Origin of the sequence: Spiroplasma endosymbiont of Othius punctulatus (genome assembly GCF_964019505.1) — a bacterium.
Classification (GTDB): domain Bacteria; phylum Bacillota_I; class Bacilli_A; order Mycoplasmatales; family Mycoplasmataceae; genus TIUS-1.
In genome coordinates this window covers 634386-749728 of the sequence record NZ_OZ026449.1, presented here as the reverse complement: position 1 = coordinate 749728, position 115343 = coordinate 634386, and the positions used below count along the sequence as shown (strand labels likewise).

102 protein-coding genes, 2 tRNA genes, 1 pseudogene and 1 riboswitch (2 of these 106 cut by a window edge) are annotated in these 115343 nt (G+C 30.8%); of the genes and pseudogenes, 97 read left to right on the top strand and 8 right to left on the bottom strand.

The window, feature by feature from the left end:
* The 64 genes and pseudogenes from AACL07_RS03555 to AACL07_RS03240 form a co-directional block, all read left to right on the top strand.
* On the top strand, nt 1-1268 hold the final stretch of the coding sequence (locus AACL07_RS03555; protein WP_338983396.1) for a hypothetical protein. It extends 1495 nt beyond the left edge of the window; the window shows 1268 of its 2763 coding nt (coding positions 1496-2763); the start codon falls outside the window, past its left edge; the stop codon is at nt 1266-1268.
* Nucleotides 1261-3471 carry a hypothetical protein gene (locus AACL07_RS03550; protein ID WP_338983394.1) on the top strand — a complete coding sequence of 737 codons (2211 nt, stop codon included), beginning with the start codon at nt 1261-1263 and terminating at the stop codon, nt 3469-3471. The genes AACL07_RS03555 and AACL07_RS03550 overlap by 8 nt, the downstream gene beginning before the upstream one ends.
* A 4-nt stretch (nt 3472-3475) precedes the next feature.
* Nucleotides 3476-5614 (top strand): hypothetical protein, encoded by a 2139-nt coding sequence (locus AACL07_RS03545; RefSeq protein WP_338983392.1) that lies wholly within the window; start codon nt 3476-3478, stop codon nt 5612-5614.
* A gap of 225 nt (nt 5615-5839) precedes the next feature.
* Nucleotides 5840-6250: a 30S ribosomal protein S12 gene (rpsL, locus tag AACL07_RS03540; protein ID WP_338983390.1), complete on the top strand. Its 411-nt coding sequence runs from the start codon at nt 5840-5842 to the stop codon at nt 6248-6250.
* A gap of 13 nt (nt 6251-6263) precedes the next feature.
* Nucleotides 6264-6731, top strand: a complete 468-nt coding sequence (rpsG, locus tag AACL07_RS03535) for a 30S ribosomal protein S7 (protein WP_338983388.1) — start codon at nt 6264-6266, stop codon at nt 6729-6731.
* 18 nt (nt 6732-6749) lie between these two features.
* The gene (gene fusA, locus AACL07_RS03530; protein WP_338983386.1) at nt 6750-8828 is read left to right on the top strand and encodes an elongation factor G; all 2079 of its coding nucleotides are present in this window, start codon (nt 6750-6752) and stop codon (nt 8826-8828) included.
* Nucleotides 8829-8915: 87 nt separating this feature from the next.
* Nucleotides 8916-10103, top strand: coding sequence for an elongation factor Tu (tuf, locus tag AACL07_RS03525; RefSeq protein ID WP_338983384.1), 1188 nt, complete (start codon nt 8916-8918; stop codon nt 10101-10103).
* 76 nt (nt 10104-10179) lie between these two features.
* The gene (locus AACL07_RS03520) at nt 10180-10443 is read left to right on the top strand and encodes a hypothetical protein (RefSeq protein ID WP_338983382.1); all 264 of its coding nucleotides are present in this window, start codon (nt 10180-10182) and stop codon (nt 10441-10443) included.
* 1 nt (nt 10444) lies between these two features.
* On the top strand, nt 10445-11383 hold the full coding sequence (locus tag AACL07_RS03515) for a ComEC/Rec2 family competence protein (RefSeq protein ID WP_338983381.1): 939 nt from the start codon (nt 10445-10447) through the stop codon (nt 11381-11383).
* Between the two features lie 38 nt (nt 11384-11421).
* Nucleotides 11422-14286: a preprotein translocase subunit SecA gene (gene secA, locus AACL07_RS03510; protein WP_338983379.1), complete on the top strand. Its 2865-nt coding sequence runs from the start codon at nt 11422-11424 to the stop codon at nt 14284-14286.
* A gap of 95 nt (nt 14287-14381) precedes the next feature.
* Nucleotides 14382-16358, top strand: coding sequence for an excinuclease ABC subunit UvrB (gene uvrB / locus AACL07_RS03505; RefSeq protein WP_338983377.1), 1977 nt, complete (start codon nt 14382-14384; stop codon nt 16356-16358).
* Nucleotide 16359: 1 nt separating this feature from the next.
* Nucleotides 16360-19200, top strand: coding sequence for an excinuclease ABC subunit UvrA (uvrA, locus tag AACL07_RS03500; protein ID WP_338983375.1), 2841 nt, complete (start codon nt 16360-16362; stop codon nt 19198-19200).
* Nucleotides 19193-20278 carry a Mur ligase family protein gene (locus AACL07_RS03495; protein ID WP_338983373.1) on the top strand — a complete coding sequence of 362 codons (1086 nt, stop codon included), beginning with the start codon at nt 19193-19195 and terminating at the stop codon, nt 20276-20278. Before uvrA ends, AACL07_RS03495 begins: the two co-directional genes overlap by 8 nt.
* Nucleotides 20268-20957, top strand: a complete 690-nt coding sequence (locus AACL07_RS03490; RefSeq protein ID WP_338983371.1) for a hypothetical protein — start codon at nt 20268-20270, stop codon at nt 20955-20957. The genes AACL07_RS03495 and AACL07_RS03490 overlap by 11 nt, the downstream gene beginning before the upstream one ends.
* Nucleotides 20950-21537, top strand: coding sequence for a GIY-YIG nuclease family protein (locus tag AACL07_RS03485; RefSeq protein WP_338983369.1), 588 nt, complete (start codon nt 20950-20952; stop codon nt 21535-21537). Before AACL07_RS03490 ends, AACL07_RS03485 begins: the two co-directional genes overlap by 8 nt.
* Before the next feature lie 22 nt (nt 21538-21559).
* Entirely contained in the window at nt 21560-22903 is a 1344-nt protein-coding gene (locus tag AACL07_RS03480; RefSeq protein WP_338983367.1) for a M17 family metallopeptidase, read from the top strand.
* Between the two features lie 87 nt (nt 22904-22990).
* Entirely contained in the window at nt 22991-24010 is a 1020-nt protein-coding gene (locus tag AACL07_RS03475; protein ID WP_338983365.1) for a hypothetical protein, read from the top strand.
* 58 nt (nt 24011-24068) lie between these two features.
* Nucleotides 24069-26732, top strand: a complete 2664-nt coding sequence (gene alaS / locus AACL07_RS03470) for an alanine--tRNA ligase (RefSeq protein WP_338983363.1) — start codon at nt 24069-24071, stop codon at nt 26730-26732.
* A 164-nt stretch (nt 26733-26896) separates the two neighbouring features.
* Nucleotides 26897-27205: a 30S ribosomal protein S10 gene (gene rpsJ / locus AACL07_RS03465; RefSeq protein WP_162649958.1), complete on the top strand. Its 309-nt coding sequence runs from the start codon at nt 26897-26899 to the stop codon at nt 27203-27205.
* A gap of 55 nt (nt 27206-27260) precedes the next feature.
* Complete coding sequence (rplC, locus tag AACL07_RS03460) at nt 27261-27962, top strand: 50S ribosomal protein L3 (RefSeq protein ID WP_338983360.1); 702 nt, start codon at nt 27261-27263, stop codon at nt 27960-27962.
* Between the two features lie 12 nt (nt 27963-27974).
* Nucleotides 27975-28601 (top strand): 50S ribosomal protein L4, encoded by a 627-nt coding sequence (rplD, locus tag AACL07_RS03455; protein WP_338983358.1) that lies wholly within the window; start codon nt 27975-27977, stop codon nt 28599-28601.
* Complete coding sequence (gene rplW, locus AACL07_RS03450) at nt 28601-28885, top strand: 50S ribosomal protein L23 (RefSeq protein WP_338983356.1); 285 nt, start codon at nt 28601-28603, stop codon at nt 28883-28885. Before rplD ends, rplW begins: the two co-directional genes overlap by 1 nt.
* An 87-nt stretch (nt 28886-28972) precedes the next feature.
* The gene (rplB, locus tag AACL07_RS03445; RefSeq protein ID WP_338983354.1) at nt 28973-29815 is read left to right on the top strand and encodes a 50S ribosomal protein L2; all 843 of its coding nucleotides are present in this window, start codon (nt 28973-28975) and stop codon (nt 29813-29815) included.
* Nucleotides 29816-29823: 8 nt separating this feature from the next.
* A complete protein-coding gene (gene rpsS, locus AACL07_RS03440; RefSeq protein ID WP_338983352.1) occupies nt 29824-30096 on the top strand; it encodes a 30S ribosomal protein S19 in 273 nt (90 codons plus the stop codon).
* 16 nt (nt 30097-30112) lie between these two features.
* Nucleotides 30113-30454: a 50S ribosomal protein L22 gene (gene rplV / locus AACL07_RS03435; protein ID WP_338983350.1), complete on the top strand. Its 342-nt coding sequence runs from the start codon at nt 30113-30115 to the stop codon at nt 30452-30454.
* A 14-nt stretch (nt 30455-30468) separates the two neighbouring features.
* Nucleotides 30469-31326, top strand: coding sequence for a 30S ribosomal protein S3 (gene rpsC, locus AACL07_RS03430; protein ID WP_422397416.1), 858 nt, complete (start codon nt 30469-30471; stop codon nt 31324-31326).
* 2 nt (nt 31327-31328) lie between these two features.
* The gene (gene rplP, locus AACL07_RS03425) at nt 31329-31742 is read left to right on the top strand and encodes a 50S ribosomal protein L16 (RefSeq protein ID WP_338983348.1); all 414 of its coding nucleotides are present in this window, start codon (nt 31329-31331) and stop codon (nt 31740-31742) included.
* Nucleotides 31743-31762: 20 nt separating this feature from the next.
* Nucleotides 31763-32176: pseudogene (gene rpmC, locus AACL07_RS03885) on the top strand (50S ribosomal protein L29); the annotation flags it as partial.
* A gap of 462 nt (nt 32177-32638) precedes the next feature.
* A complete protein-coding gene (gene rpsQ / locus AACL07_RS03415; protein ID WP_338983344.1) occupies nt 32639-32899 on the top strand; it encodes a 30S ribosomal protein S17 in 261 nt (86 codons plus the stop codon).
* 1 nt (nt 32900) lies between these two features.
* On the top strand, nt 32901-33269 hold the full coding sequence (rplN, locus tag AACL07_RS03410) for a 50S ribosomal protein L14 (RefSeq protein WP_338983342.1): 369 nt from the start codon (nt 32901-32903) through the stop codon (nt 33267-33269).
* A gap of 10 nt (nt 33270-33279) precedes the next feature.
* Nucleotides 33280-33594 (top strand): 50S ribosomal protein L24, encoded by a 315-nt coding sequence (rplX, locus tag AACL07_RS03405; protein ID WP_338983340.1) that lies wholly within the window; start codon nt 33280-33282, stop codon nt 33592-33594.
* 13 nt (nt 33595-33607) lie between these two features.
* Nucleotides 33608-34156, top strand: coding sequence for a 50S ribosomal protein L5 (rplE, locus tag AACL07_RS03400; RefSeq protein WP_338983338.1), 549 nt, complete (start codon nt 33608-33610; stop codon nt 34154-34156).
* An 11-nt stretch (nt 34157-34167) separates the two neighbouring features.
* Nucleotides 34168-34353, top strand: coding sequence for a type Z 30S ribosomal protein S14 (locus tag AACL07_RS03395; RefSeq protein ID WP_338983336.1), 186 nt, complete (start codon nt 34168-34170; stop codon nt 34351-34353).
* A 20-nt stretch (nt 34354-34373) separates the two neighbouring features.
* The gene (rpsH, locus tag AACL07_RS03390; protein ID WP_338983334.1) at nt 34374-34763 is read left to right on the top strand and encodes a 30S ribosomal protein S8; all 390 of its coding nucleotides are present in this window, start codon (nt 34374-34376) and stop codon (nt 34761-34763) included.
* A gap of 12 nt (nt 34764-34775) precedes the next feature.
* A complete protein-coding gene (gene rplF / locus AACL07_RS03385; protein ID WP_338983332.1) occupies nt 34776-35318 on the top strand; it encodes a 50S ribosomal protein L6 in 543 nt (180 codons plus the stop codon).
* 24 nt (nt 35319-35342) lie between these two features.
* On the top strand, nt 35343-35693 hold the full coding sequence (gene rplR / locus AACL07_RS03380) for a 50S ribosomal protein L18 (protein ID WP_338983330.1): 351 nt from the start codon (nt 35343-35345) through the stop codon (nt 35691-35693).
* Between the two features lie 9 nt (nt 35694-35702).
* Nucleotides 35703-37199: a 30S ribosomal protein S5 gene (rpsE, locus tag AACL07_RS03880; protein WP_422397415.1), complete on the top strand. Its 1497-nt coding sequence runs from the start codon at nt 35703-35705 to the stop codon at nt 37197-37199.
* An 11-nt stretch (nt 37200-37210) separates the two neighbouring features.
* Nucleotides 37211-37648, top strand: coding sequence for a 50S ribosomal protein L15 (rplO, locus tag AACL07_RS03370; protein WP_338983328.1), 438 nt, complete (start codon nt 37211-37213; stop codon nt 37646-37648).
* A 7-nt stretch (nt 37649-37655) separates the two neighbouring features.
* The gene (gene secY, locus AACL07_RS03365) at nt 37656-39056 is read left to right on the top strand and encodes a preprotein translocase subunit SecY (RefSeq protein WP_338983326.1); all 1401 of its coding nucleotides are present in this window, start codon (nt 37656-37658) and stop codon (nt 39054-39056) included.
* Nucleotides 39057-39066: 10 nt separating this feature from the next.
* Complete coding sequence (locus AACL07_RS03360) at nt 39067-39702, top strand: adenylate kinase (protein ID WP_338983324.1); 636 nt, start codon at nt 39067-39069, stop codon at nt 39700-39702.
* A complete protein-coding gene (gene map / locus AACL07_RS03355; RefSeq protein ID WP_338983322.1) occupies nt 39702-40469 on the top strand; it encodes a type I methionyl aminopeptidase in 768 nt (255 codons plus the stop codon). Before AACL07_RS03360 ends, map begins: the two co-directional genes overlap by 1 nt.
* Entirely contained in the window at nt 40470-40697 is a 228-nt protein-coding gene (gene infA, locus AACL07_RS03350) for a translation initiation factor IF-1 (RefSeq protein WP_162649936.1), read from the top strand.
* 26 nt (nt 40698-40723) lie between these two features.
* Nucleotides 40724-40837 carry a 50S ribosomal protein L36 gene (rpmJ, locus tag AACL07_RS03345; RefSeq protein ID WP_020834730.1) on the top strand — a complete coding sequence of 38 codons (114 nt, stop codon included), beginning with the start codon at nt 40724-40726 and terminating at the stop codon, nt 40835-40837.
* A gap of 11 nt (nt 40838-40848) precedes the next feature.
* Entirely contained in the window at nt 40849-41214 is a 366-nt protein-coding gene (gene rpsM / locus AACL07_RS03340; protein ID WP_338983298.1) for a 30S ribosomal protein S13, read from the top strand.
* Between the two features lie 13 nt (nt 41215-41227).
* The gene (gene rpsK, locus AACL07_RS03335; protein ID WP_338983296.1) at nt 41228-41617 is read left to right on the top strand and encodes a 30S ribosomal protein S11; all 390 of its coding nucleotides are present in this window, start codon (nt 41228-41230) and stop codon (nt 41615-41617) included.
* A gap of 3 nt (nt 41618-41620) precedes the next feature.
* The gene (locus tag AACL07_RS03330; protein WP_338983294.1) at nt 41621-42574 is read left to right on the top strand and encodes a DNA-directed RNA polymerase subunit alpha; all 954 of its coding nucleotides are present in this window, start codon (nt 41621-41623) and stop codon (nt 42572-42574) included.
* 11 nt (nt 42575-42585) lie between these two features.
* Nucleotides 42586-42945: a 50S ribosomal protein L17 gene (gene rplQ / locus AACL07_RS03325; RefSeq protein ID WP_338983292.1), complete on the top strand. Its 360-nt coding sequence runs from the start codon at nt 42586-42588 to the stop codon at nt 42943-42945.
* 145 nt (nt 42946-43090) lie between these two features.
* Nucleotides 43091-44281 carry an energy-coupling factor transporter ATPase gene (locus AACL07_RS03320; protein WP_338983290.1) on the top strand — a complete coding sequence of 397 codons (1191 nt, stop codon included), beginning with the start codon at nt 43091-43093 and terminating at the stop codon, nt 44279-44281.
* 161 nt (nt 44282-44442) lie between these two features.
* Nucleotides 44443-45339: an energy-coupling factor transporter ATPase gene (locus AACL07_RS03315; RefSeq protein ID WP_422397430.1), complete on the top strand. Its 897-nt coding sequence runs from the start codon at nt 44443-44445 to the stop codon at nt 45337-45339.
* Between the two features lie 7 nt (nt 45340-45346).
* The gene (locus AACL07_RS03310; protein WP_338983286.1) at nt 45347-46297 is read left to right on the top strand and encodes an energy-coupling factor transporter transmembrane component T; all 951 of its coding nucleotides are present in this window, start codon (nt 45347-45349) and stop codon (nt 46295-46297) included.
* 3 nt (nt 46298-46300) lie between these two features.
* Nucleotides 46301-47047, top strand: a complete 747-nt coding sequence (truA, locus tag AACL07_RS03305; protein WP_338983284.1) for a tRNA pseudouridine(38-40) synthase TruA — start codon at nt 46301-46303, stop codon at nt 47045-47047.
* 7 nt (nt 47048-47054) lie between these two features.
* Nucleotides 47055-48725: a hypothetical protein gene (locus AACL07_RS03300; RefSeq protein WP_338983282.1), complete on the top strand. Its 1671-nt coding sequence runs from the start codon at nt 47055-47057 to the stop codon at nt 48723-48725.
* A gap of 75 nt (nt 48726-48800) precedes the next feature.
* A complete protein-coding gene (locus tag AACL07_RS03295; RefSeq protein ID WP_338983281.1) occupies nt 48801-53075 on the top strand; it encodes an ABC transporter permease in 4275 nt (1424 codons plus the stop codon).
* A gap of 106 nt (nt 53076-53181) precedes the next feature.
* Complete coding sequence (locus AACL07_RS03290; protein ID WP_338983280.1) at nt 53182-53370, top strand: hypothetical protein; 189 nt, start codon at nt 53182-53184, stop codon at nt 53368-53370.
* Nucleotides 53371-53541: 171 nt separating this feature from the next.
* Nucleotides 53542-53988, top strand: a complete 447-nt coding sequence (gene rplM / locus AACL07_RS03285; RefSeq protein ID WP_338983278.1) for a 50S ribosomal protein L13 — start codon at nt 53542-53544, stop codon at nt 53986-53988.
* Entirely contained in the window at nt 53988-54386 is a 399-nt protein-coding gene (gene rpsI / locus AACL07_RS03280; protein WP_338983276.1) for a 30S ribosomal protein S9, read from the top strand. The genes rplM and rpsI overlap by 1 nt, the downstream gene beginning before the upstream one ends.
* A 124-nt stretch (nt 54387-54510) precedes the next feature.
* Entirely contained in the window at nt 54511-56448 is a 1938-nt protein-coding gene (locus AACL07_RS03275) for a hypothetical protein (RefSeq protein ID WP_338983274.1), read from the top strand.
* A gap of 21 nt (nt 56449-56469) precedes the next feature.
* The gene (locus tag AACL07_RS03270; protein WP_338983272.1) at nt 56470-58182 is read left to right on the top strand and encodes a hypothetical protein; all 1713 of its coding nucleotides are present in this window, start codon (nt 56470-56472) and stop codon (nt 58180-58182) included.
* Nucleotides 58118-60112 (top strand): NAD-dependent DNA ligase LigA, encoded by a 1995-nt coding sequence (ligA, locus tag AACL07_RS03265; RefSeq protein WP_338983270.1) that lies wholly within the window; start codon nt 58118-58120, stop codon nt 60110-60112. The genes AACL07_RS03270 and ligA overlap by 65 nt, the downstream gene beginning before the upstream one ends.
* A gap of 1 nt (nt 60113) precedes the next feature.
* Complete coding sequence (locus tag AACL07_RS03260) at nt 60114-60407, top strand: Asp-tRNA(Asn)/Glu-tRNA(Gln) amidotransferase subunit GatC (protein WP_338983268.1); 294 nt, start codon at nt 60114-60116, stop codon at nt 60405-60407.
* Nucleotides 60407-61822 carry an amidase family protein gene (locus tag AACL07_RS03255; RefSeq protein ID WP_338983266.1) on the top strand — a complete coding sequence of 472 codons (1416 nt, stop codon included), beginning with the start codon at nt 60407-60409 and terminating at the stop codon, nt 61820-61822. Before AACL07_RS03260 ends, AACL07_RS03255 begins: the two co-directional genes overlap by 1 nt.
* A 7-nt stretch (nt 61823-61829) precedes the next feature.
* Nucleotides 61830-63266: an Asp-tRNA(Asn)/Glu-tRNA(Gln) amidotransferase subunit GatB gene (gatB, locus tag AACL07_RS03250; protein WP_338983264.1), complete on the top strand. Its 1437-nt coding sequence runs from the start codon at nt 61830-61832 to the stop codon at nt 63264-63266.
* Between the two features lie 153 nt (nt 63267-63419).
* Complete coding sequence (locus AACL07_RS03245) at nt 63420-64340, top strand: ROK family protein (protein WP_338983262.1); 921 nt, start codon at nt 63420-63422, stop codon at nt 64338-64340.
* On the top strand, nt 64333-65739 hold the full coding sequence (locus AACL07_RS03240) for a glycoside hydrolase family 1 protein (RefSeq protein ID WP_338983260.1): 1407 nt from the start codon (nt 64333-64335) through the stop codon (nt 65737-65739). Before AACL07_RS03245 ends, AACL07_RS03240 begins: the two co-directional genes overlap by 8 nt.
* 24 nt (nt 65740-65763) lie before the next feature.
* Here the strand turns inward: AACL07_RS03240 and AACL07_RS03235 are convergent, their stop codons facing one another.
* Complete coding sequence (locus AACL07_RS03235) at nt 65764-66552, bottom strand: hypothetical protein (protein ID WP_338983258.1); 789 nt, start codon at nt 66550-66552, stop codon at nt 65764-65766.
* Nucleotides 66553-66697: 145 nt separating this feature from the next.
* On the opposite strand from AACL07_RS03235, the gene AACL07_RS03230 reads away from it, so the two are divergent.
* The 13 genes from AACL07_RS03230 (at nt 66698) to AACL07_RS03170 (ending at nt 80224) form a co-directional block, all read left to right on the top strand.
* Entirely contained in the window at nt 66698-68155 is a 1458-nt protein-coding gene (locus AACL07_RS03230) for a glycoside hydrolase family 1 protein (protein ID WP_338983256.1), read from the top strand.
* A gap of 97 nt (nt 68156-68252) precedes the next feature.
* Nucleotides 68253-70985, top strand: coding sequence for a glucose PTS transporter subunit IIA (locus AACL07_RS03225; protein WP_338983254.1), 2733 nt, complete (start codon nt 68253-68255; stop codon nt 70983-70985).
* A 53-nt stretch (nt 70986-71038) separates the two neighbouring features.
* Nucleotides 71039-71842 (top strand): HAD-IIB family hydrolase, encoded by an 804-nt coding sequence (locus AACL07_RS03220; protein ID WP_338983252.1) that lies wholly within the window; start codon nt 71039-71041, stop codon nt 71840-71842.
* A gap of 67 nt (nt 71843-71909) precedes the next feature.
* On the top strand, nt 71910-72395 hold the full coding sequence (locus tag AACL07_RS03215; RefSeq protein ID WP_338983250.1) for a hypothetical protein: 486 nt from the start codon (nt 71910-71912) through the stop codon (nt 72393-72395).
* A gap of 2 nt (nt 72396-72397) precedes the next feature.
* Nucleotides 72398-72661 carry a hypothetical protein gene (locus AACL07_RS03210; protein ID WP_338983248.1) on the top strand — a complete coding sequence of 88 codons (264 nt, stop codon included), beginning with the start codon at nt 72398-72400 and terminating at the stop codon, nt 72659-72661.
* A gap of 68 nt (nt 72662-72729) precedes the next feature.
* Complete coding sequence (locus AACL07_RS03205; protein WP_338983246.1) at nt 72730-73131, top strand: hypothetical protein; 402 nt, start codon at nt 72730-72732, stop codon at nt 73129-73131.
* Nucleotides 73132-73193: 62 nt separating this feature from the next.
* A complete protein-coding gene (locus AACL07_RS03200; RefSeq protein WP_338983244.1) occupies nt 73194-73346 on the top strand; it encodes a hypothetical protein in 153 nt (50 codons plus the stop codon).
* A 61-nt stretch (nt 73347-73407) separates the two neighbouring features.
* Nucleotides 73408-73569, top strand: a riboswitch (cobalamin riboswitch).
* A 105-nt stretch (nt 73570-73674) separates the two neighbouring features.
* Entirely contained in the window at nt 73675-74199 is a 525-nt protein-coding gene (locus tag AACL07_RS03195; protein ID WP_338983242.1) for a hypothetical protein, read from the top strand.
* Between the two features lie 20 nt (nt 74200-74219).
* Nucleotides 74220-75293 carry a hypothetical protein gene (locus AACL07_RS03190; RefSeq protein ID WP_338983240.1) on the top strand — a complete coding sequence of 358 codons (1074 nt, stop codon included), beginning with the start codon at nt 74220-74222 and terminating at the stop codon, nt 75291-75293.
* 2 nt (nt 75294-75295) lie between these two features.
* Nucleotides 75296-75739 (top strand): hypothetical protein, encoded by a 444-nt coding sequence (locus AACL07_RS03185; protein WP_338983238.1) that lies wholly within the window; start codon nt 75296-75298, stop codon nt 75737-75739.
* Nucleotides 75740-75748: 9 nt separating this feature from the next.
* Entirely contained in the window at nt 75749-76477 is a 729-nt protein-coding gene (locus AACL07_RS03180) for an ABC transporter ATP-binding protein (protein ID WP_338983236.1), read from the top strand.
* A complete protein-coding gene (locus AACL07_RS03175) occupies nt 76452-78131 on the top strand; it encodes a hypothetical protein (protein ID WP_338983235.1) in 1680 nt (559 codons plus the stop codon). Before AACL07_RS03180 ends, AACL07_RS03175 begins: the two co-directional genes overlap by 26 nt.
* 122 nt (nt 78132-78253) lie before the next feature.
* On the top strand, nt 78254-80224 hold the full coding sequence (locus AACL07_RS03170) for a PTS transporter subunit EIIC (protein WP_338983233.1): 1971 nt from the start codon (nt 78254-78256) through the stop codon (nt 80222-80224).
* Between the two features lie 43 nt (nt 80225-80267).
* Here the strand turns inward: AACL07_RS03170 and AACL07_RS03165 are convergent, their stop codons facing one another.
* Nucleotides 80268-80957: a TrkA family potassium uptake protein gene (locus AACL07_RS03165; RefSeq protein ID WP_338983231.1), complete on the bottom strand. Its 690-nt coding sequence runs from the start codon at nt 80955-80957 to the stop codon at nt 80268-80270.
* An 86-nt stretch (nt 80958-81043) separates the two neighbouring features.
* Between AACL07_RS03165 and AACL07_RS03160 the strand changes: the two genes are divergently transcribed.
* From AACL07_RS03160 to AACL07_RS03120, 9 genes are all read left to right on the top strand, one after another.
* On the top strand, nt 81044-82732 hold the full coding sequence (locus tag AACL07_RS03160; RefSeq protein WP_338983229.1) for a TrkH family potassium uptake protein: 1689 nt from the start codon (nt 81044-81046) through the stop codon (nt 82730-82732).
* Between the two features lie 52 nt (nt 82733-82784).
* The gene (locus tag AACL07_RS03155; RefSeq protein ID WP_338983227.1) at nt 82785-83915 is read left to right on the top strand and encodes a hypothetical protein; all 1131 of its coding nucleotides are present in this window, start codon (nt 82785-82787) and stop codon (nt 83913-83915) included.
* The gene (locus AACL07_RS03150) at nt 83893-84525 is read left to right on the top strand and encodes a hypothetical protein (RefSeq protein WP_338983225.1); all 633 of its coding nucleotides are present in this window, start codon (nt 83893-83895) and stop codon (nt 84523-84525) included. The genes AACL07_RS03155 and AACL07_RS03150 overlap by 23 nt, the downstream gene beginning before the upstream one ends.
* Before the next feature lie 162 nt (nt 84526-84687).
* The gene (locus AACL07_RS03145; RefSeq protein WP_338983223.1) at nt 84688-85035 is read left to right on the top strand and encodes a PTS transporter subunit EIIB; all 348 of its coding nucleotides are present in this window, start codon (nt 84688-84690) and stop codon (nt 85033-85035) included.
* Between the two features lie 143 nt (nt 85036-85178).
* Entirely contained in the window at nt 85179-85403 is a 225-nt protein-coding gene (locus tag AACL07_RS03140; protein ID WP_338983221.1) for a phosphopantetheine-binding protein, read from the top strand.
* On the top strand, nt 85403-85837 hold the full coding sequence (locus AACL07_RS03135) for a Fur family transcriptional regulator (RefSeq protein ID WP_338983219.1): 435 nt from the start codon (nt 85403-85405) through the stop codon (nt 85835-85837). The genes AACL07_RS03140 and AACL07_RS03135 overlap by 1 nt, the downstream gene beginning before the upstream one ends.
* Nucleotides 85838-85880: 43 nt before the next feature.
* Nucleotides 85881-85955 (top strand) — tRNA-Trp (locus AACL07_RS03130).
* A gap of 42 nt (nt 85956-85997) precedes the next feature.
* Nucleotides 85998-86072, top strand: a tRNA-Trp gene (locus tag AACL07_RS03125).
* A 48-nt stretch (nt 86073-86120) separates the two neighbouring features.
* Nucleotides 86121-86747 (top strand): nitroreductase family protein, encoded by a 627-nt coding sequence (locus AACL07_RS03120; RefSeq protein ID WP_338983218.1) that lies wholly within the window; start codon nt 86121-86123, stop codon nt 86745-86747.
* A 42-nt stretch (nt 86748-86789) separates the two neighbouring features.
* Here the strand turns inward: AACL07_RS03120 and AACL07_RS03115 are convergent, their stop codons facing one another.
* A complete protein-coding gene (locus tag AACL07_RS03115; RefSeq protein WP_338983217.1) occupies nt 86790-87638 on the bottom strand; it encodes a DegV family protein in 849 nt (282 codons plus the stop codon).
* On the bottom strand, nt 87638-88483 hold the full coding sequence (locus tag AACL07_RS03110) for a DegV family protein (protein ID WP_338983215.1): 846 nt from the start codon (nt 88481-88483) through the stop codon (nt 87638-87640). Before AACL07_RS03110 ends, AACL07_RS03115 begins: the two co-directional genes overlap by 1 nt.
* A gap of 56 nt (nt 88484-88539) precedes the next feature.
* Between AACL07_RS03110 and ytpR the strand changes: the two genes are divergently transcribed.
* From ytpR to AACL07_RS03070, 8 genes are all read left to right on the top strand, one after another.
* Nucleotides 88540-89106, top strand: coding sequence for a YtpR family tRNA-binding protein (gene ytpR / locus AACL07_RS03105; protein WP_338983213.1), 567 nt, complete (start codon nt 88540-88542; stop codon nt 89104-89106).
* A gap of 1 nt (nt 89107) precedes the next feature.
* Complete coding sequence (locus AACL07_RS03100) at nt 89108-90154, top strand: nicotinate phosphoribosyltransferase (protein WP_338983211.1); 1047 nt, start codon at nt 89108-89110, stop codon at nt 90152-90154.
* Between the two features lie 13 nt (nt 90155-90167).
* Entirely contained in the window at nt 90168-90857 is a 690-nt protein-coding gene (locus tag AACL07_RS03095) for a hypothetical protein (protein WP_338983209.1), read from the top strand.
* A 65-nt stretch (nt 90858-90922) separates the two neighbouring features.
* The gene (locus AACL07_RS03090; RefSeq protein WP_338983207.1) at nt 90923-91255 is read left to right on the top strand and encodes a hypothetical protein; all 333 of its coding nucleotides are present in this window, start codon (nt 90923-90925) and stop codon (nt 91253-91255) included.
* A gap of 8 nt (nt 91256-91263) precedes the next feature.
* Nucleotides 91264-91758 (top strand): hypothetical protein, encoded by a 495-nt coding sequence (locus AACL07_RS03085; protein ID WP_338983205.1) that lies wholly within the window; start codon nt 91264-91266, stop codon nt 91756-91758.
* Nucleotides 91758-92993 (top strand): tyrosine--tRNA ligase, encoded by a 1236-nt coding sequence (gene tyrS, locus AACL07_RS03080; RefSeq protein ID WP_338983204.1) that lies wholly within the window; start codon nt 91758-91760, stop codon nt 92991-92993. The genes AACL07_RS03085 and tyrS overlap by 1 nt, the downstream gene beginning before the upstream one ends.
* A gap of 9 nt (nt 92994-93002) precedes the next feature.
* Nucleotides 93003-98486 carry an ABC transporter permease gene (locus AACL07_RS03075; RefSeq protein ID WP_338983203.1) on the top strand — a complete coding sequence of 1828 codons (5484 nt, stop codon included), beginning with the start codon at nt 93003-93005 and terminating at the stop codon, nt 98484-98486.
* 16 nt (nt 98487-98502) lie between these two features.
* Nucleotides 98503-100737: a hypothetical protein gene (locus tag AACL07_RS03070; protein ID WP_338983201.1), complete on the top strand. Its 2235-nt coding sequence runs from the start codon at nt 98503-98505 to the stop codon at nt 100735-100737.
* A gap of 28 nt (nt 100738-100765) precedes the next feature.
* Here the strand turns inward: AACL07_RS03070 and AACL07_RS03065 are convergent, their stop codons facing one another.
* Entirely contained in the window at nt 100766-102445 is a 1680-nt protein-coding gene (locus tag AACL07_RS03065) for a hypothetical protein (RefSeq protein WP_338983199.1), read from the bottom strand.
* Nucleotides 102446-102528: 83 nt separating this feature from the next.
* Between AACL07_RS03065 and AACL07_RS03060 the strand changes: the two genes are divergently transcribed.
* Both AACL07_RS03060 and AACL07_RS03055 read left to right on the top strand, forming a co-directional pair.
* Nucleotides 102529-107667, top strand: a complete 5139-nt coding sequence (locus AACL07_RS03060) for an ABC transporter permease (RefSeq protein ID WP_338983197.1) — start codon at nt 102529-102531, stop codon at nt 107665-107667.
* Between the two features lie 156 nt (nt 107668-107823).
* A complete protein-coding gene (locus tag AACL07_RS03055; RefSeq protein ID WP_338983195.1) occupies nt 107824-112887 on the top strand; it encodes an ABC transporter permease in 5064 nt (1687 codons plus the stop codon).
* A gap of 108 nt (nt 112888-112995) precedes the next feature.
* Here the strand turns inward: AACL07_RS03055 and AACL07_RS03050 are convergent, their stop codons facing one another.
* The 3 genes from AACL07_RS03050 to rpsD all read right to left on the bottom strand — a co-directional run bounded on the left by AACL07_RS03050 (nt 112996) and on the right by rpsD (nt 114382).
* Entirely contained in the window at nt 112996-113157 is a 162-nt protein-coding gene (locus AACL07_RS03050) for a hypothetical protein (protein WP_338983194.1), read from the bottom strand.
* A gap of 74 nt (nt 113158-113231) precedes the next feature.
* Nucleotides 113232-113639, bottom strand: coding sequence for a hypothetical protein (locus tag AACL07_RS03045; protein ID WP_338983193.1), 408 nt, complete (start codon nt 113637-113639; stop codon nt 113232-113234).
* Nucleotides 113640-113764: 125 nt separating this feature from the next.
* A complete protein-coding gene (rpsD, locus tag AACL07_RS03040) occupies nt 113765-114382 on the bottom strand; it encodes a 30S ribosomal protein S4 (protein WP_338983192.1) in 618 nt (205 codons plus the stop codon).
* Between the two features lie 224 nt (nt 114383-114606).
* Between rpsD and AACL07_RS03035 the strand changes: the two genes are divergently transcribed.
* A protein-coding gene (locus AACL07_RS03035; RefSeq protein WP_338983190.1) for a septation ring formation regulator EzrA crosses the window boundary here: on the top strand, nt 114607-115343 show its 5' end (the start). Its footprint extends 988 nt past the window's final position; 737 of the gene's 1725 nt are visible here — the first part of the coding sequence; the start codon lies at nt 114607-114609; the stop codon falls past the right edge of the window.

Here is a 115343-nt window from a genome sequence, read left to right as displayed (position 1 = left end):
TACAAATCAAAAGCAAAAGCAAAAAATTAGAAGATGAACTAAAAAAAGAAAAACAATCACAAGATGCATATGAAAAAGCAAGAGAAGACCTTTTCGATGCTGCTAATGAGGCAGCATCTCAAAACCCAGATGAATTTTTAGGGGCATTTGGAATTAAGAACGAAGAAAATGCAAGACAATCAAGAATTGCACCATTGGCTATTGCAAAGATTGCAACAATGTCATGAGAGATTTACAAAAATTTAAGTTTCATTTCTGTTGAAACACTTGAATACAAAATTGATGAAGATCAATCAATTTATTATATGGCTCCAACTTTTAAAATCCCATTTTTAAATATAAGTTTGACACATGCAAATCCGACAGTTGGAATTACAAAATTAACAGACTCGTTAATTGGAACACCTTTACCAAATGATCCAGAAACTGGAAAAACAAAAGAAGTTTATGAGGTTGCTGGTAAATATTACATGGACAAAGATAGCGCAGAACAAGAGCTAAAAAATGATATTTACTTACACCCAGAAAGATATCTATCTTCTAAACAGCTATTTGTAAGTATATTTGAAGATGATGAAGGATATGTTTTACCAGAACACATATCAAAAGCAAAAATTGCAGAATCAAGTGAAGATGTTAATGAAGAGGAATACAAATATACATACTCAAGATTTCAAGAACTGTTAGATATTGAGACTAAAAAGTATGTTGACTTATTATTTGATAAGTACTTTTCAGGTACAAAAATATCATCATTTTATGATGGGTTTGGTAACGTATATAATTCACAACTTGAAGCAAGAGAAAGCCTTGTTAACAACGCAACAAAAACAGGTGCATACAAAGAATATGAAATGTACAGATATAAAACAAGATCAAGTGAAATAATTTATGCACGTAGTGAACAAGAATTAAATGACTTTGTTTTAAAAAATGAAGTTATTGATTCAAAAATGGTTCTTAGCACAGATCTTATTTCGGGTGCAATTTATAGTGAAATAAGTGAGTATTCAAAAAACTATTATGAAATTTATGAACTTGAATTTTATGGTGATAAAAAATACTTTTCAAACTTAAAACAAGTCAAAGAGTTTTTGTCAAATCAATTGGGCATTCAAACAATAGAATTTAAAGTTGATATTTCAGAACATGTGTACAAAGATAAAACTTTTAGCTCAGATGAGCAATTAATGCAATGAGTGTTAGAAAATACAAAAACTATAAATTCATACGAACTTGGTGGAACGGAGGTTGTAGCATATGATTAAGAAAATCAAAATAAATAAAAGATGAGTTTTTGCTGTGGCAGGTTCTGCTACTTTACTAACGGTCACATCTTTATGTACTGGCCTAATAAGTGTTAGTGCAAAAAGCGAGACATTTAAAGACAAAACTGTAAATAAAGAAGAAATTAGAAATAGAATATTGAACGATTCTGAATTAACAGGAATGAAAAAATATATTAAATATAAAGACTTATATTTCAATAATGAAAATGAACTAAATCAGTACTTATTTTCAACTAACTCAATTCAATCAATGATTACCTCATCGGATCCATCAAAAATAATTTCAGATTATGAATATATGACTTTGGATAAAACAAAAATATTTGATACAGATATTGCGAAGTTTACACAAGCATTCGAAGATGCATTGGGGAATGTTGTGTTTAGTGAAGAAGATGCGGTTAAAACATATGTAAATGGTGGGATGGTTAACCCTGAATATAGTTATGATGGTGTGAACTGATTTGACAGTCCTGAAGAAGCTAAAATTGCTAAAAAAGAAAATATGCAAATCAATAAATCTATATATTATGTTCACAACAATAAGTACTATAATGCATTCAACACAAAAGATATCAATGAGTTATTCAGTTTCATGAGAAGTGGATACTATGGTAATTTTGATAGCTACCTTTCTGGAAAACCAATAGAACTAAAGTCAGGAATATATGGTGAAAAGGATAAGTTTTTTCAATTAGTTCAAAAAGAATTACGTACTGATTATATGACTGATTACATTTTTGACCTAACAGATGCAGAATCTAGAAATTCAATCAAGATCGTTCCCAAAGACAAAAAAGAAATAATGGTTCAATATCAAGATAGTAAAGAAACAATCAAGGTCGGTGACCCATTAGAGTTAGAGTTTTTAGATAAGTTTGATTCTTATACAGATTTATTTTCTGATTTTACTGACACAACAAAATGAACCACAACAAAATCAGGAAAATACAATGCATATCAAAGGGACTTTGGAGTCGTTAAAGGTGGCAAAGATGTTAACGCTAGACTTACAATGGTAAATAAAAGCGGTAGCAAAAAATTAATTCAAAATCCATCAGGAGGATATCCTAATTCCAATGCAATTGAATTTGTTCCAGATCCAGCGCCAACTCTTGACGAGCATTTTTCATATACAGATCAAACAACTGGTTCTTACACACTTTACTCTGACCCATCACATAAAAAAGTAATAACTTCTGAAAGTGGAAGAGATAACGAACACATATATAACAACTCACTTATCAGTAATGATATAAAATCAAATTTTTATGAAGTTTGATTTGAGGAATACTTTAATAGTGTGTTAACAAATTTTGGTTCATCTCAGAATGACATTGTGGAGTGAGAGGATTTAAAATCAAATATTTATGTAAAAAACATACAAGATGATTATTCAATTGGTGAAGTATATAAAGATAGGATGTATGAAATCAATCCAGGTAAGGGATATACACAATCTGTAATTGAAAGTCAAAAGGACTGATTACCAATAAAAAAAGAAATTATAAATAATGCAAAAACCGAAGCTGAGAACAGCTATATTTATGAAGTTGGTAGAGGTGTTTTTGTAGATAGAAAAGAACTTGATAACTTCATGTACTTAGGTGGAAATGTTGATGTTCGTGAGTTATACAGCGTATCTGTAGATAGACACACAAGTGATAGGGACGGAATGTTGTTGTCATGAACTGAAGCGGAAGCAAAAGAAAGAATGGCATTAATGCAAGAAAATACATTGCAAAAAAGATATGTCGTAACTGATATTTTTGGAGACGTGTTTATTGAAAGTGGTGACAAAGAAGACGTTATTAAACAATTGCAAAAAAATGTAAGAGTTAACTCAAAATTCGTCCACAACGACGAAATTAGAACATGAGGTTCACATGTAAAACCAAAATGAGCAAATATAGTAACTGGAAAAACACACGTTATTTATTCAATAACAAACCCAAATAACCATAATGAAAGAATATGGTATATGTCAAAGGAAAAGGCGTTAAGAGAACTTAAAAATAATTTAAAAGTTGAATCAAACTTAGAAATGCAAGACCAAATTCAATACTCATTTGACTACATTATGTCAGATGGAACAATGACTACACTTAGTTATGTAAAAGATGAATTTGAGGATGTTGTGGACAAGGTTTACAACTTTGAAATAATCATGGGGGAAAAATAATAAAATGAAAAAGTTAATATATTTATTATCTGCAGTTACTGCAAGTTCAAGTATTGCACTTGGAATTTGCGCGCCTCTAACAGCTATGACACCAAACAATTATGTTGATGAAAAAATATCATTATTTGATGTAATTCAGAATACAGATTTAGGAACTCTTGAAAATGGAGATGAAAGCGAAATAAAAGAAGCTATTTCAATAGAGAACCCCAATATAGATATTTTTCAAATAGATGTAAACAAGATTTCAAAAAACTTAGCACAGATTACCCCTACAATTACAAGTGAGTCTTACTATCAAACTTTCCCAGGTATTATGGTTGATTTTAGTGTTAAACCAAAAACAAATTTGGATGACTCAATAAATCAAGCATATCTTGGTGAAATTCAAAATAATGATTCAGAAACAATATTAATGGAGTTTTTGAATCAAAATCCGAACATTACAAAAAATGATGTAAAAGTTAAAGAAAACAGCATTACTAAAAATAGTGTTATTTTAACTTCTATAATGAATAGTAGATTCAAAGGTGATGCATTAATTGTGTTTGAAGTAAAACCAATAAAATTATCTAAGCATGTCAAAAACCAAAATATTGGATTCATAAATAACAATAACAAAGATAAAATTTTTGACCAATTGGTAAAAACTAATCCAAACGTTGTTACAACAGATATTGAAGTTATTGAAGAATCAATAACTCTAGAATCAGCTATGATCAAAGCGAGAAGTTATAGTGAAACTTATATTATGGGCGATGAAATATTGGTCAAATTTGAAACTAACCCCTATACATTAAATGAACACATTGACGAAAAAGAAATTGGTGAGATTAACAATTACAATGACAAGACAATTATCAATGCGTTGAATGAAAAAACAAAAATTAATACCACACAAATAAACATCATCGATGTTAAACGTGGGGAATTTAAAATCCAAGCAAAAGAAGATAGTAATTATTATAGATTTGATGAAGCGGTTACATTCACATTCACATTACCAGATAAATATGATTTATTTGAAGGAATTAAAGAAGTTAGGTGAATCGAATACAGAGACAACGAACAAATTGAAAGAGATGTTTATGACCTGATAGTTGAAAAATCATTTAAATCAGAAGTTTCTGAGGGAATTGATTATGAAATTATCAAAGAAAATGATAATCAAATAAACGTTAAATCTATTGGGGGTTCAATTTCATTACAAGGAAATTTTGTTGTAAATCTCCAAAGAAAATATCAAACATCGGACTTTGATTTAGATATAAACACTTCAATGGCAAGGAATGACATTGAAATAGAAAAAGAGTTAAATGATAAAATTACAGAAAAATTAAATAATGATAAAATTGATGAGAAACTAAATCTATCAATAAATAAAGTTGATGTCTTGGAGTTTAAAAATAAACACGAATCACAAGCGTATTACAAAGAAGTGACGTTCAATATAAATTTAGACAGAACTAAAATTTTTGACGTATCCTCTACAAAAATAAAATGAACAAACTTTAAAAGTCCCAAATATGCTGCCGGTGAAGTTAGTGTTAACCTAACAAAGAAAATGAAAACATATGCTGGTAAGGATATAGTTGTCAACACAGCTGTTGCATATGTTGATTCATCATCTGACCATATTGAGAGTCAAAATGCAAACAAGGGTCCAACCCGAGCATACTGAGATGTAACACCACCTCTAGAAATTGGTGTGATAGATTATAAATCTGAATTTAATTTTAAAAGTCCAAAAGATTTTTTTGACATATATTCTGTAGAAGTACATTACGAATGAATGGCAAACGGTTGAGATGAATATCATGGATCATGGGCTAAACCAGGTGGAAAAAATGCAGCAATGAATGAAGATGAAAAAGTGTTTGATTCCGAAAATAGTGTCGGTTCAGCAATGAAAAATTCGACCGGAAAAGTTTATAATTCAACCGGATTCCACCATGAAGGTGGGGATTTTGGTTCAAAACACAAGGGGGCTGGTGCTGTTCAAATTTGAATGGAAGTTAAAGATGATAAAATTTATTTTTATTGTTTATCTGGTGCATGATATGATTGAAAAAATTTAAGTTCATATGATCATGCTGGTGTAGCTAAAATTACCCCACTATCAATATTGGTAAGTCCGAAATAGGAATTGCACAAAAAATTAAATAGTAAATTAAAACTGGTGTATTTTTTATTGCCAGTTTTTTGCGTACCAATAGTCAATGTATTGTTAATGTAAATTAATTTTGTTTTTATATTTATTTCAAAATAAAACAAAAACAAAAACACATACAAAAAAGTAAGATTATTAATAAATTGTTGTATAATTATCTAGACTTCAATACACACGGTATTGTGGAAGGGGAAACAGATGCCAACAATTAATCAATTAGTTAGAAAGCCAAGAGAGGCTAAAACATGAAAATCTAAAGCACCAGCTTTAGGTCGTGGAATTAACACACTTAGAAAAAAAGCAACATTATCAACATCTCCTCAAAAAAGAGGAGTTTGTACAAGAGTTGCAACAATGACACCTAAAAAACCTAACTCTGCGCTACGTAAGTACGCAAGGGTTAGATTAACAAATGGAATGGAAGTTACTGCTTACATTCCAGGTGAAGGACATAACTTACAAGAACACTCAGTAGTACTTATTGAGGGTGGTCGTGTAAAAGACTTACCAGGGGTTAGATACCACGTAATCAGAGGTACATTAGATACAACTGGTGTAAAAAATAGAAAACAATCTCGTTCAAGATACGGAACAAAAAGACCAAAATAGGAGACCATAGAACATGCGTAAAGGACAAGCAGAAAAAAGAGATGTCTTACCCGATCCAATATATAATTCAAAATTAGTAACTAAAGTTATTAACTCAATTATGTTAGACGGTAAGAGAGGAACTGCCCAAAACATCTTATATAAATCATTTGAACAGATTAAAACAAAAACAGGTAAAGAGCCAATCGAAGTATTCGAAAAAGCTATTGAAAACATTCAACCACAACTAGAACTTAAAGTTCGTCGTATTGGTGGAGCAAACTATCAAGTACCAATCGAAGTTTCAAGAACTAGACAAACAACTCTAGCATTGAGATGATTAATCAATTACTCAAGATTACGTCATGAAAAAGATATGATCGATAGATTAGCTAATGAAGTAATTGATGCATCAAACGGGTCTGGTGCTTCTGTTAAGAAAAAAGAAGATACACATAAAATGGCAGAAGCAAACAAAGCGTTTGCTCACTACCGTTGATAATCATAGGAGACCTAGAAAATGGCAAGAGATTATGATTTAAAAAACACTAGAAACTTCGGTATCATGGCCCACATTGATGCTGGAAAAACAACAACAACAGAAAGAATTTTACTTCACACAGGAAAAATTCATAAAATTGGTGAAACACATGATGGTGGATCACAAATGGACTGAATGGCTCAAGAACAAGAACGTGGAATTACAATTACTTCTGCTGCAACAACTGCTTTTTGAAAAGGAAACAGATTTAACATTATTGATACTCCAGGACACGTAGACTTCACAGTTGAAGTTGAAAGATCACTTAGAGTACTTGATGGTGCAGTTGCAGTTTTAGATGGACAAAGTGGTGTTGAACCTCAAACAGAAACTGTTTGAAGACAAGCAACAAACTACAATGTTCCAAGAATTGTTTTTGTTAACAAAATGGATAAAACAGGTGCTGACTTTCTTTATTCATTAAAAACAATTGGTGATAGACTTGGAGCAAAAGCTGCTGCAATACAATTCCCAATTGGAGCAGAAGATGATTTCTCAGGAATCATTGACTTAGTAGAAATGGAAGCTTGACACTTTGATGGTAAACCAGAAGAAGAACCAACTAAAATCGAAATTCCTGCTGATCTAAAAGATCAAGCAGAAATGTTAAGAGCAGAGTTGGTTGAAATGGCTGTTGAATATGACGAAGACTTAATGATGAAATTTTTAGACGGTGAAGAATTAACTATTCCTGAATTAAAAACAGCAATCAGAAAAGGTGTTTTATCAGCAGAGTTCTTCCCAGTGTTAGCTGGATCAGCATTTAAGAATAAAGGTGTTAAACTATTATTGGATGCCGTTATTGATTACTTACCGACTCCTTTAGATGTACCTGCAATTAAAGGTATATTAGCAAATGGTAAACCTGCAGAAAGAAAAGCTTCAGATAGTGAACCTTTCTCAGCTTTAGCTTTCAAAATTATGACTGACCCATTTGTTGGTAAATTAACATTCTTTAGAGTTTATTCTGGAGTTCTTAAAAAAGGTAGCTACGTTATGAATGCTACTAAAGGTAAGAAAGAAAGAATCGGACGTATCTTAAGAATGCATGCAAACAACCGTGAAGAAATCGAAGAAGTATATGCTGGAGAAATTGCTGCAGCTGTAGGATTAAAAGATACAGTTACAGGTGATACTCTAACAGATGAAAAAAACGAAATCGTTTTAGAATCAATGGTATTCCCAGAGCCAGTTATTCACTTGGCTCTTGAACCAAAAACAAAAGCAGATCAAGAAAAACTTGGTCTATCATTAAATAAATTATCAGATGAAGATCCAACTTTCAGAACTTATACAGACGAAGAAACAGGACAAACAATTATTGCCGGAATGGGTGAACTACACTTAGACATTCTTGTTGACCGTTTGAAACGTGAGTTTAAAGTGGAAACTAATGTCGGGGCTCCACAGGTTTCTTACAGAGAAACATTTAGATCCCCAACAAAAGCTGAAGGTAAATACATCAAACAATCAGGTGGACGTGGACAATATGGTCACGTTGTAATCGAATTTGAACCAAACGAAGATAAAGGGTTCGAATGAAATGACAAGATTGTTGGTGGTAAAGTTACAAAAGAATACATCAATGCCGCAAAACAAGGTTTAGAAAATTCATTACGTAACGGTATTATCGCTGGATTCCCAATGATAGATATCAAAGCAACAATAGTTGATGGATCAATGCATGACGTCGATTCATCAGAAATGGCATATAAAATTGCCGCATCAATGGCATTAAAAGATGCAGCTAAGAGAGCTAAACCAGTTATCTTAGAACCAATAATGTCAGTTGACGTAACAATACCTGACGAATACTATGGAGATGTAATGGGTAACATTTCATCAAAACGTGGAACAATCGAAGGGTCAGAACAAAGAGGTAATGCACAAACAGTTAAATCTAAAGTGCCATTGTCAGAAATGTTTGGATACGCAACAGAGCTACGTTCATTTACACAAGGACGTGGTAACTACACAATGATTTTTAGTCACTATGCAGAAGCGCCAAGAAACGTTGCTGAAGATATTATTAAAAAATCAGGTAAAAAACCAATTTAATTTTTTAAACTCAAAATAAAAATATATTGTAGATTTAAATAAAAATTAAGTAAAATTATTAAGAGAAACTTTAAGGAGAACATCAAAATGGCAAAAGAACAATTTGATCGTAGTTTACCTCACGTTAACATCGGAACAATCGGACACGTTGACCACGGTAAAACTACTTTAACAGCAGCTATTACAAAAGTATTAGCTGAACAAGGTGGAGCAGAATTCAAAGATTACGCAAACATTGATAATGCACCAGAAGAACGCGAAAGAGGTATTACAATTAATACTTCACACGTTGAATACAAAACAAAAGCAAGACACTACGCACACGTTGACTGTCCAGGTCACGCCGATTATGTTAAAAACATGATTACAGGTGCTGCGCAAATGGATGGAGCAATCTTAGTAGTTGCTGCAACTGATGGACCAATGCCTCAAACAAGAGAGCACATCCTTTTATCAAGACAATTAGGATTACCAGCAATCGTTGTTTTTCTAAACAAATGCGACATGGTTGACGATGAAGAATTAATCGACTTAGTTGAAATGGAAGTTAGAGATTTATTATCTGCTTACGATTTCGATGGTGAAAATTCACCAGTTATCCGTGGATCAGCATTAGGTGCACTTAATGGTGAAGCACAATGAGTTGAAAAAGTTAATGAATTAATGGCAGCCGTTGACTCATTTATCCCAACACCAGAACGTGAAACTTCAAAACCTTTATTATTACCAGTAGAAGACGTATTTACAATTACAGGTCGTGGTACAGTTGCTACAGGTAGAATCGAACGTGGAACATGTAAAGTAAACGAAGAAGTTGAAATTATTGGTCTAGTTGAAGGTTCTAAAAAAGTTATTGTTACTGGACTAGAAATGTTTAGAAAATTATTAGACCGTGCAGAAGCAGGGGATAATGTTGGAGCATTACTACGTGGAGTTAACCGTGAAGATATCGAACGTGGACAAGTTATTGCTAAACCAGGTTCAATCAAACCACATACTCAATTTACTGCATCAGTTTATGCATTAACACAAGAAGAAGGTGGAAGACATAAACCATTCTTTAACAAATACCGTCCTCAATTCTTTGTACGTACTACAGACGTTACAGGAGAAGTGGTGTTGCCAGCTGGAACAGACATGGTTATGCCAGGGGACAACGTTGAATTAACAGTTGAACTAATCAAACCAATTGCTGTTGAACAAGGTACTAAATTCTCAATCCGTGAAGGTGGAAGAACTATTGGTGCTGGAACAGTAGTTAAAATTATGAAATAATAAAAAATCCCAAAAGGATTTTTTTTTTTTTTGTATCTTTTAATTTTTTGTGACGTTAATAATAGTGGAGGTACACATGAAATTAACAAATGAACAATATAAAGAAATGTCAAATTGTCTGGGAAAAGAAATAAACGAAGATACCGATTTTCAAGCACTATCTTATGAACTCCAAGGAGAAAGACGCGACTTAATACAAACAATGTCACAAACAATGCAATTGGCTAAATCAGTGATGATGACTAATGACGAACTTGTAAAACAAAACAAACAGCTATTAAATTCAACAAACAACAAAACAAACACAACACCACAACAAGAAAAAAGAATATTAAACTAATATGTACAAAACAATAATGAAAATATTATTCTGTCTATATTTGCCATTCTATCTTTTGATTGTAATCACAAATGGAAACATATTAAAAATGCAACATAAAAATAATGTTGCATTTATTACTTTAAGTGTTGGGAATGGATTGTTCTCATTCTTGAAAATTGATAATAGTGCAATAATATTTGATTGCGGAATCGGCGGAAACCCCATGAATTGAGATGATGGTGTACAAGGTAATTCAAGTTTTCCAACTAACTATATGAAATCAATTGGTATTGAAAAGATAGACAATATATTCATATCCCACAATCACGTTGATCACTACTCGAACTTAAAGACAATTCAAAAAAACTTTGAGATATCAAATATTAGCGTCCCGTATAACTATAATAAAATGAACAAGCAGATCAAAGGATATATAAAAGATTCAAAAGCAAACATAATAAGCTTCAGACGTGATTATAGTTTTTCGGGAATTAATTTTAGCAACCTGACATATGATTGAGTTGTTCAAAATGGTTCTAAAAATAAAAATGAAAATAATAACTCAATGGTATTGGATTTTAAATTCAAAAATAAAACATTTTTACTCACAGGAGATATTGAATCAGAACCAACTAAGGACATGGTTACCAAACATAAAGAATATGATTATTTTCAAGTACCGCACCACGGTAGTGATAATTCAGGGACTACAAATATTTTAAAAAAAGTAAAACCAAATAAATGCATTATTAGTGGAACTAGGAATACAAAATTATGAAGGAAATTTTCTGGTGGTCATGAATTTCCTACGGACGACATATTTGAAAATGTCCACAATCGTTGCCAAAGCACATACATTACTGGATCAACATTAAAGAGTGAGGTTGGAAACTCATATGAGTATGTACCAGCTAGTGGCAATGTTTTTAAGAACGCAAAAACTATTCAAAATAAATAGATATGATAAAATACATTTAACAAACAAAAGGAATCTATATGGCAGCAAGTGATAAAAGCATTGTTAAAAAGCATGGTAAATTAGCGGACAAGATAATTGCGCTAGATAGTGAGTATACAAAGCTTTCTGACACCGAACTTAGAATGAAAACTGATGAGTTTAAAAAACGAATTCAAGAAAATGGTGAATCAGTTGATTCGTTATTAGTTGAAGCTTTTGCTGTTGCTCGTGAGGCTGCTTTTAGAAAACTTGGGTTGAAAGCATACAGGGTCCAATTGATCGGTGGGATCATTTTACATAATGGAGATATTGCCGAAATGAGGACTGGTGAGGGTAAAACTTTAACTGGTATTTTTCCTGTATATTTAAATGCATTAACTGGAAACCCCGTACACATCGTTACAGTAAATGAATATCTATCTGGACGTGACAGTAAAATCAATGGAGTTGTTTTCAACTTCCTTGGTTTAACTGTTGGATTAAATGGTAGAGCTTTATCAAAACCCTTAAAAAGAAATGCTTATGCACAAGATATTACATACACAACAAATGCTGAATTGGGATTTGATTATTTACGTGATAACTTAGTAATTGATTACACACAAAAAGTTCAACGTGGATTGAGTTATGTTGTTATTGATGAGGCTGACTCAATTCTTATTGATGAAGCCAGAACACCATTAATTATTTCTGGTGGATCACAAAATAGAACAAACCAATATCAAGCGGCTGATGCGTTTGCAAAAAGTCTTGATAAAAACCAAGACTTAAAATTTGACTTAGAAACAAAACAAATAAATATGACTGATTATGGAATCAAGAAAGCTGAAAAATTCTTTGGTCTAATAAAATTATTTGACATGAAGAACTCAGAATTATTTCACTTAATCACAAATGCATTAAGAGCTAACTTTACATTTTCAGAAGGTGTAGAGTACATGGTTTCTGAAAATGAAGTAAAACTAATTGACCAATTTACTGGTAGGGTTATGGAGGGTCGTTCGTATTCAGATGGATTACAACAAGCGATTCAAGCAAAAGAAGGCGTGAGAATTGAAGAAGAAACTCAAACAATTGCAACAATAACATACCAGAACTTTTACAGACTATATGCAAAAATTTCAGGTATGACAGGTACTGCCAAAACTGAAGAAGAAGAATTTATTAAAATATACAATACACGCGTTATTCAATGCCCGACTAACAAACCGATTATTAGAAATGACTTACCCGATTTTACATTTGGTACAAAAAGAGCAGCTCTATTGAAAATGATTAAAGACATTAAAGAAATCATCGGTGTAGGTAGACCGGTTCTGATTGGTACTACTTCAGTTGAATCATCAGAGCAAATTTCAAGATATCTTTCAAAAGAAGGAATGAAGTATGAAATGATCAATGCTAAAAATCACCACAGAGAAGCAGACATTGTTGAAATGGCCGGTAAATCTGGAGCTATAACATTAGCCACAAACATGGCTGGTCGTGGTACAGATATTAAACTATCACCTGAAGTAAAAAAATCAGGTGGTCTATTTGTTATGGGTGTTGAAAGAAACGAGGCGCGTCGTATTGATAACCAATTAAGAGGTCGCGCGGGACGTCAAGGTGATCCGGGTTCTTCAAGATTCTATATCACAATGGAAGATGAACTTATGATTAGGTTCTCATCTCCAAGAGTTCGAAATATGTTTTTAAAACTCGGAGATGATCACATCAACTCTAAAATGTTTACAAAGGCACTAACAAACGCTCAAAAGAAATTAGAAGGTTTAAACTTTGATCAAAGAAAAAACATATTAGACTATGACAATATCCTCTCACAACAACGTGAATCAATTTATTCACAACGTGATTCAATATTGCTGCAATCAGACCTTACAAAGGTATTAGAAAGATTCCAATATACGACTGCATATGAAATTGTAAATAAATCATCTGAAGTTGTAAGGGGTGAAAAAATAATAAACCTTGATAGATTACAAACTGAGATTGTTAAAGATTTAATTGATCCAAATTCTTGAAATAAAAATGATTACTTAGGACTTGATAAAGCAAATATTGCCAAAAAAATTCAATTACTAATGATGGAATATTATTTAACTAAATCAAGAAATATCCCATTGGAAGTTAGAACAAAAATCGAAAGAACAACAATTGTAAAAAACTTAGATTCATATTGAACAAAGCACATAAACATTTCTTCAAAATTAAGATCTGGAATATACTTACAACAATATGCTCAAAACAACCCGTTACATGAATACATTGAAGAGTCATCAAGAATGTTTAACACAATGAAAATCAATGTGGCTATGGTTTCTGTAAAACATTTAATATCTTCATTAAATGATGATATGGGTGCAAAAATCACTTCGTCTCAACAAACACAGGTTCCGTCTTCGCAACCAAAACCTGAAGTTAAAATTTCAGAAGCTGATATAAAACAAATCTTGAGCGAAATACAAATAACAAAAGAACAGTTCACAAGAACTAATGTAGAAAATAGATTCAAAGAAATCCTTTCACAAGAACTTACTGAAGAACAAAGGAAAAATATTTTGATCAAGCAAAATATTTTAAGTAAGTTCATGGCTAAGCTTGATCAAATGATTTCTTCTCAAAAGAAAGAAGTTCAAATTTCAGACGAGATGATAATTAAGGTTGCCACAAAATATAAATTCAAAAAAGTTAGAGGTAGCAATGACCTAATCATGGAAATGTTTAATAAACTTTCACATGGTCAACCGGATGAAATTAGAAAACAATTACTACAAGAAGCTATATTAATTAGGGATCTAGATAAGATCATTAAAGAAAATCCACATCTACAAAAGCTGATAGATGACATTGATGATAATGACGATAGTGAACAAATAAATATGGTATCAAAAATAGGATAATTCAAACACCGTATGGTGTTTTTTTTATTGTATAATAAAACAACTCTATAGGTAACTCTGGTTATATGTAGTGTTTTTTACATTTTGGAGAAATCATGGAAAAGAAATTTAAATTAATTACCAAGTTCAAACCGTCTGGAGACCAACCACTTGCAATTGAAAAGTTAACAGAAGGAATACTTAAACACAAAAAAGATCAAGTGCTATTAGGTGCTACAGGGACTGGTAAAACATTTACAATTGCAAACGTAATTAATAATGTTCAAAAGCCAACCTTGGTATTGGTTCACAATAAGACATTGGCAATGCAATTGTACGTTGAACTACAAGAGTTATTTCCAAACAACAAAGTTGAATACTATGTTTCACACTTTGACTTCTTTCAACCAGAAGCGTATGTTGCTGCTAGAGATTTATATATAGGAAAAGATGCGAGAAGAAATGCAGACCTAGATATGATGAGAGTTAGAACATTAAATTCACTTGTAACAAGAGATGATGTAATTGTTGTGGCTTCAGTTGCTGCAATATATCCAACTCAAAACCCACTGACATATGAAAAGATATTTCTTCAATTGGATCTTGGTGAAACAATTAACTTAAAACAAACATTAACTGACCTAATTCAAATGGGATATGTTAGAAATGACATGGATGAAGAAATTGGTAGTTTTTCTGTAAAGGGAGATTCAATAACAATTAGACCAGGTTGAAGTGACAAGATGTATTACAAAATTTCTTTATTCGGTGAAGAAGTTGAAAGCATAGGTACATATGAACCACTTAACAATACAAAATTAGAATCACTTAGAACAATGACGATTTATCCAGCAGTTGCATATGTTACAGATAAAGAAAGATTAGAAGTTGTAATAGGGAACATTAGAAGAGAGTTGTTGGTGAGAGCAAAAGAATTAGATCGCGCCGGAAAGTTTTTAGAAATGGATAGACTTACAAAGAGAACAAACTATGATTTAGAAATGTTATCTGAATTTGGTATTTGTTCTGGAATAGAAAACTATTCTATGTACTTAGACTTTAGAGAGTTTGGTTCAACACCTTGAACTTTGATTGACTTTTTCAAAGACAACGGATTTTTAACTGTGATTGATGAATCGCATATGACTATGCCTCAGATTAGAGGAATGTTTCAAACAGACAGAAGTAGAAAAGAATCACTTGTTGAGTATGGTTTCAGATTGCCTTCTTCAAAAGAAAATAGGCCTCTGAACTTTGAAGAGTTCAAATCAAAAATTGGACAAACAATTTACACATCTGCCACTCCAAGTGATTATGAACTTGAATTATCTGGTAAAGAAGTTGTACAACAAATTATTCGTCCTACAGGATTGTTAGATCCGATTGTAGAAGTAAGAAGACAAGAAGGTCAAATTGACGACATCATAAAAGAGATAAACCTAAGAAGCGTTAAAGGCGAAAAAGTGTTTATCACAACTTTAACAATACGTTCATCAGAAAGTATTACTGAATACTTACAGGGCAAAAATATTAAAGTGGCATATATACATTCGGAATTAAAAACGTTCGAAAGAAGTCAAATATTAAATGATTTACGACTTGGGGTTTATGACGTTATAGTTGGGGTTAACCTATTAAGAGAAGGTTTGGATATACCGGAAGTAAGTTTAGTGTGTATATTGGATGCTGACAAACAAGGGTTCTTACGTAACACAAGAAGTTTAGTCCAAACAATTGGTAGAGCAGCCAGAAATGAAAATGGTAGAGTAATATTTTATGCAAACACTATGAGTAGATCAATGGAAGAAGCGATGGACGAAACTTCAAGAAGACGTAAAATTCAAGAAGAATATAATATTGCAAACAACATAACACCAAAGACAATCACAAAAGATATTGCAGCGTCATTACATGATGGAGATATAAGAACAAAAATTGCAGAACTTAAATCTAAGTCTGCAAAAGAAAGAAAAACAGAACTAGAAAAAATAATAGCCTCAACAAGAAAAGAAATGATTGTTGCTGCGCGTGAGCTAGATTTTGAAAAAGCAGCAAAGCTAAGAGATTTAATAATCCAACTTGAAGGAGAATAATATGAATAATAAAATTATAGTTATTGGTGCAAAAGAACATAACCTTAAAAATATTAGTGTTGAAATTCCAAAAAACAAACTTGTTGTATTCACTGGGGTTTCTGGTTCAGGGAAATCTTCACTAGCGTTTAATACAATTTATGCAGAAGGTGAGAGAAGATATATAGAATCACTTTCTTCATTTTCAAGACAATTTCTAAAAACAACAGAAAAACCAAATGTAGATGAAATTGAAGGTCTATCGCCAGCTATTTCAATTGACCAAAAAACTACAAGTCATAATCCAAGATCCACTGTGGGAACAAGTACAGAAATACACGATCACCTTAGATTGCTGTGGGCAAATATTGGTCAGGTTTTTTGTATAAACAATCATGGTGAAATTTCATCTCAAACAATTCAAGAAATTTATAACTCAGTTAGAGCGAATGCAAAAGATGGAGATCAAATTTTTATTCAATCTCCAATGGTCAGGGATAAAAAAGGAACACACAAAGATCTATTCAATCGTTTGAAAAAGGAAAACTTTGTTCGTGTTGTTGTTGATGGTGAAATGAGATTACTTGAAGAAGATATTGAATTAGAACAAAACAAAAGACACAACATTGAAATCATAGTTGATAGATTGGTTTACAAAAAAACAGATGATCTAAATTCTAGATTATTTTCAGCGATTGAAATGTGTGCAAGTTATTCAAAAGGATTGGTTAAAATTGTTGAACCAAAAATTGGAAACAAAGAAACACTATATTCAACAAATCACTCATGTAAAAAATGTGGTTTTATGATTGCAAATCTTGAACCAAATTTATTTTCATTCAATAAGAAAAATGGAGCATGTGAAGATTGTTCTGGACTAGGTGTAAACATGGTTCCAGATTTTGACTTACTTGTACCTGACAAAACTTTAACAATTAATCAAGGAGCAATTGTGTTTTTCAAAAACATAGTTGGTTCAAAAAATATTGATTGACAGACTTTCGCAAGACTTCTAGCATTCTACAAAATATCACTAGATGTACCAATTGAAAATTATACAAAAAAACAAATTGAAATAATCAAATTTGGAAGTGATGAAGATATTGAGTTAACAATAGAAACTTCAAGTGGTAATGTGTTCAAACAATCAAAAGAGATAAGCGGTGTTTGTTCTTTAATTCAAAGAAGATATGTGCAAACAACATCAGATGACGCAAGAAAGAACTACTTAAAATATATGTCATCAAGAACATGTGAGACATGTAAAGGTAAGAGATTAAATCAAACTGCCTTATCGGTTAAGGTTCAAGGCAAAAGTATTTCTGACTTTGTTGAAATGACTATTGCTGAAAATTTAGACTTTTTGTTAAATATAAATTTAACAAAAAAACAAGAAGAAATTGCAACGCTTGTAATGACTCAGCTAATTCAAAGAATAAGTTTTTTAAATGAAGTTGGACTAAATTACTTAAACCTAGAAAGAGCTTCGATGACATTATCAGGTGGAGAAGCTCAACGAATTAGATTGGCAAAACAACTTGGTTCAAAACTATCAGGTGTTCTTTACGTTCTAGATGAACCTTCAATTGGTCTACACCAAAGAGATAATAATAAGTTAATTAATACATTGAAAAAATTAAGAGATATTGGTAACACTTTAATTGTTGTAGAACACGATGAGGACACGATGAAAGAAGCAGACTGAATAATAGACATTGGTCCCGGTGCGGGTGAGCACGGTGGCCGCATTACGTTTGAAGGGACATATGATGAAATTATCAAGGACACAAATTCATTAACCGGACAATATTTGAGTGGTGTTAAAAAAATTGAAGTACCAAAGAAACGTCGTGGTGGAAATGGTAGAACAATTGAAATCAAAGGCGCAAAAGAAAATAACTTAAGAAATATTGATGTAACAATTCCGCTTGGTAAATTTATAACAATTACTGGAGTTTCTGGTTCTGGTAAATCTTCTCTTCTTGAAGAAATAATTTACAAAGGTGTTAAAAGAGAAATTGGAAAAGAAATCATAAGAACTGGTAAGTTTTCAAAAATCACCGGAGCAAATAATGTAAATAAAATTATTTACATTTCACAAGATCCTATTGGTAGAACTCCGAGATCTAATCCTGCAACCTATACTTCTGTGTTTGATGACATAAGGGACCTATTCACAATGACACCTGATTCAAAAATGAGAGGTTATTCAAAAGGTAGGTTTTCATTTAATGTTCCAGGTGGAAGATGTGAAAACTGTAGAGGTGATGGTAGCGTAAAAGTTGATATGCAATTTTTAGGTTTTGTTGAAATTGAATGTGATGTTTGTCTAGGTAAACGTTACAACGAAGAAACATTGCAAGTTAAATATAAAGGTAAAAGTATTTTTGATGTATTAAATATGACAATCGAAGAAGCGGCAATTCATTTCGAAAACATTCCAAATGTTAAAGATAAATTAGACACGATGCTTGAAGTTGGTATTGGTTATATTAAGCTTGGTCAAAATGCAATTACATTATCTGGTGGAGAGGCACAACGTGTTAAGTTGTCGACACACTTATTAAAAAAATCAACCGGAGATACATTGTTCTTATTAGATGAACCAACAACAGGATTACATATTGATGATGTTGCTAGATTAATTAAGGTATTAAATAAATTAGTAGATTATGGAAACACAGTCTTAACAATTGAACATAATTTAGAATTTATTAAAATGTCTGATTATATAATTGACTTAGGACCAGAAGGTGGAACTGGTGGTGGTCTTATTGTAGCGACTGGTACACCAGAACAATTAATAAAATCAAAAGGTAGCTTTACAGCGGAGTATCTAAAACCATATTTAAAAAATGATTAGTGTAGACAAAGAAATATTTCCCAAAGAATTAATATTTAAAAAGAACTATCGTTTAAAAGAATTGTTAAGTAATGAACTTAGCAATATTGAAAACAACATTAAAGTAATTAATGTTGTTGGAACAAACGGAAAAGGTTCAACAACATTAATGTTGTCTGAGGGAATGAAAACTAAATACAAGAAGGTGGGTATGTTTATATCTCCCGCTTTTTTGTTTCACAATGAAAGAATACAAATTAACAATGTTTATATTAAAGACGAAGAAATCAAGAAGATAGTTAATGACCATACACACTTAATAAAAAAATATGAATTAACATATTTTGAAATATGAACATTGATTGGAATTATACATTTTTCAAATAATGGTGTTGAAGTTGCGATAATTGAAGCTGGAATCGGTGGGAAACTTGACTCAACAAATGTTTTTGAAAATCAACTTGCATTAGTGGTTACTTCAATTTCAATAGATCATACAAATATACTTGGTAAAAACATTGAAGAAATTATTGATCAAAAGGTTGGAATATGAAAAGGTAAATCTGAAATTTTTGTTGCAAACTCAAATATGCAATACAAAACATATTTTGATAATTTGAAAATCAACTTCACATTTGCAAACTCAAAAATTGCAGATAATTTATTCGATAGTGACAACCAGGGGTTGGTTGAGTGTGTATTTAAAAAATTAGATATAACTACACAAATAACAAAAAATAAACTATTGGGAAGAATGACTATATTAAAAAAAGATCCATTGTTGCTGATTGATGGTGCACACAACATTGATGCGTTAGAAAAATTACTATTGGTAGTTTCTAAGATAAATAATCCATTAATAATAATTGGACTATCTGATTTATCCAAAGTTGAGATGTGTAAAAAAGTATTCAAAGATACAGATTTTGTATTTACAAATTTTGATAGTGAAAAATCAATTGACTTATCGAGTGAAAAAAGATTCACAAATAATTGATCAAAACTAATCAAAGATAATAAGTCAAGGAATATAATTGTTACTGGTAGTTTGTATTTCATACCACTTGTTAATAAGGAGTTTGGAGATAGTGTTGAGTAATTTGCCAGAAAGAGCAACTTGGTTGGTTGCCACAAATGTTGTGTCTTGAATTCTAATTGCTTTGTTTTTGGCGGCTTCTGTTTTAATCGAGAGAAAAAGAATTAAAGATACAAAGATATTACACATAGCAATTGTCGGAATGATTTGTGGTCTATCTGCAATACTTACAAACCTACTTGGGTACAACCTTTCGATATTTTCATATTCAATAAAATTAGCTTTGGGGCAATGATTAATCTTTATTGTTGGATTACTTTATGGACCAATGCTTGGAGTAATTTGCGCAGTGTGTGCTGATTTAATCGGAGCACTAGTTGGTCTTGGTGGGGGAGCGTTCCATGCAGGGTTTATGTTGTGTACAGCCATCATTGGTTTTTCTGGTGGTGTGACTTTATTGTTTGGGAAGAAATTCATAATTATAAAAGGAGCATTGATTTATTCCATTGCATTCACAATGCAATCATTAATACTAAATCCGCTTTGACTTTATAGTATGGGGTTTGGTGAGTATGTTTTTGTAGATATTATTATCAAATTAATTAAATTACCTATTTCACTATCTATCTATATATCTTTAATATCGGCCACATACTTTGCACTGATTCAAATAATAAAAAGAATGAACGATCAGGACTGTTGGTATTATTTAAAGACAGATGGTAAGAAAAAAGATGTATAAATATTCAGATATTAAAATTGCAAAACAATCAAAGAATGAATCAAATAGAGATCTAGCTATTAAAATCTCAACTTGAGATTTTAATACAATAAAATTCAGTTCAGTAAGTAAACTTAATGAGATTGATTTATTTGAAAAAAATGTTCAAGGTGTATATGTTATTTTTTCTAAACTAAATGATGAACTATCATTTAGTTATGTAGGGATTTCAAACAACATACGAACTAGACTAAAAACACACAAAAGCAATATTGAAAAAGGTGTTGATAGAACCTATAAACCATGACTAAAATTATTAAATAAAAATAATCAAAATATAGATGATCTATATTTTGGAATAATATTAATTTCAGACAATGAACAAGAAAGGTTTAAGTTTGAAATAATTAACATTATGAAAGTTTGAAATAAATTTACAAATGTTAACAAAAGATTACGAGACAGAAAATACCATTGCATCAATTGCGGAGGCGGTATGATTAATGCCACATATGTCAGTTCACCTGATAAAGAAATACCGTATAGTATAAAAATTAAATGCATTAGAAAACATTGCAAGAAAAAATACATGTTAATATAAAGAAAGATTAGAGGAAAAATATATGATACTTAAAAACAGTAATAAATCATTCGATCTAACACTTAAAGCGGTTAGTTCAAGTAAAAATGAAATGGTTGTTAAAACACCTGGTGCAACAACTTTGATCAGTGAAGAAAAAACAATTTATTTATTTTTAAACGAAAACACAAGCTTAAGAAAATTAGAAGAATTAGTTAAGAAAGCGTTTTCATCATTGCCATACAATGTTAATGTTGATATTGAATCATTCTTTTTAATTAAAGGTGAAGAAAAATCAATATTCCAAGTTGTAGTTGAAGCAATAATGTTTGCAAATAACCCAGGATGAGCTTTGAAAAAAGAAGCATCAAAACCTGGAAATGATTTCAACATTGTTTTCAATGGAAAAGAATTAGAAGAAATCTTTAATACATCAGAAATCAAAATGGAGTTTGTAAACTTCACAAGAGACTTACAAGACTTACCACCAAACATTGGAACTTCAGTTGAAGTTGCGAATAAACTTGTTGAGAAATCAAAAGGTATTGCGGGTTTAAAAGTTACAGTTTATAACAAGAAACAAATTGAAGACTTAAAAATGGGATTACTACTTGGTGTAAACGCCGGTTCTAGTGTTGACGCTAGGGTTGTAGTAATGGAATACTCATCTGATACTTCAATTGAAAAAACAGCATTCATCGGAAAAGGAATTTGTTTTGACTCAGGTGGTTACAACCTAAAAGGTTCACCTTTCTTAAAAGGAATGAAATTCGATATGTCAGGAGCGGCTGTAGTTTGTTCTTCAGTAATGGCTCTTGCAAAAGCAAAAGCAAAAGCAAATGTAATGGCTGTTGCTTGTTTAACAGATAACAGAATCGGTTCAACAGCTACACTTACAGAATCAGTATTAACTTCAATGAACGGTGCAACTGTTGAAATTGGAAACACAGATGCTGAAGGTAGACTAGTTTTAGCTGACGGAATTACATTAGCTATTAGAAAATTCGGTGCACAAAAAGTTGTTGATGTAGCTACATTAACTGGTGCAATCGTTATTGCACTTGGTGCATGATTCACTGGATCATTTTCAACTAATGATACATTCTACAAAGAATTCGAAGTTGCTCACAACAAAGCTGTTGAGTATGTTTGAAGACAACCGATCATTGATGAGCATTTAGAAGTAATGCAAAAAGCATCTAAGGTTGCAGATATGAATAATGCAGAATCAAGTAGACAAGCAGGTTCATCAACAGCGGCCGCTTTCTTGAATTACTTTGCTGAAGGTAAACCATACATTCACCTAGATATTGCAGCAACTGATGCTACAAATGATCGCGGTAATGGACCAATGGTTAAAACACTATTTGAACTAGGTTCAAAATAATAAAACAAATCACTACTGAAGTAGTGATTTTTATTTATTCAAATTGTTAATTTGATAAGATTAACTTAATTGTTATAAGGGATTTAAATGTTAAGAGGAATTACAGAAGATATTGATCAAAGCGTAAATGGGTTTATTGAAAATATATTTTCAATGCTTAATCTAGGTGTTGTGGATAGTGCGTTTAAAATTGTAATGATTGTTCTTTCATTTCTAATATTGGCAGGAACTTTATTTAGTTTGCTAATTTACAAATCATTTCATAGAAAAGGAACTAGAAGGTTTACATATGTAATGTTTTACATATGAGCATTTTTTGCCTTCATTTTTTCAATGCTTATATTTGCAATTAATTACAATTGATTTGGGATACAAACACCAGTTGCTATTTTTATAGATCCAATACTTGGAGCATTGACATCAATGATGTCAGCTTCAGGAGAAGTTGGTTCTGAATTCTTCAACTCATTTATCGGAAGTATATTTGGGTCAGAAACCAACTTAGACAACCTATCAACTGAATCTGTAATTAAGTTCTTCTTGAAAGTTCCGACATTCATTGCCTGAGTGTGTACTATTGCAATTGTAGTTGTAACTGTATTGGTTAACTTAGCACCAAAATACAAATGAATAAGAGAGACTGTAAAAGTATCTTATTTTATTGGGTTCTTCATAATGCTTGGGATAAGTGTTTGAGCAATTGCGTTTACAATAGGTTCAGATATCAAAGTGGGTACAACAATTGAGATGCTTGTTAAGACGCAAGTTAAAGGTATTACAGACGGAATTATTGCTGGACTTGATGGCGTTAAAGATGAAGCAGATGGAATGATAGAAGATATAATCAATAAGATTAATTGTGTTAACCCTGAAGACACGGCAGATCTAATAATAAAATTAGTGGATGGAAAAGTTATAATCGGAGCCGGAGCTATTGATGGCCCAATTCTAGAACTTGATACAAGTTTCCTAAAAGTAATCTTTAATGTAAGTGATGCTGAAATTAAAGATTATGTTGAATCTGTAAGGGATGGAATTAAAGTTCTTGAATGTGATGAGTTGAAAGCAAAGCTTGAAGATGCACGTGAGTGGTTGAAACAAGTTTAGAGCAAAAATAGACAGTGCCTATTTTTTTATTAATATATAATTTATTTGTAGGTGAAACATGAAAAAATTAAGTTCAAATGAAGTTAGAAAAATATGATTGGATTTTTTCAAATCTAAAAAACATCATTTTCTAGAACCAGTAAGTTTAGTACCAGTTAATGATCCAAGTCTATTGTGAATCAATTCAGGTGTAGCTACTTTGAAACCATACTTTGATGGAAGATTAAATCCACCATCACGAAGATTAACAAACTCACAGAAAGCAATTAGAACAAATGATATTGAAAATGTAGGAGTTACCGCAAGACACCAAACTATGTTTGAAATGTTGGGTAATTTTTCTATTGGTGATTATTTTAAAAAAGAAGCAATTGAATTTGCTTGAGAGTTATTAACTTCAAAAGAGTGATACGCAATGCCAATTGAAAAATTGTATGTAACAGTATTTGAAGAAGATCAAGAAGCCTATGATATTTGAAGAAACATAATCGGACTAAGTGAAGATAAGATTTTTAAAATGGGTAGAGATACAAACTTCTGAGATGTTGGCCAAGGACCATGTGGACCAAATAGTGAAATCTTTTTTGATCGCGGAATAATTTGAGATAAAGAAAATATTGGTGTCAAATTATTAAAAGACGATATTGAAAACGATAGATACATCGAAGTTTGAAATATCGTATTTTCACAATTCAACAATGATGGGCAAAACAACTACACACCATTACCAAGAAAAAATATAGATACAGGTGCAGGACTTGAACGTATAGTTTCTATTTTTCAAGAAACACCAACAAACTTTGAAACAGATTTATTTATGCCAACAATTAAAGCTGTTGAAAAATTAACTGACAAAAGGTATTCAATTGAAAATTACTTTAACCCAACACCGGAACAAACTCAAATCAATACTGCATTTAAAATTATTGCAGATCATGTTAGGGCTTGTGCTTTTGCGATTGCAGATGGAGCATTTCCTTCTAACAAAGATCGTGGGTATATTATTAGAAGACTTATTAGAAGATCAAGTGTTTATGCTAAGTCATTGGGAATCAACAAGCCATTCATGTCAGATTTGGTTGATATAGTAATTTCAACAATGGGAAGCTTTTATGTATATTTAAAAGACAAAAAAGATATTGTTAAAAAATCAATTTTAGATGAAGAAACAAAATTCCTTAAAACACTTACAAAAGGATATGAATTCTTTTATGAAATTATTTCTAAGGATAAAGTAGTTAGTGCTAAAAATGCATTACTACTATTTGAATCATATGGATTCCCAATAGAAATAATTACAGAACTTGGTGAAAAAGAAAACATCAAAGTTGATTTCGAAGGATTTGAAAAATTATTTGAAGCTGCAAAAGTAGTTGCTAAGAATGCGAATAAAAACAAAGCAGTTTGAAATAAACAATCAAAGATATTAACTGAACTAAAAGTTGAATCAGAATTTGTTGGATATGAAACGCAATCAACTATCGATTCAAAAGTTGTATTCATGTTTGCAAATGATGTAGAAGTTAAGACTGCAAAGTCAGACGAAGTAGTACAAGTGATATTTGATAGAACACCATTCTATGCAGAAAAAGGTGGACAAGCAAATGACACAGGTATCTTAATTGATGGCGATGGCGATGTCCATAAAGTTATTGATGTTCAATCTGGACCTAATGGACAAAACATACACACCGTTGTTGTTGCTAACAAATTAAAGGTTGGCGACATAATTACAACCGAAGTTGAAGAATCAAAAAGATTGCTCACAGCAAACAATCACTCAGGTACTCACTTATTGCACGCGACTGTTCGTGAGGTGTTGGGTAAAGATGCTACACAAACTGGTAGTTACAATGATGAAAATGGATTTAGACTAGACATTTCATTTAGCAGAATGCCAACACAAGATGAGATAACAAAAATATCTGATCAAGCAAATAAATATATTTCAAAAAATTTTAAGCGTGAAGTTTACTTTTGCTCACTAAAAGACGCAATTGAAAAATATCATGCACTAGCATTGTTTAGTGAAAAATATGATTCTACAGTAAGGGTTGTTAAGTTCTCAAATGTATCAAGTGAACTATGTGGGGGAACACACGTTGAACATACAGGGTTGATTGAAAAAATATTTATTACAAGTGTTGAATCAAAAGGTAGTGGTGTATATAGATTTAGTGCACTAACAACCGAAAGTACAATTCAGGAATTTTTAGAAGAGCAATTTGCAAAACAAAAAAGTGAAATCATTGTTCAGAGAAATAAGTTTGAAGATCTAAAAAAAGTAAGACCATCAAAATTAATTGAGCTCTTATTAAAAGATATAGATTCATTGAAGGTGATAGAAAAGAACTTTGTTAAAATGAAGGAACAAATATCTGAGTTCAAAGGTAACTTTAAAATTTATCAAAAAACAACTGAATCAGAAATGTCAGATGTAGCTATTGAAGAATACAAAATGTTAGAACCGGTTGATAACAAAATTATATTGATTGATGAAATTCTTGATATGAACATGTTTAAGAAAATTTCTGACATACTACAAAACAAATATAAATTATTGGTATTTGAAGCTTACAATGAAAAGTTAAACGTATGTGTAATTTCTTCTGGTGACCCAAAAATATCTGCAATTGATATCCTTAAAGGTAATCAAAAATATGAAATTAAGGGTGGGGGAAATCCAAAATTTGCCCAAGGTAAAATTGTTAAAACAAAATAAAACTCAAATATTTTGAGTTTTATTTTTGTATATAGACCATCAAAATTATTTTAAAGATTATTCTTTCTAATCGAAAAACTTATATATAATAAATATTACGTATGTATTTTGTGTGCATATTGACAACACACCGATAAGGGTTGTCTATTATATAGGAGGAATTAATGGCTCAGCAAAAAATTAGAATCAAACTTAAAAGTTATGACAACGCAATAGTTGATCAATCAATGGTAAAAATCATTGAAGCAGCAGAATCAACAGGAGCAAAAGTTAGGGGTCCAATCCCTTTACCGACTGATAAAGAAATCATTACAATTTTAAGATCAGTTCATAAACATAAAGATTCACGTGAACAATTTGAAATTAGAACACATAAAAGAATTTTAGAAATTATTAACCCAACTGCAAAAACAATGGATTCTCTAACAAGAGTTCAATTACCTACAGGGGTAAATATAGAAATCAAACTATAAAACAAAATCACAAAGTATGTATGAAACTCATTACAAAAGATAAAGGAGAAAATCTATGATAGGAATCTTAGGACAAAAACTAGAGATGACTCAAGTATTCGACGAAAATGGAAAATTAATTCCAGTTACTGTTGTTGCTGTTGAACCAAATAAAGTTCTTGCAGTTAAAACAATTGAAAAAGACGGATATGAAGCACTTAAATTAGGTGTGGGTCAAAAAAGAGAAAATTTAGTTAACAAACCACAGATGGGACAGTTCAAAGCAGCAAACTCATCACCTAAGCGCTTCGTTAAAGAGATTCGTAACATGAAAGGTTTCGAAGTTGGAGAAGATCTAAAACCAGGTCAACTATTCCAACCAGGAACATTCATCGATGTTACAGGAATTTCTAAAGGTAAAGGATTCGCTGGGGCTATTAAAAGACACAACTACTCAATAGGACCAAAATCACATGGGTCAGGATACCACAGAGGTATTGGATCAATGGGAGCTATTATTAACAGAATATTTAAATCTAAAAAAATGGCTGGTCACATGGGACACGAAAAAGTAACAATACAAAACTTAGAAATCGTTGCAATTTTAGATGATAAAAATGTAATCCTTGTTAAAGGTTCAATACCAGGACCTAAAAAAGGATTTGTAATTATCAAGCAAAATGCTAAAGGTAAAAAAGCAACAACAACTTCACAAATTATTTCTAGAAACAAAAAACAAGAGGCGCCAATTTCAGAAGAAGTGGCAGCAACTGAGTAATAGGGGGTTTATATGAAAATTAAAGTATTTGATATTACAGGTAAAACCGTTAAAGAAATTGAAATTGCTTCAAGTGTATTTGGAATCAAACCACACAAACAAGCAATGTTCGATACTGTTGTTTCTCAACAAGCGGCCTTAAGACAAGGAACTAGAAAAGTAAAAACAAGAGGTGAAGTTCGTGGTGGTGGAAAAAAACCATGAAGACAAAAAGGAACAGGTAGAGCTCGTCAAGGATCTATCAGAGCACCACAATGAAGAGGTGGTGGAGTTGTCTTTGGACCAACTCCAAATATTAACTACAAAAAAATGGTTAATAAAAAAGTTAGACAATTAGCAATTAAATCAGCTTTATCAATTAAAGCAAAAGAAGTTAATTTAATAATTGTTGATCAATTCAAATTTGCTAAACCTTCAACAAAAGGGTTTATCAAACTTCGTAAAGATTTATCAATCAACGAAAACAAAACATTAGTTGTTACACTTGAAGACGATTTTAACGTAGCTAAATCATCATCAAATATTCAAGGTGTAAAAACAATTGATGTAATCAAGTTGAACTTATTTGACATAATGAATGCAAAAACATTATTGATTACAGAAGATGCCGTAAGACACATCGAGGAGGTATACGCCTAATGCACTTAACAGAAGTTATTAAAAAACCATTGTTAACAGAAAAGACATATGCTTCAAGATCAAATAATGAATATGCTTTCATAGTTGATAAAAGAGCAAACAAAGTACAAATCAAAAAAGCGTTCGAAACAATCTTTAATGTAAAAGTAGAAGATGTTAGAACAATGAATTACGATGGTAAAGAAAAAAGAATGGGTAAGTTCGTTGGAACTAAAGCCTCATACAAAAAAGCTATCATCAAATTAAAAGATGGAGAGAAATTCGAAATCTTAAATGACTTATAGAATTTAATTTATTGTAGAAAAAACTATTAGTGTAATAGTTATATATTGCAATTATTGTATAAGCGATTGACGACAAGGAGACACATTATGCCAATCAAAAAGTATAAGCCAACCACTAACGGTCGCCGTAATATGACAACACTTGATTATTCTGTTTTAACAACAGATAAACCTGAAGGTTCTTTAGTTACAAGACTAAACAAAAAAGGTGGACGTAATAATCAAGGTCACATTACTACAAGACATAAAGGTGGTGGACACAAAAGGAATTACAGAATTATTGATTTCAAAAGAAATAAATTTGATATTCCTGGAAAAATAGCAACTATTGAATATGATCCAAACAGAAATGCGTTCATTTCATTGGTAAATTACGCAGACGGAGAAAAACGTTACATTTTATTTGCAAAAGGTATGAAGGTAGGACAAGAAGTTATTGCCTCACAAAATGCAGATATTAAAACTGGGAACGCTGCACCATTAAAAAACATTCCTGAAGGTACATTAATTCATAATATTGAAATGAGACCAGGTAAGGGTGGACAAATGGCTAGATCTGCTGGAGCATCAGCCCAAATCTTGGGTAGAGACGAAGCGGATGGTAAATATGTAATTATTAGACTAGGTTCTGGAGAAGTTAGAAAAATATTAGCAGAGTGTTACGCAACAGTTGGTGAAGTTGGAAATGAAGAGTACAACTTAGTTAACTGAGGTAAAGCCGGAAGAAACCGTTGAAGAGGAATCAGGCCAACAGTTAGGGGTTCAGTTATGAACCCTAACGATCACCCACATGGTGGGGGTGAGGGACGTGCTCCAATTGGACGTTCAGCACCAGTTACACCTTGAGGTAAAAAAGCTCTTGGAGTTAAAACAAGAAATAAGAAAAAAGCTTCTACAAAATTAATTGTTAGAAGAAGAGAAAAAAAATAGGGGGTTAGATGTCTAGATCATTAAAAAAAGGTCCATTTGCTGACGATTATCTTTTAAAGAAAGTCGATGCTATAAAAGATGGTAAAAACGAAACAATCAAAACTTGATCAAGAAGATCATCTATCTTCCCAAGCTTTGTTGGTCATACATTCGCTGTATACAACGGAAAAGAATTCATCAATGTTTATGTTACTGAAGACATGGTCGGACACAAGTTGGGAGAATTTTCTCCAACTCGTAAGTTCGGTGGTCACGGTGATGACAAGAAGAAAAAGAAATAGGTAAAGGAATTAGATTATGGAAACAAACGCAAAATTATCTATGCTAAGAACTTCACCTAGAAAAGTTAGACTAGTAGCTGATGCTATTAGAGGCAAAAAAATTGATGAAGCAATAGCAATATTAAATAATACAGATAAGAGATCATCTGAACCTGTATTAAAATTATTAAACTCAGCAATCGCTAACGCGGTTAATAATGACGGTGCAGAAGCAGATAAGTTATTTGTAAAAACAATATTAGTAAACGAAGGTCCAACTCTAAAAAGATTTAGACCAAAAGATCACGGTAAAGCATTTGAGATTTTAAAACGTACAAGCCACATAACAATTGTTGTAAGTGATGAATTTAAGAAATAGGAGAATAAAAGATTATGGGACAAAAAGTATCACCTAATGTTCTTCGTGTTGGTATTATCCGCGGTTGAGAAGACCGTTGATATGCTGAAAAAGACGAATATGTAAAATGATTACATGAAGACATTAAGATCAGAAAAACTTTATTAAAAGATTTTAAAAACTCAGCAGTTTCTAAAATTGAAATTGAAAGAACTAAAAAAGAAATTATCTTATTTATTCACACAGCAAGACCAGCAGTTGTATTGGGACAAGAAGGGAAAAATATTCCTGCACTTGTTAAAAGAGTACAAATGACAATTAAAAGCAAAAATGCAAAAATCAAGATCAACGTAATAGAAATTAAAAACCCAGATATCAATGCTGCATTAGTTGCCGCATTTATCGGAGAACAAATTACAAACCGTGCATCATTTAGAACTGTACAAAAATTAGCTATTAGAAAAGCACTTAAATCTGGAGCAAAAGGAATTAAAACTTCTGTATCTGGTCGTTTAGGTGGAGTTGAAATGGCTAGAACTGAAGGATACCTAGAAGGTTCAGTTCCTCTATCAACACTACGTGCAGATATTGATTACGCTCTATATGAAGCAATGACAGTTTACGGACAAATTGGTGTTAAGGTTTGAATTAACCATGGTGAAATTTTAGATAAAAATAATAGAAATAAAAATCTATTCATTACTGAAAAACCTGCTAGTTCAAAACCATACCCACCAAGACAAGGTGGACAAAGAGATGGAAATAGACCATCAAATAGAAATGATGGTCAAAGACCAAACAACAACAGACCAAACAACAACAGACCAACTTCAACTTCAAAACCAGCTGCTCCAAGAGCTGCGTCAGATTCAAACTCAAAGGGGACTAAATAATTATGTTAATGCCAAAAAGAGTTAAATACCGTAGACCTCACAGAGTAAGTTATGAAGGTAAAGCAAAAGGTGGAAAATTCGTAGCCTTCGGAGATTACGGATTAATGTCACTTGATGGAGATTGAATTACTTCAAGACAAATCGAAGCATCACGTATCGCAATGACAAGATACATGAAACGTTTTGGTAAAGTTTGAATTAGAATTTTCCCACATATGGCAATTACTAAAAAACCTTTAGAAGTTCGAATGGGATCTGGTAAAGGATCACCTGAAGAATGAGTAGCAGTTGTAAAGCAAGGACAAATTATGTTTGAAATTGGTGGAGTGAGTGAAGAAGTTGCTCATGAAGCGTTGAGACTTGCTATGCACAAACTACCAGTTAGATGTAAAGTGGTTAAAAGAGGTGAAGAATAATGACTAATCAAATAGACTTTATGTTAGAACTAAGAGCTAAGTCTACAAACGACCTAATGAAACTAAGCGAAGAAAAAAGAGCAGAATTATTTGCTTTAAAATTTCAAGCAGCAGTAGGAAGTTTAGAACAAACTCATAAGTTAAAATCACTTAAAAAAGACATTGCCAGAATTGAATTATTAGTTTCAGAAAGACAAAAAGCTGGAGAAATTAAAAAAATCAAACCTGTCAAAACAAACTATTCTAAAGCAGTTAAAGCGGCTGACAAAGAAGGACAAATCGTTAGAAAAAAACAAATTGAACAAGTACAACAAATGCAACAAGGTCAAATGGGTATGGGTTCAAATGTTGATGACTTTACAGCAGCTATGATGGCTGGTGCAGGAATGGAAGCCCCAAAAGCAATCGAACCTGTAGTTAAAGCAGAAACAAAAGTTGAAGCTAAACCGGCTGCAAAACCTGCAGCTAAAAAAGCAGAAGCAAAACCAGTTGCAAAACCTGCAGCTAAAAAAGCAGAAGCAAAAGTTGAAGCTAAACCAGCTGCAAAAGCAGAAGCTAAACCAGCTGCAAAACCTGTAGCTAAAAAAGCAGAAGCTAAACCAGCTGCAAAACCTGTAGCTAAAAAAGCAGAAGCTAAACCAGCTGCAAAACCTGCAGCTAAAAAAGCAGAAGCAAAACCAGCTGCAAAACCTGCAGCTAAAAAAGCAGAAGCAAAAAAACCAAGCGAGATTGATGTTCCTTACGAAGATAACTTCGTAGCTATAAATCTTGATTTACCAAAAAAACCAAAACAAGCTAAAACTTATGTTTTTGGTTCAAACAAAAACCTACTAGATAAAGAATTGAAAGACGCAAAAAACAATTCTAAAAAGAAATAATAAGGGATGAGAACAATTATGGAAAGAGAAACATTAAGAAAAACTTTTACTGGTAAAGTTGTGTCAGATAAGATGGACAAAACAATTACTGTATTAGTTGAAACTTATAAAACACACCCAAGATACAAAAAACGTTACAAACACTCAAAGAAATATAAAGCACATGATGAACAAGGAGTTGCCAAGATTGGTGACAAAGTTGAAATCATGGAAACAAGACCACTAAGTAAAACTAAAAATTTCAGATTAATCAAAGTTCTAGAGAAGTCATTAATTTAATATGTTACAGACAGAATCAAGATTAAAAGTCGCTGATAATTCAGGCGCAAAAGAAATTTTAGTTATTAGAAACTTAGGTGGGAGTGTTAGAAAATTTACAAATATTGGAGACATCATTGTTGCTACAGTTAAACAAGCAACACCTGGTGGAACAGTAAAAAAAGGACAAGTAGTTAAAGCTGTAATTGTTAGATCAGTTCGTGGAGTTAGAAGAGAAGATGGTACATATATCAAGTTCTCAGAAAACGCAGCCGTAATTATTAAAGACGATAAATCACCAAGAGGTACACGTATCTTTGGTCCAATTGCTAGAGAAGTTAAAGACGCAGGTTTTTCAAAAATCGCATCATTAGCTCCCGAAGTACTTTAAGAGGTATTATATGAAACTTAAATTAAAAGTTGGAGACGTCGTAAAAGTAATTGCAGGTTCACACAAAGGTGAGCAAGGTCCTATTGCTAAATTTTCAAAAGATCGTTCAAGAGTGTACGTAAAAGGGATTACAGGTGTTAAGCATCAAAAGCCAACGCAAGATGGAAAAGAAGGTGGAATTATCCAAATAGATATTTCAGTAGATACTTCAAACGTTGCTTTAATTGATCCAAAAAATAAATCATCAATTACAAAAGTAGGTTATAAAATCACTGGTTCTAAAAAAACTAGAATAGCAAAAAAATCAGGTAATTCATTAAAATAGGAGGAATTAATTTATGACAAATAAAAGTGCATTAGAAACATTATATAAAGATAAAATAATTCCTTTATTAATGAAGGAATTCAAATACACATCAATCATGGAAGTTCCTAAGTTAACAAAAATAGTTCTTAACATGGGAATTGGTGATGCTGTGCAAGATTCAAAAAGAATCGATGATGCTGCAATTGAAATGCAACAAATAACAGGTCAAAAACCACTTGTTACTCGTGCAAAAAAATCAATAGCAGTATTCAAACTACGTGAAGGTATGCCAATTGGTGTAAAAGTAACTTTACGTGGTAAAAAGATGTATGACTTTATGTCAAAACTTATAAATGTTTCACTGCCACGTGTTCGTGACTTTAAAGGTGTTCCAAATAAAGGTTTTGATAAACAAGGAAACTACACAATGGGTATCAAAGAACAAATCATTTTCCCAGAAATAGATTATGACAAAGTAAAAAAAATCCGTGGTATGGATATTACATTCGTAACAACAGCAAAAAATAAGGACGAATCATTCTCAATGTTAAAAAAAATGGGAATGCCATTCGCTAAGTAAGGGTAAATAAAATGGCAAGAAAAGCATTAAAAGTTAAACAAGCTAAACAACAAAAATTTAAAGTTAGAAATTATACTCGTTGCGGAAACTGCGGTAGACCACATTCAGTATTAAAAAGATTCAATCTATGCCGTATTTGTTTCAGAAACTTGGCCTACAAAGGTCAAATTCCTGGAGTCAAAAAAGCATCATGATAATACAAGGAGAAAAATAAATTATGACAACAGACGTAATTGCAGATATGCTTACTAGAATTAGAAACGCCAATCAACGTTTTCATCCAACTGTATTAATACCAGGATCAAAAATGAAACAAGATATCGCAAAAATTCTAAAAGCAGAAGGATTCATTGAAGACTTCAAACTAAGCAAAGATTATAAAAAAGATATAACAATAACTTTAAAATATGTAGAAAAACAAAGAGTAATCCGTGGTTTAAAAAGAATTTCTAAACCAGGATTAAGAGTTTATTCAAACGCTAGCGAAATACCACAAGTACTAAACGGATTAGGAATAGCAATCATATCAACATCAAAAGGAATAATTACAGATAAAGTTGCTCGCACTACTAACGTAGGTGGTGAAGTATTAGCCTTTATTTGATAATAGGAGGAACATATGTCACGTATAGGAAATAGAGTTCTAAAAATTCCAGCAGGAGTTGAAGCAAGGATCGAAGAAAATAACACAGTTATAATCAAAGGTCCAAAAGGAGAATTAAAACAATCATTCTCACCACTAATATCTATCGCAATAGAAGAAGGTGGAATATCAACAAAACGTTCAAATGAAATCAAACATACAAAACAATTACACGGAACAACAAACTCATTAATATCGGGAATGTTGGTTGGTGTAAGTGTTGGTTACAAAATTGAACTAGATATCGTTGGAGTTGGGTACCGTGCAGCATTAGCTGGTGATAAAATAAACTTATCACTTGGTTACTCACACCCAGTCGCATATCAAATACCAAAAGGTGTTACAGTAGAAATCCCAAAACCAATTAAAATTATCGTTACAGGTATCGATAAACAATTAGTTGGTCAAGTTTGTGCAAATATAAGAGCTTACAAAAAACCAGAACCATACAAAGGTAAAGGTATTAAATACAGTGATGAAAAAATCATCAGAAAAGAAGGAAAATCAGCTGGTAAATAATCAGTTAGATAAGTTGGAGATCAAATGAAATATTCAAAAGCAGAAGCTAGAAAAAGAAGACACTTCCGTGTTCGTTCAAAAGTTAGCGGAACAAAAACTAAACCAAGACTTAATGTATTTAAATCAAACTCATTCTTTTATGCACAAATCATTGACGATGTAAAAGGTGTCACACTAGTTAGTGCGTCATCAATCAAATTGGGATTAAAAAACGGATGTAATATTGAAGCTGCAAAAGCAGTTGCAAAAGACTTGGCAAAAAAAGCTAAAACAAAAAAAATAGATGAAGTAGTATTTGACCGTGGGGGATATATTTTCCATGGTAAAGTTAAGGCGTTTGCCGAAGCTGTTAGAGAAGAAGGGATTAAGTTTTAAGAGGTACGCATGGCAGAAATTACAAAAGCAAATACAGCAACAAAATCACCAAGCGATTTTAAACCTACAAATTCAAACTCAACATCAAACGCTTCATCAGATAACAAAAGAACATTTAACAATAAAAAACGTGATGGTAAACAAGGTTTTAACCGTGTAAGAGAAGAAAATCCTTATATTGAAAAAGTTGTTGCTATCAACCGTGTTACAAAAGTTACTAAAGGTGGGAGAAGATTCCGTTTTGGTGCAGTTGTAGTTATCGGTGATAAAAAAGGTAAAGTTGGATTAGGAACAGGAAAAGCAAACGAAGTTCCAGATGCAATTAAAAAAGCTATTAAACAAGCAAGAAGAGCACTAATTGATGTACCTATTTCAGGTACAACAGTTCCACATGAAATCATTGGACACTTTGGATCAGGACGCGTGTTAATTAAACCTGCCGTAAAAGGTAAAGGGGTAATTGCCGGAGGACCTGCTCGTGCGGTTATTGAATGTGCTGGTATTGGTGATGTTTACGTTAAATCTTTAGGATCAAATACTCCAATCAATATGATTAGAGCAACTCTTGATGGATTAAGTGAAATGATGACTCCAGAACAAATCTTGATGTTAAGAAAAGGTATTAAACCAGCTCCTAAACCATCTCCAAAAGTGGAAGCACCAAGAACTGAATTTAGAAAAGAAGCACCTAAACCTGCTGCTCCTAAAAAAGAAGCTTCAGAACATGATTCTTCAGCTTGATTTGCGGCAAAACCTGCTAAACCAGTTGAAGTTAAAAAAGAAGCACCTAAACCTGCTGCACCTAAACCTAAACCAGTTGAAGTTAAAAAAGAAGCTCCTAAACCAGTTGTAAAAGCTGTAGAACCCAAAAAAGTTGAAGTTGTAGAAGTTTCAAAAACTGAACAATCTGACGCTAATAAGTTCTTAAAAGAAATGGAGAAAAAATATGCAGATGAATTAGCTGCAAAAACACAATCTCCATCAGCTGCTGATTTAGAAGCTAAAAAATTAGCTGAAGCAAAAGCAAAAGAAGCTGCCAAAAAAGAAGCAGAAGCTAAAAAAGAAGCAGAAAAAAAATTAGCTGAAGCTAAAAAAATTCAAGAAAAAGCAAAATTAGAAACTGATGTTAAAGCAAAAGCTGCTGCAAACAAAGAAGCTGATAAGTTAAAACTTGAAGCAGAAAAAGCTAAAGCATCTGCTAAAAAAGAAGCAGAAGCTAAAAAGAAAGCAGAAAAAGATGCTGCAGATGCTGCTAAAAAAGTAGAAGCTGCTAAAAAAATTAATGTTAAAGAACTTACTTCAGAAGAAAGATCTAAACTTGATGGTTCTGCAACTATCAAAGAAAAAAGAAGTGATTTACAAAAACACTCAACAACAACTAGAAAAATGGCAATTCAAAATAAATTGTCTGCCAAATTACAAAAAGCAAACTTAAGAGATATGACTAAAAAAGAATTGATTCAATACATGCAATCAATTAGAGAAGAAATGTCTAAAAAACAATAGGAGAGTCTTACATGAAATTACATGAATTAAAATATACTGAAGGTTCTAAAAAAGACACTACTAGAGTTGGTAGAGGTATGGCATCTGGTAAGGGTAAAACTTCAACACGTGGTCACAAAGGACAAAACTCACGTAGTGGTGGTGGAGTTAGACCTGGGTTCGAGGGTGGACAAACTCCATTATTTAGAAGGCTTCCAAAAATTGGGTTTACAAATATTTTCCAAAAAGAATATGTAATCATCAACTTAGAAAAATTACAAACTTTAAAAACAGACTTAGTTAACCATGATACATTGTTTGAAGCAAAAATCATCAAGAAAAAAAATGTGTTAATTAAAATTTTAGGTAATGGTAAAGTTACAAAAAAATTAACTGTAAAAGTTAATAAAGTATCAAAAAGTGCCGAAGAAGCAATTAAAGCTGCCGGAGGTAGCATCGAGGTAATTTAAGGTGTCAATGAAAAGATCAGAGCAAGTCAATAAAAAAGACAAGCCTAAGTTTACAATTAAAAACAAAGACCTAGTGAAGAGAATAATCTTCACTTTAGTTGTTTTATTACTTGTAAAAATAGCGATGTTAATTACAGTGCCTGGTGTTACATTATCAGACAACTATTCGGAAGGGGCTAATAACATTGAATTTTTCAAACTACTATCAACACTTGGTGGTGGTAGTATAAATCAATTTTCAATATTAGCCCTTGGGGTGTCGCCTTATATTACTGCATCTATTATTACTCAACTTCTTTCAACGGACGTGGTTCCAATTCTAACGAACTGGTCCAAATCTGGAGAGAGAGGTCGAAAAAAAATAGATAAACTTACAAAAGTATTAACAATTCCATTTGCTTTAATGCAAACAATTGCGACAATATTTACGCTGTCTCAATATGGTTTGATTGAACCAAAATGGGGAGACCCATCTTCAATAGGTGGTGCAACATTCTACTTTTTCTTAGTTCCAATAATTATGTTGGCTGGTACGTTCTTAATGTTATGAATTGCTGACCAAATTACAATTAAAGGAATTGGGAATGGGGTATCAATAATTATTTTTGTTGGTATTGTTTCGGGAATGCCACAAAACATTATCGATACTTATGCCTTTTGAACTAAAGCTTCAAGTGAAGCCACTATATTGTTTGAAGGTTTAATTTACTTTTCAATATATATGATTGCCTTCGTGTTTGTTATATTCATTGTTACATTCATAAATGAAGTAGAAAGAAAAATTCCAATCCAACAAACAGGATCGGGACTCGTCGAAAACGAAGATAACATGCCTTACCTTCCATTGAAATTAAACAATGCAGGGGTAATACCTGTAATCTTCGCATCGGCGATCATATCAACGCCTATAACAATTGCTGAGATAATAAAGACAACAAGTCCAGATAATGGGTTTGTCTGATTTACAAATAACTTCTTATCCTTCTCATCATGAGGTGGAATTGCGATATATGCTACGACTGTAATATTGTTTACATTCCTGTACTCGCAAGTTCAAATCAATCCAGAAAAGATAGCAGATAACTTTAATAAATCAGGAACATTTATTCCCGGTATCAACCCTGGTAAGGACACTCAAAAATTTTTAAGTGGAACCATAAATAGGTTAAGTTGTTTTGGATCTGTATTCCTAGCGCTAATTGCAGCTCTACCATACATAATTGCAAAACTAACTGATCTACCATCCAATCTTGCGATCGGTGGTACAGGATTAATTATTATTATTTCTGTTGCTTTACAAACAACACAACAAGTAAAAGGTAGATTGATTCAACAATCATTTATCGATAAAAAACAAGATAAATTTGAAAACGGTATTAACGATTCAAATACATCACATATTTGATAGGAGAAACATTATGAATATTTTATTATTAGGTGCCCCAGGGTCTGGTAAAGGAACTGCTTCAGAACAATTAATTGATAAAAATGGATTTACTCAATTATCAACTGGAGATCTTTACAGGGCTGAAATTTCAAATAAAACTGAATTAGGACTTAAAGCAATTGAATATATGAATGCTGGAAAATATGTTCCAGACGAAATTACAATTGGTATGGTTGCTAAGTTTTTAGAAACAAAATCAACTAACTTATTATTCGATGGATTTCCTAGAACTCTTGTTCAAGCACAAGAATTAGATAAATTATTAGCAGCAAAAGGGACAAAGTTAGACGTGGTTCTTCACTTTAAATGTGATGAATCAGTTTTACTTGAAAGACTTTCAAATAGAATCATTTGCCCAAAATGTAAAAAGAGTTATCACAAAGTAAACATTAGACCAAAAGTAGAATGAATTTGTGACACTGACGGAACAGAGTTGGTTGTAAGACCAGATGATGCTCCTGAAAAAATTAAAATTCGTTTAGAAGAGTACAATACTCTGACGGCACCCTTAATAAAAATATATAATAATAAAATGGTAGAACTTGACGTTACAAACGTCACACCAAAAAAATTATATGAGGATGTTGTTAAAGGATTAAAACTTTAATGAACATAACATTAAAAAATCAAGACGAATCAGCATTGATGAGATATGCTGGTAAAGTCTTGGGCGCGGCTTTATTTCATTTAAAAGAAATGATAAAGCCGGGAGTTAATTGTTTAGAGTTAGATAAATTTTTTAAAGAGTTTATCAACAAGTATGAATGCAAAAGTAATTTCAAAGGATATTTGGGATTTCCTGCATATACTTGTATTTCTATCAACGAACAATTAATTCATACAATACCTTCTAATTATTCAATTAAGAATGGAGATATTGTTTCAATTGATGCTGGATGCAGTTACAAAGGCTATCATGCCGATGCAGCGTTCAGTGTTATTTGCGGTGATTCAAAAGACCCAGAACACCAAAGGTTGTTAAAAACCACTGAAGAATCCCTAAACCTTGCGATTAAACAAGTCGTTCCAGGAACTAGAGTAGGAAATATATCTTCAACAATAGAAAATTTTGTTGTTGGAGAAGGTTATTATTTACCTACTGAATTTTCTGGACATGGAATAGGAAAATCAATGCATGAAGATCCAATGATCCCAAACCAAGGAATACCAAATAGTGGTGTTCGCTTGAGAGAGGGAATGGCTATATGTATTGAACCAATGGTCCAAATTGGTACAAGTAAAGTTAAGATGTTAAAAGATGGCTGAACAATTGTTTCAGAAAATGGCAAAGCCACAGCACATTTTGAACACACAATACTTGTAACAAAAACAGGACATGAAGTCCTGACTACAATCAAACCAATGGAGGATTAGATGGCTAAAGAAGATTATTTAGAAGTCAGTGGTCAAGTGGTTGAGGTATTACCCAACGCCGCTTTCAAAGTGAAGTTAGAAAACAACATAGTTATTTCAGCTCAAGTTTCTGGTAAAATCCGTATGAATCACATTCGCATTTTACCCGGCGATACAGTAACTGTGGCAATTTCACCATACAACCCAACACTTGGGCGAATCACATACAGATTCAAAAATGGAAAATAATTAATAATCAATGGAGGACCGAGAAGATGAAAGTAAGATCATCAGTAAAAAAAATTTGCGACAAGTGTCGTGTAATTAGAAGAAAAGGTCGTGTAATGATTATTTGTGAACAACCAAAACATAAACAAAGACAAGGATAAGGAGATTACAAATGGCTCGTATTAGTGGAGTAGAAATACCAAACAATAAAAGAGTTGTTATCGGTTTAACTTACATTTATGGAATTGGTCTATCAAGATCACAAAAAATCTTAGCAGACGTTACTATTAACGAAAATGTAAGAGTTAAAGATTTAACCGAAGAACAAATTAAAGTATTAACACAGAGATTAACACAAGAAAAAACAGAGGGTGACCTAAGAAGAGAGCAACTATTAAACATTAAACGTTTAATGGAAATTGGATCTTACAGAGGTAAAAGACACCGTAACGGATTGCCAGTAAGAGGGCAATCTTCAAAAACAAATGCGCGTACAAGAAAAGGTCCTAGAAAGACTGTTGCTAACAAAAAGAAATAGGTAGGAATTAATCATGGCGAAACCAAAAAGAAACGTTAAGAAAAAAATTAAAAAAAATATACCTAAAGGTATAGCACACGTACACGCAACGTTTAACAACACAATTGTAACAATCTCTGATGAAGCAGGAAACGTATTAGCATGATCAAGTGCTGGTACATTAGGATTTAAAGGTTCTAAAAAATCAACACCATACGCCGCACAATTAATTGCAGAAGCTGCAGGAAAAGGTGCGATGGACCATGGTGTAAAAACAATTCAAGTAGAAGTTAAAGGACCTGGACCAGGTCGTGATGCTGCTGTTAGAAGTTTAAGTGGAGTTGGATTAGAAATTGTTTCAATTTATGATAAAACACCATTACCACACAACGGGGTAAGACCTCGTAAGAAACCAAGGGGATAAGAGATGAAACCATTTACAAGACCTGAATACGAAGTTATAAAAAACGACGAAACAAACAGCTACGCTGAATTTACATTACAACCATTAGAAAGAGGGTTTGGTACTACAATTGGAAACGCAATTCGTAGAACATTACTAAGCTCAACACCAGGAGCTGCAGTTTATGCAATTAAAATTACTGGAGCTTCACACGAATTTACTTCTGTCAACGGAATCGTTGAAAACGTAAGTAGAATCGTTTTAAATATCAAAAAATTAATCTTAAAAATTGATGACACAATGTTTGAACAAGGAGAAATAGCTAAGCTAACTCTTAAATCTTCAACTGTTGGTACAGTATCTGCTGCAGACATCGTATGTCCAGCTGGTGTTGAAGTTATCAATAAAGATCTACACATTGCAACTATCTCTGATGGTGGTGTGATGGATATGATCTTGATGGCTAAAAACTCAAGAGGTTATAGATCATTTAAAGAAAATAAAAAAGAAAAACAAGAAGTTGGATCAATCACAATTGATTCAAACTACACACCAGTTTTAAATGTTTCATATGAAGTTGAACCAACAAACATTGGTAAAACACAAGACTATGAAATTTTAAAATTAAACGTTACAACTGATGGATCAGTAACTCCATCAATGGCTGTTGCGGTTGCTGGAAAAATCATGTCAGAACACCTATCTTTATTAGTTGACCTAAACACAAGTACAAGTCAATTAGAAGTATTGGGTGTTGAAGACGAAACTGATGAAAAAGAATTGGATAGACCAATTGAAGAATTAGACTTCACACAAAGATCACTTAACTGTTTGAAAAGAGCAAATGTGAACACTGTGCGTGACCTAGTTGAAAAATCAGAATACGATATTCAAGAAATCCGCAACTTGGGAAAAAAATCTCTAAAAGAAATCAAAGACAAAGTAGCACAACTTGGTTTGCTATTTAGAGCTGTTTAGTAGGAGGCCGAATGTCATATATTCAAAAACAAGGTAAAAACACTGCTTGAAGAGTAGCGTTGATGAGAAACCTAACAACAGAATTAATTGTTAAAGAAAGATTAGAGATTACTGAAACAAGAGCTAAAGAATTAAGAGTTCATTTTGATAAAATGGTTACTTTAGCTAAAAGAGGTGACTTACATGCTCGTAGACAAGCTGCTGCTTGACTAAGAGATATTGATGCTTCTGATAAAGAAACTGCATTACAAAAACTTTTTACAAAAGTTGCTAAAAAATACAAAGATAGAAATGGTGGATACACACGTATATTAAAACTAGATAACCGTAAAGGTGACAACGCACCAATAGTTATTATCGAATTAGTATAGTTATATATTTAAGACACCGAGCTTTATGCTTGGTGTTTTTTTGTGTAATTTTGGTAGAATTATAAATAGATAAACAAAATATCAAAAAGTTGTAAATTATAAAAATTATAATTTAGAATATATATAGATAGATGGTGGAGCAATTATGAAATTGACTTTAAAAGACTTAAATACATTTAAAATAGAACTTAACTCTGAGTGAGGAGCAGTTCTTTTTAAGGCTAAAAAATTACACAAAATTAAAAATAAATATTCAAACAAACAAGTTACTAAAGAAGAAGTTAAAGCGGTAGAACAAGAATACAAAGATGCAAAAGAACAATTTAAAGCACTTACGCTTGATACAAAATTTAAAGACTTCGAAATTGAATGTAAAAGAACTCTTGATAACACTGCTGAGACAGGTGTTAATTATTCTGAAATAAAAGAAGAATATGAATTATCAAAACACCTACACAAAGAATCAAAACAAGCTATTAAAAATAAGGGTAAAAACGCTGAACTATCTAAGAGAAATGATATTTCAATTAAAGTAGAAAATTTAAGTTTTAAATACAAAACAGATCACCCATATGTATTAAAGGATGTTAACTTTGAAATTAAGCATGGTGAATATGTAACTATTATTGGACATAACGGAAGTGGTAAATCAACATTATCAAAATTACTTATTGGGGTTTTAAAAGCTAACGAGGGTAATGTTTCAATTTATGGAAACAAAATAAATTCATCAACAATCAAATACATTATTAAATTCATGGGAATTGTTTTCCAAAATCCTGACAACCAATTTATTGGTTCGACAGTTAAAGATGATATTGCATTTGGTTTAGAAAACAGACAAATGGATCCTGCACTAATGCCTGCAATTATTGAAGAAGTTGCAAAAAAAGTTAGAATGGAAAAATTCCTAGATCATGAACCACTTCTATTATCTGGTGGACAAAAACAAAGAGTTGCTATTGCTTCTGCATTGGCGCTATCACCTGATATCTTAATCTTTGACGAGGCATCAAGTATGCTTGACCCCAAGGGTAAAAGAGACGTTAAAGAAATAATGTTGAACTTAAGAAAAAACGAAAATAAAACAATTATCTCAATTACACACGATATGGATGAAATTCTTAATGCTGACAAAGTTATTGTTATGAATCACGGAGAAATGGTTCGTTGTGGAAAACCGTTTGAAATTTTAAAAGATAAAGAATTTATTAGATCAATAAAATTAGATGTTCCTTTCATTACATTAATGGAAGATGCACTTAATGAGGTCGGAGTTAAAATCGGCCATGTTGAAAACATAGATGATCTAGTGGGGCAAATATGTCAAAAATAATGAATAACGAAAAGGCATTGCAAAAACAATACCAAAAAGAATTGAACACTTTTAGAAAATCTGAAAAACCAGAAATTAAAAAAAGAGTTAAAGAAGTTAAGACATGATTGTCTGAACAAGATTCAAAAGATAAAAAGACTAAGTCTTCGTACAAGTCAAAAATGTTTAGTGCGAAAGCTCCGGCTTTTGATTACAAAGGTGAAATAAAATTAGAAAACATATCTTATGTTTATTCTAAAAATACACCATTTGAATTTAATGCATTAACTAATACAACAGTTGATTTTAAACCAGGTGAAATTACAGCCATTATTGGTACAACTGGTAGTGGTAAATCAACACTTATCCAAATGACAAATGGACTATTAATTTCAGATACTGGAAGAGCTGTTATTGGTACATACCAAATACCCGCTTCAACAAAAAAAATACCTGAAGTAAAACACTTGAGAAGAGAAATTGGTTTAGTTTTCCAATTTCCTGAGTATCAATTATTTGAAGAAACAATAGAAAAAGATATAGCTTTCGGACCTATTAACTTAGGTGGAGATAAATTTGAATCAATTGCAAAGGTGCCTGAATACTTGAAAATGGTAGACTTACCAGAAGAGTATGCAAAAAGGTCTCCTTTTGACCTAAGTGGTGGTCAGAAACGACGTGTTGCTATTGCCGGTATTGTTGCCATGGATGGAAATACATTAGTACTTGATGAACCAACTGGTGGACTTGACCCAAGAGGTGAAGAAGACTTCATGGCTTTATTTCAAAGATTGAATAAAGAAAAAGGTAAAAGAATTATCATCGTCACACATAACATGGATCACGTTTTACAAATTGCTGATCAAGTTGTAGTAATGAAAGAGGGACAACTTTTTACAAAAGATACTCCATCTAATGTGTTTAAAAATAAAGAGATGATTGAAGAGTTGGGTATTGAACCACCAAAACTTTATAATCTTGCATATAAATTAAAAGAAAAAGGCATTGATGTCTTAGATAAAGATTTCAGAACTGTAGAAGAATTAGCAAAAATAATTAAAGAAGCTAAGAAAAAGTAGGTAAATTATGAGAATGGTATTTGGAAGATATATCCCCAACAATTCAATAATGCATAAAATGGATCCAAGATTAAAACTGTTAATGATAATAGTTATGATTGTTGTATTATTTTTTCCTATAGGTTTTACAGGATTTGCTTTAATTGGACCAGTAATTTTATTAATGTATGCGGTATCAAAACTAAGATGAACAATGCTATTTAAAATATTAATACCAGTATCATTTATTTTTATAGTGTTGCTTGTTATTAATATATTTGCAGGTAAACCAGAGGCTATTGAATTAGCAAACTGGGAAGAATTGGCAAATGGTATTTACTTATGAAAACAAGATGTTGGTGCTGGATATGTCTTAGCATTGGGTGGATCACTTGATTCGTCAGGTAAATTAATAAGTGAATTTGCATTCATCTCAGAAACAACTCTTTATAATGCAATTTATATGACATTAAGAATATTCTTAATGATTACACTAACATGTATTTTAGCTGGAACAACACAACCACTGGCACTAACATTAGCTATAGAAGATTTACTATGACCATTGAAAGCCATTGGTTTCCCAGTATTCATATTTTCAACAATTATCTCAATTGCTTTACGTATGATTCCAACACTAATTGACGAAGCGGGAAGAATTATGAAGGCACAAGCTTCAAGAGGTATTGATTTTAAAAATGGAAAATTAAGAGACAAAGCTAAAACAATGGTTTCATTAATTATTCCTCTATTAGTATCTGCCTTCCAAAAGGCAGAGGACTTAGCTTACGCTATGGACTCACGTGGATATGATCCTTCAGCTAGAAGAACACGTTACCGTCAATTTAGTTTTAGAATGAGTGATTTTATATTTTTCTTCATTGGAATGGCTGCATGTATTTTATTATTCTGCTATCCATATGTAGATGTGTTGAGTCAAATTCAAATACCAAGAATAGACTTAATTTTGAATATTTAGAACATGAAGTATTATTTTTTATTATCACTTTCATATGATGGTTATGGATATAATGGTTGATCAAAACAACAAGATATAAAAACAACTATTCAAGGCAATCTTGAACATGCGTTAAGCATGTTTTGTCAGTCTGATGATTTTAATTGTTGAGGCGCGTCTAGAACGGATTCACATGTACATGCAATAGATCAAAAGGTTAAAGTTGAATTAAGTTTTTTACCTGATCTAGATAGAATGATTAGGTCACTAAATAAAATACTACCAATTGACATTCGTGTCACACATATTGAATTAACAACTAAAGACTTCAACATTAGAGGAGCGGTTTCAAAAAAATACCAATATCAAATAGCTACTTCCGAACCGGGAGTGTTCGATGGAAGGTACTATCAATATTGTGATTCTAGATATTTTGACTTTAAAAAATTTAAAAATGCTATAATGGTATTTAATGGAACGCATAACTTTAAGCATTTTACTTCACTTAGCGAAACTGAAATTGTAGATAAGGAAGTGGTCAGAACCATAAACTCTATTAGGGTTAAAAGGTTGGGCACTAAAATTTTTATTGAATTTACGTCTAAAGGTTTTTTGACACATCAAATTAGAAGAATGGTCGGTGCATCAATTGCTCATGCACAAAATAAAATAGAGCTCCAAAAAATTATAAACGTTCTCCAATTGCGTGAAGGCAAATTAGATTACACAGCAGAAGGGAAAGGATTATTCTTAAAAAAAATAACTTATTAAGGGACACATGTTAAAACAGCAACAACATTTTCAAAGTACAGTTTTAGAAGAACTAGAAAAATACTTTGTGGATAAAGCACAAGCAAAAAAAATAGGACACATAGTTTTGAGTTCGTTCATTATTGAAAACAGAGTTCGTCATAAAGAATTAACTGACGTTTTAAAAGTTGACGTTAAAGATATGATTAATGAGCTAAATGATTTAAATGTAGATTTAAATGACGCGTATGAATTTAGAAACAAAAGTATGGCTATATATAAAAAAATCATTGCTGATGAAAACAAAGAAGCAAAGATGGTGGCCGCTAGATTAAAGAGTGAAAAGCAAAAAGATTCTAGTGATAGCGTAGCTAAAAAAGATGAAAATTCAAATGATATAGTTCAAGCAAAAACATACAAAGAATCAATTGAAGATAAAATTAAAGATCTAAAAAAATGATATTCAGAATACACACGAATAACTGATGCAGAAATTGACGAACTTGAAAAGTTAATTATTAGATCAAAACATGTACTTGCACGAGTTGAAGAAAGGAGATTTCTAGACTTAAGACCCAAACACCTAATAGTTGCAATCGGTCTTACATTTATCTTTGCCTTAATCACTGGATTGTTAATAAATTACATATATTTAATTCCGCTAAAAGGAATAAGACCAAATGTATTTTCAATTGTTGTTATGTGTTTATTTGGAATAATAAGTTTTTTGTTTTGATTACAACTTATATTAAGACACTCATTTGGAAGATTATATTTAAATGATGATAAAGAAATGTGAAGAGGTGGTTTAGCTGGGTTTATTAGTGCCTTTACCGATACATTGGGTATTGGTTCTTTTGCAATGGCTACAGCTACTTTCAAAATCACAAAAGCCATTAGACCACATGAATTCAAAAAATTACCAGGAACATTAAACGTTGGTTTAGCAGTGCCTCAAATGTTTGCAGGGATATTATTCCTTGGAGCAATTGAAGTAGATATTCTAACACTTTCATTATTTTGTGTAGCAACTGTAATTGGAACACTAGGTGGATCATTTATTGTTGAAAAAGTACACAGAACAGTTATTGCTTTTGTGATGGGTATTTCGTTGCTTGTTACAGCAACACTTATGATTTTGGTTTTAACAAATGTACTTACCCACGATGTAAAGACGGGGCTTTCTTCAAAAGAAGATATTCCTGAGCTGATATTGGGTATGTTTATGTTTGTTGTTATTGGTGTACTGATGAGTTTTGGAGTTGGTTTATATGCTCCATCAATGGTAGCAATTTCTGTATTGGGATTAAACCCATTAACATCAATCCCAATCATGACATGTGCTGCCGCCGTGGCACAACAAACTGCTGCATGGCGTTATTCGGCAACCAATAACTTCTTACCAAAGATTTCACTGAACATGATAGCACCAGGTATAATTTCTGTATTAATTGCATTCATAGTTGTGTTTGTTGTAATCATTGGAAATGACCCAGATGCAGAAGCACTTATGATTAAAATTATGAGATCAACAAGTGTAGTTGTTATTCTTGCAACATCAGCCTCTCTTCTAAGGAATGTATATATGATGAAAAGCGATGCTAAAATTGCGAAAGTTAATGAAGCGGTAACCGTTGCAAACACTTCAGTTTCAGAAAAATATACAAGCTATTTATTATCGATAAAAGACTCAATGTAGTCATAAATAAATTTAAAATCAGTGTTGGAATTAGCACTGATTTTTTATATAATACTCTTATACACGGTGGAACAAATGAAAAGTAAAAGACTATTATTAAAGAACGCATTCAGAAGTTCATGAAAAGGTAAAACTCAATTAATTGGTATATCACTATTAGTGATGTTAATGACAATTATACTTTCATTGGTTACATCAAGCTACGAACAAATTAACAAAAAGAATACACATCTAAACCAAGAATCTAATTTAAGAGATGGTATTTTTGATGTACAAAATTCGAGACGTGTTCAATCAGTGGAAGATGGTGAAAAAAAATTAGTTAATAATCAAACATACTTATTTCAATATTGATTTAATAAAATGGTTGAAGAAAATAATTATGATTTAACATGATCAAGAACTGAGGCTAGATCTTTTTCAAAATTAGACTCACAAACAAATGATCAAAAATTCAATATGAAAGTGGTGACTAAGACTTCACCTACAGAGAACGTAAATGTTGATTCACTTGTTATAAGCGGTGGTTCTAACTTTAGTAATAATATGGATGTTGCCGGTGACAGAGAAATGATTGTCAATGAAAACTTTGCGAAGCTAAACAATATTAAAATTGGAGATATAATTAGAGTAGAAAAGGATAGCTATGGTTCAACATTGCTCGTAAAAAATTCAGATAAATTAGACGCCAATCTTAAGGAGCAGTTAGAAAATAAATCAGCAGTTGAATTTTTAAATAACAATCCAAACAACGCTTGATTTCATATTGTTGGTTTTGGAACCTCTGCAGACTTTGCGACACCCATAACAGACCAAACAACCGTGTTCCCTGACGCAGCATCAAACTTTATAGCATATGTTAAGCCTAAAAATTTTGGTTTAGAAATTAATAAAGATGATAATTTTGTTGTATTCGATCAAACAAAATCACTATTGTATGGAACTGAATTTGGTAAAGAATCTTACATATCTTTTGAATATAATTCAAAAAGACACAATATAAGTGAAATGTATAACAAATACAATGAAAAAATTGGAGTACTAAAAAATAACAAAATTGCTTATTTAAATAACGACTCAACGTATATGTATTCAAGTAGAGTACTGATGTTTGGTACTGTTATCACCGCTTACAACACAATCACAATATTACTATTTTTAGTAACGACATTCATTGCTATGTTTGCCTTATCAATAGTGTTGAAGAAAAGGGTGGAAGCAGTTAAATCACAAATGGGTTGTTTGAAAGCTTTGGGGTATTGAAAAAAAGAAATACTATTAAACTTCGTCGCAATACCAGCAATAACTGCAACAATAGGTGTTACGCTTGGGTATATGATTTCAATTGGTATATCATTTACGGTCATATCAACATTTTCAACATTCTTTGCAATTTCATTTGGTAGTTTTACATTTTCAATCGCCAGTTTCTTTTCGACTTGAATTGTCGGATTTATTTTATTAACGTTTATAGCGTCAATGTTAATTTTAGTTGAAATTAAAAAGCCAGCACTAACTTTGTTAAAAGGTAAGAATAGTGCTAAACATTCAGTTGTTGGGATGTTTATTAAATCTGCATTTAAAAAATCAAACTTTGATACACGATTGAGAATGAGTATCTTTGCAGGATCTTGGGTTAAATTTTTAGGTACATTTGTGACAATACTAGCGTCATCAATATTAATAACATTCACCTCTATTACTCCGACTATTATTGCAAAGAATGAAACTGCGTCATTTGATGGAATGGACTATAAGTTTGTTACAGAATATCAACAACCAATAGCTGAGAACCCGCTTTCATTTTACAAAACGTTTAATCCAAACCACAAAAAAACAGATGTTGATAATAAGTATGGATATGTTGCAAATAAAAAAGTTGATGACTATATTTCTCCAAGTAAAAAATATGAAGTTTACTCACCATTACCATTAAACGAAGAAAAAACCGAAATTGATTATAAAGTTTTATTTGATGACCTAATTAGTGGAAACATAAGTAGATATAACTACTCACCAAACATCCTATTGGATGACGCAAAATTACCAGGATTATTTGGTTCAGGTGGATCTGCATCAAGTAGAATGGCGTACCTAAACTATCAAATGCTAACAGAATCATTCTTAGATGCCTTGGATAAATTTGAATTTAATATAAATTCAATGGCAAAAAACACGTTAAAACAGCAATGAACTGACTTGATATTGTTTGAAAATGAAATAAAGAATATTGGAGACTTAACTGTAAATGAAAATTTAAATAAATACATTGAAACAATCCATAACTTTTATAAGAAATATATTAAAGGCCTACCAATAACAATTAATAAAAAATTAATTTTAGATAACGAAATAATAGATAAGCAATTAATTTCACAAATGAAAAAAAGTAGTATCTTTACTAAAATGAAAAATGTAGAAACAACATGAGAGACAATTGTTTCTGAGTTAACTCCAATTAATTTAGATTCACCAGAAGTCTCACAAGACATTGTGTTCTTATCTGATTTTAACGAAGGCAAAGGTATTGACTTAATGTCTACACCTACAAAAGATCTTTTAGAAAATGAAGAGTATAAACCATATAAAAAACAACTTGCTGTCGAAATGGCTGCGTGGTTCAATTTATTTTTTGAAGGAAGAATTTCAATGTACTTGATGCAAACTGCATATTCAAGAGCACCTTATTTTGTACAAGAAAACATAAAAAACGCAATAGTTGGACTTAATAATCCAAATGAAAAAAATAAATCAGAATTTTCTATCTCATTCAATGTTGTTCCTTTCGATCCAAATTATGAATCAAAGGGTACAATGCTAAAAACAAAAGTTAAAGATAATATTGGAATTAATGTATACGGATTAAGTGAAGACGATAATTTAAATCTTATTGAACTTGAAAACTCAAACGGTGATAATTTAAGGGGAAATCTTTTTAATTCTATTTATAAAGAACCAATCATAATAAACGAATCATTTTCTAAGTTGTTAAATGCTAAAGTTGGAGACTCAGTATTTTTAGATATTGAAAGAAATGTATTGAAAAACTCAAACGGTGATATTGTTTCTGCAGATATTAATCAAAAAATTTCAGATGTAAACAACTACACACCATACTCAAATTATGTTTCAGAATCTTCAAGATCTTATCAGTCTACGGCAGGGAAGAACTTCGTTGACTCAGCTACGGAGTTATTACATGGAAGTGTTACGCCTGTACAAATTGATGGTAAGTCAATCAGTGCGAATGATGCACTAACATCAACAGGTCAAACAAAAATTAATGAGTCTATGGCAGAGGGTGGTATTTATGGATCTTCTGAAGTTGTTAATAAAAGATTTGTTGTGGCTGGAGTTCAAAAAAGTTTTGGTCAACCACAAGCTTGAACAGACAATAATATTGCAGATGAAATAATGAACTTTGATGATTCGAGAGATGTTATTTTTGAAAACTGATTCAAAAACTTTGACTTGCCAAGTAATCAAATTTTAGAATTTGTTAAATCAAAGTATGATTTAACAAGTGGGATTGAAATTACACCAGAAGAAATTGAAAAAGTTAGAAGCGAAATTTTAGGTAATAATTATCTATACCTATATAGCAAAGCTAGCTCCCAAGAAAAGTTTGCCCCAGTCTATAATGATTATTTAACTATTTTTGAAAATACTTATCCAATATTTAACTATAAATATTCTAGGGACCCAATTCATAACGATATACAAAAGAGCATGGCGACAACATCATCTAATGGCGACTTTTCTGCCGTTGGACTAAACGGAGCATTTGGTTACAAACCTGCATCGGATGAATGTGTTCCAGAGGAGGGCGAGAAAGAATGTCCTCCGGTTCCTGACCCGGATAATTTTATCGAAGGTTATGCAGTTGGTGCCACAGCAATGTCTGTACCCATGGATCAGGCTAGGTTAATACTTTCACAAATGACAGACCTAGTTAAAATGATTACAATAATGTTCATTGTATTTGCGATGATAATTTCATCAATAATTATTTTATTGGTAACATCAATTGTTATTTCTGAAAACTCACAATTTATTGCAACAATGAAATTGTTAGGTTACAGAAAACGTTACATCATTTGACAAATTATTAGTATATATTTAATTGCTATCTTAATAGCTTATGCAATTGGATTTACTACTGGTTGATTCTCATTTGTGGGGGTAACCAATATGCTTGCTCAAGGTGGATCATGAATTCTTCCTGTTTCATTCGAAATATGAATGCCATTCATGGTTGCGGGATTACTATCAATAGTATTCTTACTAACATTCTATGCAGCATATGAAAAAATTAGAAAACTAACTCCAGTACAAGCATTGGATTCATAATAAAAATATCTCTTATGAGATATTTTTAATAGACAATTGGATGTGAAAATACTTGAAAATACTAACTAAATATGAGATAATTAATAAATATTAACAAGGAGTTTATATGAAAAACAAAAGTATTATTTTATTTATTATTTTATTAATTATGGCTATTATCCCAGGAATTATTTATTTCTTCCTACACCCAAAATTTAAAATAGTAACACTAATTATTTTATTAATTATGGCTGTAATCCCAGGAATCCTTTACTTGATTTGACCAGGTAAAGGTGGATTTGGTTTAATTGGTTAATTAAAACAAAACACACGATCAAAAATGCAGCGTAAGCTGTATTTTTATTTTTTATAAACTCACTAATATTTAAACTTTAAACATAAATGTATTGAAACTAGGTTGAGTATTAATATATAATATTTTTGCTTACACCCAATAGGCCTCGGAACCGTAAGGAGAATAAGCACAATGAAACAAACAACACTGATTAAATCAGCAGATATAAATAAAAAATGATGAGTAGTGGATGCCGAAGGGCAAACACTTGGTAGGATGGCTACACAAATAGCTATGATTCTACGTGGTAAACACAAACCAGACTATACTCCTCACATAAATAACGGAGATCACGTGATCGTTATTAATGCAGAGAAAGTAAAATTGTCAGGTAAAAAAGAATCAGATAAATACTACTACCGTCACTCAATGCACCCAGGTGGATTACATAAAAGAAATGTAGCCACTGAAAGAGAATTGAATCCAGAAAGAATTGTCGAAAGAGCTGTTCGTTTGATGTTATCAAAAAACGTACAAGGATCAAGTCAATTCCGTGCACTTCATGTATATTCAGGTGCAACACACCAACATGAAGCACAACAACCAGAAATCATGGTAATCAAGGGAGCTAGTAAGTAATGGCAAATAACAGAGTTGAATATAGAGGAACTGGTAGAAGAAAAACTTCTACTGCTCAAGTAATATTAACACCAGGTAACGGTAACGTAACTGTTAACGGAAAACCTGCACTTGAGTTCTTTCCATTCCCAACACTTGTTCAAGATCTTGAACAACCACTAGTTTTTACAGAAACAAAAAAAGATTTTGATATTTTTGTAAAAGTAAAAGGTGGGGGTTTCACAGGTCAAGCAGGAGCTGCTAGACTAGGTATTGCTAGAGCTTTAATTGAAGCTTCAGCAGACTACAGATTGGTACTAAGAGAAAAAGGTATGATAACTCGTGACTCACGTATTAAAGAACGTAAAAAATACGGTCTATACGGAGCACGTCGTGCACCTCAGTTTTCAAAACGTTAATTATTTATATCAAAAAAATACGATTCAACTCGTATTTTTTTATATGCAAAATATATCCTTTATTAGTGGCATAGAAAAAGATATAAAGGGTGTTAATGTTATAATTTACTAATAGGAGATTGCTATGATTTCAACAAAAAAAACTTTTATTAATTTAGTTATTGCGATCTCAATTTCTATCATTGGAGCAACACTTCAGTTTTTATTAATTTATTTCATACTTAATAATTTTGGTTCTGAGTTTAACGGGTATATCCGAGTTACAATGATGTTTGCGGCACTAATTGCAACTGCCGAATCAGGAATCGGTGTTGTTACAATGATATTGTTAGTTAAACCAATGCAAAAGGGTGATTGAATATCGGCTAACGAAATTTATTCTGCTGCAAAAAGATTGTACAGAAAGAGTGCCATTTCTTCATTAGTTATAGCGGTTGCCATTTCCTTTTTATATCCCGTTTTTATTCACTTTAGCATGAGTGATATCGGTGCCATCTTTGATAAAGAAACTTGAGAAAACGGAATTATATTAACTGGTCAAACTACATTTGATTCAATTAACTACTTACAACTAGTGTTGATTACTTTGGTTTTCTCGACAAGAAATTTTATTCCAACATTTTTTGGAGCAGCAGAAGAAAATATAATTGCAGCAGATCAACAATCGTATTCAAGAAAAGCAATTATTCTTTTTTCTGAAGTGCTTGTTTACTCAATTATTTTATCGATCATTAATATAACAACGCTTTCACCAATTGTGACTTTCTCATTATTCTGATTGATAGGTCCAATTAAGTTGGCATTCATCTGAATATTTATCAAAAAGAATTATGTTTGATTAAAATACCGTCGTGGAATAATAAATCAAAAAATGAACTTAATGTCATTCCAATTATCTAAATCAGGGTTAGGAGTCACTTTAATGCTTTCGTCAGATATAATTTTTGTTATGTTATTTTTTGGAGCTGGAGTGTCGTCTACACTTACTTTGTATATGATTGTTGCATTGAACGTTCAAACAATAATGTTAAATTTTATCGTCTCATTTAGAGAGTATTTTACAAATGTAATTGCCAAACAGGGAAGGCTAAAGTGAGAGACATATGCTAAATACGAATTGTACACATTAGCTATAGGGGCATTCACATTTATAAACCTAGCAATCCTAATGCCATACTTTGTTTCTTCTTTATATTATCCACTTGTTAAAGAAGAAATGACTCACCTAGCAAAACCAGAAGATATGGCTGCTCAAATAAATGTGATGCAATATATGTTTTTAAATACAACGTTTTCACTACTGATTGCCACAGCCACAACACTGGTAATTATAGGTGAATCACAAAATACATTAATTCAAGCAAAAGGTAAGAACTATGAAATTTCAAATGTTCAAAACACAATTGGATTGACATACTTTTTTGCAAATATAATTTCACTAATAATTGTGTTTTTCACTAGACCTGGTGGAGATTATTTCATGGTAACTGGAATTGTTGCAATGTATTGTTTAAAAATATTCTTCTTATTAGTAAGGTGTATTTATTTATCTGTTTATTGTTCAAAATATTTAACGTATTCATCAAGTTCAAAAGTTGATGTTAGAAATATTTTGGTATTCGTTTTACCAATCACAATTGCCATAATACTTAACTACACAGTAATTAGTAAAATTCAAAGTGTAACTGATTATTTAGATTCGGGAAAAATTGAATACTTCATAATACTGGCAGTCACAACAATCAGTACTTCTGCTGTACTAATAATATTAACTTCGTTTATTTTTTCTCCAGGATTGATCTTTGACGCCATCAAAAAAATACCTGTTATTTCAAAAATAATTGATAACAGACTAATGGAAAAAATAAGTCAGCTTACAGTAAAAGACGAAGAAGAAGATATTCACTTTTTTGATAACAAAAAAGAAGCTGAAAAGGTTAGTGAAAAGACTATTACATTCGACAATGAAGATATAAGAAGTTCAACGGTTGAGTTGAATAACTCAACATCATTTATTGATGCAAAGGATGAGTTAATTTATAAAGTGAAACCTGATAAATAGTATAATCACATAGAGGTATTTATGTCAGGAACAAGCATAGCATTAATCTTTATTTCAATTATGTTTTTTGTTTGTTTTGCTGCTGGCTCAACAATCTTAAATTTATTTAAAATACAAAAAAGACAAATATCATCAAAAATGATAATTGGTTTTTTTTCATTAATTTCGTTCTTATCAATAATTGTATTTGTTTTGGAATTGTTCATCACTTTTCTTAACTTACAGATATTTACTTACTTTCTTTGAGGTTCGATATTAGTGTTTGCTCTATTGCCAATAATCTTTGTAAAGTATTGATTCAAGAGTTTTAGATTAAACTGAACAACACTAATTTTAGTGCTATTGTTTGTGGGCTATTTTTTATTCTTTTATTTCAAATTAGATATAGATCTAAATAAGAACGGTATTTTGGGTAGGCTGCAAGCCATTGAAACGTATATGGATGACTCAAGGTCTGGTTCGGGGCCAAGAGAACTTAGAGATATATTTGGACAAATAATGTTATCCCCTTTGGTTATATTTAATATGTCAAATGGTGGTTATAACAAAGCGAATATTGGAACGTATACAGAATTCATATTTATGTTTAATGTATTTATTAGAACACTAATATTTACATCTCTTACTGGAATGATTTTAGAAAATACAATTGGTAAAACGTTTGTTGCAAAACTAATAAATTCAATTTGTATTTCACTTGCATTGTTTGGACTTGTAGCTATTACAAGTGATTTTAATAAGAGTATTGGTTCAACATCAACGTTTGTATATCTCGTATTGTTAATAACAATTATGTTGGCATTCTATTGTATAAATCAAAATAGATATCAAATGTACACATACTTATTGGGGTTGTTAACAATTGCAGCTATTGGTCTTGATAAAAATAAAGTACTTGTACTGCTATTCTTTGTGTATGCAATATTGTTAATACTTTCATTTAGCTTCGACAACATGCTAATAAAAGATCATATTAAAATTTTATTTCCAGTGTCACTTGGCTCTTTGATGTATAGTTTAACTCTTATGAATATTGCATGAATAGTTGTATCACTTGTAATGTTGACAATATCATTAGCCTTAGTTATTTGAGTGTTTAGTAGTCATATAATGGTAAAACAAATGGAGTTCACACTATCGAAACGTTCGTCAATAATGATGGTAGTTATTCCATTAATAATAATCGGAATAGGGTCATTAATGTTTTTGGCAGTTCCAGATTGAAACAGGGAAATTATTATTGATAAGTTTGGATACTTATTTAAGTTTAAATACTTTGAGTCGATAAAAGATCCACTTGTACTACTGCCAGTTTTAATCTCTATTACATTGTTTGAATTAGTGATTTGCTTTTTGTGAGTCTCAAGAAGAAAAAAGTTCAAGAGTGTACTTAATGTAATATTGGTTGACTTTGTTGTCATACAATATCTAATGTTCTATAACCCATTTTCAATTACTTTTTGAAAGCTTGTACTTGATGGAAATGTAATATTACAATATGAAATATTTGACCTATTTTATTTTGTGTTAATATTTGCTGCATTAATATGATTAATGGAAGTTGTAGAAAATTTAATAATAAAATTATTAAAAGTAAATATAAATGAAGATGAAGAAATAAAAATAATTATCTATAAAAATGTATTAAAACGTGGTGAGGGAAAAATCAATGAGTGAAAAAATAAAATTAAAAATAAACGAATTAAAACAAAAGATCAACGAGTGGAATCTTAGTTATTACGAACAACAAATTTCACCCGTTGATGATTCAGAATTTGATAAAACATTATCTGAACTTATTTTGCTTGAAACTGAATTTCCTCAGTACCTAACTTCTGATTCACCAACTCAAAAAGTTGGTGGTTCATTTGATTTGAACTTTAATAAATACACACACAAAACGCCAATGCTTAGTTTGTCTAATGCGTTTAATGAAGATGATCTAAAAACGTTTGACAATCAAATAAAAAAAGAATTGGGCAATAAAAAATATACATATTTTGTTGAACCGAAAATTGATGGTCTTTCAATTTCTCTAATATACAAAAACACGAAACTACACAAAGCAATTACACGTGGTGATGGGGTAGTTGGTGAAGATGTTAGCCAAAATGTAAAAATGATTACTTCAATTCCAAAAACGATTGCAGACAATAGTGATTATTTCGAAGTTAGAGGTGAAGTCTATTTATCTAAAAATGAATTTGAAAGAATCAATTCAGAACGTTTCAGACAAGGCGAAAAACTTTTTGCAAATCCTAGAAATGCAGCAGCTGGAACATTGAGACAATTAGATTCACAAATTGTTAAAGAAAGAAACCTTGATGCTTGAATTTATTTTTTAATGAATAAAGAAAACTTCACCACTCACCAAAGCTCATTAGAAGCTCTTTCTGGGTTTGGTTTTATGGTTAACCCACTTGGTACCCAAGCAAATGATATTAATGGCGTAATTGAAGTTATTAAGTCAATTTCAAATCAACGTGAAGACTTGGAATATGAAATTGATGGAATAGTAATTAAAGTAAATGAATTTGATCACTATGATTCAATTGGATATACATCTAAGTTTCCTAAGTGAGCAATTGCATATAAGTTCCCAGCAGAAATTAAAACAACTAAATTATTAGATATTTTTCCAACAATCGGAAGAACTGGAAAGGTAACTTATAATGCAAAACTAAAACCAGTTAAACTAGCTGGTACAACAGTTGGAGCAGCGACTTTACATAACGCATCATTTATCATTGATCGTGAAGTTAGAATTGGTTCAGATGTACGTGTTAAAAAAGCAGGAGATATAATCCCTGAAGTAATATCTGTTATCAAAGATGAAAAATATGAGACACTACCAGTTTGAGTTGAGTCAACTAATTGTCCTGATTGCAACAGCGAACTACAAAGAATCGAACCAGAAGTAGATCAATTTTGTGTAAGTGATAATTGTGTTAGAAGAATAATCAGAGGACTTGAACACTTCGTTTCTCGTGACGCTCAAAATATTGAAGGCCTTTCAATTAAACTTATTGAAAAATTTCATGAGAAAAAATATGTAAATAATGTTGCAGATATTTTTAAACTATCAAATCATAAAAGTGAACTAATAAAATTAGATAAGATGGGTGAAAGATCAGTTGATAATCTATTGAGTTCAATTGATAGTTCAAAAAATAAATCACTTGAAAAACTATTGTTCGGTTTAGGTATTAGACATGTTGGTAAAAAAAGTGCATTTATTCTTTCAAAAAAATATAGAACAATGGATTCAATAATGTTGTTATCTGAAATTGAATTATCTGAAATTAGAGATATTGGCCCAACTGTTGCAAAATCAGTTTGCGATTGATTTAAGGTTGAAAAAAATATTTCAATGATTAATGAATTGAAATCAATGAATATAAACTTAGAATATAAACCAGCTATGGAAGAAAAAACAAATGAACAAATTACGCACAGGACATTTGTTATAACAGGAACACTTTCTAAATCTAGAAACTACTATAAGGATTTATTAATCTCATATGGAGCAAATGTTGCAAACTCAGTTTCTAAAAATACTGACTATTTATTAGCTGGTGAAGAAGCTGGTTCTAAACTTGATAAGGCAACTAAGTTAGGTGTTAGAATTATTAATGAAGAGGAGTTATTTAATATAATTAACTAAAATGGAAATAAATAAAGAACTAGTTATTGCGCTTGCCAATGATTTAAAAATTTCACTTAATGATAAAGAAGTTAATGAAATTGTTAAATCAGAAATTGAGCTACGCACAAGAATGCAAAAAATTGTAGATTATAAAATCGAAGGTGAAATTGAACCTTTGAATTTTCCATTTGTAATCGAAAATAGTTATCTTAGAGATGATGAAGATGTTACTACAATTACTATTGATCAAGGTTTAAAAAATGCTAAAGTTGTTGAGGATAATTATGTAATTTTACCAAGGGTGGTTAAATAATGAACAGAACAATAAAAGACTATGCAAAATTAGTTAAAGATTCATCAGTTAAAACAGTGCTTGAATATGCTTTCAAGGACGTTGAAAAAGAATCTAAATCAAATTTTTATATTAATTTAAATAAAGAAAAATCAATGATCAAAGCTGATGAATTAGATAAAGTAAAAAATAATTCAATTTTATTTGGTGTCCCATATTTTGAAAAAGATAATATTGTAAATGTTGATATTCCTACAACTGCAGGGTCATTGTTTTTAAAAGACTATGTTTCACCATTCAACGCAACTGTTAATGATACATTAACTGAAGCAGGTGCTGTAATGATTGGTAAAGCGTCTATGGACGAATTCGGAATGGGTGGTACTGGATTGTTTTCATTTAATGGTGAAGTTAGAAACCCATTTGATAACACTAGAATTGTTGGTGGATCATCTAGTGGATCTGCTTATGCGGTTGCCACAAACGTTGTTCCATTTACAACAGGGACTGATACAGGGGACTCAATTAGGAAACCTGCATCATTTGTCGGAGTTGTTGGATTCAAGCCCACATACGGGTCTATTTCGAGATATGGCCTTATGCCTTACTCTCCAAGTTTAGATACAGTTGGTTTCTTTACAAATAATGTTGAAGATCAAAAAATATTGAGTGAATTAACATTTAAATATGACAAAAGAGATTTCACATCAATTAAAAATCCTTTTAAAAATGAAACAACAAAATTTGAAAAGAAACTAAAAATTGTTCAAATAAAAGAAGTATATGATTTGATGCCTGATTCTTTGAAATCAGAATATGATAACTTTTTCAAAAAAATGGAAACCCTAGGACACAAAGTGGGTTTTGAATCAATTGATATCGATATCTTGGACATGTTAAACGAAATTTACATGGCCATATCTTATTCAGAAGCATCATCAACACTTTCAAACCTACAAGGTGTTCACTTTGGAAAACGTGAAGATGGTTCAAGTTATGAAGAGATTATCAAAAACTCACGTGGTGCTAATTTTTCAAAAGTAGTTAAAAAGAGAATGCTAATAGGTGGTTATTCACTTAAATCAGATAACCAAGATTTAATCTTTTTAAAGGCAAAAAAAATTAGAAGAATCATAGTTGAAAGAATAGCTGAAATTTACAAATCTGCTGACATTATTGTTGTGCCACCATCAAGTGGAATTGCACCAAAAGTAGATGAAGTATTAAAATCTCACTCAGGTGATTCTTCAGGAAACGATAGAGTATTGGGTTCAATATTATTGTTGGCAAACTTTACAGGTATGCCATCAATTACGTTGCCTTTTATAAAAGATAATTTACCAATTGGTATTAATTTAAATGCAAATGTAAAACAAGATATGTTGTTATTAAACTTTGCACAACAAGTAGAAGACATATTAAAGTTAAAGGAATAAAAAACAAATGAATAATTTTGAAGTAGTTATTGGAATTGAAAATCATGTTGAATTAAAAACAACATCAAAAATGTTTGCGTCATCGCAAGTAAATTTTAATTCGCCTCAAAATACAAATATTGATCCAATGGCTTTGGCATTGCCAGGTTCTTTACCGACAGTTAATAAAAAAGGTGTGGAACTTGCAATACTTGCATGTAATGGTTTAAATATGGAAATCGATAGTCTATTGAGGTTCGACAGAAAGAGTTATTACTATTCTGATTTACCGAAAGGATTTCAAATAACTCAAAACTTTTTTCCAATTGGAAAAGAAGGAACTTTAGAAATTTCAGTTAATGGTAAACAAAAAATAGTTGAAATAGAAAGACTACATATTGAAGAGGACACTGCAAAGCAAACTCACAAAGGTGAGTTTACATATATTGATTACAACCGTTCAGGAAATGGTTTAGTTGAGATTGTTACAAAACCAGTTTTAAGAAGCGCTGATGAAGCAATTGCTTACCTAGAAGCATTAAGAGAAACATTGTTATATCTTGGAATTAGTGATGTCAAGATGAACGAAGGTTCATTGAGATGTGATATCAATATTTCATTAAGACCATTTGGCTTCAAAGAATTAGGAACTAAAGTTGAGATAAAAAACCTTAACTCATTTAATAATGTAAAAAAAGCAATTGAATTTGAAATCAAAAGACAATCTGAGATGTTATTAAAAAATGAAATAATTCTTTCTGAAACAAAAAGATTTGATGAACAATCTCAACAAACAAAAACAATGAGAGTTAAAGATACTGCAGTTGATTATAAGTATTTTGCAGAACCAAATATTACACCAATAAGATTAGATGAAAAATGAATTAATAAAATTATTTCAAAATCACCTGAGCTTGCAAAAGATAGAAGAAAAAGATATGTAGGTGAATACAAACTATCTGAAAAAGATGCAAACCATCTTTTAACAAATTATGATTTAGCTATCTTTTTTGAACAAACTGTAAATCTAAAAGTTGATCCAAAAAAAGCATATAACTTAATTACTTCAGATATACAATCATCACTAAACACAAACAATGTTGAAATCAATAATTCTAACTTTAGCCCAAAAAAAATTGCTGAAATAATTGAAAGACTAGATAAGGGAGAAATATCTTCTAAACATGTAAAAACTATTATTTCAATACTTGGTGAAAAAGATCAACCGATTGGAAAAATCATTGAACAAAATGGATTAAAACTAATTACTGATCCAAAATTAATATCAGACATAATAATTAAACTTGCAGAAAACAATCAAAAAATGATTGAAGAAAATATTAAGACTAGACCAGAGCGTGTAGAAAAAACTCTTATGGGACAGTTAATGAAAGAAACTGCTGGAAACGTATCTCTGGTTGTCGCTAACGAAATTTTATTAAAATTACTAAATTCATTTAAATAAAGAAAAAGCCGTAATGCTTTTTCTTTTTGTTATGAAACTTTAAAATGTGAACCACTTTCCTTTTGGTAAAGTGGTTCAAATATTAACTGTAAATATTGATAGTTTAATATATTGAGTTAATTTAATATCAGAACTATTTCAAGGAGAGACAAGATGAATATAATGTTTGATGTTGGTGGTACCGGCACAAAGGTGATTGCTTTCAGGGGTAATGAAATCAAAAATGAATCGTATATTACATATGAAAGAAAGTCATTAATTGAACCAATTAAGCTTAAAGACTTATTAGATAAAATTTGTGAATACACATTAAAATTTGAGGAAAAAATAAACATTGGAATTGCGTTCCCTGGACCAGTAGACACAATAAAGAAAAACGTGATCGGTGAGACAACATTTATTGATATTGATATCGATATCGAAAAATATTTGAAAGATAAAAATAAAAACATACAAAGTATATTTATTGAAAATGATGCTAAGGCCGCCGCATATGGTGAATTGGTTTATGGCCGAAACAACAAAGTTAAGAACTTGGTTCATTTAACTGTTGGATCAGGACTTGGAATGGGTGTGATAATAAACGGTGAATTATACAGGGGGTCAACATTTAATTCAACTGAAATTTCAAGAACTTATTCTAACATTTCTAAGAATAATGACGATCAAATTAATGCAGTAAATACAGGTCTTGGTGCTGTGATTTATAAATATCAAATTATGTCTGGAACTGATTCGGTGGATGGAAAAGGATTATTCGAAAAATATAATAGTGGCGATGAAATTGTTAAACAAATATTTGACGAATGATTAACATCGCTGGCAAAAACAATTGTAAATATACATTTAATTTTTGATGCAGACCTAATAACTATTGGTGGTGGAGTTAGTGCCAATGAACAATTCATGTCAGAGTTAAAAGAAAAAGTTAAACAATATACTAACATCGAAATTATGGGTAGAAAACTAACATTGAATCAGAATATTGAAAAAGTTTTACAAACATCAAAATTAAAAAATAAAGCAGCATGCTATGGGATGTTAGCAATAATGGAGGAGAATAAAAATGAGTAAATTTCCAAAGGATTTCCTATGAGGAGCATCAACAAGTGGATATCAATTTGAAGGTGGATGAGACAAAGACGGAAAAGGAATGTCAGTACAAGATGTACATAAAGATAATTGAATGCCAGGTGTTCCAAGTTTTCATGATGGGTCAAATCACTACAATAACTGAAAAGAAGATGTGGCATTGATGGCCGAAATGGGGTTTAAATCATACAGATTTTCAATACAGTGATCAAGAATAATACCCGATGGTGATGGAGATATAAATCAAAAGGGGTTAGAATTCTATGAGGGTTTAATTTTAGAATTAAAAAAATTCAAGATTGAACCAGTGGTTACACTTTATCACTTTGACTTACCACTTGCATTAGCTAAAGACGGTGGGTGATTGAACAGAAGAACAATTGATGCTTTTGAAAAATATTCAAGAACAGTATTTAATGAGTTTAAATCAATTGTAAAATATTGATTAACAATTAATGAACAAAACGTGGTTGTACTTGCTGGCGCAATGTTGGGTATGGGATCTACTGGTAAGTCAAAAAATCCTGCAAAAGATATGTGACAAGTAAATCATAATTTATTAACTGCACAAGCTAGGGCAATAATTGCATGTAGAGAAATATGTCCAGATACTTCTAAAATTGGACCAGCACCAAACATTGGTTCAACATATCAAAATTCAAATAAACCTGAAGACTATTATGCGAGATTAAGATTTGATTTAATACGAAACTGAACTTATCTTGATGTTCCTGTTTTTGGTACATACAACAAATTATTTTTAAAAGACCTTGAAAAAACAAATGCTATGTTTGAATATACGCCAGAAGATATGAAGCAATTAGCAAACTCAAAACCTGATTTCATTGCATTTAACTACTATCAAACAACAACAATTGAAAACCCAATTGAAGGCAAAGATTATGGCAAGATGCATAGAGATCAACACTCAGGATTTTCAACTAAATTTTTTGCACAAGTAAAAAATGAAAACTTACCAAAAACAGAGTTTGGTTGAGAGATTGATCCAATTGGATTTAAAAATACACTTAGGGAAGTTTTTGATAGATATCAATTACCATTGATGATTACAGAAAATGGAATTGGAGCAAATGATAAATTAACAAGTGACAATAAAGTACACGATGAGTACAGAATTAAATATTATCAACAGCATATTGAACAAATGTCATTAGCAATAGATGATGGAGTTGAAATGATTGGTTATATGCCCTGAAGTGCAATCGACTTGCTTTCTACACATGAAGGTATAACTAAAAGATATGGATTTATTTATGTCAATCGTGATGAATTTGACCTCAAAGATATGGCTAGATATAAAAAAGACTCATTCTTTTGATATCAAAAAATGATCAAATCAAACGGAGAGAAATTGGATTAAAAAAATAAACACCTTAAAAAGTGTTTATTTTTTTAATGAAACAATTAATTTTGTTGAAATAATTAAAAATAGGTTTTCCAACAGTGTGTTTCTATATAAGAAGCTTGAGTCATCACTTTGAGCATTAAACAATAGTTTAGTATTTGATTCAATTTTTATTGATTTAACCTTTGTGGGGCTTGACATCAAAATATTTTTTTCAAAATTAGTATTTAAGTTTTTTTCAAAGATCTCAAAAAAGCTAAGAATATTTGGGCCAGAAATTATAATAAAGTTGACTACATCAGACACTTCATCAATACCTAACTTTGCAGGAGGGGTAAAACCGCTATACATTGCGACATTGTAAATTTTGGTGCTATATCCCATATAAGCCAAAGTTTCTGAAAAGTTTTTACATGAATTTGCTATTGCTGGGGAAATGTAAAAATTGATTCTTTTATTATTCAACAGTAAATCTGTAATTTTATTTATAGTGTCGCTGTTTTCTACAATTCACTGAGTTATATTTTGCAATACTTCAACATCGAATTTAATCCCTTGACCAGGATTGACAGTCGACTTCATCTTGTTGTGTTCGATTTCTGACTCAACCTTTAGTCTAATAATTAATTCACGGTAACCAGAAAGGTTCAATGATTTTGCAAACTTAGTAAGCGTTGAAATCGAAACAAAATTTCTCTTTGCAAAATCCTCTTGATTTTCAAATTCACCATGTTTATAGAATTCGATTAGGTTTGTAGCGATTTGTTTAAAAGTAAAGTTTTTTTGGGAATCTCTCAATTCCAAGAGCATTTCATAAATTGTTTGCATTGTGTGTTGTCCTGCTGTTATTTTATGTTTTTTTTTTTTTTTTGCAAACAAAGAAGTAAAGTACTTTACACTTTTCTAATTACTTCACGTGTATACGAACAGCAATTTTATTGAACTACAATTTATACATAAAGGGAGGAATAATATGAAATTTCCAAAAGAATTTTTATGAGGTGGAGCAACGGCTGCCAATCAAGTTGAAGGTCAACATGATAAAGATGGTCGTGCAATGTCAATTGCAGAAATGATACCTTATACAAAATTAAAAGACAGAACAAAAATCGGTGGGATAATGACTTCTCTTACAAAAGAGAAGTTGTTAGAATCGGTTGAGAATAAAGAGGGATTAAGTTACCCAAAAAGACTAGGTATTAATTTTTATGAAAATTACAAAGAAGATATAAAACTATTTTCCGAAGCAGGATTAGATGTTTATAGAATGTCTATTTCGTGAGGGAGAATTTACCCAAACGGAGATGAATCAAAACCAAACGAAAAAGGTTTAGAGTTTTACAGAAACGTAATCAAGGAATGTAAAAAATACGGGATGAAAGTAATGGTAACATTACACCATTTTGATACTCCATACACAATTGGTGCAAAATATGGCGGATGATACAACCGCGATGTTATTGATATGTTTTTAAAATATGCAAAAACATTATTTGAAAACTTTGGTAAAGAAGTAGATTACTGACTGCCATTCAATGAAATTAACATCACATCATTTTTCGCATTATTTGGTGGAGCTGTATTTATGGAAGATGTTAAAGATACAAAAGATCCAAAACAAGTTAATTACCAATCTCTACACCACCAATTTGTAGCACAAGCAAAAGTGATTGAGTTGGCGAAAAAAATGGTACCAAATACTCCAATGGGATGTATGGTTGCCAACATGACTACATATCCAATTGATTGCAAACCAGAAACAATGATGAGTTGACTACAAAGTGAACAAATGAAAAAATACTTCTTCTATGATGTGGTTGCAAAAGGTGAATACCCAACATATTCAAAAGTATTCTTTGAAAAAAATAATATTGAATTAAAAATAACTGAAGATGATCGTAAGTTATTAAAAAACAATACAGTGGACTTTATTTCATACTCATATTACTCAACTAGTGCACATATTCCAGAGGATTCAAATGGTTCAAAAACTGGTGGTAATTTAGTCGAGGCAGGTAAAAACCCTTACTTAAAAGCAACAGAATGAGGATGACAAATTGACCCAATTGGAATTAGATACACTCTAAACGATATGTGGGACAGATATCATAAACCAATGTTCATTGCAGAAAATGGTATTGGTGTTGATGAGAAGTTAAATGGAAAAGATACAATTGAAGATGACTATAGAATTAAATATCTAAGAGATCACTTTGAACAAATTGGGCTTGCTATGGAAGACGGTGTTGAAATGATTGGATATACTATGTGAACTCCAATTGACCTTGTAAGTGCCGGTACAAGTGAGATGTCAAAAAGATATGGACTAATTTATGTAGACTATGATGATGACCATAAAGGTACAGGTAAACGTTATAAAAAGAAATCATTTGATTGATTTAAAAATTTTAAAGAAACAGGCGAATTATAATTTGAAAGCACTTTACTCTTAGTAAAGTGCTTTTCATATGCTTTCCAAAACCCATATATATTGATGTATTAAATATAATGAAAGTGGAGGTAGAGTTATGAAAATAAAAGTATATGCACCAGTTAATGGAACTGTTGAACCAATTTCAAAGTTAAATGACGGTGTGTTTTCCGAGAAGATGCTAGGTGATGGATTTTACATTGAAGCTACAGAGGGTACATTTTTTTCACCAATTGAAAAAGGTAAGATTGCTTTAATTACAGATACAAAGCATGCTTATTTTTTTGAAGAAGAAAATGGATTTAATGTCTTAATGCATATTGGACTAGATACTGTTAATTTAATGGGTAAACCATTTAAAACATTGGTAACCGAAAATGAAGTCGTGTCAACAAAAACTAAAATTGTTGAAGTTGACTTGGAAAAAATTAAAGTTGCAGGACTAAAACAGTCATGTCCAATCACATTAGATACTCAGGGACGAGGATTTAAGTTTACTATGTTGAAAACAGGTAAAGTCCAACAAGGTGACCTTGTTGGTGAGTTTGAAGCAATTGAAACGCGTGTAGAAAGTGATAATATTGATGACCTAGAGCAATTCTTTTCAGCGGATAATATTTATAAAGAATCTGCGATAAAGATCAACAAGTTAGTTGGTGGTCAATCAAATTACTCAGATGTTTACAACTGTATGACACGTTTGAGATTTAATGTTTTAGATAAAACAAAAGTAAATTTAGAAGAAATAGAAAAGGTAAAAATCGTAAAAGGTACAGTTTGAGGTGGTAATCAATTGATGGTTATCATTGGCCAAGATGTGTTTAAAGTAACTCCAGAAGTTATTGAAGACAATAAAAAACAAAATACTAATGTAGGGGAATTCAATGCCGATGGATTATCATTCTTAGAAAAGAAACCATGGTACACAAAGTTTTTCCAAATGTTTATCACAATAATGGGTCCATTAATTCCGGCGCTTATTGGTACAGGTTTATTACAAGCGTTAGTTGGTGTTCTAACATACGCTGGTGTAATGCCAAACTTGGGTGGAGCAAACTCTAACCCGGCCAATACTGATGTTGCTGTTTATTGAGTAATATTGAATGCTGCGGCGAGATCTCCACAACTATTTTTGGGTATATTGATTGGTTATAATGCATCAAAATACTTTAAATTAAATATGGTTGTAGGGGTTGCAATATCAATCATATTATCATCACCACTTATGTTTGGTACAGGTGGTGCAACTGGTATGGGTCAAAATTGATACCTATTCAAAGGAGGCGAATTGAATACTGGAATACCAGTAATTGATGGTTGAATTGAAATGCAAGTACCAAACGGAGAGGGCGGATTTGTCCCTATGCATGTTGAGGTTACGCCTCCACTAAATAGTTTAGCAATCGGCCCAAAAAATGTTCAAATATTTGTAATAATAGCAACAATTTGAGCAGCTAAAAAAGTTGATAATTGAGTTGCGAGTTGAATGCCAGCCCCACTAGAATTATCATTTAGATGATTAATAGTGATCACCGCAGCAGTTATTATCGGATTCTTACCATTTGGAATAATATGATTCTATATTGAAAAAATTCTAGGAATATTATTCTACTTTGTTTCTTTAATCCCATTTGGATTAGGTATAGGAATATTTGTTGGGGTATGAGGAATTGCCGTTGTTCTTGGATTACACTACGCTATGGCAATCATTATGATTACAGATGGTTTCATTAATGGTGGATACGGGACATTCGCAATAGCTGGACAAATTGCGGTAATATCACAATTAGGAGCGCTGATTGGGGTAGGTATTGTAACAAAAAATGCAGAATTAAGAAGAACAGTTGTGTCACTAATACCGGCAGGTATATTCGGGATAACTGAACCAATTCTATATCAAGTTAACTTACCAAAAAAACGCCCATTATTTGCAGGTGCAGTTGCAGCATTTATTGGAGGTTCAATAGCTGGTGCCATGGGTGTTACAAAGCGTGTTGGATCTGGAATGGGAATATTTGAATACATTGGGTTCTTTGCGGATAGTCCTTTGAGTCATAATCCTGAACAACTAGACCCAATACTAAATGGTTCTCTGTTTGTTCTCTCATCATTGGTTGCGTTTGGATTGGCAATTGTGTTTACAATGATTGTTTATAAAGAACGAAACACAGAAAAGGTACAAATAAAATCACTACATAATCAAATCACAAAGATTTTATTATTAAGAAACTTAATTACAAAAGAAGAATCAAAAACATTACTTGAAAAATTGAATGCAAACGCAGACTCAATTACAAAAGAAGATGTTAAACGTATAAAAGAAATTGAAAAAAAATATCAAAAATACTTTAAATTAATAAGTGAACAAAATCAGATTGAAGAAAGCAAATTAAAATTAAAAGATAAAGTTGTTGCATCAGGAAAAATTCAATTAAATAAAAACAATAAAGAAGCTGCAAAAAAACTTTATGACAATTACAAAATTGAAGAAGATAAATATGACAAATTAATCAATGACTTGTCATCTAAAATAAAAAATACAAATTTAAAAGATCAGTGATTCGATGAGTTTATTGAAAAAAATATTAGATTATGGTCAGGAGCTATTAATGAAATTAGAGAAGTAAAACAAATTAATGACTTTGAAAAAATCACAGGTAACTACAAAAAAATATTTAATGATTTAAAAATTGAATATAAATTAATGGAAAATAATTTCGATTCTGTAGATATTAGTAAGCAAATAAAAAAACAAAAACAAATAATTTCAATAGAAAAGATAAAAGCGAAAATTGATAAAAAAAATAAATCAAACTTACAAAGTGCATAGTTTTAGAGATGTTTAAATGCAAGAAGGATTAAACATAAAAGAATAAGGAAAATATGAAGTGACTATTTACAGACTTTGATAACACGGTCGAAATACCAGCAGACCACGAAACTACGGAAAAGAACTTTGAGTTTCTAAAAAAATGAAACGAAGCAGGAAACAGAGTAGTGTTTGCGTCTGGTAGACCAGTTGAGATGCTAGAAAAATCATCAAAAGATGCTGGTCTAGAATCTGAATACTTTATCTCAAATAACGGTGCATATACATATGACAAGCACCTAAAAAAACTAGATCAGGTTTTTATATCAAGTGAGCATAGATCAGATATGTTAAAAATATTAAATGATGAAGCCGCAAAAGGTGCTTGTATAATTTATATTCTACCCAATGGAAGACAAGGATATAGTTATATAGATATAAAAAATTATCCATATGGTGGATTTGAAAAAGTTAAGGACTTTTTCTTTCCCAACGGAATAAATGAGCAAAATAAAGAAAAAGATATTTTAGAAAATAAAGAATTATTATCGATATATTTTTTAGGTAATTTAGAATTTGATTTTGAAGGTGTTGCTAAAAAATTTGATGGTTTTAAAAACATAAGAGCAATCAGGACTGCACCAGTAATATTAGAAATTGTCCCATACAATGTGAGCAAGGCTAGAGGAATTGAAATAATTTCAAAACTACATAACATTGATACAAAAGATATATACACATCTGGAGATGGTGACAACGATAAAGAAATGTTAGAAAATTATGATAATTCATATGCGATGAATCACGGTACGGACGTAGCTAAAAAATCAGCAAAAAATATAATCACTCATTTATATGACTTAGAAAAATTTAAATAATATTAAAGGGCTAGATAAAACTAGTCTTTTAATTTAGTTGTTATAATAAAAGAAAACAGGAGACTTTATGGCGTTACCGATTTGAGCTTTGATAATTATAATAATACTCACAGTATTGGGGATTGGATTAAGTATATGAGGGTTCTTTTCTGCGTTTAAACTAAATAGTTCTTCTAAAGATGCTCGTGAAAAAAATATAAATGGCGTTGTTAGATCAAAAAGAATTACACAAAAAAATATCAACACCTTTAAAGATGTTTGTGGTGTTGTTGGTTTTTTCATAAATACTCCTGGAGATGATTTCTTTAAACCAATATTTATTGATACAACAACTGATGCACAACAATGAGTTAGTGAGATCAATAATGAAATTACTGAAAACAATACGCAACTATCAAAACAAATAAATACTTGATTAAAAGAAAAAGAAATTAATTTAAATAAAATTAATTTCATACTTATAATAAAAACAAACAACATAGAAGAAGCCATTGAACAAGAGATTGAATTGTTAGATGAGTTAAACTTAAATAAAAGAATGTTTGAGAGGTAATTGTGAATTTAATTAGAAAAGTTGAAAATACTGATCCAAGTTTATTTTGGGTATGAATCGCCATAATGATTATTGGTTTAATTCTTGGAGTTGTATTTGGATGACTAACATGACACATAAAACAAAAAGCTAGAGGGTTTCAAAAAACAAATAGAGAATCAAATACAATTTGAGAGTTTACAAAAAAGAACTTCCCAATGTTTGTTTCTTGTTTTGGTTTAGTAATGTTTATTACAGGTTTAATGTTTGCTATACAAACTACATAAAAAGTGTTCACAAAATTAAGTGAATGCTTTTTTTATTTTGTGACGTTATAGATAGTGGATGGTAAATTATGGAAAGCAAATTTAAAATAAATATAAACATAACAAACTTAGAAGACGACATAGACAATGTCGATATAAAGATGGAATCAGATATATTTGAAAAATATATCTACTTGAGAGATCAATTAATCAATGATAAAATATATCCAGATGAAATTGACTTAATTCTTATGAAGGTAAATCATAACATTGAATTAAAAAGTCAATTAACAACTTTGTTTAAGGGGATATATTTCGACGTGAGTAAATGTGATATTGCAGTTGCAAAAGCTGTTAAACCATTATTAGAAAAATTAAAAGTTCAACAAAACGAAGCTGATGAAAGAGTTGCTGAGCAAAAACAAATAAATGAACAATTACAAAAACAGGTGGCGTTCTTAATGAAAAACACAAATTTAGGAAATGATTAGTAAATCATAACATTGAATTAAAAAGTCAATTAACAACTTTGTTTAAGGGGATATATTTCGACGTGAGTAAATGTGATATTGCAGTTGCAAAAGCTGTTAAACCATTATTGGAAAAATTAAGGTTACAAGAATCAGAGTCAGAAAAAAGATTTGTTGAAATGCAAAAACAAATTGAATTTTTGATGAAGGATGCAAAATTAATTGAAAGTAAATAATTAAAAAATAAGAATCTATATTTATATCAATTTCATATTGGTGTGCTAATATAAACACATAATAAAAAATAAACTATTGAGTGCCAGGGAATCAAGAAATCTTGAACTGTACCAGCAACTGTGATGTGGATTGTCTAACTATTATTCCATTGGATTTTAATCTGAGAAGGAAGTTAGATATATGAAACTAAGTCAGTATACCGGCTCATATGTTTGAACGATATTCTTTTCTGGTTAAAAAGAGTCTGGTTATTGAAAGACGATTTTGATACCAAACAAACCATGATTAATATCATGGTTTTTTATTTGAAAATAGGCAGGTCAGATAATGAGAGTTGGTTACAAAAGTACAATAAATCTAACTACAATTGCGTGTTATTCAGCAATGGTTTTTGCCATGCAATGAGCATTATATTTTTTGCCAAATGTTGAACTAGTTACTTTAATGATTTCTTTTTCGGTTATATTATTTCCGTTTTGAATGAGTGCTAGTGTGTGCGTTGCATTCACAATGTTAGATGTACTTATATATGGTTTCATGCCGTGAGTGATCTTGTATCTAATTGTGTGACCACTATTGTGTTTGACAACGTTCCTATTAAAAAAAATAATTGAAAAACAATGATTGGTATTTGTTTTGATAAACACAATATTTGGTTTGTTGTTTGGATCAGTTGATACATTAATATTTTATTTTTTATATGGATTTAACAATGAAGCAACATTAGTTTATTGAATTAAATCAATTCCATTTGATTTAATTCACGGAGCATCAAACTTTTTGATTGCACTAACATTATACAAACCATTGAGTTCTCTCAAAACAAAATTGAGATCTCATTATGAATTTTAGATAAATGGGATGAGGTTAATATGAAAAAATTAATATCTATTTTAAGCTCATTCGTACTTGTGTTATCTGGGCCAATAGCTTTGGTTTCTTGCTTTCCAAATGAAATTGAAGTTTATTATAGTTCAATGAGTTATGAGTACTTAACACCAAAACAAACCGAACAACAGATTCCTGTTATCAAAAAAAGAATTGAGTCATTTGAAAATCGGTACATGAAATCAAACATAACAGATAACTTGTATTTGGGTTTAACTAAAAGTGAGTTTGAAAATATTGAAGTTGATGATGAATTAAATGGAAGGCAAAAAGAATTACTGATCGATTCTTTATCTGCGAACTTAAGAATATATAAAATTATTGATTCAAACTCAAGATTTAATTCGGAATTATTTGATACAAGATGGGTTGAAATTGATGAAACAAACAACAGATTTAAAGTTGATATTCTATTCAATGAAAATCAATTTGTAATAATGTCTGGTGAATTTTTTGAAGAAGACGGAGATGCAATTAGTGAAATTAATGAAGTTACATTTTCACAAATTGCAGATCTTGCAAAAGAAGATAACAAAATTATAACTTCATCAATTGGTGCGTTTTGAGGAGTTGATTTTATTGGTGACAAATATTCAAAAACAGAACAAGAAAATTTATGACTTGAAGGTGGTAAATATGAAAATTATGAATTTCAACCCAAACAAACAATGACTTGAAAAGGTGAACAAAAAATGAATATAGATCAGCTAAAACACACAATGACTGATTACATAAGTTCAAGACTTAGAATGTCTGGAGTTATTCAATCAAACCTTGAAATTAAATATGAACAATTGGATTTTAATATAAATGATTTTATTGGAGCATCAACAGAATTTAAGTGTAAGACTGATGCACCAGGTTGTGAAAATAAATATAACTTAACAAACGTAAAAAATTTCGATGATGAATATTATTATTTTTCAGAAGATTCAGATTTTGGTGCAACTACATTAATTCAAATAAATATACCAACAATTTGATACAAGGGAAACCCAGACGTAACAATACAACAAGGAGGATCTATATTCCAATCTCATTTGGAATATAGATGATAAAGATGAAACAAAAAACAATTATCTATATAGTGACTGTAATCGCCACATTATTTTTTATAGCAACAGTTATATTGGGTTTTAAGCTAATTAACTTTAAAGACTCAGTGCAAAACTCAGGCGAAGATAGCGTAGTAGTTCTTACTACAATAAATGAATCAAAACCAGAAGACGAACCTAAAATATTTGAACCAACATATAATGTTGCTGGTTTAAGTTTGTACTCTGTCATAAGTAAAAATAAAGAATTTAAAGTTGAATCAAATGGATTGATCACAGCAATTGGTGACATTACAAATGATGAAAAACATAGTTGAATGATATATTCAACAACTAACCCAAATTGCAAAAGCAACACAATAGTGCCGAACCAATGTATGCTTGGTGCAAATGAATTATATCTAAGCAACGTTAATGAATTCACATTTAGATATCAAGCACTTAAATAATGTAGATGTATGTTAAAAATAAATAACTTAAATAAGTCTTATAAAAAGAAAAAAGCTTTGGTCGGAATAAATATCGAAATTGAAAAAGGTTCATTTGTTGGACTTGTTGGAAACAATGGGGCAGGTAAAACAACTTTAATAAAAAGTATATTTGGCGAAACAAATATTGAAAGTGGGGAAATATTATTCAACAAAGAAGATGTAAATAAAAATGGAAATATATCTAAAATTTCATTCTTCCCAGATTCTAATAGTCTGAAATTAAATATTAAATTAATTGATTATCTAAATTACATAGCTGTACTAAATGAAGTTGAAGATAGAGAAAACAAAATAAAAAAAATAATTAAGTTTTTAAAACTAGATCCGCACTCTAACAAAGAATTAAGCAAGTTATCAGCAGGTTGAAAAAAGCGAGCAATCATGGCGTCATGTTTAATAACTTCACCAGAGATGATTATTTTTGATGAACCCACAGCTAATCTAGATCTCGATTCAAAAATTGAATTTTTAGAAATAATTAAATACCTAAACACCATCGGAGTAACAATTGTAATTACATCTCACATTATCGAAGAGTTACAAGGAACAATCGATCATTTAATAATTCTAAGAGAAGGTGTTGTTATTTATAATCAGTCCTTTGACAAGGACAATGAAATTATAAAAGAAATATATTCAAACCTAAACAAACACGAGGAAACCGATTTCAATGAGTTACAAAATTTATTTAAATAAAAACTTACATATACTTGGACAATGTGCAAAATCGGTTTTAAAGAATTACTTTTTTTTAGCTACTCTGGTGTTGTTTATTTTAGGAACAATTACATATTGTGTAATACTTGATTCATATAGAAATTTAAACTTTAATGATTATTTATCAAAATCAAAAACACTACATCAAATTTATTTTATTGTTGACTTTGTATTTATATTCTTAATCAATCTAGCATTAATAAATATATTATTTAGCCAACATATTAAAAGTGGATTATATTCAATTGAAAAAAGATCAGGAGTTAAAATTAGGGAAATATTCCTAGTGAGATTAATGCTTGTTTTCATTCTATCTTTTTTCATTCTAACGTTATTAATGTTATTAAAGTTGTTGGCACTTATTTCTGTAAGTGTGGATAGAACTTATATTACAGTTGATAAGGTTATGTTTTCGTATTTGGCAAATATAATTTTTTCACTATTAATAATAAACATGTTAATAATTTGTATATTTTTATTTAATAGAGTTATTGCAATTGTAGTTACTATTATATTTATTTCCTTAAATGTAATATCTCCTTTCATATTTAATATTAGCTATGTTGGTTCGATTGCAAATACGCAAAGTTTATTAAATCTACGCGATAGAGTTTCTACAAACGTCAAATTGAATATTGGTAAAAGGTTTTCTGATTTTGTTTCAGAAAATGAAGAATACGTATTTCTAGTTGATGAATATGATGAACTAAATGTTACTCGTGATAATCCAACTGAACAAAAAGTATGAGAGTTATATGAAAGAATATTTTATTTTGGTGATATCAAAAATGAAGAGGTAGTTTCTAAAATAGATTCAAACTTAAAAATAATTGAAATGATAAATGCAATTAGTGGTGAATACAAATATAAAAATGAATCAAAGACTTGTAGTTGAAATCAGTTGATGTTTAATAAACCAAATAATCAATTTTGTGATCCTGCTTCATTTTTAAAAAAAGCAGTCAAATCAAATATATCTAATGGTAAGTATAATAAGTTATTTAATTACTTTATAAATGAGTTTGATAATTTTTTCATAATGAATGAAATGGTTAATTCAACATCGTGAAAATCAATTCATTTAACTGGGACAATTTTTGAATATGGTTTATTTGACAAAGGTGGAGAAGTTAATATCAATTCATTTCAAAAAGATTATGTTGACCCTGGAGAAGTAACGTTCTATTGATTGTTATTTCAAACTCTAAGATATTCTATTACTTTAGATTCAGAACAAATAAGAACATTATATAAACCACAACCTAACTTTACTAATTACACTGTATTCAATGTATTTAATTATTTACCTTATATATATAATGGAAGTTCAATTAATAACAAAATATTCGATGACATATATGCAGTTAATGGAATAAGTTTTGTACAAGCTCCAAAGCATAGTTACAAAACAACAATAAACGATGACTTTAAAAAATACTCATCTAACTCAGGTAAATCAAGTGATATTAGATTTGCACAAAATAGGGTATCAAAAAACGAACTAAGTACAATTGGTCTTGGTTCATACAATACAACAATGAACTATGCACTGATTACATCATTGTATTCATTAGTGGTTATATCGTTTAGTTATGTAAGTTACGTAGCATATAAAAGAGTTTGAAATGACTAGTAAAAATATATATAAATATATATAAATATTCTTGGAAAAAATTATTGCTATTTTGTTGAATTTAAAATATTATAAGAGTATCGCATATTGATTTATGCGAATGAAAAATATAGGAGAAATATATGAACAAACCAACATGAAGTGGGTTTAGTACTGGGTTCAAAGCAAAGTCAAAAGCTTTTGGACGCGGTGTTATGCCAACTCTATCCAAGTTGTCAAAAGCGTTTCTACTACCTATAGCATTACTACCAATCGCAGGGGTATTCCTTGGGGTTGGGGCAGCAATTGCTAACCAAGGTGTAGGACCGGGAGTATCTGAAGGTATTTACAATACACCAGACTTTGTTTGATACTTAGGAACATTTATGAATAAAATCGGTGACGTTTGTTTTGGAAACTTACCAATCTTATTCTGTATCTCTGTTGCTTTAGCTTATTCTAAAGATTCAGGGATTGCAGCTATTACAGCTGTTGTAGGATTCTTAGTTATGAATGGAGCTCAAGCAGCTTTAATTCAACCAAACTGAGAAATGGTTAATGGAGTTAAAACAGCTGTTTTAGGTTCAGACGGTCAACAATCATTTTCATTATTATGATATGGTTCAATCAACAGTGGATTGATCACTAATAACTTAGGAGTTCAATCACTAAACACAGGAGTATTTGCGGGTATTTTTGTTGGAGCTATTGCAGCAGCAGCATACAATAAATTCCATACAATTCAATTACCATCAGCAATATCATTCTTCTCAGGTACAAAATTTGTTCCAATTGCAACTTTCGTATTTGTATTACCATTAGCATTTGTCTTTATGTTCATATGACCAGTAATTGGTTTAGGTCTTGCAGCATTAGGTGAATTATCAGGTAAAGCGCCAATGGGTGTATCTTCACTTGTGTTTGAAATGATTGAAAGATCATTAGTACCATTTGGACTACACCACGTGTTCTACGCACCACTATGATGAACATCAGCAGGTGGATCAATCGCTGGAACATTGAATGCAGCTAACGACGCGTTTGTAAATGGTGCCAATGGTGGTATTTACAATGGTCTAACTGTAGATCAATGAACATCAAAAGCAATGGACTTTACAGGTACTGAGTTTACTTGAACTCAATTCTTTGAAGCAGTTCAACAAGCTGATGGTGGAAACCTATGAGCAAAAATGGGTGATCAATATATGATGGCAGCCGTTATTTCAAACTTAGATAACGCCAATGGAATCAACTTTGAATCATTTGAGTTATTAGGTTTAAACATGGGACAATACCAATCAGGTAAATTCGGGTTTATGATGCTTGGATTACCAATGGCTGGTGTAGCTATGTGATTAAACGTACCTAAAGAAAACAGAAAAAATGTTATGGGAATTTACTTCTCAGCTGCATTTACATGTTTCTTAACAGGTATTACAGAACCATTAGAATATACATTCTTATTCTTAGCACCATGATTATTCTATGGTGTACATATGCCATTAGCAGCTATTTCATTCGGATTAACAGGATTAATGGGAACACACGTTTCTATGACTGTATCTGGTGGATTCATTGACTACATCGTGTTTGGATTAGTTCCGTTCTTCGCTGGAGCAATGGACGCAATGTCAGCATTTGGTGTATTGATGGTAACTGCCGCAATGGGACCAATTTACTTCTTCGCATTCTACTTTGCAGTAAAACATGGAAAAGTAATGGTACCAGGTCGTGATGGTGGAGCTGATGCTCAACTAGCAACTAAAGCAGATTACAAAGCAGCCAAAGAAACAAAAAACGAAGACGGATCAGAAATGTCAACAAAAGACACAAAAGAAGAAGCTCGTGTAGAAAAAGCTAGAAAAATTATCGAATTCTTAGGTGGAGAAGAAAATATCATTGACGTTGACGCATGTGCATCACGTTTAAGATTAACTCTAAAAGACAACTCTTTATTTAATAAAGAAGGAGTAATGTCATTAGGTGGTTCAACTGGGGCTCTTGTAAGAGGAACTCAAACTGTTCAAATCGTATACGGTGGAGAACAAGAAGCCATTAAGCCAAGAATGCTTAAAATTTTAGAAGAACAAAGATCAAATAAAAAAGAAGCTTAGTTCTAAATACAAATAAAAATATTCTCTTTACGAGAATATTTTTTTATTGTGCAACTCCACAAATTTTTAAAACTAAGTCATTAATGATTGTATTTTTTGAGAAGATGTAAAGTACATCTTTTTCTTTTAAAACCGTATATTCATCTGGAAGTATAATTTTCCCATCACGTCTAATTTGTACGATTGTAAATTCTTTGTTAGATGCTAAGTTATTATCTTGAATCGTTTTATCAAAGTTAAGCTCTTCTAATAGATCTAATTTAACAAAGATATATTCATCATCGATTGATTGAACATCAACGTCAATATCAAACAATGATTTTGTAGCAATTAATTTACCTGATATTTCATTTGGAATAATGATTTGTGTTTCTTTTAAGCCTAGAGCTAATAACATACGTTTGTGTTTGTCGTCAGTTGTTTGAACCAAGAAGTTTGTAATTCCAAGGTCAATTAAGTTTAATACGATAGTAAGTGATGAGTTGATATTAGAACCAATACAAACAATAACACTATCGAATTGATCAACTCCGTTTTTTTCTAATGTACGTTTAATTGTACAGTCTGCAATAATACCTTGAACGAATTCAAATTCATCAATGTATAAGTTTAATTTTTCTTCATTAATATCAAATAAGTTAACCAATTGTTTCTTCTTATCAAGTTCACGTGCAATTGAAATACCAAGATTATTGGCACCAATGATCGCAAACGTCTTTTTCTTTTTAGCCATTTTTCTTAGATCCTTATAAACTTATATAATTATACAATAATGTCTATAAGTTGTATAATCTAATTAATGTAAAAAAGGAGGTAACCATGAAAACGAATAATAGTTCTGACGATATTACTTCAAAAAAACTAGATGAAACCAGTATTTCTGAAGAAGTAAAAGGTCTCCGCGATAAAAGCAAACGTGCTAAAAAAGAAGTAAGAAATAAACAAAAAGCAGAATCTAAAAAGTGAGAAAAGGAAATGACCTTCTTTACTAAAATAAAAAAGATGATGCCGTTTTCTAAGGTTATTGGAAAAATTATATTTATTTATTTAGTTGCCGTTTTAATTGCGGGGTTCTTATTGATGATTCCTGGTATTGTTTCAAAAAAAGGTAGTGATTATAATTGAGACTTTATATCTGGAATATTTCAAGCTTCCTCAGCACTTTCAGATACAGGTATTGTTACAGCTCCGGTTTGATCAACTTATACTTTCTGGGGTCAACTAATTTTAGCTATGCTAGCTCAACTTGGTGGTATTGGTGTTCTAACGATTAAAATCACATTATTGATTATGTTGAATAGAAAAATATCTGTTAATGACCAAATCACAGCTCAAACAGAACGTGGAGGAATTGCATTAGCAAATACAACTGAAATGATTAAAGATGCATTCGTGTTTTTAATTATTGTTGAAATTATTGGATCATTTATGTTGTTCTTTGGTTTTTACTTTATTGAAGTACCACCAGAGGCTTTATACCAATTAGATGATGCAGGTAACATTATTCCAAACACAGCAATGGGTAGTTCTCCATATAGAAACTTTGAACAATCATTATGATTTTCAATTTTCCATTCAGTGAGTGCAGTTAATAATGCTGGGATTGATATCTTTTCAGATAATTCATTACAAGGTTACAACACACCATATGGTTATTCAATTCAAACTGTATTTTTAATGCAATGAGTTATTGGTGGTTTAGGTTACCCTACATATCACGATATTAAGAAAAAAATAAGAGCTATGAAAACAGGTGAACACGTTCAATTCTCATTATTTACAAAATTAAACTTTACCGTTTATACAACGTTATTCTTTGTAGGTCCAATGTTTGTTTATTTCAGTGAACTTGCAGCGGGTAGTTCTTCAGAAATTTTATATTCAAGTATTGGTGGAAAAAGAGAGGGTGTTATATGACATAAAGCGTTCTTTGATATATTCTTCAATGTAAGTGCATCTCGAAATGCCGGGTTCACCACTGTAGACATTGGTAATATGAATGATGGATCTAGAATGATAATTTCTGCACTTATGTTTATTGGTTCTGCGCCGTCATCTACAGCTGGAGGAATTCGAACAACAACCTTTGGTATTTTATTAATTCTCTGTTGATCAGTTATTAGAAACAACAAATCAGTTTCTGCCTTTTCAAAAACAATCCCACAAGATACAGTAATTAAATCAGTCGCAGTATTTGTGGTTTCTATAATTATGAGTTTATCTGTTGTAATGGTTGTTTATGGAGATAGTTATAGTCAACTTTCAATTAATGGAGAACCACCAGAATTAACTAATGTGTTTGTTCTAGTGTTCTCCGCCTTTGGAACCGTCGGGTTCTCCCCATACAACACAGGGATAATTACTTCATTTGGAGTGTTGTCTAAACTTGCACTAATTACTACGATGTTTATTGGACAATTAGGTGTATCAAATACATTACTTGCATTTGTAAAATCAGGTACAAAAGAAAGATACAAATATCTAGAACAAGATATTATGATCGGTTAAAAAAATCCTTAGGGGTTTTTTTTATTTTGTGACGTTATAGATAGTGGAGGTAATGATGAATTACGAACACAAAATAAAATTAGAAAATGAAAACAAAGATATAACCAAATCTTTAAAGGTAGTTTCAAACGATAAGAAACTAGTATTTGGAGTTATGTATGTTAATTATGTATATAACAACAACGAAGCAGATGCACATTACAAAGTATTTGTAAAACCTGCAATCAACAGAGAAGCTGAAAGTTTCAAAAAATATACATTTCAATTTACATATGACAACTTCAAAACAACAATAATGAACGGAGGTACACCAAATTTTTTATTTGATAAACCAACTCCGTTCACTGCACTCAAAATTCCATATGACAAAGTGGTAGACAATAAAATAGATATTGGTGTAAGAACCACAATTGAAGATAAAAATTACATTGCATTTGCATCAATTGATTTAACACCAATATATGAAGGGGACAACTTTTCAAACTTTGTTTATGGTGATAGACCAAAAATGATAAAAGAAGATACTCTAGATACGGTAGTTGTGCGATCTTCTTTAGCAAAAAATAAAATCACAATGACTCAAAAAAACATAGATGAAAAAGGATACTCACCTGAATTTACGTTTCATAACGAAATAAAATACGTACCACCAATACATGGTCAACATGATGATGTTGCTTGAAACACAATCATTGAACCTGTAAAGTCAGCCACTGAAGCACTTGGAAGTGGGGCTATCTTAAATAAGGACAAGTTAAATGTCACTATTGATTCTGATGAAGATAAATTCGAAGAAAAATTTGATGATGTATTGAAATTTAATGTTGTACAAAAAGGTAAAGACACAATCTTTAAATCAAATTTTTCAACGAGATATGATGATGAAAAAGGAAAGGTAATTAATGATGAACTGAATGGAAAAAAATATATTGTAAAAAACCCAAAAGCAAAAATGAATTCATCAATCAAATACAACATACAAATTGGTACTATAAATTATTCAGCAATAGCTGGGATTAAGTACGATAGTGAGCTAGAAACCATGTTGATAAGCAAAGCAACAGGAGTTTTAAATGAAGAGGTTAAATACGTTTGAAATAGAGCAGAAGTGAGCAATTTAGATTTCAAAGATGATAGAAAAATGAAGGATGTAATAGAAAATGCCAAAAAAGAAATCACTTAAAAAGATTAGTTGGATCATTATGATTTCATTGCCTGCCATTTATATACCATCAATAATTGCATATAAGACAATAAACTATTTGAACTCTGGAGTTGAAGTAGTTTTAGATGAAGAAATTCCATTAATTGAAGAACCAGTTGAAGGTCCAATAAATATAAATGACTATCTTGGTTATGTTGATGTTGGACCCATTCAATCAATTGAAACAAAGAGTATTATTGAAAGAATTAATCTAATCAAAAATCTAAATTTTGATTACACAGAGTTCAATACTAGAATAATTGACAATAATGTTATGGAGTTAACTGTTAATGAAGCGTCAACAAAATATCTACAAAGTGAAATGGTATTAGTTGAGTATGTATTAAAAAAAGATACAGAAGTTGAGTTTGGAGTATCTGAAACAAAAATAGTTTTTTCACTATTTGAAAAAACAAACATAGTGAAGTTTAATGGAACAAATGCTCATATTGATAAGCAAGTATTTGAAAATATTTTTAGTAGAAAGTTTTTAAAACTTTCACCCCTAAATGAAGAAATCGAATTAATTTTTTCATATGATCAACCCGATAGACCAAAAAATGTAAAAGCTACATATACTGGAATATAAAAAAACTTTGTATGATCTTATTCAATAAAAAATAATTAATTTTTATGACCTAAATTAATCATTGCATAAAATTTTATTCAAAACACTTGCATTTAATTTTAATAGTTCTAAAATATAAATAGCTTTCAAATATTGAAGGCTCAGACATAAGGAATTGTGAAAATGGCACTAAATACATTAACAAAAGCTGAAATAAAAGCAGCTAAAAAAGTAGAAAAACAAAATATTAAAGATCAAAAAATGGCAGCTAAAGCCCTAAAAGCAGATAGATACACAATCATGGCACAAGCAGTAATGGATGCAATCGGAATTGACAATCTTGTTTCAATTGATAATTGTGCAACACGTTTGAGATTGATATTGATTGACAATAAAAAAATAGATACAATGGCAATCAAAATGGCAAAAACATACGGAATCAAACAACTTGGAGATGAAGCTCTACAAATAGTAGTTGGTTCAGATGTTGAACATGTTGCAAATGCAATGAAAAAAATTAAAAACGTTTAATAAGTCTTTTGAAGACTTATTTTTTTTGATTAAGTAGTAGTGTTTAATAACACATTTGTTATGAATTATAACATTCTCAACTAGTGTACTAATTGACCTTACTCTATATCAAAAAAATAGTATAATTTATATGTGAGGTTAATATGAACTATTTTGAAGAAATAAAAAAAGGACTAATTGCAAAAGGCGCAAAAGGTAGTATAACAAAAGATTCCGACTTAAGAAGTGTTGGTATCGATTCATTGGATTTAATGGATAGTGTTATTGAATTGGAAACAAAACTAAATATTCAGTTTTCAGATGAAACATTAATGGCAATCAAAACCGTAAATGATATAGTTGTTGCAGTTGAAGAATTGGTTAAGTAATGAATTCAACCGAAAAATACGATTTTTATATTAGTAGGTTAAAAGAATTAAAAATAAAATTAACAGACTTAAGAATTAACATTATCAAAATAATATCAAACACAAAACACTTCACAACAAATGAACTTATAGAGATGTTAAAGAAAGACGACAGCACAATTAGTGTTATGTCGGTCTACAATAACATTGATCTTTTCTTAGAAAACCACTTACTGTATGCAAATACATTTAATGGGAAGTATATAATTTATGAAGCAATAAAACCCCACTTAATTCACATAAAATGTGACGAGTGTCTAAGTGTTATTGATGTTGATAACAAACAAGAAAATGTTGAACTTATGAAAGTATTTGAAGTTATCGGTAAAAAATCTAAAGTCGATGTGAATCACTTTAAGATTGAATTGCATGGAATATGCGATAAATGTAAGTAAAAAAATATGCCATTTTGTAATACAATTACAAAAGGCAAATTATAGGGGTATAGTTCAATGGCAGAACATCGGTCTTCAAAACCGAGTGTTATCGGTTCGAGTCCGGTTACCCCTGCCACAAGAAGCGAAAACCACCTTAAAGGTGGTTTTATTATTAAATAGGAGTGTAGTTCAATGGTAGAACATTAGTCTCCAAAACTAAGTGTTGTGGGTTCGATTCCTATCACTCCTGCCAAATTGAAAATTAAACATATAAACATTTATATATGAAATAGGAGACATAATGAAAAATAACAATTTCAAAGATATTATATTAAATCGTCAATCAATAAAAGAATATGACAAAACAGTAAAAATCAAACATGATGAATTAAATGAAATGTTGGAATTGGCAATGTCAGCTCCATCAGCTGTTAATTTCCAACCATGAAGATTTCTAGTGATAGATAGTGAAGAGGGTAAAGAAAAATTATCAAAGTTTGTGCAATTCAATACAGTACAATGCGCAACGTCATCAGCAATGATTTTGGTAATGGCTGATAAAGAATATTACAATCTTGGTGAAGAAATATATAGCAAAGATGTTGAACTTGGGTATATGCCACAAGAAATAAAAGATCAAATTTTAAAACCAAGAGTTGATCAATATAAAAATTTTGAACCTCAAAAAGCATTACACAGTGTTGCGCTAGAGTGTGGTCTGGTATCAATGCAATTTATGTTAGTTGCTAGATCATATGGGTATGATACAAACCCGATGTCAGGTTTTGACGGTGAAGATATTTTAAAAGCATTTGATATTGATGGTAAAAGATTTTTACCAGCACTTATGATTTCTATCGGTAAAAAAGTAAAAGAAGGAAATAAAACATCAAGATTTGGTGCAAAAGAATTCGTTCAATATAAATAATCTATAAAAAAAGAATCAGGAAGACCGATTCTTTTTTTATTTTTATTTAGGAATAAACATTAAACAAAACATATTCACACCACCGTGGCATGCAAATACAGTTGGTAATTTTTCTTCTGTAAATTCAATTTTGTTTTTATTTAATGTATCTACAATTGTAGATTTCATTATTGGTTTTAACATTGATGAACAAACAAAAACTACTTTTTTATTTGCGATCAACTTTAGCTTGTTACCATATTTCAACATATTTTCAACAGCTGCATCAACTTTACGTGACATACCAATTTTCTTTGGAGTAGTAGTTCAGTGTGCTGCTATTTTTGTATTTAGTGCTGCAAGAATAGAAACCATCATTCCACCACCACGGCCTGATTTAGCAAGTCTTTTGATATCACCTGGAACGAAAGCTAAATAAGATTTTGCACCTCAGTCATTAATTCATTTTTGAATATCTGCAACTTCAGCTAATTCGTTGTTTTTTAATTTTTCTTCTAAAGCAAAAGTTAAGTACTTCAACATGTTTCCGTCAGTTGCATGTTCTAATACTGAAACTCTACCAGCAATATCTTCATCTTTTGAAACTAAGAAAGCCGTTTTAATCATTCCTGATAATTTTTCAGAAATTGTTAAATGAATAATGTGATCATATTCTTGTAACATTTCTAAATAAACTTCTTTTAGTTTTCCTGGAGAAGCTAATGAAGTTGTAATTTCTTCATTGTTATCTATTAGTTCTAATACTTTGTATTTTTCAAAGTTTTCAGGAGTATCTTCAAACTCTATTGTTCTATTGTGTATAACAATTAGGGGTATAGATCTAATTGCTTTTCCAACTAGTTCTGATTCTAATATACCTGCAGAACTATCTACTAATATTCCATATTTCATTATATTGTCTCCTTAAGGTCGGGCATAAAAGCAAATGTATCCAGACCAATATGTGCTGATAAAACAAATGCAATATATACACTCATTCCAACTTCTATTCCAGCATCTTTCAATTCTGACATAATAAATTTTTCAGCATCTTTGTTTGTAAGTGAAGATCCAAAGTCAACTTTTTTAACTCCTTCACTTTTTAATTGTTCGATAGTAGAAATAACTGCTTTCTTTCAGGTTCTCGCTTTATCAAACTTATCAATTTTCCCGTTTCATTTAAGAATAGGACAAATTTTTAGTAGTTTTGCTAATAGTGCAACGGCAGGTGTAATTCTACCTCCGGCAACTAATCTCTTTAAATCTTGAACAACGATGTAACCTCTAATTGATTCACATTCTTTATCAAGACGTTCTGCGATTTCTTTACCACTTAATCCTTCATCGATTAATTGTTGTGCTCATTTGGCAACATAGTGTAATGCAAATGAGATTCCATTTGTACTAACAACGTGAACCTTACCATTGAAGTCTTTTGAAAGCATCTTCATTGTTTGATATTGTCCAGACAAACCACTTGATATTGGAAGACAAACCACTTCGTCGTATTCTTCTAATAGTTTTGTTCATAAATTGATAACAACACCTGGTGTTGATTGAGCTGTAAATAGCTTCGGATTTTTAGCTAATAATGTTTCAAATTCAGAAACAGTTAATGTCTCATCGTCATTATAATTTTTCCCATCTGGTGTTGAAATTATTAGTGGTACAAAATGAATATCTTCATTTTTATTAAAGTCCCTGAATGTTTGAATTCCACAAGCGGAGTCCAAAACAATTGCTATTTTCTTTTTCATATCTAGTTTCCTTTAAAATTGTAATAGTATTATTATATATAAAAAAGGCACACATAATGAATTGATTAATAACATACAACAAACACTTTAAAACAATATTAATCAAGACTTCAAACAAAGATGGTAACAAGATTTCACAAGAAGAAAATGTTACATTAGTCTATTTAGATGAAGAATTAGTTGCTATAAATATTTTAAATGTTTATTTAGATGACAAGGTGTCTAAAACAGAATTACAAAAAATTGCATTTGAAAAGATATCTCATTTAGTTGACGTTTCAAATGTAAATGTATCGCCACAATTTATTTGTGTAAAAGTAGTTGAATGCAATAAAATCCCAGATACTCACTTGAGTTTGTGCAAAGTAAACACCGGAACTGAAATAGTACAAGTTGTATGTGGTGCTGAAAATGTTAAAAAAGATATGAAAACAATTCTTGCTAAAGTTGGAAGCTGAATGCCAAATGGTTTGTATATTCAACAAAATAAATTACGCGGAAATGATTCTTTTGGAATGTTGTGTTCTGCAAGAGAATTAAATATTTTAGATAAATTTAATAGCACTGGAATTATCAAATTATCAAATTTAACTAAACTTGGTAAATCTGTGTGGGAGATATAAAATGAAATATAACATCGTAATTGATAAAAGAGTTTTGGACAATTATTATTGTTCTGATTATTTTGACAAGTCACAAAAAATAGCCAAAACTCTTAACTCAAACAAAGAAGTAACAATGCAATGATTTCAAAGAGGTGATAACACAACCGTAGCTGGACTTGAGTACATTTATGAAATCTTAAGACTTGCGAACTTACAAGACAAAATTAAAGTTGAATCTGTAAGTGATGGTGATGTTGTTAACTCAATGGAACCAGTTTTAAAAATAACAGGTAAGTACCAAGAGTTTGTCCATTTTGAAGGCCTATTTGATGGTATATTAGCACGTGCAACCACAGTTGCTACAAATACTAGAATAGTTAAAAAGGCAGCTGGTAATAAGGTTATTTTAAATATGAATGATCGTGGTGATTACTTTTTAAATCAACAACTTGATGGATATGCTTCATATGTTGGTGGTGTTGAATCATTAGTTACTCCAGCTTCAATTGAAGTTGTATCTGAAATGATAAAAAAAGTTAATGGTACATTACCACATTCTCTAATTGCATTTTTTGATGGAGATTTAATAGCTGCATTACATGAATATAAAAAACAATTTCCCAATAACAATCTAGTTGCGCTAGTTGATTTCAACAATGATGTAATTGGTGATTCACTAAAAGTTGCAAAAGAATTTGGTAAAGAATTATACGCAGTTAGAATTGATACTTCGGCCGCTCTTGTTGACAAATCACTACAAGAGCTAAAAGAAGTTGAAAATGAATTACATGGAGTAAATCCAACTCAAGTTAAGATGTTGAGAAAATCACTAGATGATAATGGATATAGTCACGTGAAAATAATTGTTTCTTCAGGATTTAACTTAACAAAAATAAAATACTTTGAAGAAAACAAAACACCTGTAGACATTTATGGTGTTGGAGAATTTATATTATCAAACAAAATAAATTTCACTGGAGATCTAGTTGTGGTTAATGGTGTTGAAATATCAAAAGTAGGCAGAAAAAACATAACTAATAGTAAGCTTAAAAAAATAAAATTATAAGCAAGGAGGTTGAATGTTCGGATTTAAGAAAAAAAACAAAAAAGAACCAGAAGTCCTAACTGAACACGAACAACAAGAGCGCAATGTTATTCGTGAAAGTAGTTATGAAGATGATTGAATGTTAAACATTAAACCCGTATTAGAAGGCGATGAAGAAGCAAACAAAGAGGTACAAAAATTCATTGAAGAAAATCAAGGAATTGCACCTGACCCTAGTGTTGCTGCTAATAGTGTGAAGGTTAATCCAGTAAATGACGGACCACTTTCGTCAATCATTCAAGGTGCTAAAAAAAGTAATGAAGCTAACATCGCAGAAATTATCGAAGGTAGTGATACACATAGAAAAATGGCACTAATTGAAAAGTATAGACGCGAAGGTGGTGAAGCGCCTGACGATATATATACTGATCTATCTAAATCAACATTTGGATCTGAGTATAAGAATCGTGCCAATAGTATTTCAAGCACATACAAACCAATGACAATTGAAGAACAACTTGAAAACAGACGTGCAATGAGTGAACAAAAAATTGACTCAGTAAAATTAAATGTTCCGAAACCAGAACAACAAGATGACATTGCGGCAGTTATTCAAAAACGTAAAGAATTAAGTCAACGTTATTTAGAAGAAAGAGTTCCACCTAAAGAAACTCCAGAAGAAGAAATATCAAGCATTGACAAAGAAAAAGAAACTATAGAATAGTTTCTTTTTTTATTTATACTCTTATTAGATACGCATATATATTATTAGTGTCTTCGGAGGTTTATATGAGTGAAAATTTAACTTTAGCTATTGGTATAGTTATGATCATATTTTTTGTTATTGGAATTATCGTTTTCATTTACACAGCATTTGTACTTAGAAAGTTTGGATCAGCTGCAAAAAAAGTTAATTACTTCTTTGAAGACTTAACATATAAATCAGAAATGCTAAACTCAACTGTTGAAGCGGTAAATAGAATTTCAAACTATATTGATCTATTTGATGCTTTTGCAAAACGTAATGTAAAAAGTTGAGCAAAAGTTGCAACACAAAATAAAGATATTGCATACAAGATTGTTGATAAACTGAGAGACTTTGCTAACTCAGCAAACGAGTAAGGTTTGAAATGTTCAAATTAGTTAAAATAATTGGTTGAATTGGAATTGGTATGTTATTAGCTCCAAAGAAAGGTCAAGACTTACGTGTTGACTTTGTTTCATATGTTTCAAAATTCAAACCACAACTTAAAAAGTTAATAAACTCAATCGATGAAGTTTGAGAAAAATCAAACGAAGAAAGACATGATGAACTAGCTGCAAAAGTAGATATTAAGATAAATGAGATTAGAGTTTTAGAAGAAGAATTAGATATTGTTAAAACAAAAGAACTAGCTTTTAAAATTATTCAAAAAATTGGAAAAGTATCTGCACAAATTGCAAGCGAAGTTTCTTCTTCAGATAATGTAAGACAAATAGCAAAAGATCTTGCTGGTGTTGCTGTTGATATAATTGAAAAAGCAGATTCAGCATACAACGAAGTTAAAAAGAAATCTGAAGTAATTGCAAATGATATTGCAGTTGAATCAGATCAAGAAAAAGCTAAGAGAGATGACAAACAATAATGGATATTCTAAAAGAGTTAAATGATCGTAAGATTGTTAAACAATTCACAAATGAAGAAAAAATTATAAACGCCCAAAAAAATAAAAAGGGCGTTTATTGTGGTTTTGACCCAACTGCAGATTCGCTACATATTGGGCATTTAATTCAAATTGTCAATCTTAAAAGATTTGCTGAATATGGTTTTAAACCAATACCAGTGATTGGTGGAGCAACTGGGATGATTGGAGACCCTTCATTTAAATCGGCTGAGCGTGTATTGCTAACTGATGCAGATGTTATTAAGAATAAAACAGCAATTTCAGCTCAGCTTAAAAAAATGTTAGGTAATGTTAAAATTGTTGACAACTTAGATTTTTATAAAGATATGAGCATCTTAGATTTCTTAAGAGATGTTGGTAAACACTTTAACTTATCTTATCTATTAGCAAAAGAAAACATTGCTTCTAGAATATCTAGTGGACTTTCAATTACAGAATTTACATATACTATGTTACAAGCTCACGACTTTAAAACATTGTATGAGAAACATGATTGTCATATTCAAATTGGTGGATCAGACCAATGAGGAAATATTACTAGTGGATTGGATTACATATCTGATTTTGATAAAGACCACAAAGCTGCAGGAATTACTTTCAATCTTCTTACAAAAAAAGATGGAAACAAATTTGGAAAAACAGAATCTGGAACTATTTGATTAGATGTAAATAAAACTAGTGAATATGAACTATACCAATTTTTCATTAATCAAGAAGATGATGAATGTGAAAACTTATTAATGTTTTTAACTACGCTTCCAGTTAGTGAAGTTAAAAACATAATGGCGGAACACAAAAAAGAACCATTCAAGAGAATTGCTCAAAAAAGATTGTCATATGAGGTTTTAACATTTGTGCATGGAAAGATTGGACTAGATAAAGCATTAAAAATAACTGATGCTTTATTTAAAGGAAATGTAAGTTCACTTGATAAAAGTGCACTTACTGGTTTTTTAAAAACAATGAACGAAATAGAAATTAAGAAGGTAAAAAATATTAACGAATTATTTATTTCATCTGGAGTATGTAGTTCTAATAGAGAATTTAGAGAACTACTTGAATCGGGATCATTATATGTAAATGATGAAAAAATAAATAACACAAATACAGAGATAACATCAAATATGTTTATATCTGAAAACACCATTTTAATTAAAAAAGGAAAGAAAAAGTACTACCTAATTAAAATGACATAGGAGTGTCACATGAAAAGTTTCAGACTATTATTTAAGAACGGATTCAAACAACTATTTCAATTTAAATTTAGTCTTTTGGCTGTCTTAATTTTGTCTATGGTTGGATCACTTGTTATATCTACATCTGTGACTACTGTTAAAAAACTAAATAATGAATTTGAAACTGTTGTAAATAGTCAAGAAAAATTTTCAAACGTTTATGAGAATGAATCACTAGTTGGACAAAACAGTGATTTTTCTTTTTTACCCATACTTGATTTTGTTTCAAAAGAAAACTCAACAAGCGCATTTATAAACTTTGATGGAGAGGTTCAATCAAACTTTAATCTTGATCTAGTAAGTGAAGACACATTTATTGGACAATATTTCACAAGTGATGAATTCAAAAGTGTGTTCCCATTTTTGTTAACAATTTATAGTGTCGATAGAATCACAAAAACATATTTAATGACTCCACACACCAAGGTTCTCCCTTATTTAAATGGAACAATAACTAATAAATATTATAATTCTTGATACAAAGGTTACTATGACTTTTGGCTTGGAATTTTAACAGATAAGATAAAGTCACATTTCGATTCATATAAAGGTAGCGATATAGAAAACTCAACTTGATATACACTTGCAACTGATTTGTTTTTTAGAGAATTTGTAAATGGATTTGAAAAAAAACATTCTCAATTTGACGAAACTCTTATTGGTGAATTCACTAAAGAAAATAGTGGTTGATATAATGATTTTTCAAATAAAACATGAAGTCAAAACTTAAAAGACAATTCAAATAATGAATATTTTGAAATGTATAAATATACACACTTCACGCTTTCGACATTGATATCGCAAATTATGTATATGGCAGATGACGTGTTGGAAGTTTTTAGAAGCAATGCTAGTAATTATTCTGGTTGAGGAGGATATTATGATAGATCGAAGTATGCTCCATTTTATATCTATAAATATATCTTTGGTACAAAATCCTATGAAGAAATGTTTGTTGAAGAGTTTAGCAAACTCAATGAAGACACAAGTAATATTTGATTAACTATAAACATCGAAAACAGTGAAGAGACAATTCAAAAGTCTCCATATGAATGATCTGAATTTGAAACTATCAACGACAAACTTATTTTAAGTGAAGGTGAAATTAAAAACTTCAAAGAAGATAGTGGTTCAATTAAAACTTTGAATTATGCCCCACCAATAAAACAAGAAGATTTTGTTAAGGATTTTTTTACAGAAACATTAGTTGGCAACAAAGGTTTTAAAGGGCAGTTAAACCCAGTTATAACAATAAATAAAAATTCAGAAAATAAAGAAGAATATAAACCAACAGTAATTGCAAAAAATGATTTTAAATCATTGCAAGGAATTAGTGATGGAGTGTATTTCAACTGAGTGCAAAATAAAGATGTAAAACAATCAGATTTACTTTCTGCATTTTATCAGGCAGACAATCATGGTGATCTTGCATCAGGAATGTATGGAATTGATTTTGAAAGTCTTTACAAAAGTGTAGAGATGCTTGGACTAACTGATGTTGAATATCAACCAGTTAATTGAGAACTTGAACCGTACACAACAATATATGACAACCCATTAAACTACTACTATAAATTTCATTTAAATTTAGCAGCAGACATGGTTGATATGAATTTAACAATAAGAGATGAACTTGTTTATTCAGATGTTCTTGCAGGTAAAAAATATAGACTAATTACAATGGAGTCACTAAAGAATACGAATTTTGAATTACTTAGTGGAACCGCACCAAATAAAAGGGGTGAAGTTGCAGTAAGTGTTCAATATGCAAAATACAACAAAGTTGAAGTTGGTGATTTAATTAAAATCGGTAATGCTTATATGGGCGTTGTTGGAATAGCTGTTGACGCTTATTCATTCTATCCAACAGTTGACCCAATGATGCCTGTACCTAAACCAAAAACATCTGGAATTATGTATATGCAAGATGAAACTTTAAATGAAATATTTAAAGGGGACACATCACAAATGGATATGTCTAGTTATAAACAGTCTGTTTATATGTACGCAAAAGATAATAAACAAAAAAATGATTTCTTATATAACGCCAATTTATCAAATTCAAATTATTATCAAAATCATTTAAATCACACAGACCCTGATGGTAAAGATCAAATAGTTCCAATGAAAATGAAGACATTTGATGAAAGTGTAGAATCACTAAACTGAACTATTTATGGAATGTTTATAAAAATATTCACAACATCAATCACATCGGTATTGTTGTTAATAGTAGCTGCAATATTTATATTGTTATATCTTGTTATTAGAAAATCAATTGAGTTAAATATTGAAAAAATAGCAATCCTAATTTCAATTGGTTATAAGCCAATTGAAATAGCTGTAAGTTATCTATGATATGGAATTGTGATTTCTGTAATTGCTGTTCCTCTTGGATGAATTATTGGAACATTCCTTCAAATTCCAATTCAAAGATTGCTACAAGATTTCTTCACAATTGATTCATCACAAATTTTATTTAGTTGAGAAGCTGCATTGATTTCGTTTGCAGTAATTGGATTACTTGTGGGGGTGGTGTTAACGATGTTGATATCATGAATAAAAATGTCTAAACCATATATTGAATTGATAAATGAAAATAACATACCTTCAAAAAATGTGGTATTTACATTTATTAAAACAAAAATAATAAAAAACACAGGATTCAAAAGAAGACTTATATTTGATGTGGCTTCCAGTTCGTCAAGAAACTTAATACTGATGTCAGTGTTGATTCTTGTGTCATCATTTATGGTTTCTAATTTGATCTTCATTCCATCTGTAGCATTAACGACAAAGTCAAAATACCTAGAGAATGTTAAATACAAAAATGAATTTAAATTAAATGATCCAATTACAAACGACCCACAATCATCAAAAAATATTAATTTCTGAGAAGGGGTTGATGCAAATATTGATAGCATGACTGATATCAATTATGAAATCGGTAAAACTAAAGATACAAGAATAATCAATAGACCAAATGGTTATAATTCAATTTCAGCTAACTCATCTCTATTACCACAGCTCTTATATTCTCCTGGAGAACAAGGAATAAGAAGTTCATATGATGACATTGTAAATGACCCATCAGAGATGGTTTCAGTTGTATATGGAGCCATAACATATAACTTCCACGCTCCAAATGGTAAATCATTGTCAATTGGTATGTTTGACCAATTGATTACAGAAAATATGAACGAGAACAATGGTCTTTCAATGAAGGCAAAATCAAAGGATGCTGACAGAATTATAAGAACAATCGCTGGAGCGCTTCCATCGATATTAAAGATGGTAAAATTCCCTAACATGGATTTTGAAGACGGCGTTGATTGAAAAGAAGCATTGTTACGTTCTTTCACAACAAAAGCTCCATCTTATATCAAAGAATACATTGGTGTAAAAGAAAGACAATCAGCAATTAACTTTGGATTCAATACCGTAAATGTAGTACCAGGAAAAGACACACTTGGTACATCATTGACAGTTAATAGTGATTCAGGAAACTTAGATGTTGTTGGTGTTAATAACAACCAAACTGCTTTTGAAATTCCCAATAAAGCTTACGATAAACTTTATGGAAAAGATAAAGACGTTAACGATATTTACAAATATTTCAATGGTGAAATAAATGATATAAATGAAAAAAATAAATACTATGACAAAAATACAAACACATTAAACATTCCGATTGTTGTAAACCAAAATCAAAAAATTGTTAATGGTTTAAATGTTGGCGATGTTATTAATGGGGTTAATTCTAATAGTAAAAAATATGTATTAAATGCCGGAAATGCAAAAGACTTTGTAATTCCAAATGCCGCTTGAAAATATGATGATACTGACTTTTATCAATCAGATTATTTTAAAACCAACTTTGGAAAAGATGATACAAAAATATTAAATCCTAAAACATATACAAAAGATGCAGTAGGGCATGTATATAAAAATCCATTTACAATCGATCCAAATAAAACATCATATAAAAATCAATACTCACATGTGATTGATGGTAAAAAAGATGACTATTATGAAACACTTGACGCAAGAGAACCTCAGACTAGAAAACCTGTTACTTTAAATGATGGGGCATATATGTATGGTGATTTTGCATATGACTATGATGAAAATGGAAATACAAAAATCAATGCCTCTTATTTAAGGCCATATTACAACTACAGAAATTTTAAGTTGTTTATACCAACAACATTAATTGGTGATACTGCACAAGTTAATAAATTTGTAACAAACAATGGCGCTTTTGGTTCATCAAATGAAATGAAAAAATCTAATTGAATTGATGAAAATGGAAATGCAAAAACTATTAAAAGTCGCAGCGTACCAAAAGATACAATAAACGCATATGAAAAATCAAATGAAGAATTGGAAATAAATGACAATACTGAATGAGTAATGGTAAAACCATTTGACACCGATGTGTTTACAACCTATAGAGGTAATGAACAATACATGGATACATTTAGTAGTGCATATTCAATGAACTATTGATTAAAAGAAATGATGCAACGTAGTGATGGTGAATTGAATGGATTAACTGTCAAATCAACACCAAACAATGAATTAATTAAGCCAAATGTTAATTTCAAAGTTGTTGATATATTAGACACATATAGTGGTGTTGGAATAATCACTAACTCGGATTTATTAAACTTATTAATTTCAGTTGAAAATAACAAACAAACAATCTTTGATCACTCAAGGTTAGATAAAAATAATTGAGCAAAAAAAGATGAAGGGTTAGACCTTTATAACAAAAGAAAATTTGAAACATTAAACACAAATAATTGAGAATACGATGCGTATATTAAGGGTTCTCAAAATGATGTTTATGATTCACTTGTTAACACATATTCAAATACTGTATTTTCAAATGTAAAAGAACCACTACAAATAACAACTGGAGTTTCAATGCAAACAAAAGATGGTTCATCAACATTTGCAATGCATGAAGACTTTAATACATTAAGTATCGCTATAGAAAATGCACTGTTGTTAGATGAACAAAATGAAGTGATAGATCAAATATTTAAGTTAACAATGTTTATAGCAATTATATTTATTACGATTATTTTAATAATTGTAATAATAGTTATATTCATATCTTCAGATATTTATCTATCAAGATTGAGGATGTTCATTGTTTCACTTAAAGCATTTGGATATAGAAAACGAGAAATACAAATACTATTATTTTCAATTTCATTTATCCTAGTTCTGTTATCAACAACTGTTGGGTTTTTGATATCTTGAGGACTTGTAAGTGCAATTATTGGAACAATAATTTCATTTGGAATGGCAGTACCATTTGTGGTGTCACCATTAGTACCACTAATCGCATTTGGATTATTGATCCCGCTGTGAATAATTGGTTCAGTTATAATATCAAACAAAATATTGTTATTAAAACCAGTTGACGGTTTTAAACAAAGTTAAAAAAGGAGAAAATTTTATGTTTAAAAAAATAATTAGCTTACTATTTGTAATGGTTCTTGTTATATTTTCAACACTAACAGCAATTAGTTGTGCCACAACTAATTTATCTGAAGGTTATCAAAATCTTTATTTTAAACATGCTAAGATTGCTTCCTTTGCGGCTAGAACGGCAATATTAAATGATAGTAACGAATCAAAAGAAAGCGGTCATATGTCAATTGCACAAAAATACATGATTGATAAATATGGTCAAATGAAAATTGATGACACATTGGGTAAAGACTTTGTTATCAATCAAAATAAAGAATCAAAAATGAATGAACTATTTGAATCAACATTTGGAGACTCAAAATATACTTATGTTAAAAAACCAGAACCAGTAGAAAATCCAACGGGTGTAAGTGAGATAATTTCAAATGACACATCTGGATATTTTGCAGGAACAAAATCAATTGATGGTATTAGTAGATTAGTTGAAACACTATTAGATGTACTTACAGTTGGGTTTAGCCCAACTACACTTGCTACGGTAATAGATTTAGCAGGAGAAAGTATTGGTGGTACACTTGGAACACTGTTTGAATTGATTGAAGGAGATAAAGGAGAAAGTACATTAGAAGTAATTGATGATTACATAATGGACTATGTACCAACAACCGAAGCTAAAACCATAGCTGAAGTAAAGGCTGAGTTAAACTCCAACGAACAAACAATATCAAATATTGTTCAATATGTTAAATTTACAATCAAAGTAGGATATAACTACTTTGATAAATACCTAAAAAACAAATCACTATCATTTGAAAAATATTCAAATGAAACAAAATGAGTTGATGGAATTAGTGATAACAAAATAAATATTTCAAAACTTACAAATCTATTTAAATACCTTACAACTACTGACGTTAATCTACAAGTTGAAAGAAGGGTTGCAACAAATATTACAATATTACCAATTCTCACGATTCTTACACCAATGTTATTAACAAGTATAACTCCAATATTGGGTAAACTAGTTCACACGCTATTGGCTGATGTATCTGTAACTTGAAAATCGGAAGAAGCCATCTCGCTCGTTGATAGTGTGATTGAATTTGCAAAAAAAATATTCCTGTACTTAAATAATAAAGAGGATGGAAAAATTTTAAGCAATGCTGTAAAGAAGGAATTAAAAGTTGTTGTGCAACAAATAATTATCTTCTTAAATGGAACAACCGTTGATACATATGATGAGTTTGTTCTACCGATTCTTGAGGAGGTTGTTAAATTATTACCTAGTTCGATTTCTGGAGTAGTTGGGAGTGCAATAAAAACAAAAGATAGTCTAATTGGGTGATTGGGTGTGGCAAATAGTTTTTTATGAGGTTTGGTTATATCTGGACAAATCACAAAAGCAATTAAACCATTACTTGATGATATTGATTTAAACTCAATATATGAAATGATAATAGATGCCACAACGGCTGTATTTAGTTACCAGCCAATCAAAGAACTAATTACTGATGAAAAATTCTTAAATCAAGTAGGACCTGATGGGAATGAACTAAATTCAACAATGGCATTACTATCAATATTTAAATATTTATCTATTGAAAATATCGCAAAATTCTTAGAAGATAAATTTGAACCAGGTAAAAATGATATTACGTTCAACTTACAAAATGTTAAAGAATTAGTAATGCGAGTTGCATATTCAAAAGTTGAAATTGATTCAAATCCTGGAATTAACTTATCTGAATTTATTTCAAAAACTGAGGCATTAACTTTTGAAAATACAATTAAAGTTGTATATCCAAAACCAAATGAGACAGCTATTTCATATGAATACAACAATTCAAATCTACCAGCTAAAAATGCTAGAGCATATATTGCTTTAGGATTAAAATCATCAAGAACAAGTGTTCACACTGGTTCAGTTGGTGAAATGGCTATTGAATTATTTGGTGGAGAATCTGGTCCATTGTTATATTCAATATCAATGGCAATACAATCTGTATTAATAGAGATGCCAAAACAACGTGAAGAAGAATTAGATAAAAAATTCTTCAAACCTTTATATGACAATAAACTATGATCTATGGATAAACTAAGTGACTTTACAGCTAATCTTCCAATATTTGAAGAGGGTAAAGAAACTAAGTTTGATTACAACTTATATAGAAAACTACCCAATGGTAAAAACAAGACATATGTAATTACTTTAGTATTAGATGAAAACAACTATTGATCAATTGCAAAAATCACAAAATAAAAATGAATCTCAAGATTCATTTTTTTGATTATGTTTTAGATATTAATTCTAAACTTTCAATTTTGTATGGCTCACCATTAGAACCAGTAACTACTACATGGAATTTTCCTTTTTTGAAAACTTTAAATATGCCATTCTCATCTTTATCAGTTTCGTTATGTAAGTTTATTATCTTATCAAAGATAGGGTTAGTGAACGTTATGTCAAATTCTAATATTGAATCTTCATCTTGTTTGTCAAATCCACTATGAGAAATTTTATTTATTTTAAAATTTCTCTCATCAATTAGTGGGGTAAAGAATTCGCGTTCATGTTCTTTAGATTTGGAATCAAGAGTTTTAAAAATTTGCAAACCTTCGTTACTCATAAGATTTTTTAAAACACCACTGTCAAATATTAAATTTAATGAATTAAATAGTGTGCCAACTTCTTGGTTTGTGTTTTCTTCCGATTGACTCTCATAACCTGAAAAGTATGGGTTTTTATTTTTATCATATTCAAGACCTAAGATTTGACTTAATGTAATTGGCGTTCCAGAAGGACCAATAGTAGCCTTAATTGGATCTGAAAGTATAAATGCTAACGTTGCAGCTAACTGATTTTTTGCAATCGAACTTCTTTTGTCAGTTGCAAAAATTGTAATTTCATGCGCACTGTCTAAAGGTTTGAAAATGAATGTTAATAGGTTTATTATTCCATTTGTAAAATTTGGTGTAGCTATTTTTGAAGATAAAGGAGTATTATTATTTGATATGGTATTGTTAAACATTTGGCTTTTATCATCTTTACTGAAATCCAAAGTATCAACAAGATTTTTATTGAAATTACTTAAAGTATTGACATTTGTCATGTCTGCTAATTTGGCATCTAACGCTTCTGAATTCGATTCTAAGTAGTCTACCAACTCATGTATTGATGGTATATTTTTGTTACCTAAAGTAATTGTGAGTGTTGCATTTTTGTATGTACCATTGACTCCTAAATCATTCAAGAAGCCAGATAAAAATCCCTGAAGGAAAAGGTTAACAGCTATTCAAGCAACGGTCCCAACTGCTTTTTTAACACCTGCAAAAGGTATTTCTATTATTCCGTCACTCATATCTCAAAACGATGCCAATGCATCACTTAAAAAACCTCCAAATATGTGTTCTAACTTTATGCTGGCAATCGCAACAGAAAATGTATTACCTAATCCAAGAACATTTGATGCCATTCCCAAAATAGGAGATATACTATGAGCTAATTGAGGCTGAAAACCACCTTGACTAGCAAAAAGATTTAAAAGAATCCCTCCAAGTCCTGATATTGTACTTATTGTTGAAGGAGAGATTGTTCTTGCGCCATCTTGTAATATTTCACCCCTTGTTTCTACGCCACTTAAGTGAGCAATGTCTTTTGTATTTTCTGAATTAAATTGCAACGGGTTAGCAATGATATCTTTAACAGATCTTTCATCATTGATATCAAGACCGCTAATGGCATCATTTGCACTCATACCTGATAATCCACTTCATAGTGCACCGGTGTCTCTGTTGGCTATTGTGTGTGCAATTGCAGGACGTAATGCTGCGGTTACAACTTTAGATAAGTCATTAACTTTTCTATCAATACTTTTAGAAATACCATCAGTTAATGAACATGAAACAACTGTACCTGACGCAGACACAGTTAACGCAACGATTCCTAATATAGTAAGTAACTTTTTCATTTTAATGTGTTTATTATATATAATAAATCTAATAAATAATAACAATTAATTTGCTAGTAAAGACAGTAAAATGGAGATTATTAATGAGACCAAATATTTTTCTTTTGCTTAAGCAAGGTATAAAAGGTGTATTTAAATTTAAGATACAATTTGTAATTATTGTGATTCTTTCTTTCTTGGCGTCGCTTGTTTTAACGCTATCTATTTCAGTTGATTCAAGAATATCATCTGATCATAAAAAAACAATGAATAAGCTCGGTGATGTTGACTATGTTTGAAACTACAAAGTTGGAGCGAATGCAAGTGACTCAAGAATGTCATCAATTGTTCCTGTGTTTGATTTTGTTAATAATCAATATGTTGAAGCATATGACGGCAGTGGCGAAGAAGTGCTAATCAAAAACGTAATTAGCGAATACAACGTAAATACTTCTGGTTTCGAAGGGGAAGGGTTCGAAGGGATTAAAGGTTTTGATGAAACTTTCATTACAAAATCATTTGAAAGTAAAGAATTCAACAAAGCTTTTACAAAACTTAAAACAAAAGATACATTGGCATTAAAATCTGAGTTGATCAGAGTTTCAACATTGAGTTTTACATCTGGAGACTATAAAAATAATTCCTTCGCATATATTTCTGAATTATACAATGTCCTTAGAGAACAAATAAATATTAATTTTGTGGAAGACTATTTTGATAATGTGAAGGAATATGCACTTGAATCTACTGTTTTCAAATTTATTACAGAAAACAAAATAGAACAAACTGAAATTGATTTGAATAATAAAAATCAAACACCAAGCACTGAGGCTACAATGTTAAATAATTACATTGATGTTATGACTGCTTCTTTATTGAGTGAGGTATTGGTTTGAACAAATAAAGCGTTAGACTATGGTATGACATTATCGGGTGAAATATACGAATTTATATTTGGTATTAAAGCCACTGCAAACACGTCTAAAAATAATAATTTTGTTGTTGCTGAAGATCCATGAACTTGAGAACAAAAAATAGATATTAGCAACAAAGGTATATTAGAAACTTTTGCCGAAGAGGAAAAAGATCAATTTATACTACAAGATGAAATGTGACAAGAACAATTAAAAACTTATGGTTTGCGTGGGGCATTATCTTTTGTTGCAATCAGTTCAAATTCAACTGGAGCTAAACTAAATGTTTCAGTGGTAAATGAACCAACAAGATTAAAGATGTATGAAATGGTTGATGGGACTTCGCTGAGACAAGCTGGTCTTACTGAAAGTATTTTTAATAGTTCAGGAATAAGAAACACATCACAGAATTTTGGAATATATTCAGAACACAGTGGAAATCTAGATTGAAAAAATAATAAAGAAAAAGGGTACCAAAGACAAATTGAAAATGTGTTTGTTTTAAGACAACAAATACTTGCAAAATCATTTGGATTTGAATATGCACCTAGAATTGAACAAGAATTCAAAGATCAAATATCAGATATTAATTTTAGAATGGTATCTCTAACGGACAATTGATTAGATAAGGTTACTTTATATTCTGGTTTAATGCCAAAGGCGTCTAATGAAATTTTGATTTCATCAGGGTTTGCAAATTCTAATGGAATCAATGTTGGACAAAGAATCGATATTGGTGGTGGGCATTTTGTAATTTCTGGTATTGCATCTGATGCATTAACTTATTATCCAATTGCTAGTTTGGATGTACCATTGCCAAATAACAGAAAGTCTGCAATTGTATATGGTAAACCTGACACATTATCTAGAACAGGTGATAATGACTATGGTTCAATGATTGATACGAGATTATTTGGATTGTACAATTGAACAGGTGAGGGTAATAAAGAAGAACAAATTAATAAACTAAAATTATCAATGTTCGCAGGTGCTCTAACTATTAGACAAAACCACGATGCCTTAGCTGGGAATACTAAAAAAGAAAAATTTGTTTGATCATATGATATTGTCGATAGAGAAAGTTCAGTATTCAATTTGAACTGAACAATGACTCCGCTATTAATGATGATTTATGAAATTGTCGCACTCTCGCTCGCACTTCTTATTTTAGTGATTACAATAATCACAATGGTTATTGCAATCAAAAAAACAATAGAACTAAATGCGAAAGAGCTAGGTATTTTAAAAGCATTAGGAGTGAGTTCTTCACAACTTGCGTATAGTTATATTTCATATTCATTAATAGTTATGTTTATAACAGTTCCACTTGGTTGAATTCTTGCAAGTTTCTTACAAGAGTTTATGTCTATATTATTTCTAAACTATTCATCAGGATCTAGATGATTGTTTGTTTTTGATCCGAAAGCTATTGCATTGGGAGTATTAGCATTTGGTGTTCTAACGTTAGTTATTTCATATTTAACAGCGTACTTCATATGTAAAAAACCTGTTAACAAGATACTTACAATGAACGCTTCAAAAGAAACAAAATCAAATAAATTCATTGATTGAATTAACGGAACATTCTTTAAAAAATTTGGATTCGGAGTTAGATTCAGTATTGGGTTGGCATCATCTGGATTTAAGAAATCTTTAATAATATTAACTACAGTATTTTTCTCAGGGTTATTTATTTCAACACTGATTGCCATACCTGCAACAGCAACCGGTGTAAGTGATAAATACTTTGAATACACAAATTATAAAAATGAATTTAAATCAACAAAACCAATTTACAATGCACCATTAGGTAAAATTTCAGCATCAGCTACACTTGGTGTAGATGAATATGATGATTTTCTAGTTGATGCAAACGGTAAATTTGGAGACAAGATAGATAACTTCTACACCTCTAATACAACTGCTGGTGCACAAGTAGAATCATCTGTCGTGCCGCATGTGTATTTAAATGATAACAATAATAGAGAATTTAACGCTGGGTGAGTGTATGATGTTCTAGCTAATGGATTGCCAGGAAACACTGAACAAGTACCGTTGCTATCACCATTATTGTCTGTAGCTGCAAACAACCTAGCTGAAACTGGAGGTAAACTATTTTCAATAGTGGACTTCCAAAGAATATTAGAATGAACACTTCATAAAAAACCAAATAATTATGAAATTTTAAGTGATGCGTTTGAAGATAAGAAACAAAAAATTAATGAAGTTACAAGTTTACTAAATGGAGTTGTACCTCGAATATTGACTATGTTAGTTCCGGATGCGGCAGCAGCTGGAGGAGATAGTTGAAAAGAACAAATAATTAGTGTTCTATTGGGTACTGCTCCGAACTTTATAAAAGGTTATGTAAATAAATCAGATAACCGAGTTAACCAATTCGGATTTGGGTGATCTACTTGAAGTTATGTTCCCGGAAAGGATACTTTTGTGACTAGAGTTTCTGCAAACTCTGATAGAGGAAATGTTAACTTTATTGGTTTACCAACTGACCAATCTGCATTTGAAATTGGAGATGATAATGCATTCCAAGTTGATGATATTAATTATCAAAAATTAGAAAATATGATCTTTTCGTCAAATCTAAATGAAAATGAAAAAGATATTGTTTTAAATAATGGACACAAACTATATGACAGTGCAACAAAAACATTAGACATTCCAGCTTCATTTAACCACCAAGCAAACATTACGTATAAAAAAGGTGAGTTAAATAATTTATCAACTGAAATCCAAGCTTGAACATTAGACAATGAAAACATAGTTGTCCCACAACAAGCTTGATTGTATGATGATACAAATTTCCAAAGAGATTTTAATAAAGATGTATTGAATGAAAGGTTTGTCCAACAAAGCAAAGACAATAGTAAATATTGATTACCTGTTGATATGTTGAATAAGTCAAAATTAACGTATGCTCCAATATGGAACGAAGATGATTCGTTGGCTGCTAACGCTTTTGGATTTGGTGAATTCTACCAAACTAAAACTGAAAATGAATTTGAATGAAATACAAGAATGAGACCATATTATTCATATGATGATATTTATTTGGTATTGCCTGAAAAATTTGCAAAAGAGCATCTAGACATAGCATATAATTCTGCAGCACCTAATGATCCAAAAAATTGAACAAAAGATCTAACAAGTGAAGAGTTGCCAATAGCAACAGTTAATGCATGAAAAAATGCTGGATTATCTGATGCTGAGGTTAAAAACTTTGTTGGGTTCAAACCGTATTCATTGAAATATAATAAGGGATATGTTCCTCCTAAAACCAACTTTGTAGATGGACAACTTGACCAATTGACAAGTGGATATGTTAATTGATACATTGCATTACAACACTCAAAAAATCCAATGGTAATGAAATTAGCAAATCAAGAATTTAAATATGATAAATTCTTGACAAATACATTTGGAACTTCAGCAATTGAAAATGTTAATGTAACAAAAACAGACACACTAAATACATATGGTGAAAACACTATTATTATTGACCAACGATTAGCTAATATAATTAGTGGTCAAATAAATTCATATTACGTGCCATACAATTATGAAGTTGATGACCTATCAACTGCGACACCATTAATGAATGGAACAATTGACACTGGTGTAAAAATGTACGAACAAGTAAGTGCAATAGATAATCTAAATAGACCATTAGAACAACAAACTCTAATGGTGGATGGGCAATATGCAAAACCTGTCAATAGAAGTTTCACTGGATTACTTTCAAACATTGAAGAACCGCAAACAATTACAACACAAGTAAGCTTTGGAGAATACACAAAGTATGGTTCTAAAACAATTGGTGGAGCAGAAATGAGTGGTTCTAACCTTGATGGACTAGATATGGTCTTATTAAGTGAAATGAGAGCCCTTATGAGTACAACATCTATAGTTATTGCATCAATTACTGCAATTATGATTGCGGCAGTTATTATAGTGTCTACATTGTCTACGATTCTTGTTTCAGATTTATTTGTTCAACAATATAAAAGATTTATGGTTGTTATGAAATCAATGGGTTATACAAACTGACAAATAATTTCGTACACAATGGGACCAACATTTATTGCATCATTTATTATGTTCTGTATAGCTGGTTTCTTAGGAAACTTTGCACTATACATAACGGTGTATTTAATTAGTACATTTGGATTTGCAATTCCATATGCAATAATTTGGTGATCTCCAGTTGCTGCATTCATATTGGTTATTGGTGCATTGATTTTCTCTTTCTGAATTTCGACAATTGAAATTAGAAAGACGTCACCAAGTAAAGCCATGAGCGTTACTGAATAATTATTAATAATATAAAAATATATTAAAACAATCGCTTAAAAGGCGATTTTTTATTACGACCAATATTGGAAATCAATACTTTCAAATAACTTTAGAAAGTATTGCTTTTTTTTTTTTTTTGTCCAAAATATATCTAAAATATAAGGACTCAACCCAATGAAATCAAACATTTTTTTAATGTTTAAACAAGGTATAAAAGGTGTATTTAAATTTAAAATACAGTTTTCAATAATAGTTATTCTTTCGTTTTTGGCTTCACTTGTTTTGACGTTATCGATTTCTGTTGAAAATAGAATTACAACAGACCATAAAAAAACAATGAACAAACTAGGGGATGTTGACTACGTTTGAGATTATAAAGTTGGTTCTGGTACATCGACTGATTCAAAGACTTCAGCATTAGTGCCTGTGATGGATTTTGTGAATTATCAATTTGTAGATATATTTGATGATAAAGAAGATGCCAAAGTCAAAGATGTAATAAGTGAATACAATGTTAATGTTTCTAGTTTTGAAAACATTGAAGGATTTGAAGAAACTTTTATAACAAAATCATTTGCAAAAGAAGTGTTTGAAAAAGAATTCTCCAAAGCAGTAAAAATTAAAAATGAATTAAAATTAATTGTTGATCGTAGTTATTCGTCTGCGGATTTTTTAGCATCAAAAATGAGACCCTTATATACTGTGTTTCAAACAGAGATTTATGAAAATTTTAAAGTTGATTTTTTTGAAACGCCAAAAGACTATGTAAAAAATACAACCGCATACAAATTCATTAATCAAAAAAACATATTAGTAAATCAAATTAATAGACAAAGAATCAATGAAACAAGTGATTCAAAAATGCTATTAGATTATTTAGATGTAATGATTTCATCAGTTTTAAGTGAAGTATTAAATTGAGCATACAAAGCTGATGGATTTGGAATTGCGGATTCTGAAACATATGAATTTATTTTTGGGTTGAACTACAACAAAACTACAAGTAGTAATTTTGTTGTAGGTGAATCTGAGGATAACAATTGGATATGGGAACAAAAAATAAACACAAACTCAACTACAACACCAAATACAAAAAGATTAGGTTCAAATTGAAAAGATGAATTAATGAAAAATGGATTACGAGGATCATTATCATTTGTGGGAATTAATGAAGAAACTGAAAAAGGTTTTGTTATCAACGAACCAACAAAATTAAAAATGTTTGAAGTTTTAAACGAGGGTGAGATTGGAAGAGGTTTGTCAGAGAGTATGTTTGCAAATGCTACGTTAGATATAAGCAACTCTGACTTAAGCAAATATAAAGCAACATCAAACTATGGCGTTGTCTATGATGATTATCAAAGACAAATTGAAAAAGTGTTTGTGCTTAGACAAAAATTTATAGCAAATGCATTCAATTTTGATTATCTTGCAAGAGTAGAGCAAGAATATAGAGACCAAATATTGGATATTAATTTTAGAATGGTAGTTTTAAATGATGATTGATGAAATAAGGTCACATTGTATTCTGGTTTAAAACCCAAAGCATCTAATGAGATATTGGTGTCATCAGGATTTGCAAATGCCAATGGCATAAAAGTAGGTCAGAGAATAGATATTGGTGGTGCAAACTTTGTAATATCTGGTATTGCATCTGACGCACTGACTTATTATCCGATCTCTAATTTAGAAATACCATTACCAAACAATAAAGATTCAGCAATTATATATGCAAGACCAAAAACTCTAAAACAAGTAGCCACTGGTCAATATGAGAAATTAGTTGATACTAGAATTTTTGGAATATATCAAGCAAATAAAAATTCAGTTGAAAAAGAAAAAGACTTTGAAAAATTAAAACTATCAATGTTTGCCGGGTCAACTACAATTAGACAAAATCATTTGGCACTAAATGGAACTATGCCGATAGATGATAATTTCATTTGGTCATATAATATCCAAGATATTGAAAGTTCTGTATTCAATTGGAACTGACGTGCAGTTCCATTGTTTATGACGGTATATAAAACAGTTTCATACACATTGGCTGCAATCATCTTAGCAATTACACTAATAACTATTATCATTGCAATTAAAAAAACAATTGAGTTGAACACGAAAGAACTTGGTATTTTAAAAGCAATGGGGGAAAGCGCATCTAGTTTATCTTTTGGATACATATCGTATGCATTGATTGTTATGTTTATAACTGTGCCTTTGGGATGAATCGCTGGGAGTTTTTTACAAGAACTCATATCAACATTGTTTTTGAACTACTCGTCAGGACCAACATGATTCTTCTTATTTGATCCAGTGGCAATTGGATTGGGTATGTTAGTATTTGGTGTTGCCACATTACTGGTTTCGTATTTCACAGCGTACTTCATTTGTAAAAAACCAACACTAAAAATATTTTCACTAAATGCCACAAAGGGAATTAAGTCAAGCAAAATAATTAATTGAATTAACAAAAGACTATTTGTAAAAATGAATTTCGGTTTTAGATTTAGTATGAATTTATTGTCATCTGGATTTAAAAAATCACTAATAATTTTGGCTACTGTATTTACATCTGGGTTGATTGTATCAACACTGATATCGATACCAGCCACAGCTACAGGGGTAAATGAAAGCTTCTTCAACTATACAAATTATAAAAATGAACATCGAACAACAAAACCCTTATACAATGCACCGAACGGAAAAATGACTTTTTCAGTTACTCCTGGTATTGATGAATATGATCAATATCTATCAGATGCCAATGGTTTATTTAACGGTAAAATTGATAACTTTTATAAATCAAATACTGTCGCAGGACCTCAGTTAGAGTCATCATTAATTCCTCATTTATTTTTGAATAAATCTACAACAAAGAACAACAAGTTAGAAGGTCAATGGACATATTCAAGATTTGCAGAAAATAAGGAAAGTGAAACAGGAGATGATGCGTTGCTCTCAGCAATTGTTGCAATCTCTGCAAACAACCTTGGAGACATGGGTGGGAAAGTATTTTCAATTGTTGACTTCCAACGTGTAATTGAATGAATACTACATGAAAAATACAATGGAACAGCTGAAGAAGCAATAACTTCTAAAACAAAACAAATTGACAGAATTTCAAGTTTACTTAATACTGTAATTCCTCAATTAATGAACATACTGATTCCAGATGGATCATCTTCTGGTAACGGAACGTGAAAAGAGCAAGTTGTATCAGTGCTTCTTGGAACAGCTCCAAACTTTATTAAAAGTTATGTAAACAAATCAGAAAACAGAATTAACCAATTTTCATTTGGGTGATCAAATTGAAATGTTGTACCAAGTACTGATACTTTGGTTACAAATGTAAGTGTTGCTCCAAATAGTGGTACAAAAAATGTAAATTTAATTGGTATACCAAAAGACCAAAAAGCATTTGATTTAGCTGGTGAAGAATCATTTCTATTAGATGATGAAATATATTCTAAGCTTGAAAATTTATTGTTTGGAGATATTGCGGTCAATGAAGACATAGAACTTAAACCAGGATTTAAGTTATTTGACAAAGAAACTGGTACTTTGAATATTCCAGCTTCATTTAACAAACAATCTAATATAGTTAACCAAGCCGGAAAAATCAAAGACATTTCAACCAAGATAGAGGGTTGAACTCTAGAAAATGGTAAGTCAATGGTTCCAAAACTTGCTTGATTATATGATGACAACAACTTTCAAACTAAATACAATGAGTATAGAGATGAAGAAAAGTTCCTATTAAAATCAAACTTAAATGAAAAAAATCACTATTGATTACCAGCTGATATGTTAAATAGATCAAAATTAACATATGCACCTATTTGAGAAGAGCAAGATGTACAAGAATTATTTTATGAATCAGAGCTATCAAAAGACGCTTTTGGATTTAATGAACTATTTCAAACAAAGGATGGTGGTTGAAAACCAAGAATGAGACCATATTACTCATATGAAGATGTTTATTTAATACTTCCACAAAGATATGAAGAATCTCATCTAAACGTTGCAAATGAGGCTAATTTTGATTCATCAGACCCAAACAAGTGATCGACACGCATGCCTTATGAAGAGGTTCCCCTTGAAACAAGTCAAGGATGAATAGATTCTGGAATTGATGAGAAAGAATTGAAAGACAAAGGTTATATCGCAATCAAACCTTATTCATTAAAATACAATGAAAAATATGAATCTCCAAAGGTTAACTTTGTTGATGGGCAACTTGAAAATTTAACTGCAGGATTTGTTAATTGATATATTGCACTTGGATATTCAACAAATCCAGACACAATGAAATTAGACACAAATACATATGAATATGAAAAGATGTTGGGTACATTTCAAAAACCTATAAAACAAATAAACATAATTAAAACAGATACTGTATCAACTTATGGAAGTGAATCTATTCTAATTGACCAAAGATTAGCCAACTTAATTTCTGGATATAATAATACATTTACTGTTCCATACAATTATGTAATTGATGATGAAACAACAAAAACAGAATTGATTCCAGGATATGGACTATATCAATATGATCACTTTAGCCCAAATGAAAATATTGATAGAAGTATTGAAGACCAAAAATTTCAAATTAACGGCATACCAATTGAACCAATAAATAGAACATTTAATGGATTGCTATCAAATGTTGAAGAACCTCAAACAATCACAACTCAAGTGAGCTTTGGTGAAGAGGTTAAGTATGGTGCAAAAACACCTGGAGCAAACGAAGTTTGATCTGCAATGCCACTTGATGGTTTGGATATGACACCAATAAGTCAAATCCAAACATTGCTAAATACTACATCTATTGTTATTGCTTCGATCACTACAATATTAATTGCTTCGGTTATAGTTGTGTCAACTTTATCAACAATTTTAGTATCGGATTTATTTGTTCAACAATATAAACGATTTATGGTAATTATGAAATCTATGGGATATACAAACTTTCAAGTAACACTATATACAATAGGGCCAACATTTGTTTGATCTGTAATTCTATTTTGTATATCAACCGTTATTGGAAACTTACTATTATGGTGAGCAATATATCTAATAAGTGTTTATGGATTTGCAATACCTTATGTAGTAATCTGATGATCTCCGATCGCTGCATTTATACTTATTGTTGGTTCGCTAATTCTTTCATTTTGAATTTCAACAATTGAAATAAGAAGGATGTCACCAAGCAGGGCATTGGTAGTAAATACTTAACAACAAAATAAACCTCAGGGTTTATTTTTTTATATAAAAAAATCACCAACGTATGCTGGTGCCTCTAGTTCTAAAATTATGTAATTTATTTTTGTATTAAGCAATGAATTATATTAGGCCATTAGCTTTCAAAACTCGTTCTAATTCAGTTAGTCTCATTTTTGTATCCTGAAGTTCTTCTTTGGTACCTTGAAGTTCTGATTTAGTCACTTTAAGTTTTGCATCAGTTTCCGCAAGCATTTCTGAACATTTTTTTGTAAAAATTGGCATGATGATTTCCTCTAACAACTTGGCTGATAATTTGTTTACGGATTTATTATGTTTTTTATTATTAAGTCAATGAATTATATTAGGCCATTAGCTTTCAAAACTCGTTCTAATTCGGTTAATCTCATTTTTGTATCCTGAAGCTCTTCTTTGGTACCTTGAAGCTCCACTTTAGTCACTTGAAGCTCTTCTTTAGTACCTTGAAGCTCAACATTAGTTTCCGCAAGCATTTCTGAACATTTTTTTGTAAAAATTGGCATGATGATTTCCTCTAACAACTTGGCTGATAATTTGTTTACGGATTTATTATATCTTTTTTTACCTTCACTTCCAGTGTTGGTATCTTGTCCATATCTTTGATTAAAGTAGTGATCCATATCTGTAAAAATATTTTCAAAGTTGCTTTCAATTGAATTTACAATAATTTCATCTTTATCATCTATTGATGAATCAATTTTTATAGTTATCTTTTTTAGGTGTTTCATTTTTATTCCTCCACATTCTACAACGTCACAATATAAAAATTAACTCGCCTAAATTTAATAAAATAGTAAATTGAAAAACACCAGCGTATGCCGGTGTTTATAGTTATTAAATTATTCTGGTTTAATTACTTAATTAAACGGTTGTATCATTCAACAATTAATGCTTCATTGATTTCTTGGTTTAATTCGCTTCTTTCTGGAAGTGATTTAAATTTACCAGCCATTTTAGTTTTATCGAATTCAACAAATTTTACTGTTGAAACATTAGCTCCAAGTGCTTCTTTCATTTTTACACTTTTGATTGATTTCTCTCTAACTGAGATTTTATCTCCAACAGTTAAAATGTGAGAAGGGATATCTAATTTTTTACCATTAACAAGGATATGTCCGTGAGCAACAATTTGTCTTGCTCCTTGACGAGTCATTGCTAATCCCATTCTGTAAACTATGTTATCTAAACGACTTTCTAATCTTTGTAAGAAAGCTGTACCAATAACACCTTTTTCTTTTTTAGCTTTGATGTATGTGTTTCTGAATTGTCTTTCAGTAATCCCATACATAAATCTTAATTTTTGTTTTTCGTGTAATTGAGTTCCATATTCTGAAAGCTTAACTCTACGTGCTCCATGTTGTCCTGGAGCTGTAGTTCTTTTTTTACCTTTTGAAAACTCTTTACCATCTTCTCTAATTGAGAAACCGTAACGTCTAGCTTTCTTAAAGGTAGATCCTGTAAATCTTGACATGATTTATCTCCTTATTTTATTTCCTAAGAAAAACCTAGATACTTCAACACTCTAATCGAGGAAGTGTAGTGTTCACCTTTACTGCAAAGGTTACGACTATCTATTTCACTAACTAAGAACTCAACTATGTGAGAATGCAGATATCGAAATTTAACTTAAAAATATTATAGCAAAAAATAATTTTATATTTTTAATATATATAATTAATGTAATAAGGGGGCCACATGAATAATTGATCAATCGGACAAATAATTGGCTTCTCTGCATTCATTATTTTCGCCATTGCAACATTAATATTTTTGCTACTTTTAATTGGTAGTCGATACATTTTAAAAACCCAAGCTCATTGTTTAAAGGAACTTACAATTATTCATAAAAACCCGGTTAAGCACAAATTACAACGTATTCAAGATATCTCATTAAAAACTGCCACGTTTCTAAATGAACTAGATATTTGATGATCAAATTACGAACATCTATTAATGAATGAACTAAATGGAACAATCGTTGATTTAAATGAGTTTTCAAAAGAAAGAAAAAACTTAATACCAACACCAAACAATATTAAAAAAATAAAATTGTACAAATCACAAATTGAAGATATCAAATCAAAAATGTACATCATGCAAAAAGAAGTAGAAAATGCTTTGATGGTCGAAGACCTACAAAGAACATCTATTACTTTTTATAAAATAATTTTTGAAGATATCAGAAAAAACATCGATATATTATTAACTGCATACCCAGAGTTAAATAGTGATGGAGCAAATCAAATCCTTTCTAGAATTGATGTTTTGTTTTTAACATTCAATTCAAAGCTTACAGCTGGATTATTTGAAGGTAGTTTAGAAACGCTTTCACAAATTAGAGAGTCACAAATTTATATGATAGAACTAATTGACTTAGTTCCATATTTATTAACTCGTATAAATACTAAGATCCCAAACCATATTGAAGAGTT